This window comes from Pseudomonas sp. GW822-FHT03F04, from assembly GCF_058801405.1.
In genome coordinates, this window is sequence record NZ_JBXANF010000002.1 from 55,405 (window position 1) to 170,747 (window position 115,343).

A 115,343-nucleotide genomic window follows, 5' to 3' on the forward strand; every position below is an offset into this window, starting at 1 on the left:
TGGGACAAGCCTGCCGTGTCCGGCGCCGCCATTGCCGCCCCGGTCTTCCCAGACCTGGGGAATGTCGTTGTCCCGCGCCATGGTTGTTTTTCTGCATGTAACCGAAGAAGCGCGAAACCTAACCGGGCGGCCCCTGACCTGGCGTTAGGACGTTTCCTAAATGCAGCGCTGAAATTTCCTGTTTCGCGGTGTTGCTGCAGCTTCCTCAACCCTCACTGGATTTCTGTAATGAAGCTTTTATGACAAAAGTTCGGTAGCACATCGCCAGTCCGGTCATGCCTATGTAACGCGCTTGAGGGGCCCTTTGGGCGCTTTTCACAAGCCGAGGCGGGACGCCGGGAGTGAGGCAATGGGGACTATGGAACGCTACTCGAAAGTGGGCATGCAGGAACTCGATCAACGCCTGTCGAAGATCGTCGAAGCCGCGCGCAAGAAGCCGGTTTCGGTGTATCGCTACGGCGCGCCGTGGGTCTGGATCGTGTCGCAGGATGACTGGCAGGGCGCCTTGAAAGAGGTCTCCAGCTACATTCCCCCAGGGCATTCGCTGGTGCTGCTGCGCCCGCAGATCGACGACCTGTTCGACGCTCACAGCGATCTTCTGCACGACCTCAACGCCCAGCCCGGCATGCTGATCCCGGCGCAAACGGTCATGCACATCCTGCTCCTGCAACTGCTGTATTCGGTGCCCAGCGAGCAGCAGCTCTACGAACAGCTCAATTACAACCTGCTGTTCCGCTGGTTCGTCGGCCTGGGCCTGAATCAGAAAGTCTGGAGCTTCAACGTCCTCAGTCGCGACATCGCCATGCTGCTCAACGAGCCGCGTGCGGTGCAGCTCATCCAGAAAATCATCGGTGAAGTGTTCTGCGGCGCGCTGCTGCAAATGCCCGAGTTCTCCTTGAACTTTGCGCTGCTGCACACCTGGCTGGGCAAACACACCGGGGCGTGCACTTCAGCAATCAAGAACGCCAGTAACTGACGCACACGCAAGGCGCATGAGCGCCAACAGGTCATCGCGAATTTCAGGGGGTAGTGTGGATCAGATTTTCACGTCACGGCTGGCGCTGTGGGGCTGGCTGCTGGTGACGGCCGGCGCGCAGCCGGCGTTCGCCGAGGAGGCCGAAAACACAGCGGCGCAGCGTCTGGTGGACGTCAACGAATACTTCGTGCGCGGCAACACCGTGCTCGATGCGCGGGCGATCGAAGAAGCGGTGTATCCGTTTCTCGGCCCGCAAAAAGCCTTGAGCGACATCGAAGGCGCGCGGGACGCCCTGCAGAAGGTCTATCAGGAACGCGGCTATCAATCGGTGTTCGTTGAACTGCCGGAGCAAGCGGTGGCCGACGGCATCGTCTACCTGCAAGTCAGCGAAACCAAGGTCGGCCGGGTGCGGGTGGTCGGCGCCAAACACTATTCGCCGCTGGATATTCGCGACAACGTCCCGGCGCTGAAGGAAGGCGAGGTGCCGGACTTTGCCAAGGTCCAGGGCGAACTGGCGCAACTCAACAAGACCCCGGGCCGGCAGGTGATGCCGCTGGTTCGCGAAGGCCAGCGCCCCGGCACCATGGACGTGGACCTGCAAGTCGAAGACCAGAACCCGTGGACCGCCAGCGTGGGGCTGAACAACGACTACAGCGCCGATACCGAAAAACTCCGCGCCGTCACCAGCCTCGGTTACAACAACCTCTGGCAGCTCGGCCACAGCGTCAACCTGACGTTCTTCACCGCGCCGCAGGACACCGACAACGCCAAGGTCTGGTCGGGCTCGTACACCGCGCCGCTGACCGAGCGCTGGAGCGTGCAGTTCTCCGGTTACCAGTCCGACAGCAACGTCGCCACCATCGGCGGCAGCAACGTGCTCGGCAAGGGCCATTCCTACGGCGTGTCGGCGATCTACACGATCCCGTCCAGCGGCAACTGGTCGAACTCGCTGTCGGCCGGCATCGACTTCAAGGACTTCGACGAACGCCTGACCCTGTCCGGCGAGAGCGACAAGGTGCCGCTGAAATACGCGCCGTTCACCTTCGCCTACAACGGCTATCGCTACACCGAAAAGAGCCAGCTCGGCCTCGGCCTGAGCCTGGTCGCGGCCACCCGCAGCATTTTCGGCTACGGCAGCTCCGACGAAGAGTTCGACTACAAACGCTACCGCGCCAACCCGAGTTTCGCCGTGCTCAAGGGCGATACCAACTTCACCTGGACCTTCGACAGCGACTGGCAGAGCGCGAGCAAAGCCGCGTTCCAACTGGCGTCGGGGCCACTGGTTTCCAACGAACAATTCTCTGCCGGCGGCGCGACCTCGGTACGTGGCTATCTGGCCGCCGAACGCACCGGTGATGACGGCGTGCTGCTCAGTCAGGAAGTCCGCACACCGTCGCTGGCCAAGTACGCCGGCACCTGGATGCAGGACTGGCGCTTCTACGCCTTCGCAGAAGGCGCGCAACTCTATCTGCGCGACGAACTGCCGGACCAGGACGCCAGTTATGCCCTGGCCAGTGTCGGCCTCGGCACCCGCGCCAGCCTGAGCAAATGGCTGTCCGGCAGCGTCGACTGGGGCTACCCGCTACTCGAAGGGCCGAACACCTCGAAACAGGAATCGCGCCTGCACTTCAACCTTCAGGCCACTTTCTAACAAGGAGCACTTCCATGCAGCGCCTCTTCCTTTCGTTGTTGATCTGCCTGGGCTTCGTGCTCCCGGCCACGGCTCAGGCCTGGTGGCAGGACGACTGGCATTACCGCAAACAGATCGCCGTCGACACCACGCCGCAGGGCGCCGGGATCAATCAGGCCCTCGGCCGCACCGCGCTGCTGGTGCGTCTGCACACCGGCAACTTCACGTTTGATGGCGTGAAAGAGGACGGCTCGGACCTGCGCTTCGTCGCGGCCGATGACAAGACCGTGCTCAACCACCAGATCGAAAGCTTCGATGCGCTGATGGGCATGTCGCTGATCTGGGTCGATGTGCCGAATGTCGAGGGCGGTCAGCGCCAGGACATCTGGATGTACTACGGCAACCAGAAGGCCCCGGCGACCGGCAACGGTCAGCTCACATTCGATCCGAATTACACCGCGCTCTATCACTTCGAAGGCGCCACCGGCACCCCGGCGAAAGACACCACTGCCTACGGCAACACCGCGCAGAGCGCGACCGGCGCCGCCATCGACGGCGTAGTAGGGCGGGCCTTGCAGTTCAGCGGTCAGCCGTTGCTGCTGCCGGCCAGCCCGTCGCTGCAACATAACGCTGGCAGCGCGTTCACCTTCAGTGCCTGGCTGAGACTGGATCAGGCCAACGGCGAGCAACTGATCCTGGCCCGCCGCGAAGGCGCCAACAGCCTGCTGGTCGGTGTGAATCAGGGCGTGCCGTTCGTGGAAATCGACGGCCAGCGCGCTGTGGCCACACAACCGCTGAATCCGGGCCAATGGCAGCACGTTGCGCTGACCGCCGAAGGCGCGAAAGTGACGCTGTACATCAACGGTCGCGAAGGCGCGGCATTGGCCCAGGCGATGCCGGCGTTCAATTCGGTCATGGCCATTGGCGCCGATTTGCACGAAGGTCCTTTCCAGCCGTTCGTGGGCGCCATCGATGAACTGCGCCTGTCGAAAGTCGCCCGTCCGGCGCCGCTGTTGCTGGCCGACGCCACTTCCCAAGGCGCCGAGTCGAAACTGGTGGCTTACGGTGTCGATGAAGAACAGTCCGGTTTCGGTTTCGGCAGCCTCGGCTTCCTGCTCAACGCCGTGCCGGTGGACGCCTGGGTGATCATCGCGGTGCTGGTGCTGATGATGTTCCAGTCGTGGATCATCATGCTGCGCAAGAACCGCACCCTGAGCCGTGTCACTGCGGCCAACGAAGACTTCCGCGTGCAATTCGCCAAGGTTGGCACGCGCCTGGAGATGTTCGCGGACGACGCGCAACTCGCCCAGCGTTTGCAGCACTCGCCGCTGTGGCACCTGTACCAAGTGGCGGTGAAAGAGATTCGTACCCGCCGCGAACAGGGCGCCGATACTTCGTCGGTTTCGGCGGCGACCATCGAAGCCATCCGCTGCTCCATGGACGGCGTGCGCACCCGGGAAAACCAGCAACTGAGTTCGAAACTCTCGACCCTGTCCAACGCTATCGCCGGCGGCCCGTACATCGGCCTGCTCGGCACCGTGCTGGGGATCATGGTGGTGTTCCTCGGCACGGCCATGGCCGGCGACGTCAACATCAACGCTATCGCCCCAGGTATGGCCGCAGCCTTGCTGGCCACCGCCATGGGCCTGTTCGTCGCGATCCCGGCGCTGTTTGGCTACAACCGCCTGATCACCCGCAACAAGGAAGTCAGCGCCGACATGCGCGTGTTCGTCGACGAGTTCATCACCCGTCTGGCGGAGATGCACGGCGAAGGCCAGTCCAGTGAAGCGGCGCATCAGCGCGGTCATCACGCCAACCATTCCGTACCGGCCTGAGGAGCACTGACATGGCGTCCGTAAATGCCTCCCACGACGATGACGAAGATGCCGCAGTGGACAGCATCAACATCACGCCACTGGTGGACGTGCTGATGGTGGTGCTGGTGATGTTCATCCTCACCGCCACCGCGCAGGTCTCCGGGATCCAGATCAACTTGCCCAAGGCCAGCGCCGCCGTGTCGCTGTCCGAGGCCAAGACCAAGGCGATTTCGGTCAACGACGGCGGCCAGGTGTTCCTCGACGCCTACCCGGTGACCCTGCCGGAGCTGGAAGAGCGCCTGCGCATCGAGAAGGCACAGAACCCGGACTTTCCGGTGATCGTGCGCGGTGACGCTACGGTGCAGTACCAGAAGGTCATCGAAGTGCTGGATCTGCTGCGCCGGCTCGAACTGTCCCAGGTCGGTCTCGTCACCGGCAAACCGAGTCAGGGCTGAGTCATGACCGCACAACTTCCGATCGAACCGCTGCCGGTGAAGCCGTCGCCCTTGCGCTATGCGAAGTGGGGCGCCGGGCTGGTTCTCGCCGCACTCGCCGCGTGGTTCCTGTGGCAGTGGGCCAACGACATGAGCGGCATTCGCCGCGAAGCGCCGAAAGTGCCGACGATCATCCCGTTGCCGGCACCGCCACCTCCGCCGCCGGAAAAACCACCGGAGCCGGAAACCCCGGTGGAAGAAAAAATCGTCGAGCCCGAGCCGACACCCGAGCCACAAGAGGTCAAGCCCGAGGAAGAAGCACCGCCATCGCCGGCGGACGACCTGGCCAACCCGATGCAAATGGACGGCGACGCCCAGAGCGGCAACGACGCCTTCAACATCGGTGCGGGCAAGGGCGGCGGCATGGCGGGTGCCGGTGGTGGGCGCGTGGGCAACGGCACCTACAGCCAGTTCCTCGCGTTCACCTTCCAGAAGCTGCTGCGCGAGAACCCCGACCTGCGCAACCTCGCGTTTTCGCTGCAGGCCGATGTGTGGCTGAGCAGCGTCGGCGAGATCACCCGGGTCGAGCTGATCAAGTCCAGCGGCAACCCCGAGATCGACAGTCAGGTGCTGGCCGCCTTGCGTAACGCGCCGCACCTGAGCGAACGGCCGCCGGCCTCCATCACCTTGCCTGTGCGCATGTCCCTGCAAGGGCGGCGTCCGGGTTAACCGAATTCATAAAGCTGTATGAAAAGGAGTTGTGTGCAGATGATTTCCAACGTGAATCGATTGTCCCTGGCGGTCGGCATGGTCATCGCGACCCTGGTCGGTCAGGCCGCGGCAGCGCCTGCGCCCTCGGAGAACGCCACGATCAATCTGATCCGCTTGCTGGTCGAGCAGGGCATTCTGAAACAGGACAAGGCTGACGCACTGATCGCCCAGGCCCAGAACGAAGCGGCCCAGGCCAAGCAGGCTGCGGCGTCTACCGCCGTGGCGGCCGGGCCGGTCGCCGCACCGGGCGATGTGCGGGTGCAATACGTGCCGGCCGCGGTGCGCGACCAGATCCGTGATCAGGTCAAGGCAGAGGTCATGGCCACCGCCAAGCAAGAAAACTGGGCCGCGCCCAACACCTTCCCGGACTGGGCGTCGCGCATCAGCTTCGACGGCGATATTCGTCTGCGTGACGAGTCGCGCTACTACTCGGGCAGCAACAGCAACGAAATCGTCGACTTCGCCAAACTCAACAACAACGGCCCGTACGACGTGAACCCCAACAGCAGCACCGCATTGCCGCCGTTGCTCAACACCCGTGAAGACCGTACCAACCTGTTCCGCCTGCGCGCCCGACTGGGCATGAAAGCGGTGATTTCGCCGGAATGGACTGCCGGCATCCGCATCGGCACCGGCTCGGACAATAACCCGGTGTCGACCACCCAGAGCCTTGGCGGCGGCTTCGCCAAGAAAGACATCTGGCTCGATCAGGGTTACCTGACCTGGAAACCATCGGATGAGCTGACCCTGACCGGTGGCCGGTTCGCCAACCCGTTCATGTCCACCGACATGCTGTATTCCAACGACCTGAACTTCGACGGCGTGGCGGTGATTTTCGACCACAAACTCAGCAGCGACTGGGGCGTGTTCGGCACCATCGGCGCGTTCCCGGTGGACTACACCAACGACACCACCACCAGCAACGGCTTCGACAAGGAAGAAAGCGACAACAAGTGGCTTTATGGCGGGCAGGTCGGCGCCAAGTGGGCGATCAACAGCAACAACCGCTTGAAAGGTGCTTTGGCTTACTACCGCTTCCAGGACATCCAGGGCCAGCGCTCCAGCCCTTGCGAGCCTTGGGCCGGCGCGCCGGGCTGCGACAGCGACGGTACGCGTGCGGCGTTCATGCAGAAGGGCAACAGCGTGTTCCTGCTGCGTGACATCACGCCGAACCCGCTCAACCCGAGCACCACGCCGCAGCCGCAATTCGTTGGCCTGGCTTCGGAGTTCAACCTGCTGGACCTGAATCTCGTGTGGGACGCCGACCTGCCGGAAGACTTCAAGCTGCGCACCCAGGGCAACTACATCCACAACCTCGGCTACGACGAAGGCGACATGCGCAAGCGTGCGGCCGGGCAACTGGTCAACAACCTCGACAGCAACGGCAACATCGAAAGCGGCGCCAATGCGTGGATGGTCCAGTTCACCCTCGGCAGCGCGCTGGAGCTGAAGAAGCAGGGCGACTGGAATATGTTCGCCGGCTACAAGTACATCCAGCCTGACGCCTTGCCGGACGGTTTCAACGACTCGTCGTTCCACCTCGGCGGCACCAACGCCAAGGGCTATTTCCTGGGTGGCAACTACGGTCTGGCGAAGAACGTCTACGCCACCGGCCGCTGGATGAGCACCGAGGCGGTGTATGGCGCGCCGTTCGACATCGACGTCTTGCAGCTCGAGATCAACACGCGCTTCTAAGGCGCCGGGAGAGGGTTATGAACGCGCGATTTTTAGTGTTGGGTCTGGGCTTGATAGTCGCCAGCGGGGCCAGCGCCGAAGGCATGGAGGAACGTCTGCGCACTCAGTTGCGCAGCACCACCCAGCAGCTGCAAACCCTGCAAAGCCAGCAGGCCCAGGCCAGCGCCGCGCAGCTGGCGGCGCAGAACGAAGCCAAGGCAGCGCAGGCGCAAATCAAGCAGTTGACCGCCGAACTGGCCAAGGCCAAAGGCGTCGCCGAGCAACTGGCCGGGCAGCAGCAAAGTCTGCACAGCCAGGCTCAGGCACAGGTGGCGGCGAGTAACGAGCAGACCGGCAAGTTCAAAAAGGCCTATGACGAGCTACTGGTCATGGCCCGTGCCAAAGAGGCAGAACGGTCTAAGCTTCAAGCGCAATTGACTGAACGTGACACACAAGTGCAGCAATGTTCGGTCAAGAATCAGCAGATGTACGGCGTGGCCAAGCAGATTCTCACCGCCTACGAAAACATCGATGTGGCCGAGGTAATGAAAATCCGCCAGCCCTTCGCCGGCAGCGCCCGGGTCAAGTTCGATGAACTGGCTCAGGGCTTCGGCGATGAACTGTACAAGACTCAATTCGATGCGCCGCAAGCCGCGATCGCGCACTGATTAAAAGACTCATAAACAAGGAAGAAGTAATGACTCAATTGATCTCCCACGTCTCCCCGCAATCCCTGACCGACGTACTGCAAGCCGCCGGTTATCGCGTCAACCAGACCGAACAGAACGGCATCGTCCAGTTGCTCAGCGCCAGTCAAGGCATCGGTTACGCGGTGCGCTTCGGCAACCCGGCGGTGGCGGAGCAGGGCAGCTACGTCGACTTCACCTTCAGCTGCGCCTTGCGCGTGCAGGGTGAGCTACCGGCGGGTGTGGCCGAGCAGTGGAACGCGACCCGTCGCTTTGCCCGGTTGTCGTTGCAGGGCGAGTTTCTGGTGATGGAAATGGACGTGGTGGTGGCCGCTGGCGTCAGCAGCGATTACCTGCGCGGCAACCTGGAATTGTGGGATCGCCTGCTTCAGGAATTCATCGTTTACCTGCGTGACTTCACCCAGAACGCTGCTGCCGCCCAGGCTCCAAAGGTTGAGCAAGAGGAAGTCGCGCTGTGACGAAACCTGCCATGGTAATCAGCGCCGCTGCGGTGGCGCTGTTGGTGGTGGCCGTGGCGCTGGTGGTGCGGCCGGGCAATGACCCGGTCGCCGCCCAGCAACCGGCGCCGGTCATTGCGGCGAATGCCGGGCCGGCGGTGGCGCGGCTGGGCAATCAGCAGGTGTCGCCGGAGGAGTTGCAGGCGCTGCTGGCGGCCGTACCGCCGCAGACTCGCGAGCAACTGCGTGGCAATCGTGAAGCGCTGGAGCGCTGGATTCGCTCACGCCTGGCCGAAAAAGCCGTGCTGGAACAGGCCGATGCCCAAGGCTGGGCGCAGCGTCCGGACGTGGTACGGCAGACCCGTGCAGCCACCGAGCAGATCGTGTTCCGCGACTATTTGCAGTCGGTGAGCAAAGTACCGGCGGATTACCCGAGTGCTGCCGAGTTGCAGCAGGCGTATGACGCGGGCAAGGCCAATTGGCAGACGCCGGCGCTGTATCGGGTCAGCCAGATTTTCCTCGGCGTGAATGAGCCGCAGAATCTTGACGCTGTGCGCAAGCAGGCGGCGGAGTTGAGCAAGAAGGCGCAGTCGACCCCAGCAGAATTCGCGGCGTTGGCCAAGGAGTTTTCCCAGGATCGCCTCACCGCTGAACGCGGCGGCGATACCGGCCTGCAACCGTTGCAGCAGCTGGTGCCGGAAGTGCGTGGTGCGGTGGCGCGGCTCAAGGTCGGCGCGGTCTCCGAACCGGTGCAAAGCAGCGCCGGGTTTCACGTGATCAAACTCACCGAACAACAACCGGCCCGCACCGCGACCCTCGACGAGTTGCGCGACCAACTGACTCAGGCCTTGCGTGCCCAGCGTCAGGAACAGATCGCCCAAGCGTATCTGGACGGCATGCTCAACACCGCGACCCTGAGCATCGACGGGGCCGAGCTCAACAAGGTGCTGGAGACCAAACCTTAAGCGCTGCACACCAAAACAAAGATCGACAGGGAGTCATCGATGTCATTCACCGAACCCGCAGCACGACAGAGCAGCGCCGATTTCCGCTGGCCCCGGGACAAGGAAGAACCCTGGCCGGCGCACGCCGCGACCCTCGACGGCGACGTCGCCCAATACTTTCTGGTCAGCGCCCGTTGCGGCTGCTTCATGCAGGCCGCCCGCAGCCTCAACGTGCGCTCGACCCTGCTGCGCAAACAACTGGCGCAGCTTGAACAGCAACTGCAATGCGCGCTGTTCAGCTTCCAGGGCAGTGCCTTGACCCTGACCCGCGAAGGCCAGCAATTGCAGGCGCAACTGGTTGCCCTGGCCCACGAGCGCAAACTGCCGGTGATCGAGCAGCCGCTGATAAGGCTGGCCGTCGCCGAGTCGATCCTGCACGACATCCTCGGCCGAGACCTCATTGCACTGCTGCGCCGCAACGCCAGCGTGCGCCTCGAGATCATCGCCCTCGACAGCGAATTGGCCCTGCATGCGGTCAGTGCCGACATCGTGCTGTGGCTCGCCCATGGCGACACCCCGCATCCCGGCCCGACCTTCGCCACCAGCGAACCGCAACGCCTCGCGCAACTGGAATATCAGCCGCACATCGCCAAACGCTACTCCCGCGTGACTGCACGCCCGGAAAGTCCCGACGACCTTGCCGATTTCATGCTGGTGCAATGGCAGCATGATCGGCAGATCGACAGCTTCCGGCCGTGGAACGAACTGGTCGAACAGCGGTTGGCCGGGGTGGTGCAGATGCAGTCCTATGAGCTGATGCTGGAGATGATTCGCTGCAGCGCGTGCATTGGTTTGCTGCCGATGTACATGAGCCGGTTTGATCGCGGGCTGGTGGCGTTGCCGGGGTTGTTTGGGGAGGCGATGCGGTTGCAGGCTTGGTTGGCGGTGAACAGGGAGTCAGAATCGGTGGGGGAGGTGCAGACGTTGGTTGAGTTGATTCAGCGAACGTTCAATGAGCGACAGGAGTGGTTCGAGTAGGTCTCGCCAGAATCAGTTGCGCCGGTTTACAGTGACCGGCCACGCACTGATCCAGGAGGGATCTTTCATGCCTGAGCACAACCCCGCCATTCACCTCGAACGTTTCAACGAATCCCACGTCGAGGGCATCACCGCGCTCTATAACGACCCGGCCGTGACCCGGCAGGTGTTGCAGATGCCGTTTCAGACCACCGAGGTCTGGCGCAAACGCCTCGCGCCGGACAACGAGCGGGTGGTGCAACTGGTGGCGCTGCATCAGGGGGTGGTGATTGGCAATCTGGGGCTGGAACAGTTCTCACGGATTCGCCGCAGTCACGCCGGCAGTGTCGGCATGGCCGTTGCGGTGGCGTGGCAGGGCAAGGGTGTCGGTTCGAAGCTGTTGGCGACGGCGCTGGACGTGGCGGACAACTGGATGAACCTGCACCGGGTCGAGCTTTCGGTGTACGCCGACAACGAGGCGGCCATCGGGCTCTATCGCAAGTTCGGTTTCGAAACCGAGGGCCTGTTCCGCGATTACGCCGTGCGTGACGGGCAATGGGTCGACACCCTGAGCATGGCGCGCCTGCGCAAACGCTGACCTTCTGTCCGTCAATGGCTGACGAGGCGACCGTGCAGGCAAATGACTTGCACGGTCGTCTTCGGCATCTGCCATGCTCAAAGTCCGCAGCACCGCTTCCTTGAAGGAACACCGCAATGGACGACGTACAGCAACTGGGCGAAATGCTTCGCCACTATGCCGACAGCGAAGCGCACAAGAAGCAATTGTTCGAGACCCAGTCGGCGACCTGGGCTACACGGATCACTGAGTTGTTCGGGCAGATCCAGCAATGGCTGGCACCGGTGCAGGCGCCGGGTTTGCTGGAGGTGAGTCGGGAGGCGTACGTGGCGTTCGGGCCGAGCATTCCGGTTGAGACGTCAACCTTCAAGACTGAAAAACTGAGCATCGTGATCGCCGGCAAACCGGTGGAGTTCGTGCCGGATGTGATGGGCAGTGGCGGGCAGATTTCGTTGGCGGTGATGGGGCTGACGGCGGCGCGGTACGGGAGTATTTCGCTGGTGGGGCTGCCGGGCGGGGAGTGGCAGTGGCGCAAGACCAATGGGTTGAAGGATCCGGATACGTTTGTGTTTGATGCGAACTTTCTGGCGCAGCAACTGCAGAGCCTGATTCCGCGCGATCGCACCTAGGGCCAAATCGATCCCACACCCAGTGTGGGATCGATCATCGGGTGCAACTACATTTCGAGGTTGACCCACCCCGGCTTCGCCACCTCCGGCGCCACCGCCTTCACAGTCTTGCCCGTAGCCAACTCAACCCGCCGAGCCACCTCCGGATCATCGGCAAACGGCGTCAGACTCGCATCATCCAGGCTTTCAGCCGTTTCGTGGCGCAAGCAATACTCCACCGACAGCCACAAAAACAGCACGCCCAACACATTCAAAAAAACATCGAACATGACCGGCTCCCTTGATCAGGCGATCTGCGCTTCACGGTGGGCAATCGCAACATCCGCCACCCGCACCGTGCGCCATACGTTGTAGGCCATCAGCAACATGCCCGTCAGGAAGAACACCCCACCGGCAAACCGTACGACAAACCCCGGATGGCTGGCCTGCAGCGCTTCGACGAACGAGTAAGTCAGCGTGCCGTCCTCGTTGATCGCCCGCCACATCAGACCCTGAGTGATGCCGTTGACCCACATCGAAGCGATGTACAACACCGTGCCGATGGTCGCCAGCCAGAAGTGCAGGTTGATCAGCGGCGTGCTGTGCATCCGCTCGCGGCCGAAGACCTTGGGCACCATGTGGTAGGTCGCGCCGAAGGTGATCATCGCCACCCAGCCGAGGGCGCCGGCGTGTACGTGGCCGATGGTCCAGTCGGTGTAGTGGGAGAGGGCGTTGACGGTCTTGATCGCCATCATCGGGCCTTCGAAGGTCGACATGCCGTAGAACGCCAGCGACAGGACGAGGAAACGCAGGATCGGGTCGGTGCGCAACTGATGCCAGGCGCCGGACAGGGTCATCATCCCGTTGATCATCCCGCCCCAGCTCGGGGCCAGCAGAATCAGCGACATCGCCATCCCCAGCGACTGCGCCCAGTCTGGCAGCGCGGTGTAGTGCAAGTGATGCGGGCCGGCCCAGATGTACAGGGTGATCAGCGCCCAGAAGTGCACGATCGACAACCGGTACGAGTACACCGGCCGATTCACCTGCTTGGGCACGAAGTAATACATCATCCCGAGGAACCCGGTGGTCAGGAAGAACCCCACTGCGTTGTGCCCGTACCACCACTGCACCATGGCGTCGGTGGCGCCGGAATACACCGGATAGGACTTGAACCAGTCCACCGGAATCGACAGGTGATTGACCACGTGCAGCATGGCGATCACCAGGATGAACGCGCCGAAGAACCAGTTGCCGACGTAGATGTGTTTGGTCTTGCGCTGTACCACGGTGGTGAAGAACACCACGGCATACGCGACCCAGACCACCGCCATCCACACCGCGCCGGAGAATTCGATCTCGGCGTATTCCTTGGTGGTGGTGTAGCCCATCGGCAGGGTGACCAGCATGATCACGATCACCGATTGCCAGCCCCAGAAAGTGAACGCGGCGAGTTTGTCCGAGTACAGTCGCACCTGGCAGGTCCGCTGCACCGCGTAGTAACTGGCGGCGAATTGCGCGCTGCCGGCGAAGCCGAAAATCACCAGGCTGGTGTGCAACGGTCGCAAGCGGCCGAAGGTGGTCCACGGCAGGTCCAGATTCATGTCCGGCCATACCAGTTGCGAGGCGATCCATACCCCCATCGCCATGCCCACGACACCCCAGAAAACAGTCGCGATGACGAATTGGCGGACGACCTTGTAGTTATAAGCCTGTCCGATTGTTGCTGTGCTCATGGTCAATTCTTCCACGGTTGCAAAGTCTTGCCAGGCCACCCGGTCTGGCACGAGCTGCACTGTAGAAACCCCACCGGAAACAAAACAGGCTCAGGAATTGATCATTTGTGCGGATCAGATCGAAGCGCTGCCTGCGGCCATCTGCCGCGCCCTGATACGGTTTTTATGTGTTCAGGTGAATCTGTTGTGCACTGCGCCGTTCGTCCATAGTCAGGGGAAATACTGTGGGAACGGGCGAACCCGAGATAGCGCCAGACGCGAACTGGCGCTATCTCGGGTTCGCCCGTTCCCACAGGAATCTGTGCATTCCTGATGAGGTAGCCGATGTATCAATACGACGATTACGACCGGGCACTGGTGTTCGAGCGCGTTGCGCAGTTTCGCGATCAGGTCGAGCGCTTCATGGCCGGGGAGTTGAGCGAAGAAGAGTTCCTGCCGCTGCGTCTGCAAAACGGCCTGTACATGCAAAAGCACGCTTACATGCTGCGGGTGGCCATTCCTTACGGCACGCTGAGCGCCGAACAGATGCGCACACTGGCGAGCATTGCCAGTGACTACGATCGTGGCTACGGCCACTTCACCACGCGGCAGAACATGCAGTTCAACTGGATCGAACTGCACGAGGTGCCGGACATTCTCGAACGTCTGGCGCAGGTCAACATGCATGCGATCCAGACCTCGGGCAACTGCGTGCGCAACATCACCACCGAAGCCTTCGCCGGGGTCGCGGCAGACGAGTTGATCGACCCGCGCCCGCTGGCGGAGATCCTGCGGCAATGGTCGACGATCAACCCGGAATTCCTGTTCCTGCCGCGCAAGTTCAAGATCGCCATCTGCTCGGCGAAACAGGATCGCGCGGCGATCATGATGCACGACATCGGCCTCTACCTTTACCCCGGCCGCGACGGGCAGATGCTGCTGCGAGTGATCGTTGGCGGTGGTCTGGGGCGCACGCCGATCCTCGGTCTGCAGATCCGCGACGGTTTGCCGTGGCAGCACTTGCTGTCCTACGTCGAGGCGGTGCTGCGGGTCTACAACCGTCACGGCCGACGGGACAACAAGTACAAGGCGCGGATCAAGATTCTGGTCAAGGCGCTGGGTATCGAGGCGTTCGCCAAGGAAGTCGAAGAAGAATGGCAACACCTCAAGGATGGCCCGGCGCAACTGACCGAGGATGAATACCTGCGGGTTGCCAGCGCCTTTGTGCCGCCGAACTACTGCACGCTGGCGGGCACCGATCTGGATTTCGGCACGTACCTGGCCGACAACCCGGCGTTCGCCCGCTGGGTCGCGCGCAACGTGCAACCGCACAAGGTGCCGGGCTACACCAGCGTGGTGTTGTCGACAAAACCGGGCATCGCCGCCGCACCGGGTGACGTCACCGGTCTGCAGATGCTTGCCGTGGCCGACTGGTCCGAACGTTTCGGTTTCGGCGAAATCCGTATCGCCCACGAGCAGAACATCGTTCTGCCGGATGTGCCCAAGTCCGAGCTGTTCGCGTTGTGGCAACTGGCGAAAGAGCAAGGGCTGGGTGCTGCCAATGTCGGCCTGTTGACCGACATCATTGCCTGCCCCGGTGGCGATTTCTGTGCGCTGGCCAACGCCAAGTCGATTCCGATTGCCCAGGCGATTCAGGCGCGTTTCGACAACCTCGATTACCTGCACGACCTCGGTGATATCAGCCTGAACATTTCCGGCTGCATGAACGCCTGCGGCCATCACCACATCGGCAACATCGGGATTCTCGGCGTCGATAAGAACGGCAGCGAGTGGTACCAGATCACCCTCGGCGGGTCGCAGGGCAAAAACAGCGCGCTGGGTAAAGTCATCGGCCCGTCGTTCAGCGCTGCCGAAGTGCCGCAGGTGATCGAACGGATCATCGGCACCTTCGTGCGCTACCGCGAGAGTGAAGAGCTGTTTGTCGATACCGTGGCGCGCATCGGGCTGGAGCCGTTCAAGGAACGGGTCTACCCGAAAACGCTGGAGGTGTCGGCATGAACAATCTGCTGCGGATGGAGGCGAGCGGGGCGCGGATTGTGCTCGACGATCCATGGACGCTGATCCGTTCACCGGATACGGATGGCGCCGCTGACATGTCGATTCTGCCGCTGGCCCACTGGCTCGAATCACCCTCGACCCATGCTGTCTGGCTGGGCCCGGACGACGGTGTCGAAAGCCTGCTGCCGTGGTTGGCATCGCTGCCGCTGATTGCCCTCGATTTCCCGAGTTTTCGCGACGGCCGCGCCTACAGTCAGGCTTATCTGCTGCGCAGCCGTTTTGGCTGGAAAGGCGAATTGCGGGCGATTGGCGATGTGCTGCGCGATCAACTGAGCCACATGCGCCAGTGCGGGTTCGACAGCTTCGCGGTGCGCGAGGACAAATCCGCCGAGGATGCGCTCAAGGGGTTGGCGGGGATGAGCGTGTTGTACGGGCGCTCCGTCATCGAGCCGCGACCGTTGTTCAGGCGGCGTTGACGCGAGGCCCGCACAGGGGAAACCCTTAGAACCCTTACAAATCGGGGATTTTTCCTTGGGTCGATGGTGGCCTTTTGGTAGAGTCCCCGTCGCCAGCGGGTTTTCGGCTGGACGACGGAACGAAGAAGGGAGTCTGTTTGTGAGTGCGGGCAAGAAGATCTTGGGCCTGACGGCGTTGCTGTTGATGCTGACGTTGTGGGCCGGTTACATCTACGTATTCAACGAAAGCCGTGGCGGTCAGCTCGGCGGTGTCGGCGAAAGCACCGCGTGGTGCGGCACGCCGCCGTCCTCGGATGCGGCGCTGCTGGGCAAGGATCAGTTGACCTTGCGCATCACCAACAACCTGCGCGGCGAGTTCATGCTCAGCGGTGCGGTGGTGGTGTCCGAACGCACCTTCAACCGCTATGACCTGGGCCGCAACGAACTGCGTCTGCGTCTGGAGCCTTTGCAGTGGACTTACGGCGCCACGCCGATCTTCCTTGAGCAAGTGAAGGTCCTGCCGCTGAGTCGCAACCTCGCCTCGACTGACAAGAGTGCCTTCGCCCAACTCGAGTCGCGCCCGATCGGCGTTCAGGGGCGGGTCACCGAGTTTCCTTTCGACACTTATCGCTACGGCTACAAGCCAGTCCTGTACTACCTCAAGGGCAACGAGCGTGTCGACCTGCGCTTCAAGAGCATCACCACGCTGATGGAGATGTCCAACACCTTTACGCCGATCCAGAAGTACAACCGCGCCGACTACATCAACGAGAAAAACGTGATGGTCCGCGACGAGGACTACAAAGCCTACGGCCACCACGAATGCGCGTTCAGCGTCGAGCGCAAAGGCGCGTTCAAGGTCGTGGTGCTGCTGATGTTGCTGGTGTTGTGCCTGCCGTTGCTGCTGGTGTTCTACCGTGATGAGCCGGGGATCGACTTCCTGGCCACTCTGGTGGGGATCGGCGTGGTGCGCACGGTGCTGGTGGGGCCGGTGCAGGATTTCCAGCTGTACAACATCGACTTCCTGTTTGGCGCGGCGCTGCTGCTGGTGGGCACGGTTTCGCTGATCAAGGCGATGCGGATTAACAGTCGGCGGGAGATGGCGTTGCGTAGTGGAGAGACTTCGACCTGGTAACGCAATCGGGCGGGAGCAACCAAGCGTTGCTCCCGCCCGTTTTCATTTCAATGCCGGATCCCCCATATTCATCCTCTTCCACCCCTGCAACAGCACCTGCGCCTTCGGCTCCTGCCCGCTGTCCAGATACCACTGAATCAGCGACAACCGCGCATTGCGGTTCGCCGGTTGTACCTTGAGCAGTTTCTCCAGTTGCTCGTTCGCCTGATCCCCCTTGCCGCTGTCATGCAGCGCCACCGCCAGCACGTAACCGTATTGCGCGTTCTGTGGCTCCAGTTGTGCGGCTTTGCCAAGCGCCGACATGGCCTCGGCGGTCTTGCCCGCGCGAATCAGTGACAGGCCTCGGGTGTGCTGCAGCAGGGCCGCGTCAGGGTGTTGCTTGAGGCTGGCATCGAGCAGTTGCTGCGCCTCCGAGCCACGACCGTTGGCCTCCAGCCATTGCACCAGCGTGACCAGTGCCGGGTAGAAGTCCGGGTCGCGTTTCAGCGCTGTTCGCAACAGCCCTTCAACTTCCGAGCCGCGACCGCTGGCCTGATAGAGCATCGCCAGGTTCAGGTTGGCTTCGGCACGTTCGGCCAGGCTCTTCTGCACGGCTTCGTACTCGGCAATCGCCGCGTCCCAATTGGCCTGAGCCGGGCCCAGGCCATTGCGGGCGACACTCAGCAGATCCCGCGCAGCGACGATTCGTACTGCTTTCACCGGATCACCGAGCAACGGCGTCAACAGCGGCAAGCGCTCTGGCGGTGGCAGGAACGCGCTGATCGCCCGTACCGCGCTTTCGCGTACCTGTGGCGCCGGGTGCTTCAGGTCCGTGGTCGCCAGTTTCAGCGCCTGTTCACTTGGATAGAGTGGCAATTCCGCGAGCAATGTCGCTCGCTGGATTGCCGGCAGGTTGCTGCGCTGCAATTGCTCGTACAACGCTTGTGCGGCGCCGGGCTGGCCGTTGCGAATCAGCCACAGGCTCTCGTCGTAACGCGGCGCTTGAGGTTCGGTCGAGGCAGTCCACAATTTGAATTGCGCGGTGACCTTGTCGCCGGCCTTGCCCTGATGACAGGTCAGGCAGGCGTCTGGCGTGCCGAGCTTTTGCGCACGCTCCGGGTTGGGGATGCTGAAGCTGTGGTCATGCCGGAAGTCGTTGCCCATGTAGAACTTGCCAGGCATGTGGCAATCCACGCATTGCGAGCCGGGCTGACCCATCGTATGGCGGGTGTGTTCGATACTGTCGTAGTTCTTCGCTTGCAGGCCCTGGCCGTCGACGCCTTCCACCGAGGTCTTGCCGGCGCTGTTGTGGCATTGCAGGCACACCGCGTTGCCCGGTGCTTTCAACTCGGTGCTGTGAGGGTTGTGGCAGTTGCTGCAGCGCACGCCCTTGTCGAACATTTTGCTCTGGGCGAAGGAGCCGTGTTCGAACACTTCGTCCTTGATCTTGCCGTCCAGCGCATACAGCTCGCGGGTCAGGGTGCTGGGCAGGTAATCGTCCATCAGCCGTTTGCCGACGGTATAGCCATCGCCCAGCGGCGCGCGGCGAGCGTGGCAGCGGGCGCAGGTTTCGATCTCGACGGTGGCGTTCTTGTCCTTGAGATCGACGTCGAAGCCGGCGTGAATCAGGTCGGTTTTCTTCGCCGTCCATTGCAGATGATTCGACGCCGGCCCATGACAGGCCTGGCAACCGACGCCGAGGCTGTTCCAGTGGCTGGTGAAGGTGTTGCTGGCCGCGTCGAAATTGCGTTTGAACCCGGTGGTGTGGCACTCGACGCACATGAAGTTGGCGTTCTGGCTCGGCTTGCTCCAGTGCAGCGGATTCTTGAAGTTCACGCCCTGGCCGGGGTAGAGGTGAAACCAGCGGTTTTTCTCGGTATCCCAGGCGACGCCTAGGGCCTGCAAGCGGCCTTCACCGACTTCGATCAGGTATTGCTGAAGCGGCGCGATGCCGAAGGTGTAGGCGACTTTGAAGTCGGCGTTCCTGCCGTCGACGCCAGGTGTATTGACCCAGAACTCGTCGCCCTTGCGCGCGAAACGGGTGGATTCGTTTTCGGCTTTGAAGGTGACATTGTTGAAGTCACCGAGCATGGTTTCGGCATTCGCCGGTTGCATCGCCAACTGATGATGGGAGCCTTGCCAGTCCTTGACCTGTTCCTGGTGACAGCCCTGACATTGCTGTTCATCAACCATGGACGCGGGCAGTGTGGGTGCAGGTTTGGCCGCTACCGCAACAGGCGTGCTGACCGGCACGACTTTGACCGGTGCCGGAGCGGGGCTGAACAGAAACCAGCCGATCCCCGCCACGGCCGCGAGCAGCAGACCAATGGTGACAGGAAACAGGTAGCGTGAAATCGAGGTCGGTGAAGCATCAGGCTGGCGCGGTGCATCGTTATTTTTATGCTTGGGCATTGCGACTTCCGTAGTCCAGGTGCATTGGCCTTCTGGCGTGCGTTCAAGCTCGATGCAGCTTTGCCGGATGCCCGGCATCTGTCAAATGACCGTTGTGAACCGGTACACGGCACCGCGCCAATATTGTGTGTTCTGATCGCAATTCGCGGGTTTTTAGCTATACCTGTAACTCCCCAATGCAACAAATCAGGCCTTCTGACAGGAGTTACAGCATGAAGCTAGCCGTGATGATGAGCACCCTGTGCATTGCCACTCTTGGCGTGGTGGGTTGCTCCAGCAAAACCGTCGCTCCAGATGAGTACTCCGGGTTTCTCAAGGACTACAGTCAACTCAAGGAGGCCAAGTCACCGTCCGGGGCCGAGGTGATGCGCTGGGTCGACCCCAAGCTCGATATCAACAAGTTCACCAGCGTCTATATCGAACCGACGCAGCTCTACCCAAAACCTCAACCGACCGTGAAGATTCCGCAACAGACCCTCAATGGCATCACCGCTTACTACGATCAGGCGCTCAAGCGTGAGGTGGGCAAATCCTTGCCATTGGCCAGCGGCCCTGGCCCGGGCGTGATCGTGGTGCGTGCGGCGATCACTGCCGTGAGCAGCAAGACCGAAGGCCTGCATGCCTATGAAGTGATCCCGATTGCCCTGGTGGCAGCAGCGGTCAGTACCGCCAGCGGTATCCGCGATCAGGAAACCACCCTGGCCACCGAAGCGGTGTTCCTCGATGGCGGCAATAACAAGGTCGTGGCCCAGGTCGTGCGCAAAGGCACCGGCAAACCGCTGCAGAACGACTCCCAGGTGATGAAGGCCGATGACGTGAAAGCCGTGATCGATGGCTGGGCGTCGGACATGCATCAGTCGTATCTGAAGATGAAAGCCAAATAGTCCCGGAAATCATTCCCACGCACCGCGTGGGAATGATCGGATGACGAGAGTCACTGCCCGACAAACCAGCGGAAATACGGATTCCCTCCATCTCCCTGCATCACCTCGCGAATATCCCGGCCCCAGGCATCCCGATCACCGTCATAGGCGTGCAGGCTTGCGCGATAGAACTGCATCAGGCGTTGTCTGTGCCCCTGCATCCGTTCAGCGAACCCGGCATCGGCATTCACCAGCGGCGGTGCGACATACAGATCCAGCAGCGAAGGCAGCACCCGGGTGATCTCTTTGGACCGGACCCACGGCGCGTATTCGATGCGCGGCTGATCGTCAGTCACCGCCGGTGCGTCGGCGGCAAAACGTTCCAGACCGGCGCGATCGGTGACCCAGGTCGACAGCAACGCCGGCGCCGAACCGATGCCGACGTCCTGCAAGGTGCTGCGTACGCTGTCCTGTTGCAGGCGTCGGGTGATTTTTTCGGCATCCAGTTCGATGGGTGTCTGCGAGCCTACCAGCAGCATCTCGTGGAACTCGCTGGTCCACAGCGTCGCGTACGGGAAGACGTCGAGGAAGCTGCGCACCAGTGAACGCGAGTCGTCGATGTTCTGGGTCGGAAGCGGCAGCCACTGTGCGACCAGACCCTGTTTCTCCAGACGGTTGACCGCCAGTTGATAGAAGTCCCGGGAATACAGATTGACCACGCCGGCCGCGGAGGGCGGTGGCGGCTCGAGGGTGATCAGGTCGTAGGTCTGCGGGCTGCGCAGCAGTTCCTGACGACCGTCGCGCAGCCGCACATCGACGCCGGGATCGCTGGCGGCGTTGAAGTTGCCCTTGAACAACGGCGCAGCCTTGATCACCGACGGCAGCAGCTCGGCCACGACCCGATGTTCAAGCCCCGGATAGCGCAGCAACGCGCCGGCAGTGATGCCGGTACCGAAACCGATGACCAGCGCCGAGCGCGGCTCGCCGTTGTGGATCAGCAGTGGCAGCAGCGCCTGAATCCGCATGTAACGCAGTGACGGCATGGCATCGCCGGTATTCGACACGCCCTGGATGTACAGGCGCTGGAAAGCGTTCTGGCCCCGGCCTTGAGTGACCACCGCGACCGTGCCGCCGCGTCCCTCTTCATAAAAGGCCAGCGTGCCGTTGCGCGCGCCGGGGAGCAGGCTGGCGAGTTTGTCGACCGGCGTCAGCACGGCCAGTGCAACGGACAGCAAGCCCAACGCGGCCACTGCCTGACGCCGGCCTTTCTTCACGCCATGGCCCTTGCGCACGGCGAACCAGCCGATGCCGGCGGCAATGATCGCCAGCAGGCCCAGCGTGCGTACCAACCCCAGCAACGGAATCAGCAGGAAACCGCAGAGCATCACGCCGATGATCCCGCCCAACGTGTTGAACGCCACCACCGCGCCGACATCGCGGCCGACATGCTCGTGGCCGACACTCAAACGCAGGGCCAACGGAAACGCCGCGCCCAGCAGCAAGGTCGGCAGGAACACAATGCACAACGCCGCAACAGCGAAACGTGCGCTCATGCCGGCCAGTTCACTGGCGCCTTGAGTCACGAGCCAGATTTCCGCCTGACTCTGGGCGATCACCAGCCAGCGACCGAGCAGGGCGATTTCCAGCAGGGCGATCAATCCCGCGCCAGCGATCAGCAAGCCGAACACGCCCCACGGATCGCGAATCCGTTCGACGCGACGGGCGAGCAGGGCGCTGCCGATAAACAGCCCGGTCAGGTAGGTTGCCAGCACCACGGCGAACGCGTAAGTGCGGGTACTCATGAATTGCACGATCGACTGCGACCACACCACTTCGTAACCGAGGGCCACGCCGCCGGCGATGGAATACAGCCAGAGGGCGGTGCGATCCGGCGCTTTTTCAGTGTGATGTTTGAGCGGGGCTTCGACCGGCATCGGATGTTGGCGCTGCCAACCCAATGCGCCGGCGGCGGCCAGCAGATTGAGCATCGCTGCGGCCAACGCACTGCCGCGCACGCCGAGGGTGGCGATCAGCACGAACGTCGCGAGCAGGGTGCCGACAATCGCCCCCAGGGTATTCGCCGCGTACAACTGGCCGCCGCCCTTGCCCGGCGCACTGCCCAGCGAGCGCACCAGCACCGGCAGCGTGCCACCCATCAACACGGCGGGAACGCCCACCAGCATGAACGGCAACACCCAGGCCAGCAGACCGACATGATCCTGCAACCAGGCAAACGGGCTGGCCGCCACGCTCATGGCAAACGTCGCACCGACGCCCAGCACGGCCACCAGCACTTCCAGCCCGGCATACAGCAAAACCGGTTGCGCCAGGCGATCCGCCCAACGCCCGAACAGCCAGCCACCGATGGCCAAACCGGCGAAGAAGGCGCTGATGCCGGTGGTGATCGCGTAGACCTCGACCCCGACCACCAGCGACAGCTGCTTGATCCACAGCACCTGATACACCAGCGCCGCCGCGCCGGAAATGCACAGCAGCAGGGCGGGGATCAGCAACGCCGGGGCGGCGGTGTGCGGGAGGGGATGGGCCGACGACTTGCTGGCGACACGTGAGGACATTGCGACTGCCTTGTTCCAGTTCATGAATGATTGTTCCCATGCATAGCGTGGGAACGACCACTAAAAAGGGCCGCTCGCCATTGACGGCGAGCGGCGGTCCAGCGGTCTTACTGTGCAGGCTGGTTCTTCATTTTCTCTTCAATCTTCGCGTCCACCGCCGCACGGATCTGGTCGATGCTGAAGCTCGCCGGTTTCTGGCTTGGCGGATACTCGATGAAGGTCTGGAGGAAGCGCGCTGCCTTGGTGGTGGCGACGGCGACCAGATAAACGTTCTTGGTCGACCAGTCGTAATACTGATCGGACACCACGTCGGCCCGCTCATACGGGTCCATCCTCAGGTTGAAGATTTTCGGTACGCGCAACGGTGTGAACGGGTTGCTCCACACCGCGAAGCCACCGGGCGCACGCTGCTCGGCGAACACGGCTTTCCAGTTGCCGAAACGCATCGATACCAGCATGCCGTCGTCGTTGAAGTAGAAGAATTCGTTGCGTGCACCGTTCGGTTGTTGGCCCGTCAGGTAAGGCAACTGGTTGTAGCCATCCAGATGCACCTTGAAGTTGGTGCCGCCGCTGGTGGGCGCCCAACCCTTGAGCAGCTTGCTGGCGACATCGGTATCACCGGCCGCCGCGAGCAAGGTCGGGAACCAGTCGAGTCCGGAGAACATCTCGTTCGAGACCTCACCCGGTTTGACCTTGCCCGGCCAGCGGATCATCGCTGGTACGCGGTACGCGCCCTCCCAGTTGGAGTTCTTCTCGTTGCGGAACGGCGTGGTCGCCGCGTCCGGCCAGGAGAACTGGTTCGGCCCGTTGTCGGTGGTGTAGACGACGATGGTGTTGTCGGCGATTTTCAGGTCGTCGAGGGTCTTGAGCAGTTTGCCGACGTCGCCGTCGTGCTCGACCATGCCGTCCGCGTACTCGTTGCCGGGCATGCCGCTCTGGCCCTTCATCGAATCACGCACGTGGGTGAACAAGTGCATGCGGGTGGTGTTCATCCAGACGAAGAAAGGCTTGTCGGCCTTGGCTTGTTTCTCGATGAACGCCTGGGCGGCGGCGGTAGTTTCGTCGTCGATGGTTTCCATGCGTTTGGTGGTCAGCGCGCCGGTGTCTTCGATCTTGCCGTCGGCGAAGCTGTGGATCACGCCACGCGGGGAGTTGGCCTTGACGAACTCTGCATCGTCTTTCGGCCAGTAAGGACGTTCCGGTTCTTCTTCGGCGTTGAGGTGATAGAGGTTGCCGAAGAACTCGTCGAAGCCGTGGTTGGTCGGCAGGTATTCGTCCTTGTCACCGAGGTGGTTCTTGCCGAACTGGCCTGTCGCGTAGCCCTGGGACTTGAGTGCCTGGGCAATCGTGATATCGCGCTTTTGCAGCCCGACCGTGGCGCCCGGTGCGCCGACTTTCGACAGGCCGGTACGCAGTGGCGTCTGACCGGTGATGAAGGAGGATCGTCCTGCGGTGCAGCTGTTCTCCGCATAGTAGTCGGTGAACATCATGCCTTCCTTGGCGATCCGGTCGATGTTCGGCGTCTTGTAGCCGACCACGCCCATCGAATAGGCGCTGATGTTGGTCTGGCCGATGTCATCGCCGAAGATCACCAGAATGTTGGGTTTTTCAGCGGCTGTGGCAGTTGCCGACAGCGCCATCACCGACGTTGCCACGAGGGCGAGTTTCGGTAGCCACTTGCGTATGCGAGTCATCAGACTTGCTCCTTTTGCGCGGGGGTGGTGTGGTGCGTCAAACGTTTCTTGCAGTCCTGCGTCACGCTTTTGTTATTTCACTTGCTCGGGGGCGGGTGGATCGAACGGGTAGATCCGGCGCCAGTCGCTCGCCATGTCCACAACGGTCCAGCCACGGGAATTCGCTTCGTCGAGGGCCTTGTCCAGGCGCCCGATCTCGGATTTTCGGTCATAGGCCCATTCGCGTTTGGCATCGGTGTGATGCACCAGGCCCATGAAGCGTTTGCCGGGGCCTGCCGCCGTCCACTGGAGCATTTGCAGGTCGCCGTCGGAGTTGCCAAACGCGAGGATCGGCCGGCGACCGATCACCGCATCGATGCTTTCCGGTTTGCCGGGACCGTCGTCGTTGTGCGCCAGTTTGGCGGTGCGCACGATCGAGGCCTTGCCGTCCTTGTAGCTGAACGCCGTCACGAAGGTGGTGCCGATCACTTGCTCCGGCGGGATGCCGTAGACCTTCTCGGCGAAGGCACGCATGAACGCCGTGTCGCCGCCGGAAACGATGTAGGTCTTGAAGTCCTGGCTGCGCAGGTAGTCGAGCATTTCCAGCATCGGCTGGAAGATCATCTCGGTGTACGGTTTGCCGGTTTTCGGATGCCGGGCCTGGGTCAGCCAGGTTTTGGCGTAGTCATCGAAGGCGTCGGTGGTCATGCCGGTGTGGGTGGCGGCGAAGATCTTCAGGATGCCGTCCATGCCGGCGGCGGCGAGCGCCTTGTGGTCATTCTCGATCACGGCCTTGAACGGTTGTGTGGTCTTCCATTCCGGGTGCTGCGGTGCGGTGCGCTTGACCTCGTCGAAAGCGAACAGCAACTCGAAATACGCCGGTTGCTCGCTCCACAGTGTGCCGTCGTTGTCGAACACGGCAATGCGTTCGGCGGGTTTGACGAAGTCCTTGCCGGATTGATCGGTGATCGCCTGGACGAATTCGATGATGTGCTTTTTCGCCGGCCCGTCGTTCCATGACGGCAGCGGCTCGCTGGCCTGGGCCAGCAATGGCAGTGCGAGGCTGAACAACAGGGCCAGACCAAAACGTTGGCGGTGCAGCATCGGGTTCGTCATGGGAAATCCTTCTCGTGGACGGGATTGAGCGGGCGCAAGGCCGGGGCCGATCGGGCCTGCTGCTGTTCGGCCTGACTGTGAAGCGTAGACAACGATTGGCGCAGTTGGCCCAGTGTTTGTTCGGTGGCCGGTTCGCGGCCGTAAAGGCCACGCAACAGTCCTTGCAGGCGTTGCCCTGAATCGACCAGTTTCAAGCCCAGCCCACGGCGGCGCAGCCACAGATAAACAGCGCTCAATTGCGCAGGCTTGCTGGTGAGTTGCGGGGTGATTTGTTGCCACGCGCTTTCGGCTGATTGCTGCCAGGCCAGCGCTCGTTTGTGCTTGCGGGTTTGCCACTGCTGGCGGGCACGGCTGAGCGCTGGCCAGCCCAGATAGCCGCCAACGACCAGTGCGACGAGCAAGGCCAGCCATGTCAGCCACTGGGTGGAAAGGTGCAGGCGATTGTTTTGGCCGAGTCGCTTGAGGTCCTCGGTGATCGAGAACACCGGCTTGTACGCACTGTTGGCGACGGCCTCTAAAGTGATCGCAGGAACCTGCGCGGTGCGACTTTGCTGCGCGCGCGAATCCCACCATTTCACCTCGATGGCCGGCAGGGTGTGGGCGCCGGCCGTGTCGATGCGATAGCTGACGCTGTCGATGCGCTGACCGCCGAGGATATCGCCGCGACCGTCATCCAGATTGCTGATCTGTGGGGTCTTCACATAGCGACTCAGTCCGTTGACCTCCACCAACGCTGGAACGGGCAGCGCCATGGCGAGTGCGCCGTCGGCCTGCAGCGTCAGTTGGCGGGTGATGCTGTCGCCGACTTTCAGCGGCGTCGCCGAGTTGATGAGGGTTTGATTGAAGCGCAGCCCCGTGGCCACCAGCGGCGTTTCACCGGGTTTGAAACCGGGTGGCTGGGCGGCGCTGAACTGTAGCGGCTGGCTCTGGGCACTGATCTCGCTGGTGGCTTGACCGGGGCTGGCGCGCACGGTCAGGGCCGGAATGTTGAAACCCCGGGCAGCGTTTGGCGTGATCAGATAGCTGTAGCGCAGGCCCGTGAAATTCTGGCCGTCGAAGGTCTGGTTCAGGTGCTGGGCCTGACCGTCCGGCGGCATGACCAGCGCGCCGTCAAGCTTCAGGTCGGGCAGGGTGGGGGCGCTGGTGAACCAGGTGTCGGTGAGAACATCGAGTTGCAGCGCCAGCAGGCCGCCGACGATGGCGCCATCGGCGGGTTGCAGGTGAGCCTGCACGCGCAGCTGCGGTTCAGCGGCTGCTATCTGGGCGCTCAAAAGGCATACAAGCCCTATCAACCGGTTCATGGCTTGGCCCCCGCCTGATCCTGCAAGCTGAATTTCTGCTTGAGGAATTTCGCCGGGGAGGTCGTGAGGTTCTGCAACCACAGCGCATCCGACGCCGCTTGTTCGGTCTCGACCGCTTTGCTCTGGCCCTTGCCCGGTGCCTTGTCGAACTTGACCTCGTCCGGTTTGGTTTGCGGCGCGTTCTGTTCGGCGCTCGCGGTGTCTTTCTGCAAGGCAATCGCCAACGCCAGATTGGCCGTGGCTTCGGGGAATTGCGCTTGCAGCTTCAGGGCCTGGGTGTACGCCGCGATGGCCTCGTCGAACTTGAAGCGGCGCACGTAAATGTTGCCCAGATAGAAATACGCCTGCGGCGTGTCCAGCCGCGCGAAGGTCGCCAGCGCCAGGTCGTAGTCAGCCGCGTGATAGGCCGCCACGCCTTTCCAGTACGGATCGACAAACAGCGCCGCCGCCTGCGGGAAATGTTCATGCTCGAAGGCCCAGCGCCCTTGCTGGTCGCGGGTAAAGAAAGCGTCGGTCAGCGCGTTTGCCTGAGCCGGCGCTGCTGGCCAGCCAAGGCCCACGGCGAGTACCAGCGCCGGCATCCAGTTCACGCTCCAACCCTTGCGCACGTTTAACAGCGCCAGCAACACCAGCGGCCAGCACAGCCAGTAACCGGCGTCTTTCCAGTGCAATTCCCGCTGTTCGGCGCTGGCGCTCTGGAAGTGCTGCTGCGCGTGCAGTTCGATCCAGTCCAGGTCGTCGTCATTCAGCGTCAGGCTGCCGAGCGGCGCATCGAGCGCCGAGGCCAGTTGCTTGATGGCGGCCGGATCGAAACTGCCCAGGGTCGGGCGACCGTTGGCATCGATGCGCGGCTGGCCGTTGGCGTCCTGAATGGTGCCGGCGTCCTGATTGCCCACCGCGAGTATCAGCACTTGCAACTGTTCATCCGTATTTACGATCGGCGCGGTGTCGGCGCCGTCGGTGATCAGCAGCAGGCTGCCGGGGATCTTTTCAGCGTTGAGCAAGCGCCTGGCCTGATCGATCACTGCGCCGACGTTCTTGCCCGGTTTGTCGATCAGCCCGGTGCCCAGCGCTTGAATGAACGTGTCGAGCAGCGCCGGATCATCGGTTGGCGGCAGCACCAGATGCGCGCTGCCGGCGTAGGCAATCAGCGCGGTGCGGGCACCGGCGCGGCGCTGGATCAGGTCATGCAGCTTGTGTTTGACGGCCTCAAGGCGAGTGGGCTGCACGTCGTTGGCATCCATCGACGGCGACAGATCGACAGCCACGATCAGCGGCGCGCGATTCTCCAGAAAGTCCGGGCGATCCTGCTCCCAGGTCGGCCCGGCCGCTGCCACCGCGCCGAGCATCAGCAGCGCACACAGCCAGTGCACCGGGCGCAGGCGCTGGTGATCCTGCGGGGTGACCAGCAAGTGCGGCAGCAGATGCCCGGCGATGTTGCCGCGCAGCCTGCGTTGCAGGTCACGGCCACGGCGCCAGAGCCACGGCAGCAGGGCGCCGAACAGCGCCAGCAGCAGCCACAACGGGCGCAGGAAGTGGAAGTCGCCGAGATTGATCTCCATCTCAGGCCTCCTGCCGCTGACGTGCAACCGCCAGCCGTGGGTGCAGCAGCGCGCCGAGGTGGTACAGCGCCAGGACCAGCAGGGCCGCGCCCAACGGCCAGTGGAACAGTTCGCGTTGCGGCTGATGACTGAGGGTTTTCACTTGATGCGGCGTGAGACGGTCGAGGGTGCTGTAGACCTGATCCAGCGCGTTGCGATCTTCGGCGCGGAAGAACTGGCCGCCGGTGGTTTTGGCGATTTGCTCCAGCCCCGGCAGATTGACCTTGGCCTCGCCGGAGGCGCTCGGGTCGCCGATGCCGATGGTGTGAATCACCACGCCTTTGGCAGCGGCCATTTCGGCGGCATGGTCTGGCGTGATCGCACTGCTGGTGTCGTTGCCGTCGGTGAGCAGGATCAGGACTTTTTCCTGTTCATGGGTCTTGTCCAGCAACTTGAGGCTGAGACCGATGGCATCGCCAATCGCGGTGTTCGGGCCGGCCATGCCGATGCCGGTGTCGGCCAGCAGCAGCGATAGGCTGGCGTGATCAAGGGTCAGCGGCGCCTGCGGATAGGCGCCGCTGCCGAACACGATCAGGCCGAGGCGGTCGTCCTTGCGCTTGTCGATGAAGGTCTTGACGACGTCTTTGACCGCTGCGAGGCGATTGATTTTCTGGCCACTGGCGTTGGTGAAATCTTCAGTTTCCATCGACTGCGAAATGTCGATCGCGAGCATCAGATCGCGCACCGGTTGCTGACGCTCGATGGGCTTTTCGATGAATACCGGACGGGCAACGGCCAGCAGCAACAAGGCCCACACCAGGAAGTTGAGCAGCAGTTGCCAGTGATTGCGGCGGCTGCCGGCGGTGCCCGGTGTTTCACCCACGGCGCGGCTCATGGCGTTGAAGAATGGCACACGCACGGCGCTGCGGGCTTCCTGATACGCGGGCAGGTAACGGTAGGCCAGCCAGGGCAGCGGCAGCAGGAGCAACAGCCACGGGTAATCAAGCTGCCACATGATGGTGCTCCACCCAGTGTTTGCAGGTGTCGAACAGCGCCTGACGCTGCGGTGCAGGCAGGTTGCGCAGAACGTCGTCGGGGGCGTAGGCCAGTCGGGCCAGTTGCTGGCTGAAATCGGCGGGCAGCGTTTTTTTGCTGTGTTGCTGCAAGAAGCATTGCCAGTCTTCCTGTTCCGAGGCAGCAACGGATTGCGATTGCGGCATGGAAATAGCCACACGCTTGAGCAACTCCGGCAATTCGCGCAAGGCATTCAGGTCATCACTGCGATCACGCAATTGCGCCAGTCGCATCAGCGCTTCCCGCCGATACCGGTCGCGCCGCCATTGCCGATACCGCCGCGCCCCGATCGCCAGCGCTGTCAGTAGCAGAACCGCCAGCAATACCCACCAGCCCCAGGTCTGTGGCGCGTAACTGATTGGCGCGGGCAGGCCCAACTCCTTGAGTTGTTCGATGCTCGGAATGTTCGGGTTCACCGCCGGGGTCCGGCGCTTTTGCCAAGCTCGGCGCGCAATTGCTGATGGGCTTCTTCGGCGGTGCTGAACATCATCAGCGGCACCTGACTGCGGCGCAGCAGGGTGGCGACGTCCTTGAGCCGGCCACCGAGAAAATCCCCCAGCGGCTGATGCACGTTGCGTTTCTCGACCGCCAGTTCCACTTGCAACTGGCCCTGGGTGACCAGCAGTCGACCATCGCTCGGCAGCTTCATCGCCAACGGGTCGTAGACCTGCAACGCAATCACATCGTTGTGCGCCGACAGCTGCCGCATCAATTGCAAGGTGCGTTCGCCGGCCCCGGCAAAGTCGCTGACGATGCAGATCAGATGGTCGTGCCCGGCCAGCGCCAGGCAACGCTGCAAGGCCTTGTCCAGTTGATCCTCGTCTTCGGCGTCGGGGTTGCCGGCGTTCAGCGCCTGGTTCTGTTCGGCGATGCGACTGAGCAAGACCTCGACCCGTTTGCGGCTGCGCAGCGGCGCGATGCAGTCGATGCGCCGATCGTTGAAGACCAGCCCGCCGACCCGGTCCCCGGCATGGAATACCATCCACGCCGCCAGTGCGCCGAGTTCGGCGGCGACAGCGGATTTGAAGCTGCGCTGCGATCCGAAAAACATCGACATGCGCTGGTCGACCACGATCAGCGCCGGGCGATCGCGTTCCTCGGTGAAGGTGCGCACCACCGGTTTGCCGGTGCGCAGCGAGGCGCGCCAGTCGAGATGGCGCAAGTCGTCTCCGGGTTGATAGCGGCGCAACTCATCGAAGTTCAAACCCCGGCCACGCAGGCGCGAGGCGTGGTTGCCGGCGAGGATGCTGCCCTGTGGCTGGCGGGCCAGGAAACTCAGATCACGGGCCTTGAACTCCAGCGCCATCAACTGTGCGAGAGAGACATAGACCAGCCCGTCGGTGCTTTCCATATCAGGCCTCAGGCGGGAATCGCCACCTTGTCGAGAATCCGGTCCAGCACCTGATCGGCGCTGACGCCATCGGCCACCGCGTCATAGCTCAGTTGCAGGCGATGGCGCAGCACCGGGTGCACCACGGCGCGGACGTTGTCTGGCGAAACGAAATCCTGGCCCTGCAACCACGCATCGGCGCGGGCGCAACGGTCCAGCCCGATGCCGCCACGCGGACTGGCGCCGATGGCGATCCAGCGGCCGAGGTCTTCGTCGTAATCGGCCGGATGGCGGGTGGCGTTGATCAGGTCGATCAGGTAACGGTCGATGGCAGGGGAGACGTGCACCGCGCTGACTTCCTTGCGTGCGGCGAAGATCACTTCCTGCGCCAGTTCGAAGCCCTTGGCCGGCGCGGTATTGGCGCCCTGGGCGAACTCTTCGGCGCGCAGCAGTCGCAGCACCTGGCTCTCGTTGTCGGCGCTGGGGTAATCGAGCAGCACTTTCATCAGGAACCGGTCCATCTGCGCTTCCGGCAGCGGATAGGTGCCTTCCTGTTCAATCGGGTTTTGCGTCGCGACGACAATGAACAACTCCGGCAGCACGTGGCTGTTACCGGCCACGGTGATCTGCCGTTCTTCCATGGCTTCGAGCAATGCCGCTTGCACCTTGGCCGGCGCACGGTTGATTTCGTCGGCCAGAATCAGATTGCCGAACAGCGGGCCGGGCTGGAAACGGATCTCGTTTTTGCCTTCGACCTGATGCAGCACCTCGGCGCCGGTGATGTCCGAGGGCAGCAGGTCAGGGGTGAACTGGATGCGGCTCATCTTCGCGTCCAGATGCCTGGCCAGCGCCTTGACCGTGCGGGTCTTGGCCAGCCCCGGCAGGCTTTCCAGCAGCAAGTGCCCGTTGGCCAGCAGGCCGAGCAGGATCTGCCGGATCACCTGATCCTGGCCGAGCACCGTTTCAGCGATGCTGGCCTGCAGGGCGTTGAGGTCGGTGAGTGCGGTCATGGCGCGAGTCCTTGCTCAAAACATGAAGGTCGGGATGACCGGAACGAACGACAGCCGGAAATTCCAGCGGCTGCTGATCTGGTCTTCGGGGTGGATCGCCGAGTACTGGATCTCGCCGGAAATCCGCACCGGCAACTTGCCGAAATTGAAAATCCGCCCGGCACCGATGCCGACGGGAAAGGTGACCTTGTTGCCGCCGTCAGCCTTCCAGTTGACCGTGACGTTGGGCGTCATGCCGACCCGCCATTGGGCCGGGCCGGGAATCACGCGCTGGATGAAGTACTGCACGTTGGTCAGGCTGACGTCCTTGCGCTGGCTGTCGCCGCCGACCGACCACCAGTGCTGCGGGAACACCCCCAGCGTCCAGTCTTCGCCCAGATACGCAGCGACAAACGCCGGGCCCAGCGAGTATTTGCCGGTGCCGAGCACGTCCTTTTCAGCGGTAGGGAACATCGCCGTCGGGCCGAAGCCCCAGACCATCTTGCCGCCGCCGGCAAAGCGCACCGGTTGCTTGGGCGAGAACACGCCAACGTAGGTCAGGTCGCCGAAGCCGCTGGTACGGTCAAACGGATCCTCGACCACCGAGGCGAAATCGTCGCGATCACTGAGGATTTCATTCGGCCCCATGCCGATCAGGTTGCCGGCCCTGTGGTTGACCGGAGCGCTGACGTAGCTGATCGGCACGCGGTTGATCAGATTCCAGTCTTCGCCGAGGGAGATCGGAAAGGTCGGCATGAAGCTGTACTTGCCGAGCATCCGTGTGCCGTTGCTGTTCGGGCCCTTGAGCGCGGTGTAGTCGAACTGGTTGACCAGCAGCACCAGATTGCCCACCGGGTTATCCATCAGTTTGGAGATCTGTTCGGTGGACGGGTCGCAACCAGCCTTCACGACGTCCTTCAGGTCGATGTCGAAGTTCTGTTGCAGGCGATGGCAGGTTTCCGGATCGCCCTTGGTGACCGGGTTGGCGGGGGCGCTACCGAGCCCCGGTAAATCACCGCCCGCGCAGGCCAGGCTGCTGAACAATGCGCTGCATAAGGTCAAGCGGCGAGCGATGGCCATCCCTGGCGCCTCCTTAGAAAAACGCCAGGGTCAGGTTGACGGAAACGCCATTGCCTTCAGGACGGTTCTTGGTGTCGAACTCCGGCACCCAACGGGCACTGACGCTGGCCTGGGCGTCGGCGAATTTGCCGCTCCAGCCAACGGTCGGGCCGGCACCGACCGAACGACCGCGAAAGCCGTTCAGGGTGTCGGCGGTGTCACCCTTGTCGTCGCTCACCTGCTGGATGTAGCCGGCGACCAGCCCGGCATTCCAGCCGTTGCCAAAGCCGTGGGTCCACAGGGCTTCGAGGGAAAAGATGTCGCCCGTACGGTAATCGGTGGCCTTGTTCTCGGTGTAGAACTGCAGGTTGCCGGACAGCGTGAACTCGCCACCCTTGCCGTCCAGATGCGAGAACGCCACGGTGGGCATGAACGTGTAGTTGTTCTGGCCGGGGTTGGCCAGGCGATTGTCGTTATAGGCACCGGTCGGTACGTAAATCGGCAGCGAAAACGAGATGTGGTTGAGCTCGTCGAAGTGGTAGCCGGCGGCGATCGGCGTGATCAGCGCGTCGGCAAACTGGGTGCCGGAATCGCTGGTGCCGAGGGTGCGTCCACGGGGGCCGGTGATGGCCGCATCGATGTCGGTATATTGAACCGGTATGCCGATGGCCGAGGCATAGTTCCAACGGCCTTTGCCGGTGTCCCAGACGTGAGTGACGTTGGCCATGGTGTAGGAGACTTTCATCTTGATCCCGGCGCTGACCGCCCCGGAAATCGGTGCGCCACGACTACCCTTGAGCTCGCCGTCGTACCAGATGCTGGTAAACGACGTCACCCAGCCCGGTGCCGGCGGGACGACCCCGGCATTGGAAAACACCTGCTGGCCGGTAATCGGTCGCCCGACACCGCCCTCGGCGGCGTACAGCGCCGGGCTGCCGAGCATGCACAGCGCCAGCAACGGGCGCACAACGGAAGGCTTGACCATCACTGACTCCGCTTATTGTTTTGTGTCGACCGGGTTGAGCAACGGCATTTTCCATTCACCGCTGGCGACTTCCGGTCTTGGCAGATACAGGCGCAAGACCCCGTAGAACGGGCCATCCGGCGCAGGCAGCCAATTGGCTTGCTTGTCTTTCCCCGGATTCTTGTGCTGCACGTACAGGGTCAGACCGCCATCGGCATCGAGCTTCAGGTCCGGCAGCATCCGCGAGTTGATCAGGTAGCGGTTGAGCGGGTTGGCCACCAGCAGTTTGGTCTTGCCGTCGTACATCGTCAGTGACCAGAACGCATCGGCGGGGGGCAGGGCGCCCTTGTCGAAATGCAGGGTGTAGTCGTGTTTCGAGGCATCGGCGTGCTGCCCGTCCTTGTCGACGAAATAGCCGATGTAGTTGGCCTCTTCGGCGGAGTTGCCGAAGATCCCCATGTTGGCGCCAGCGTAGCGGTACAGGTAATTGCCCTTGAGGTGATCGCGAGTGCCGAACAGATCACCGCTGGAGACCTGATGGGTGTCGACCTTGTCTTTCTGGAACGCGGCGAACTCGGCTTTTGCATCGGCAATGCCGTCTTCCAGTGCCTTGCGTTGCTCGGCGCTGAGGGCCTTCAGATCGAAGGGTTGGCCGGCACCGATACCGATTTTGGCGAAGCGGGCCAGCAGGTCTTTCTCGACATCCTGCGGCGGCGTGAAGGCCAGCATGAAATTCAGGTAACGGAACAGGTCCGGGGTTTCGCTCATGGTCGGCGTCGGTTTCGGCCAGCTGACTTTCGGCGCTGGCGCCGGGGCTTTCTGTTTCACGTAATGGCTGAGGGGTTCGACCTTGTAGCCTTTCTGGATCTGCTTGACCTTGGCCAGGTCCTTGTCGTCGAACAGTTGTGTGCGGTACAGCGCGTAGGTGATGTTGCTTTCACTGCGCAGCAGACGGTCGATGTTCAGCGGCTGCTGGCCCTGCCAGTTCGGCCCGGCAATCATGAAGTGACCGCCGTTGTTACCGGTGCTGCGGGTGCCCAGGTAAGCGAAATTCTGCGTGTAGGCGTCGATCAGTTGCACCGAGTAATAACGGTGCTCCTCGATGGGCGGCAGGGTGAGAATCAGCGGCTCGGCACGCAGGTCCATCCAGACGAACGAGTAAGGCGTGTCGGCGTTGGGCGTGACGAATGCGGTGTCTTTTGCGGTGAAGGCTTTGGCGGTGTTGCCGATCCTGTTCAGTGGCGCCTTGTAGTTCGGGCTCTTGGTGTCGATGGCCTGGGTGTAGAGGGTCTTGTACATCTCCACGACCGGGAAACCGTACAGGTAGGCTTCCTTGGCGATGCCCCGGGCTTCATCGGGGCTGGCGGTGAAATCCTGAGCGCCGACGCCACAGCTGACAAACGTGGCCATGACGCTGTATGCCGCCACTTTGAGGGCTGGTTTCGACCGGTTACAGAGGACGGACGTCAGCGAGCGCGCCGACGAAAAGGCGTGAACTTCCGTTTTATTCGACATGATTCCCCGATTCCCTGGTGGCTCAGTGGACGACTCGGCACTTCGCGGCCGTTAAGGCGTAATCCTTTTCTTATCAAGCCTGTAGGACATGTCTGTTGAAGCTAGCAGTTAATCGGGGGTTAGCCAGTCAGAGGGATTAATTCTTTGGTTTTGTGCGCAGGATCACGCCAGTTTGTGTACTGGCGTGGGCCCTGTGCAAAGTCAGTGTTTTTTTGCCTGCTCGCGTACCCGCTCTTCCTGTTCGCGCAGTTCCGGGGTGAACTCGGCGCCGAAATCTTCCGGGCTGAACACCTGGCGAATCTCGATCTCGGCTTCGGTGCCCGGCATGGGATTAGGGCAGCGCTTGACCCACTCGATGGCTTCTTCCTTCGACTTCACGTCCCAGATCCAGTAACCGGCGATCAGCTCCTTGGTTTCGGCGAAGGGGCCGTCGATCACGCTGCGTTTTTCGCCGCTGAAACGTACCCAGGCACCTTTACTGCTGGGGTGCAGGCCATCGGCGGACACCAGAATGCCGGCCTTGGCCAGTTCCTCGTTGTAGTTGCCCATGTCGGTCAGCAGTTGTTCGCTGGGCATCACGCCGGCTTCGGAGTCCTGGCTGGCTTTGACAATGATCATGAAACGCATGGTGTTTCTCCGCTGGAAAGTGAGGGATTCACTGCTTTGTCGAATGGCGGGGGCTTGAATCGACAGGTCGTTAAATAAAAGATGCAGACTCGCGTTTTAACAAGCATCGCCTCCATACGGAATGTGTCCGCCATGCCCACACTGGAACTCACGACCCTGATCCCCGATCGCACCCCGAGCGAGGTACTCGACTTCTGCCTGGAAGGCGTCAATTTCCCGAAGATCTTTCCCGAACGCGTCACGCCACTGGGGGATATCGACCTGAACAACTTGCGTATCGAAGCCGGGCGGCAATTCCGTTTCCGGCACTGGATGTTCAATCTGATCCCGTCGAACTGGACGGTGACGATCCGCGAAGTCGGCGATACGCATTTTGTCGATGAAATGCTCAAGGGACCGCTGCGTGCCTTTCGTCATGAACATCGGGTGGCGGCGGGTGAGGGCGGTACGCTGTACACCGACCGCGTGACGTATTCGGCGATTGGCGGGGCGTTCAGCGAGCGATTGCTGGTGAACGGCTACATGCGGCGGATATTCGAGGCCCGCCATCGCAACATGCTGCAATTGCTTGGGTAGCGCTCAAGGTTGTATCCAATCTTGTGTGGTGGCACATGACAATTTCGGTTCAGGCATAGGTCGTCGGACAATTTCGTGGTTAACTTCCGCCTCTTGCATGCTTTCCCAACAACGTTAAGAAGGACTCCGTTCATGGCTCAAGTCACGCTCAAAGGCAACCCGGTTCAAGTCAACGGCCAATTGCCACAAGCCGGTTCCAAGGCACCAGCCTTTTCCCTGGTAGCCGGCAATCTGTCCGACGTCACCCTGAAAGACTTTGCCGGCAAGCGCAAAGTGCTGAACATCTTCCCAAGCGTCGACACCCCGACCTGCGCTACTTCCGTGCGCAAGTTCAACGCTCAGGCCAACGAACTGGCCAACACCGTGGTGCTGTGCATCTCGGCTGACCTGCCATTCGCCCAGGCCCGTTTCTGCGGCGCTGAAGGCCTGGAAAACGTACAGAACCTGTCGACCCTGCGTGGCGCCGAGTTCATCCAGAACTACGGCGTGGCCATCGCTGACGGCCCGCTGAAAGGCCTGACCGCCCGTGCGGTAGTCGTGCTGGACGAAAACGACAATGTGCTGCACAGCGAGCTGGTCAAGGAAATCGCTGAAGAGCCGAACTACGATGCAGCTCTCTCGGTTTTGAAATAAGTGTTCTGAAACAAGCGCTTTACAATTGTTAACGGCCTGGCCCTGTCCAGGCCGTTTTCATTTGTGTATCAGTGTTTTGGCTCACACCTTGAAACGTAAGTTGAAGGTAAATTGCCGGTAAAGCTGCTTTGCTTTACCCCCACCAGTGCTTATCGTTCAGCCTCCCGTAAAAGAAGCCCACGCGCCCAATGGTTAATCACTCCATGCAATCGTCTTCCCGAAACTCTCGTCGCTGGCTGCTCAGCCTGCTTGTCCTGCTGGTCATCGCCGGTCTGTGCTGGAAATTCTGGCCCGCCGGATCGACCCACAAAGAGGGCGGCGAGAAAGCCGCGGCCGGTCATACCGGTCGTTCGGGGATGATGCGTCCGGGCTTCGGCGGCGCGGCAGGTCCGATCCCGGTGCGCGTGGCGCCGGCCGTCACCGGTGACTTCCCGCTGTATTACAAGGCGCTGGGCACCGTGACCGCGCTGAACACCATCAACGTGCGCAGCCGGGTCGGCGGCGAACTGGTGAAGATCTATTTCGAAGAAGGGCAGATGGTCAAGGCCGGCGACCTGCTGGCGGAGATCGATCCGCGCTCGTACCAGAACGCCTTGCTCCAGGCTGAAGGCACCTTGCTGCAGAACCAGGCTCAGCTGAAGAATGCCCAGGTCGACGTCGAGCGCTATCGCGGCCTGTTCAAGGAAGACAGCATCGCCAAGCAGACCCTGGACACCGCCGAAGCGCTGGTCGGCCAGTACCTCGGCACCGTGAAGACCAATCAGGCGGCGGTCAACGACGCCAAGCTCAACCTCGAATTCACCAAGATCCGCGCACCGATAGCCGGTCGCGTCGGCCTGCGTCAACTCGACGTCGGCAACCTGGTGGCGGCAAATGACACCACGTTCCTCGCCGTCATCACCCAGACCCAACCGATCAGCGTGGTCTTCACGCTGCCGGAAAACACCCTCGAAACCGTACTCGCCCGCTACCACAGCGGCGCCAAGCTGCCCGCCGAAGCCTGGGACCGTGGCGACACCAAACTGCAAGCCAGCGGCGTGCTGCAAAGCCTCGACAACCAGATCGACGTGACCACCGGCACCCTGAAGTTCAAGGCGCGCTACGAAAACCGCGATCAGTCGCTGTTCCCCAACCAGTTCGTCAACGTCCACCTGCTGGCCGACACCCTCAAAGGCGTCGTGCTGGCTCCGTCGGCCGCGATCCAGTTCGGCACCAACGGCACCTTCGTCTACGCGCTGGACGGCGACAAGAAAGTCACCATCCGCCAATTGAAGATCGGTGCCAGCGATGGTCAGAACACCGTGATCACCGAAGGCCTGGCCGCCGGCGACCGCGTGGTGCTGGAAGGTACCGACCGTTTGAAAGAAGGCAGCGAAGTCGAAGTGGTCAACGACAGCCAGGACGTGCCGGCCACGCCGACCGAACACCTGCAAGGCAAGTCAGCCGCCACCGCGCCTGACGCCGCTGCCACCAACAAGGCCAAGAAGGGCGCATGAACATTTCGCGTCTGTTCATCCTCCGCCCGGTCGCCACCACGCTGAGCATGCTGGCCATCGTGCTGGCCGGCCTGATCGCCTATCGCCTGCTGCCGGTTTCGGCTCTGCCGCAGGTGGATTACCCGACCATCCGGGTCATGACGTTGTACCCGGGCGCCAGTCCAGACGTGATGACCAGCGCCGTCACCGCGCCGCTCGAACGCCAGTTCGGGCAGATGCCGGGCCTGACGCAAATGGCCTCGACCAGTTCCGGCGGTGCCTCGGTGCTGACCCTGCGTTTCAGCCTCGACATCAACATGGATGTCGCCGAACAACAGGTGCAGGCCGCGATCAACGCCGCGACCAATCTGCTGCCGACCGATTTGCCGGCGCCACCGGTGTACAACAAGGTCAACCCGGCGGACACCCCGGTGCTGACCCTGGCCATCACTTCGAAAACCATGTTGCTGCCCAAACTCAACGATCTGGTCGATACGCGCATGGCGCAGAAGATCGCTCAGATCAGCGGCGTGGGCATGGTCAGCATCGCTGGCGGTCAGCGTCAGGCGGTGCGGATCAAGGTCAACCCGGAAGCGCTAGCCGCCAACGGCCTGAACCTGTCGGACGTGCGCACGCTGATCAGCGCGTCCAACGTCAATCAGCCAAAAGGTAACTTCGACGGTCCGACCCGGGTGTCGATGCTCGATGCCAATGACCAGCTGACTTCGCCCAAGGATTACGCCAATCTCATCCTGGCCTACAAGAACGGCGCGCCGCTGCGACTCAAGGATGTCGCGCAGATCGTCGACGGCGCCGAGAACGAGCGTCTGGCCGCGTGGGCCAACCAGAATCAGGCAGTGTTGCTGAATATTCAGCGGCAACCGGGCGCCAACGTGATTGAAGTGGTCGACCGGATCAAGGCGCTGCTGCCGAGCATCACCGACAACCTGCCGGCCGGCCTTGAAGTGACCGTGCTGACCGACCGCACCCAGACCATCCGCGCCTCGGTCACCGACGTGCAGCACGAACTGCTGATCGCCATCGCTCTGGTGGTGATGGTGACGTTTCTGTTCCTGCGTCGCGCCAGTGCCACCATCATTCCGTCCGTCGCGGTGCCGCTGTCGCTGATCGGTACGTTTGGCGTGATGTACCTGGCCGGTTTCTCGGTCAACAACCTGACGCTGATGGCACTGACCATCGCCACCGGTTTCGTGGTCGACGATGCGATCGTGATGCTGGAGAACATCGCTCGTTTCATCGAGGAAGGGGACAGTCCGATGCAGGCCGCGCTCAAGGGCGCGAAGCAGATCGGTTTCACCCTGATTTCCCTGACCCTGTCGCTGATTGCGGTACTGATTCCGCTGCTGTTCATGGCCGACGTGGTGGGGCGGCTGTTCCGCGAATTCGCCATCACCCTGGCGGTGGCGATCCTGATTTCCCTGGTGGTCTCGCTAACCCTGACGCCGATGATGTGCGCGCGGTTGCTCAAGCGTGAGCCGGAAGAACATGAACAGGGCCGTTTCTACCGGGCCAGTGGTGCGTTCATCGACTGGATGATCGCGGCTTACGGGCGCAAGTTGCAGTGGGTGCTCAAGCACCAGCCGCTGACGTTGCTGGTGGCCATCGGCACGCTGGCGTTGACCGTGTTCCTTTATATGGTGGTGCCCAAAGGCTTCTTCCCGGTGCAGGACACCGGGGTGATCCAGGGGATTTCCGAAGCGCCGCAGTCGATTTCCTTTGCCGCCATGGGCGAGCGTCAGCAAGCGCTGGCCAAGGTGATTCTGGAAGATCCGGCCGTTGAAAGCCTGTCGTCCTACATTGGCGTCGACGGTGACAACGCCACGCTCAACAGCGGTCGTCTGCTGATCAACCTCAAACCTCACGGTCAGCGCGACCTGACGGCCGCCGAAGTGATTACCCGCCTGCAACCGCAACTGGACAAACTGGTGGGCATCCGCCTGTTCATGCAGCCGGTGCAGGACCTGACCATCGAAGACCGTGTCAGCCGCACCCAGTACCAGTTCAGCATGTCCTCGCCGGACGCCGAACTGCTCAGCCTGTGGAGCGGGCGCCTGGTGGAAGCACTGGCCCAGCGCCCTGAACTGACCGACGTCGCCAGCGATTTGCAGGACAAGGGTTTGCAGGTGTTCCTGGTGATCGACCGTGACGCGGCCTCGCGCCTTGGTGTGTCGGTGGCGAATATCACCGATGCGCTGTATGACGCCTTTGGCCAGCGGCAGATCTCGACCATTTACACTCAGGCCAGCCAGTACCGCGTGGTGTTGCAGGCTCAGGCCGGGGAGAAGATCGGCCCGCAGGCGCTGGATCAGATTCACGTCAAGACCACTGATGGCGGCCAGGTGCGGTTGTCGAGCCTGGCCCATGTCGAGGAGCGTCAGGCGCAACTGGCGATCACCCACATTGGCCAGTTCCCGGCGGTGATGATGTCGTTCAACCTTGCTCATGGCGTGGCGCTGGGCCATGCGGTGGACATCATCGAGCAGGTGCAGAAAGACATCGGCATGCCGATCGGTGTGCAGACTCAGTTCCAGGGCGCGGCCGAAGCGTTCCAAGCGTCGCTGTCGAGCACCTTGCTGCTGATTCTGGCGGCGGTGGTGACCATGTACATCGTGCTGGGCGTGCTCTACGAGAGTTACATCCACCCGATCACGATTCTGTCGACCCTGCCGTCGGCGGCGGTCGGCGCCTTGCTGGCGTTGCTGCTCAGCGGCAATGACCTGGGCATGATCGCGATCATCGGCATCATCCTGCTGATCGGTATCGTGAAGAAGAACGCGATCATGATGATCGACTTCGCTCTCGACGCCGAACGCACCCAGGGCATGGCCCCGGAACAGGCGATCTATCAGGCGGCGCTGTTGCGCTTCCGGCCGATCCTGATGACCACGCTCGCGGCCTTGTTCGGCGCGGTGCCGCTGATGCTGGCCACCGGTTCCGGCGCTGAATTGCGTCAGCCGTTGGGTCTGGTGATGGTCGGCGGTTTGCTGGTGAGCCAGGTGCTGACACTGTTCACCACCCCGGTGATCTACCTGTACTTCGACCGCCTTGGTCGGCGCTGGGGCCGTGCGCCTTCGGCCGTGGAGCCGGTAGAACAGCCATGAACCTGTCCGGTCCTTTCATCAAGCGCCCGGTGGCGACCATGCTCCTGAGCCTGGCGATCATGCTGCTGGGCGGCGTGAGCTTCGGCCTGCTGCCGGTGTCGCCACTGCCGCAAATGGACTTCCCGGTGATCGTGGTGCAGGCGAGCCTGCCCGGCGCGAGCCCGGAAGTCATGGCCTCGACCGTGGCGACGCCGCTGGAACGCTCGTTCGGCGCCATCGCCGGCGTCAACACCATGAGCAGCCGCTCCAGCCAGGGCTCGACCCGGGTCATTCTGCAATTCGACCTCGACCGCGACATCAACGGCGCGGCGCGGGAAGTGCAGGCCGCGATCAACGCCTCACGCAATCTGCTGCCGAGCGGGATGCGCAGCATGCCGACCTACAAGAAGGTCAACCCGTCGCAGGCGCCGATCATGGTGTTGTCGTTGACGTCGGATGTGCTGGAAAAAGGCCAGCTCTACGATTTGGCCTCGACCATCCTGTCCCAGAGCCTGTCCCAGGTGCAGGGCGTAGGCGAGGTGCAGATCGGCGGCAGTTCCTTGCCGGCGGTGCGCATCGAACTCGAACCCCAGGCGCTGAACCAGTACGGCGTGGCGCTGGACGATGTGCGCAAGACCATCGCTGGCGCCAACGTTCGCCGGCCCAAGGGTTCGGTCGAGGATGACCAGCGTCTGTGGCAGATCCAGGCCAATGACCAACTGGAGAAAGCCAAGGACTACGAGTCGCTGATCATCCACTACAACGGCGGTGCGGCCCTGCGCCTGAAAGACGTGGCCAAGGTCACCGACGGCGTGGAAGACCGCTACAACAGTGGTTTCTTCAATGACGACGCGGCGGTGTTGCTGGTGATCAACCGGCAGGCCGGCGCCAACATCATCGAGACGGTCAACGAGATCAAGGCACAGTTGCCGGCGTTGCAGGCCGTGTTGCCGGCCAGCGTCAAGCTGAACCTGGCGATGGATCGTTCGCCGGTGATCAAGGCCACCCTGCACGAAGCAGAGATGACCCTGCTGATCGCCGTGGCGCTGGTGATCCTGGTGGTGTTCCTGTTCCTCGGCAATTTCCGCGCGTCCTTGATTCCGACCCTGGCGGTGCCGGTGTCGCTGGTCGGCACTTTTGCGGTGATGTACCTCTACGGCTTCTCGCTGAACAACCTGTCGCTGATGGCGCTGATTCTCGCCACCGGGCTGGTGGTGGACGACGCCATCGTGGTGCTGGAGAACATTTCCCGGCACATCGACGAAGGCGTCAAACCGATGAAGGCCGCGTACCTCGGGGCCAAGGAAGTCGGGTTCACCTTGCTGTCGATGAACGTGTCGCTGGTGGCGGTGTTCCTGTCGATCCTGTTCATGGGCGGGATCATCGAGAGCCTGTTCCGCGAATTCTCCATCACCCTGGCCGCGGCCATCGTGGTGTCGCTGGTGGTTTCCCTGACCCTGACCCCGATGCTCTGTGCCCGTTGGCTGAAGCCGCACACTCCGGGTCAGGAAAACCGTCTGCAACGCTGGAGCCGGCGCACCAACGACTGGATGGTCGGCAAGTACGCCACCAGCCTCGACTGGGTATTACGTCATCGGCGCCTGACGCTGTTGAGCCTGATCATCACGGTCGGCGTCAACGTCGCGCTGTACGTGGTGGTGCCGAAGACGTTCCTGCCGCAACAGGACACTGGCCAGTTGATCGGTTTCGTGCGCGGTGACGACGGTCTGTCGTTCAGCGTGATGCAGCCGAAAATGGAGACTTTCCGCCGCGCCGTGCTCAAGGACGAAGCGGTCGAGAGTGTCGCCGGGTTCATCGGTGGCAACAACGGCACCAACAACGCCTTCATGCTGGTGCGTCTGAAGCCGATCAAGGAGCGCAATATCTCGGCGCAGAAAGTCATCGAGCGTCTGCGCAAGGAAATGCCCAAGGTGCCCGGCGCACAGTTGATGTTGATGGCCGACCAGGACCTGCAATTTGGCGGTGGTCGTGAGCAGACCACGTCGCAGTACACCTACATTCTGCAGAGCGGTGATCTCGGCGCTTTGCGCGAGTGGTACCCGAAAGTGGTCACCGCGCTGCGAGCCTTGCCGGAGCTGACCGCCATCGACGCCCGTGAAGGGCGCGGTGCGCAGCAGGTGACATTGATCGTCGACCGTGATCAGGCCAAGCGCCTGGGCGTGGACATGAACATGGTCACCGCCGTCCTGAACAACGCCTACAGCCAGCGGCAGATTTCCACGATCTACGACAGCCTCAACCAGTATCAGGTGGTGATGGAGGTCAATCCGAAATACGCCCAGGACCCGGTCACGCTTAATCAGGTACAGGTGATTACCGCTGATGGCGCACGGATTCCGCTGTCGACCATCGCGCACTACGAAAACAGCCTGGAAGACGACCGGGTCAGCCACGAAGGCCAGTTCGCCTCCGAAAGCATTTCGTTCGACATGGCCGAAGGCGTGACGGTGGAGCAGGGCAGTGCCGCCATCGAGCGGGCGATTGCCAAGGTCGGCCTGCCGGAAGACGTGATCGCGAAAATGGCCGGCACCGCCGACGCCTTCGCGGCCACCCAGAAGAGCCAGCCGTTCATGATCCTCGGTGCACTGCTGGCGGTGTATCTGGTGCTGGGCGTGCTGTATGAAAGCTACATTCACCCGTTGACGATTCTGTCGACGCTGCCGTCGGCCGGGGTTGGTGCGTTGCTGTCGATCTATGCGCTGGGCGGCGAGTTCAGCCTGATCTCGCTGCTCGGGTTGTTCCTGCTGATCGGCGTGGTGAAGAAGAACGCGATCCTGATGATTGACCTGGCACTGCAACTGGAACGTCATCAGGGCATGGCGCCGCTGGAGTCGATCCGCAGTGCCTGCCTGCAACGTCTGCGACCGATTCTGATGACCACGCTGGCGGCGATTCTCGGTGCCTTGCCGTTGCTGCTCAGCCGGGCCGAAGGCGCGGAAATGCGCCAGCCGCTGGGCCTGACGATCATCGGCGGGCTGATTTTCAGCCAGGTGCTGACCCTTTACACCACGCCTGTGGTTTACCTCTATCTCGACAAGGCCCGCCACCGCTTCAACAAGTGGCGTGGCGTACGTACCGATGCCGCTCTGGAAACTCCGCTATGAATGACCGTTCGCTTATCCAACTGGCCAGTGTCCGCGGCTCGCGTTTGCTGAGCCTGTCACTGTGCGTGGCGATGCTCAGTGCGTGCGCCGTCGGCCCGGACTACCAGCGCCCGCAGACCGCCGAAATTGCCCAGTACAAAGAGGCCGAAGGCTGGCGTCAGGCCAGTCCTGCCGACTCTCTGGCCCGTGGCGCCTGGTGGGAGTTGTACGGTGATCGCCAGCTCAACGAGTTGATCGAGAAGCTCAACAGCGCCAACCAGACCGTCGCCCAGTCCGAGGCGCAATACCGTCAGGCCCAGGCCCTGGTGCGTGATGCACGCGGGGCGTTTTACCCGAGCATCGACCTGAGCGCGGGCAAGACCCGTTCCAGCCAGGGCACCGGCAGCAGCAGTTCGAGCCTGAGCAGTTCTTCCAGCGGGATTCGTGACACCTACAACGCCCAGTTGGGCGTCAGTTGGGAGGCCGATGTCTGGGGCAAGCTGCGTCGTGGCCTGGAGGCCAACGAAGCCAGCGCCCAGGCCAGTTTCGCCGATCTGGCGGCGATGCGCCTGAGCCAGCAGTCGGAACTGGTGCAGAACTACCTGCAATTGCGCGTGATCGATCAGCAGAAGCGCCTGCTGGAGTCGACAGTGGCGGCCTATGAGCGCTCGCTGAAAATGACCCAGAACCAGTACAACGCCGGGGTCTCCGGGCGTGACGCGGTAGCCCAGGCGCAGACACAACTCAAATCCACCCAGGGTGATCTGGTGGACCTGATCTGGCAGCGGGCGCAATTCGAAAACGCCATTGCGGTACTCACCGGCCAGCCTCCGGCGCAATTCAAGCTAGCCGAAACCCAGGACATCCCGAAGCTGCCGCAGATTCCGCTGAGCCTGCCGTCGCAATTGCTGGAGCGTCGCCCGGACATCGCTTCGGCGGAACGCTCGGTGATCGCGGCCAACGCCAACATCGGCGTGGCCAAGGCCGCGTATTACCCGGACTTCAGCCTGAGCCTCAGTGGCGGCTACAGCAGCAGTACTTCGCGGGACCTGATCAGCCTGCCGAACCGTTTCTGGTCGGTGGGGCCGAAAATGAGTCTGCCGCTGTTCGACGGCGGCCGACGCTCGGCGGAAGTTGATCGCACCGAAGCGAAGTACGACGAGACCGTGGCCAAATACCGGCAGACCGTGCTCGACGGCTTCCGTGAAGTGGAAAACTATCTGGTGCAGTTGAAGGTGTATGAAGACGAGGCGGCGGTACGCCAGGAAGCCCTTGATGCCGCGCGCGATTCCTTGCGTCTGACCCAGAACCAGTACAAGGCCGGGCTGATTGCCTACATCGACGTGGTGGTGGTGCAAGCCACGGCGTTGAGCAACGAGCGGACGGTGCTCAATATCCTGCAGAGTCGACTGATTGCCAGTGTGCAATTGATCGCGGCGCTGGGCGGTGGCTGGGACGGGCAGCTGGAAACCAGCCAGAATCCGTAACCCTGAATTCCCACGCAACGCGTGGGATCGATCAGTACTGCGACTGCCGGGCTAGAGCCTTGTCGAACGATCAAACAAGCGTTTCATCGGCTTGATGGCCATTTGATTACTTTGTCAGTGCGTTCTTCTGTGCAATCAGTACAATCGGCGCATTTGGCCCCGCTGAGAACGGAAGCAGTACGGTGGGGTGGTCACGAGAATTCTCATGCTCATCGGTAGTTATTCCTTCACGCTGGTTTTCATTTCGCTGTGTGTGGCGATCCTCGCGTCCTATACCGCGCTCGACCTTACAGGGCGCATCGCCACCGCCAAGGGTCGCGCCGTGCATTTGTGGACGGCCGGCGGGGCGTTCGCCATGGGCATCGGCGTCTGGTCGATGCACTTCATCGGCATGCTGGCCTTCAAACTGCCGATCAGCCTGGGTTATGACATTCCGATCACAGCGCTTTCATTGCTGATCGCCGTGCTGTCCTGCGGTTTTGCGCTGTGGCTGGTCAGCCAGCCGAAACTGCCGGCCTGGCAACTGGCCTTCGGCGCCTTGATCATGGGCGCCGGCATCAGCGCCATGCACTACACCGGTATGGCCGCGATGCGCATGCAACCGGGCATCGATTACGATCCGACGCTGTTCGGCGCTTCGCTGCTGATCGCCGTCGGCGCTTCGGCCGCCGCGTTGTGGATTGCCTTTCGTCTTCGTCAGCATTCGCCTTACGTGCGCCTGTTTCGTGCCGGCGCAGCCATTGTCATGGGCATCGCGATTGTCGGCATGCACTACACGGGCATGGCGGCGGCGCGGTTTCCCGAAGGCAGTTTCTGCGGCGCAGCGCTTAGCGGTCTGAATGGCAATGGCCTCGATAATCTGGTGCTGATCACCACGCTCGCGGTGCTGAGCATCGCACTGCTGACCTCGATTCTCGATGCCCGCCTCGAAGCGCGAACCGCCGATCTGGCTCATTCGTTGACCGTGGCCAACCGCGAACTCACCCAACTGGCCCTGCACGACACCCTGACCGGCCTGCCGAACCGCATGCTGCTGGACGACCGGATCAATCAGGCGATGAAAAAGGTCAACGAGCAGGGCGGTTGTTTTGCGCTGATGTTCATCGATCTGGACGGCTTCAAACCGGTCAACGACGCTTTCGGTCACCACATGGGCGACCAGTTGCTGCGCGAAGTGGCGGTGCGTCTGCGTGAAGATTTGCGCAGCCTCGACACGCTGGCACGGATCGGCGGCGATGAATTTGTCCTGCTGGTGCGCCTGACCGAGCCCAACGATGCGCTGGGTCTGGCAGCACGTCAGGTCGGCTTGATCGCGCAGTCGTTCCGCGTGGCCGAGCATGACCTGCAGATTTCCGCCAGCGTCGGTATTGCCCTGTATCCGGGCAACGGCCAGAACGCTCAGGAACTGCTGATGAACGCCGACGCCGCGATGTACCACGCCAAGGGCGGCGGTAAAAACGGCTACAGCTTCTTCGACGCCTCGATGAACAGCAACGCCCGCAAGCAACTGCAACTGTTGCAGGACCTGCGTGCGGCGCTGGAACACAGTCAGTTCAGCCTGCATTACCAACCCAAGTTCCACGCGGCCGACGGTCGTCCGGTCGGTGCCGAAGCGTTGCTGCGCTGGGAGCACCCGCTCCACGGCATGCTGATGCCGGACAAGTTCATCGACCTGGCCGAAAAGACCGGGCTCATCATTCCGATCGGCGAATGGGTACTCAACGAAGCCTGCCGGCAGATGCGCGAGTGGTACGTGCTGGGCTACACCGACTGGCGAATCGCAGTGAACCTGTCGGCGTTGCAGTTCTGCCATACCGGGCTGGTGCAAAGCGTCGCCAAGGCCTTGGCCACTCACCACTTGCCGGCCAACAGTCTGACCCTGGAAATCACCGAAACCACGGCCATGAGCGATGCCGACGCGAGCATGACGGTGTTGCAGGAACTGTCCGACATGGGCGTCGATCTTTCCATCGATGACTTCGGCACCGGTTATTCGAGCCTGATGTACCTCAAGCGCCTGCCGGCCAACGAGTTGAAGATCGATCGCGGTTTTGTCCGCGACCTGGAGCATGACAGCGACGACGCCGCCATCGTCTCGGCGATTGTCGCGCTCGGTCAGGCGCTGGGCCTGCGCATCGTGGCCGAAGGCGTGGAGACCGGCGTGCAGCAGGACTTTTTGACGCAACTGGGCTGCGATTCGCTGCAGGGTTATCTGCTCGGCCACCCGATGCCGGCGGATCGCTTCCTGCAGGACATCGTGCGTGGCAAGCCATTGGCGGTGAACTGAACGACTGACACAGGCCATGCAAAACCCCGCAATGACGGTTATTCTTCCTGCGACTGTTACGTGTGCATTGGGGGGAAAGCCTGCATGGATAAAGTCATTGTGATCACTGGCGGCGGTCGCGGAATCGGGGCCGCCACTGCGCTGTTGGCTGCCGAGCAAGGCTATCGGATCTGCATCAATTACCAGACGGACGAACAGGCAGCCCACCACGTACTCGACCAGGTGCGTGAACGCGGCGCCACTGCCATTGCCGTGCGCGCCGATGTCAGTATCGAAGACGAAGTGATCGGCCTGTTTCATCGGGTCGACACGGAGCTGGGCCGGGTCACCGCCCTGGTGAACAACGCCGGCACCGTCGGGCACAAATCGCGGGTCGACGAAATGTCCGAATTCCGCATCCTCAAAATCATGAAAACCAACGTTCTGGCGCCGATTCTCTGCGCCAAGCATGCGATCCTGCGCATGTCGCCCAAACACGGCGGGCAGGGCGGCAGCATCGTCAACGTCTCTTCGGTGGCCGCACGCTTGGGCTCGCCGAACGAGTACGTCGACTACGCGGCGTCCAAAGGCGCTCTCGACACGTTCACCATCGGTCTGTCCAAGGAAGTGGCGGGCGAGGGGATTCGGGTCAACGCGGTGCGCCCGGGCTACATCTACACCGATTTCCACGCCTTGAGCGGCGATCCGGATCGGGTCAGCAAGCTGGAGTCGGCGATTCCGATGGCCCGTGGCGGGCGGCCGGATGAAGTGGCGGAGGCGATTGTGTGGTTGCTGTCGGACAAGGCCTCATATGCGACGGGGACGTTTGTTGATCTGGGCGGGGGGCGTTAAAACTCTCATATATATGAGAAGTCCCGATCTCTTTTTAATCATGTACCGCCCGTATTGGTTTGCGTGTATCACAAAGTGAAAGGGCCCCGTTTAGGGGCCCGATTTTTGTTAGTCGTCCAAGGATATATTAATCATTGGACTCAATGGACTCAATGGACTCAATGGACTCAATGGTGATATTGTCTATAAACATGCGGGTGGTCGGTTTTTGATCACCCCTGTAGAAGGCGACAATATCAAAGTCTGCGTGCGAAGCCTCACGCAGATCCAAAGGAATGGAATATCGTTGCCACCGGCTATTTGGCACAGGGTTTTCCACAAAGGAAATATTATTTTTACCAGCGTCAACTCTAACGTGAATATAATCTTCAGGGGGGAACTCAACTCGCAGGTCGAAATTAACGATAACGTTCCTGCCCGCAAAACCCTGAAGTGTTCTCTGTGGGCATGTAAGATCAGCTCTAGGCTCAATGTTTTCTAGGGTGGCGAGGCACATGCCGTGACCAGTCAAGTCATCATCTACCAATTCACATAATCGTACAGTTTTAATCCATCCCCAGCCTTTTTGTTCGCCATTATCGAAGTCGCATGAGTGTAGAATTGTTTTGCCAGACATTCTCAATACTCCTTTAGTTAAATTGCTCCTATATTTCATCAGGGCGAGTCAACTTTGTAACCTGTCAGATCTGACAGGTATTATCTGGAAAAACAACCGCTCATCGGAAATGTATGTAGTGGTATAGAAATGAAACTTCGTAGATCGGCTGGTGTTCAATCGGGACATCCATCTCGGCAATCTAGCGTTCTTACAAGCGCAAGCGCGATGCACGGGGGAACATCGATCCGTCAGAACGACCGCACAATCCGCCCCAACGTCTCCATCGCCTTCTCCGAACTCTCGGTCCACGGGCTGCCGTAGTTCAACCGGATGCAATTCCTGAATCTTTGCGTCGGCGAAAAAATCGGCCCCGGCGCAATGCTGATGCCTTGCGCCAACGCCATCTGAAACAACTTCAACGAATCCATCTGCGGTGGCAGTTCCAGCCACAGGAAATAGCCGCCGGCCGGTTGGCTCACGCGGGTCTGGGCCGGGAAGTAGCGGGCGATGGCCGCGAGCATGGCGCTTTGCTGTTCTTCCAGGGCATAGCGCAATTTACGCAGGTGACGGTCGTAGCCGCCGTGTTGCAGGTAGTCGGCGATGGCCGCCTGGGCCGGCATCGAGGCGCAGAGTGAGGTCATCAGTTTCAGGCGTTCGATCTTCTGCGCGTAGCGTCCGGCGGCGACCCAACCGATGCGGTAGCCGGGAGCCAGGCTTTTGGCAAACGAGCCGCAATGCATCACCAGACCTTCGGTGTCGAAGGCTTTGGCCGGTTTCGGCGCCTGCTGGCCGTAATAGAGTTCGGCATAGACATCGTCCTCGATCAGCGGCACTTGATGGCGTTTCAGCAGTTCCACCAGTTCCTGTTTCTTGGCCTCGGGCATGGTCGCGCCCATCGGGTTCTGGAAGCTGGTCATGCACCAGCAGGCCTTGATCGGGTGCCGTTCGAGCGTCTGGGCGAGTACGCCGAGGTCGATACCGTCGCGCGGGTGCACGGGGATTTCCACGGCTTTGAGCTTCAGCCGCTCGAGCACTTGCAGGCTGGCGTAGAACGCCGGGGCTTCGATGGCCACTAGGTCGCCGGGTTCGGTCACCGCTTGCAGGCACAGGTTCAGCGCTTCGAGGGCGCCGTTAGTGATCAGCAGTTCTTCCATCGGCAGCATCAGCCCGCCGACCATGTAGCGCAGGGCGATCTGCCGGCGCAGTTGCGGGTTGCCCGGCGACATGTCGGTGACCACCATGCGCGGGTCCATTTCCCGGGCGGCGCTGGCCAGCGAACGTGACAGGCGTTGCAGCGGGAACAGTTCGGGGCTGGGGAAAGCCGAGCCGAACGGTACGGTGCTCGGGTCCTTGATCGATTCGAGCACCGAGAACACCAGTTCGCTGACGTCGACTTTGGTGGACTCATTGACCTGGCTGCTGATCACCGGCTCCGAGAACGGGCTCGGGGCGTGGGTGTTGACGAAATAGCCGGAGCGCGGCCGGGCGCGGATCAGGCCGCGACGCTCCAGCAGGTAATAGGCCTGGAACACCGTGGACGGGCTGACGCCATAGGTCTGGCTCGCGTAGCGCACCGACGGCACCCGCTGACCGGGGCCGAGGACGCCGGAGCGGATCAGTTCAGCGATGTCGTCGGCGAATTTTTCGTAGCGTTTCATCGGTGTCCTGCAATGGATGGGATTTGGAAAACGGTTGTGCCAATGGGCGCAGCGCCATTGGCACAAAGGGTTGCATCTTAAAGGTTCAACGATTCATCGGCGCAACAAACCGGCTCTTCGCCACGCTATAAACCTCAGGCTCATCGCTGTCGGCAATCTTGAAGCTCAAGGTCTGCGAGCTGCTGGCCGGGCGATCCGTGGTCATCGCCACCGACACCGGCACATCGACGATCTCGCCTGCTGCAAGGCTAAGCTCGGTCTTGCCTTGCAGCTGGAAGCCGTCGCCATCCACCAGGCTCAGGTTGTAGTCCTGGCGCTGTTGGGTCTTGTTGATGACTTTGAGGGTGTAGATGTTTTCGATCTGGCCCTGGCCGTTCTCGCGGAACAGGCCACGGTCCTTGGTCACGTCCAGCGACACCATCGGCCGTTCGACCAGGGCCAGGGCGAGGGCACCGATCATCAGCACCAGCACCGCGACGTAACCGATCAGCCTTGGACGCAGCAAGTGCGTCTTGCCACCCTGCAATTCACGCTCAGAGGTATAGCGGATCAGGCCTCGGGCGTAATTCATCTTGTCCATGATCGAATCGCAGGCGTCGATGCACGCCGCGCAGCCGATGCATTCCATTTGCAGGCCGTCGCGGATGTCGATGCCGGTCGGGCAGACCTGCACGCACAACTGGCAGTCGATGCAATCACCGAGGCCGGCTTCGGCCGGTTTCACGTCACGTTTGCGCGGGCCACGGTTTTCGCCCCGGGCCACGTCGTAGGAAATTGCCAGGGTGTCCTTGTCGAACATCACGCTCTGGAACCGCGCATACGGGCACATGTGCATGCACACCGCTTCGCGCAGCCAGCCGGCATTGATGTAGGTGGCACCGGTGAAAAACAGCACCCAGAACAGACTGACACCGCCGATCTGCAGGGTCAGCAGTTCTTCGGCCAGCGGGCGGATCGGGGTGAAGTAGCCGACAAAGGTCAGGCCGGTCAGCACGCTGATCGCCAGCCAAAGCGTGTGCTTGGCCGCACGCCGTGCCAGTTTGTTCAGGCTCCACGGTGCCGCTTGCAGTTTGATCCGCTGGTTACGCTCGCCTTCGGTGATCTTCTCGCACCACATGAAGATCCACGTCCACGAGCTCTGCGGACAGGTGTAACCACACCAGACCCGGCCTGCGAACACGGTGATGGCGAACAGGCCGAACGCGGCGATGATCAGTAGCGCCGACAGCAGAATGAAGTCCTGCGGCCAGAAGGTCGCGCCAAAGATGTGGAACTTGCTTTCGGAAAGGTCCCAGAGCACCGCCTGACGTCCGCCCCAGTTCAGCCACACGGTGCCGAAAAACAACAGGAACAGAAACCCCGCGCCGCTCATGCGCAAGGTGCGGAACAGGCCGGTGAAGCTGCGGGTGAAGATCTGGTTGTCGCTGCTGGCGTTCTTCGCCTTCATTGGGCGCGCCGGTACTTTTTTTATGTGAGGCGTTGCTTCTACGGTTCGGACGGGGATTCGTTCGCTCATGGTCGTTCGCTCATCAGCCTCCATCAGGCCAGTGAACTATGAGCGCCGATCTGTTTGCATAACAGACTCAGGTATTTCAATAAAAAGCGTATCAGATGGGTTTTGCGCCCGGCCCTGCGACAACTTGAAGCAGTTGACGGGGCGGGGTGCAGACGCCTATCCCAGACGTCTGCGCAGGATCTTGACCAAGGTCAGTCAAATCACCGAATCACTGTCGGTGGCCTTGAGGTGTTTACGTCCGTCCCTGGCACCTGCGACGGTCAGCGCATCGGCTTCGGCCTCGGTGATGTAAATGCGCCGGCCTTCGATTTCCACGGCTGACATCGATTTTTCACTGTCGGTGATTATTGTCAGGTCACCGCACAGGCGAATCTGCTCACCGTTTTCGGTGGCGAAAAAACAGGTCTGGTTTTCGATGCGCACGGTCATGGGGCTGTCCTTTTTCCAAGGGTGTTGAAAGGTTAGGGCGCAGCCCCGGGGGATCGTTCTGCGCAACCGATTAATGGTCGCTAGACGATCACTGGCGGCATGGTCGTCGGTGGCTCTTCCTTGGGCGGCGGCGTGGTGCCCGGTGGCTCCTGTTCGGGGATCGGCTGCGGCTCGGTTTCGGGCAGGACGGGTTTGTCGATGTTCGGATCGGGCGTTTCAGCGGGGATCGGAATACTCATCAGATGAACCTCCGTGTGGCACATGGCGTGAGAAGTGCTTAAGTGGGTTGACCACTTCACCGCGAATTCGATCCGATTTTGTGGCGGGGCAAATCCCTGTGAACTTTTGCCGGCGAGGGTCGCTCGGAACCTGAGAGAGTTCATTGTCGGGCGCAGGCCCGGCCGTGATCGCCAAACAGGCAAGCGAGCGTCCTTGGGGCGTTAAGGAGAGATGCTCAATGACTGCTGAAAAACCCTCCGAACAGAGCTACAACCCGCACATCCCGCTGTCGCAGGCGTTGCTGCTGCCACGCATCGTCATCGAAAACACTCAGCCTTCGCTGGAGGGCGGGCAGTTTGCCGTCAAGGCTGTGGTCGGGCGCGAAATCGTGGTCACCAGCAAGATCTTCGCCGATGGTCACGACAAACTGGCGGTGCGCATCCGCTGGCGCGAAGAAGGCGAGGAAGTCTGGCAAAGCGAAGTCATGGCCGATCAGGGCAACAATGGCTGGGAGGGCCGGTTCCGTCCTCAACGCATGGGCCGCTATCTGTACCTGATCGAAGCCTGGATCGACCTGTTCGCCAGTTTTCAGTACGAGCTGGAGAAAAAGCACACCGCCGCCATCCCGGTCAGCCTGGAGTTGCAAGAGGGCCGCACGATGGTGCAACAGGCGGCCGAACGCAGCGAAGGCCCGCTCAGTGAGCGGCTGGCGGCGCTGCACCACGAATTGTCCGGGCTGCTCGAAACCGAGCAGGTCGCGCTGTTTCTGCACCCGCAGAGTGCGCAACTGATGACCGAGGCCGATCACCGCCCGTATCTGAGCATCAGCAATGAATTTCCGCTGGACGTCGAGCGCGAACTGGCCGAGTTCGCCAGTTGGTACGAGCTGTTTCCCCGCTCGATCACCGACGATCCCGCCCGTCACGGCACTTTCAATGATGTGCACGCGCGGTTGCCGATGATTCAGGACATGGGCTTCGACGTGTTGTATTTCACGCCGATCCACCCGATCGGTCGTAGCCACCGCAAGGGCCGCAACAACTCCCTGACTGCTGGGCCGGACGATCCGGGCAGCCCGTATGCGATCGGCAGTGAAGAGGGCGGGCACGAAGCGATTCATTCGCAGCTCGGCACTCGCGAGGACTTTCGTCGTCTGGTGGCGGCTGCCGCTGACCATGGTCTGGAAATCGCCCTCGATTTCGCCATACAGTGTTCCCAGGACCACCCGTGGCTCAAGCAGCACCCGGGCTGGTTCAACTGGCGGCCGGACGGCACGATCAAATACGCGGAGAACCCGCCGAAGAAATACCAGGACATCGTTAACGTCGACTTCTATGCGCCGGAAGCGATTCCGAGCCTGTGGGTCGAGCTGCGCGACATCGTCGTCGGCTGGGTCGAGGAGGGCGTAAAGATCTTTCGCGTCGACAACCCGCACACCAAACCGCTGCCGTTCTGGCAATGGCTGATCGCCGATGTGCGCACGCTGTACCCGGAAGTGATCTTCCTCGCCGAAGCGTTCACCACCCCGGCGATGATGGCGCGGCTGGGCAAGGTCGGTTACACCCAGAGCTACACCTATTTCACCTGGCGCAACACCAAGGCCGAACTGGCGAGCTATTTCAGCGAACTCAACGAATCGCCGTGGCGCGAATGCTATCGGCCGAATTTCTTCGTCAACACACCGGATATCAACCCGGCGTTCCTGCATGAGTCGGGGCGTCCGGGGTTTCTCATTCGTGCGGCGCTGGCGACCATGGGCTCGGGCCTGTGGGGCATGTACTCGGGGTTCGAACTGTGCGAATCGGCGCCGGTGCCGGGCAAGGAGGAATACCTCGATTCCGAGAAGTACGAGATCCGCGTCCGCGACTTCAATGCGCCCGACAACATCATCGCCGAGATCGCCCAGCTCAATCGCATCCGCCGACAAAACCCGGCGCTGCACAGCCATCTGGGCCTGAAGATCTACAACGCCTGGAACGACAACATTCTGTACTTCGGCAAGCGCAGCGCCGATGGCAGCAATTTCATTCTGGTGGCCGTCAGTCTCGATCCGCACCACGTGCAGGAGGCCAATTTCGAATTGCCACTGTGGGAAATGGGCCTGCCGGACGACGCCACCACCCACGGCGAAGACCTGATGAACGGCCATCGCTGGGACTGGCACGGCAAGTACCAGTTCATGCGGATCGACCCGGCTTATCAGCCGTTCGGGATCTGGCGGATCACCGCCCCTTGATCCGGGCCGACGCATTCATGCATCGAACAGGAGTTTCACATGGCGAAGAAACCCAAGTCAGCCACCTTCATCAAGGACCCGCTCTGGTACAAGGACGCGGTTATCTATCAAGTCCACGTCAAATCCTTTTTCGACTCCAACAACGACGGGATCGGCGATTTTCCCGGCCTGATCGCCAAACTCGATTACATCGCCGATCTTGGCGTCAACACCATCTGGCTGTTGCCGTTCTACCCCTCGCCACGGCGCGATGACGGTTACGACATCGCCGAATACCGTGGCGTACACAGCGATTACGGGACGATGGCCGACGCCAAACGCTTCATCGCAGAGGCGCACAAGCGTGGTTTGCGGGTCATCACCGAACTGGTCATCAACCACACCTCGGACCAGCACCCGTGGTTTCAACGAGCACGCAAGGCCAAGCCCGGTTCAGCGGCCCGCGACTTCTATGTGTGGTCCGATGACGACCAGAAGTACGACGGCACCCGGATCATTTTTCTCGACACCGAAAAGTCCAACTGGACCTGGGACCCGGTGGCCGGCCAGTACTTCTGGCACCGTTTCTATTCGCACCAGCCGGATCTGAATTTCGACAACCCGCAAGTCATGAAAGCCGTGCTGTCGGTGATGCGCTATTGGCTGGACATGGGCATCGACGGCTTGCGGCTGGATGCCATTCCGTACCTGATCGAGCGCGACGGCACCAACAATGAAAACCTGCCGGAGACCCACGACGTCCTCAAGCAGATCCGCGCCGAGATCGACGCCAACTACCCGGACCGCATGCTGCTGGCCGAGGCCAACCAATGGCCGGAAGACACCCAGCTGTACTTCGGTGACACCGACGCCGAGGGCGTCAACGGCGACGAATGCCACATGGCGTTTCACTTCCCGCTGATGCCGCGCATGTACATGGCGCTGGCCCAGGAAGATCGCTTCCCGATCACCGACATCTTGCGCCAGACCCCGGAGATCCCGGCCAACTGCCAATGGGCGATTTTCCTGCGCAACCACGATGAACTGACGCTGGAGATGGTCACCGACAAGGAACGCGACTACCTGTGGAACTACTACGCCGCCGACCGTCGTGCGCGGATCAATCTCGGCATTCGCCGGCGTCTGGCGCCGCTGATGGAGCGCGACCGCCGGCGTATCGAATTGCTCAACAGTCTGCTGCTGTCGATGCCCGGCACGCCGACCCTGTATTACGGCGATGAGATCGGCATGGGCGACAACATCTACCTCGGCGACCGCGATGGCGTGCGCACGCCGATGCAATGGTCGATCGACCGCAACGGCGGATTCTCCCGGGCCGACCCGGCCAGTCTGGTGCTGCCGCCGATCATGGATCCGCAGTACGGTTATCAGTCGGTCAACGTCGAAACCCAGGCCGGTGATCCGCATTCGCTGCTGAACTGGACTCGTCGCCTGCTGACCGTGCGCAAGCAGTCCAAGGCCTTCGGTCGAGGCACCTTGAAGATGCTGTCGCCGGCCAACCGTCGCGTTCTGGCCTACACCCGCGAATACACCGGACCGGACGGCAAACACGAAATCATCCTGTGCGTGGCCAACGTCTCGCGCAGCGCTCAGGCCGTGGAGCTGGACCTGTCGGCCTATGTCGGCATGGTGCCGGTGGAGATGCTCGGCGGTAATGCGTTTCCGCCCATCGGTCAGTTGAACTTCCTGCTGACCCTGGCGCCGTACGGCTTCTACTGGTTCGGTCTGGCGGCGGAAAACCAGATGCCGAGCTGGCACGTCGAACCGGCGCAGAGCCTGCCGGACTTCACCACGCTGGTGCTGAAAAAACGCATGGAAGAACTGCTCGAAGCGCCGTCCCGGGACACGCTCGAACATGGCATCCTGCCGAACTGGTTGCAGAATCGCCGCTGGTTCGCCGGCAAGGACGCGGCGATCGAGCAAGTCCGGCTGGCCTATGGCGTGCGTTTCGGCGACGCGCAGCATCCGGTGTTGCTCAGCGAAATCGAAGTCAGCAGCGGCGGGCAGACCAGCCGTTACCAACTGCCGTTCGGCTTCATTTCGGAAGATCAGGTCGGACCGGCCTTGCCGCAGCAACTGGCCCTGGCGCGGGTGCGTCGGGTACGTCAGGTCGGGCTGATCACCGATGCCTTCAGCCTTGAAGCGTTTATTCGCGCGGTGCTGCAAGGTATGCAGAGTGGCACGGTGCTGGAATCGAGTGACGGAGAAATCCGTTTCGAAGCCACGCCGCAACTGGACAAGCTCGGCCTCGGTGCGGAATCCGAAGTGCGCTACCTGTCCGCCGAGCAATCCAACAGTTCGGTGGTGATCGGCAACAGTCTGGTGCTCAAGCTGATCCGCAAAGTCGCGTCCGGCGTACACCCGGAACTGGAGATGAGCGCTTATCTGACCGCCGCCGGGTTTGCCAATATCTCCCCGCTGCTCGGCTCGGTGATTCGTCGGGACGGGAAGGGCGAAGACAACCTGCTGATGATCGCCCAAGGCTACTTGAGCAATCAGGGCGACGCCTGGGAATGGACGCAGAACAACCTCGAACGGGCGTTGCGCGACGAACTGGCGGACGCCGTTTCCGAACAGTCGCAACACTACAATGCGCTCGGCGAGCTGAAGGATTTCGCCGGCATGCTGGGTCAGCGTCTGGGGGAAATGCATCAGGTGCTGGCGGCGCCGAGCGACAACAAGGACTTCGCACCGCAGGTCAGCTCGGCCAAGGATGCGCAGGCGACCGGCAAGGACGTGGGCGCTCAGGTCGAGCATGCGCTGAAGCTGCTCAAGCAGCATCAGGGCGAACTTGATGCGGCGGATCAGAAGCTGGTCGGTCGTCTGCTCGACCACAAGAAAACCATCCTCGCCCATGTGCAGGAGCTGGCGAAAAAATCCGCCGGCGGCTTGCGCATCCGCGTCCATGGCGACCTGCATCTGGGCCAGGTACTGGTGATCAAGGGCGACGCGTACCTGATCGACTTCGAAGGCGAACCGGCGCGGCCACTGGCCGAGCGCCGTGGCAAGCACAGCCCGTACAAGGATGTCAGCGGGGTGCTGCGCTCATTCGATTACGCCGCCGCGATGACCATCAATGTGCACAACGTCGACAACAGTCCCGAAGCAGAGGCGGCGCGTCGCCGGGTCGCCGAACGCTATTTGCGTGAGGCCCGCGAAGCATTTGTCGAGGCATATCGCCGGGCGGCAGCTAGTCTTGATCATGCCTGGCAAGATCCTGAAGGTGCCGACGCCGCACTGGCGTTGTTCGGCCTGGAGAAAGCGGCCTACGAGGTGGCCTATGAAGCCGAAAATCGCCCCACCTGGCTGCCCGTGCCGTTGCACGGTCTGTATGGGTTATTGACGGGGCTTGAACCCTTTTCCGATCTTGGTGGAGAGTAGTCATGAGTTTCTCGAACAAGGAACAGGGTCACGTTAAAGAACGCTTGCTGCCCAGGGCGAAGGACATCGATGCCTTGGTGCGCGCAGAACATCAGGACCCGTTTTCCATTCTCGGACCCCACGGCGATGGTGCCGGCGGGCAGTTCATCCGGGCGTATCTGCCCGGTGCATTGAGTGTCACGGTGCTGGACAAGGACACCGGCGAGGAGCGCGGTCCGCTGGAGGCGACCGAAACGCCGGGGCTGTTCGTCGGGCATTTCGAGCCTTCGCGGCCGTATCAGTTGCGCACCCGCTGGGCCGGTGGCGAACAGGTCGCGGAAGACCCCTACAGCTTCGGGCCGTTGCTCGGTGAAATGGATTTGTACCTGTTCGCCGAGGGCAATCATCGCGACCTCAGCGGTTGCCTCGGAGCGCAGCTGAAAACCGTCGATGGCGTCGACGGCGTACGGTTTGCCGTGTGGGCGCCGAATGCCCGACGGGTGTCGGTGGTCGGTGACTTCAACGTCTGGGACGGGCGTCGGCATCCGATGCGTCTGCGGCATCCGTCCGGGGTCTGGGAGTTGTTCATTCCGCGCCTGCAGGCGGGCGATCTGTACAAATACGAAATCCTCGGCGCTCACGGTATCCTGCCGCTCAAGGCTGACCCGATGGCGCTGGCCACCAGCCTGCCGCCGGATACGGCCTCTAAAGTCGCCACACTGCTGCAAGTCGACTGGCAGGATCAGGACTGGATGAGTGGGCGCAGCGAGCGCCAGCAACATAATGCGCCGCTGTCGATCTATGAGCTGCATGCCGGGTCCTGGCAGTGTGAACTCGACGATCTCGGTGAAGTCGCCCGTCAGTACACGTGGCCGGAGCTGGCCGAGCGACTGATTCCCTACGTCAAGGAACTGGGTTTCACCCACATCGAACTGATGCCGATCATGGAGCATCCGTTCGGCGGCTCCTGGGGTTACCAGTTGCTGTCGCAGTTCGCGCCGAGCGCGCGTTACGGTACGCCGGACGAGTTCGCGGCGTTCATCAATGCCTGCCATCAGGCGGAAATCGGCGTGATTCTCGACTGGGTGCCGGCGCATTTTCCGACCGATACCCATGGCCTGGCGCAGTTCGACGGCACCGCGCTGTACGAATACGGCAACCCGCTGGAAGGCTTTCATCAGGACTGGGACACGCTGATCTACAACCTGGGCCGCACCGAAGTGCATGGCTACATGCTGGCTTCGGCATTGCATTGGCTGAAGCATTTCCACGTCGATGGATTGCGGGTCGATGCGGTGGCATCGATGCTGTACCGCGACTATTCGCGCAAGGCCGGGGAGTGGGTGCCCAATCGCCACGGCGGTCGGGAGAATCTGGAAGCCATCGACTTCCTTCGCCATTTGAATGATGTGGTGGCGCTGGAAGCACCGGGAGCTTTAGTGATTGCCGAGGAATCCACGGCGTGGCCCGGCGTCAGTCAAAGTACCCAGCAGGGCGGCCTCGGTTTTGCCTACAAGTGGAACATGGGCTGGATGCACGATTCGCTGCATTACATCCAGCAGGATCCGGTGTACCGCGCCCATCATCACAACGAGCTGAGTTTCGGTCTGGTCTACGCCTGGTCCGAGCGATTCATCCTGCCGATTTCCCATGACGAAGTGGTGCACGGCAAGCACTCGCTGATCGACAAGATGCCCGGCGACCGCTGGCAGAAATTCGCCAACCTGCGCGCTTACCTGAGCTTCATGTGGACCCATCCGGGCAAGAAACTGCTGTTCATGGGTTGCGAGTTCGGCCAGTGGCGTGAGTGGAATCACGATCAGCAGCTGGATTGGTATCTGCTCCAGTATTCCGAGCACAAAGGCGTGCAGAAACTGGTCGGCGACCTCAACCGTTTGTACCGCGAAGAGCCGGCGCTGCACGAACAGGACGACGCGCCGCAAGGGTTTCAGTGGCTGATCGGTGACGATGCGATCAACAGCGTCTATGCCTGGCTGCGCTGGAGCAAGGATGGCTCCCCGGTGTTGGTGGTGGCCAACTTCACGCCAGTGCCGCGTCAGTCGTATCGGGTGGGTGTGCCGTTTGCCGGGCGCTGGAGCGAGTTGCTCAACAGTGATGCCGACACCTATGCCGGTTCCAATTACGGCAATGGTGGCGGGGCGTTCACCGATGATGTGCCCAGCCATGGCCAGGCGTTGTCGCTGGAGCTGAATCTGCCGCCACTGGCGGTGTTGATCCTCAAGCCCGAACGTTGATGAAGCACCTGCGGGAGCGAGCGGCTCGCTCCCGCAGGGCGACTGGAAGTGTCCTTACCAGCGCATCCGGATTCCCAGACTGCCGATCAACCCGTTCAGATCATTGTCATCCACGTCACTGCTGTAGTCGGCGCTGACGTACAGGCTCACCGACGGCGTGACCTTCGCCACCAGACCCAGACCCAACTCCACCGTCGATGACTTGCGGCTGCTGCTGATCTTGTCCACCTGATCGAGGGTCACCGTGTTGCCGGTGTACACCGTGTGCCACAAGTTGGTGCGAACGTAGGGTTCGACCGGCAGACCGCTCAGGTCGTAACTGCCTTTCAGCCGAGCGCCGACCCGGCCGCTCCAGGACGAAATGTCACTCGATGAAGCGTTGCCCGAACCCGCGTAAGGCGTGTCGAGGGTGATCCGCTGATTGATCAACTGCGCCTGTGGCTCGACAACCCAGTTTTCGCTCAAGCCGATCGGGAACCCGCCCTCCACCGAGAACGTCATCGCACTGCCCTCAGTGGCCAGGCGCGCGCCCTGTTCATTACGGCTGAAGCCACTGACCCGGCCACCGCTGGCCGACAGGTCGACGTGCCAGCCTTCGGATCCGGTCAGGCTGTAGTAGGCGCCGAGGCTCTGGCCTTGCAGGTTGAGGGTGTCGGTGGTCGGATCGACGAGGGCGCGGTTGACGATCAGACCGTTGCCGTTGCCCTGGATCTGGTACGTGCCGCCGATCAATCCGATCCGTTGGGTCTGGCCGCTGCTGCCTTGCAGAGTCAGCACTGGCGGTCCTTTGAGCGCTCCACCGCCAGGTGTCGCGAACCCGGGGTTGAGGAGGTCGGTCTGTGCCTGGCGAGAGGCTTGTCCGTAGAGTTGATCCCAGGCCGAGGGGGTAAGGTCTTCGGTGATCAGGTGGTTGCCGCGCAGGTCGGGGCGCGGGCTCAAGCGTTGCGGGTCGGGGGTGATGACGGTCGCGGGCAGCGTCAGGATCGGCACGTCCTGGCGATACCAGGGCGTGGTCTCATCCGCCACAGGACCCGCCTGCGCCTCCATGGATGAGCACAGCAAGATAGAACTTGAAACGGTGCAAAAGGTGATTTTGATCTCGTGTGGGGTGAGTGAGGTTTTCATGAAGATCTACCTTGCTAGCGCATGTGGTATCTCGCCTTGGCGTCTCTCCTACCCCGAACGAGGGGCGACCGAATGGAGCGAGGCGAACCCGCAGCCACCCGTTTTCACGAGTGTCCGAAGGCCCGCCCCGGGTAGTGTTTCCGGGGGTAGTAAGGTAGAGCTAAGAAGACCGATGTCCCTGCGTCAAGAAATTGGACGATGAGCGGTATGGCTAAATCAGAGGTTGCAAGCGTTTGTTTTTCTGCACATATCTAAGTTGTTGTTTGCAGGGAAAAACACACCTGAAACCGCGAAACAGAGCGTTTGCTTAGCCTGCTATCGGCTTGCCAACTGATGCGAACGCCCAGATTTCCTGCCAGGCCACGCAGGTCATTGCTGTCAATATTGCGACTGTAGTCGGTGCTGGTGTAGACACTCGTGGCGCGGTCGAACTACAGATGCACCTCGACCGCCAGCGGCAAGTGATCCGACAAATGCGTCCAGGGCTTGTTGCCGAGTATCTGCGGATCATGGCTGCTGGCATTGCGCAGGTAGACCCGGTCCAGCCGCAGCAGCGGGAAGCGCGCCGGGTAGGTCTTGGCGGGCCGGCCGTGATGACGCTCGAAGGCTTCGTGCAGGTAGTCGCGGCGGGAGAGGGTGAGGTTGCCCTGCATCTGCCAGTCATTGAAGTCGCCGGCGATGATCACCGGCGCGTCCTCCGGCAGGGACTCGAGCAACTGACAGAGCAGTTGCAGCTGCAATTGACGGTGGCTTTCGAGCAGGCTCAGGTGCACGCAGATCGCATGAACCTCATCGTGCCCCGGTACATCCAGTACGCAGTGCAGCAGACCGCGGCGTTCCGGGCCGGTTATCGAGACATCGAGGTTGCGGTATTCGCGGATCGGGTACTTCGACAGCAGGGCATTGCCGTGGTGGCCGTCGGGGTAGACGGCGTTGCGTCCGTAGGCGAAATCGCTCCACATGCTGTCGGCGAGGAATTCGTACTGCGAGGTTTGTGGCCACTCGTTGTAGCGATTCGAATGCCGTTCGTGTTCGCCCACCACTTCCTGAAGAAACACCAGGTCGGCGCGGGTACTGCGCACCGCTTCACGCAGCTCCGGAAGGATGAAACGCCGGTTGAGTGCGGTAAAACCCTTGTGCGTGTTGACCGTCAACACCCGCAGGCGATGGATGGTCGACGGGTTCAAGGGCTGTGCGTCGATGACGTGACGCTTGGGGTCGCTGGACACGGTCGCTCCTCTGAATCATGACTGCCTTTTCATGCGACTGATCCGGGCGCGGGCAGTTCACATGGAGTGACTGCCCGCGCCTGGCCCTCAATCTACGAAGACAATTTCATAAGGCAGGCGCATGCGCTCCAGAATAGCCCTGGGCAACAACGGTGCAATGCCGATGGCCGGTTCGCCGTTCAACTGGCTGGCGTAGGCGTGGGTGGCGTGGCTTTTGCGCGCGACGGTCCAGGTATCGAGGCGCAGCTTGCGCGCGCGGTGCCACGGAATCTGTGCCTGATCGCGCTCGGGCCAGTGCCAGGCCCAGACCGGCACATCGTGGTAGCTGGCACCGGCCAGTCGTGCGGCTTTGGCGCTGGCCCGACCGACCACTTCATGATCTTCGGTGCCGTCTTCGCACCAGGTGCTGAACACCACGTCACCGGGTCGCAGGTAACGCGAGATGAACTCGGTCAATTGGGCTTCCTGTTCAAACAGGGCATTGTCTGTGAAACCGCCGCGCACCCATTTCAGGCTGTGCATCGGCAGGCCCAGGCGGCGCAAGGCTTCGACGCTTTCCTGGGGGCGGAACACGCTCAGGCGTTTTTCCGACCACTGGCGCGAGCCGGGATGGCTGGCGCTGCCGTCGGTGATCGAGAGCAATTGCAGGGGATGACCAAGGGAAGACAACAGTTGCAGCAAGCCGCCGCAGGTCACCACTTCGTCACCGGGGTGTGGCGCAATGACCACCGCACGCGCGCCGGGCGGCACGAGGCTATGGGTGTTGATGACGGGGATGTTGTCGAGTTGCGCGGCGCTGTTCCAGATTTGCGCCGGCAGGCCGCTTTCGCTGAGAGATAACGGTTTCATGGGGCAGGACGTCCTTGTTGAGTCTGGCCTTCAGTCACCCACGGCAACGCGTGTCTGACCCGTGAAGGCTGGTTGATAACCCTGCAGCGCTCCGAACCCTGGATTGCCGCGATGCTGAGTATTGCTCAAGACGCACGGTTCGTCGCGTTGCAGATCAATCTGCTCCGGTTTTTTTTATTCAAGCTGTGCCGTAACTCTCAAGTCGTGATCGCAGACCCAGCGGTGGAGGCCGATGTGTCGGTGTCTTGCGCTCAGTCTTCTTCGTCGCGTTGCAGTTCAAACAACAGCAGCGAGCGCCCTGTAACCGAATATTGATGCCCGAAATTGAAGCGCTCCTGACCGCGGATCGACGGTTGGTTGGTGTCGACCATGCAGGTCCAGAAACTGCCTTCAGGCACTTCCGGCAGCGTGAAGTTGACGATGTCGTGATGGGCGTTGACCACCAGCAGCAACGTCGCGTCGGCGCCCTTGCGGCGGATGCCGGTTTCCTGGGCGCGGCCATCGAGCAACATGCCCAGGCAGCGGTTGTGCGCATCGTGCCAGTGTTCGGTGGTCATTTCCGTGGCGTCCGGGGCCAGCCAGGTCACGTCCTTGACCCCGATGTCTTCGTTGTATTCACCCACCAGAAAACGCCCGCGCCGCAGGATCGGGTAGGTCAGGCGCAGCTTGATCAGGCGTTTGACAAATTTGAGCAGCGCCTTGCCATCCTCGCTCAAGTCCCAGTTGACCCATCCGATCTCGCTGTCCTGGCAGTAGGCGTTGTTGTTGCCGTCCTGGGTGCGGGCGAACTCGTCGCCGGCCACCAGCATCGGCGTGCCCTGGGCCAGCAACAGGGTGGCAAAGAAGTTGCGCATCTGCCGGTGACGCAGCGCATTGATTTCCGGATCGTCGGTGGGCCCCTCGACGCCGTGGTTCCAGGACAGGTTGTTGTTGCTGCCGTCCTGGTTGTTTTCGTCGTTGGCCTCGTTGTGCTTGTCGTTGTAGGACACCAGATCGTTGAGGGTGAAACCGTCGTGGGCGGTGACGAAGTTCACCGACGAGTAAGGGCGTCGGCCGCGCTGATTGAACATCTCGCCGGAAGCGGTCATGCGGCTGGCGAAGTCGGCGAGCTGACCGTCGTCACCTTTCCAGAATGCACGCACGGTGTCGCGGAACTTGTCGTTCCATTCGACCCAACCCGGCGGGAAGTTGCCGACCTGATAGCCACCGGGGCCACAGTCCCACGGCTCGGCAATCAGTTTCACCTGGCGCAGCACCGGGTCCTGGCGGCAGGCGACTAGGAAGCTGTGACGTTCGTCGAAACCGTCGTGGTAGCGGCCAAGAATGGTTGCCAGGTCAAAGCGGAAACCATCGACGTGCATTTCACTGGCCCAGTAGCGCAACGAATCAGTGACCATTTGCAGCACGCACGGGTGACTCAGGTCGAGGGTGTTGCCAGTGCCGGAATCGTTGATGTAGAAGCGCTTGTCGTCCGGCATCAGCCGATAGTACGAAGCGTTGTCGATCCCGCGCATCGACAGAGTGGGGCCTTGCTCGTTGCCCTCGGCGGTGTGGTTGTAGACCACGTCGAGAATCACTTCGAGATTGGCTTCATGCAGGTGCGCGACCATCTCCTTGAACTCGGCGATCTTGCCACTGGCCAGATAACGCGGGTCCGGGGCGAAGAAGGCGATGCTGTTGTAGCCCCAGTAATTGGTCATGCCTTTGTGCAGCAGGTGCTGATCGTTGACGAAGGCGTGAATCGGCAGCAGCTCGACGGTGGACACGCCGAGTTTGCGGATGTGTTCCAGCACATCGTCGACCATCAGCCCGGCAAACGTGCCGCGCACGTTATCCGGCACGGCGGGGTGGCGCATGCTGATGCCGCGCACATGGGTTTCGTAAATGATGGTCTTGTCCCACGGCACGCTGACGCGATGGTCGTTGCCCCAGGTGTGCGCCGGGTCGATGACCTTGCATTTGGGTACGAAGGGCGCGCTGTCACGCTCGTCGAAACTGAGGTCGGCATCCGGGTGGCCGATGGTGTAGCCGAACAGCGCTTCGGACCATTTCAACTGACCGACCAGTTGTTTGGCGTAGGGATCGATCAGCAATTTGTTGTGGTTGAAGCGGTGGCCGTTGGCCGGGTCGTAGGGGCCGTAGACCCGGTAGCCGTAAATCAGGCCCGGGTGCGCGTCGGGCAGGTAGCCGTGGAAGATTTCGTCGGTATATTCCGGCAGTTCGATGCGTTCGAGTTCGACTTCGCCAGCATCGTCGAAAATGCACAGTTCGACGCGGGTGGCGTTGGCGGAAAACAGCGCAAAGTTCACCCCCAGACCATCCCAGGTCGCGCCGAGCGGGAAGGGCAGGCCTTCACGGATTCGCGAGGGCTCGGCGTGTGCGGCGGGCTCGGCTTTCTTTGGACGGGTCATGATTGCTCCTGCAAATCGGGGTGGGCATTTTTAAAGGGCGAGTGAACCCTCGGTGGCGAGCGAACCCGCCACACGGCCATTCAGTTCAACGGTTCGAAAAGCCTCAGGCTGCCGGGGGTTTGCGGGGCGCGCGGGGCTTTTTCTCGGCGGCTTTTTCGCCCGGTGGAATCACTTTCGCGGCACTCGCCGGTTTGGCTTTCGCCGTCGTGGCCTTGGGCTTGGCCGCAGAGGCTTTGGTGGCTGCCGTTTTGCCAGTCGCCGCCTTCGGCGATTTTTTCGGTGCCAAAGCTTCGGCTTCGGCCAGTTTGCGCGCCATCTCCCAGTGGCGGGCTTCATGGCCTTCGGGCTTACCTTCCGATTCCCAGATCTGATAGGCGAATTCGCGGATGCGTTTATCGTCGGTACTCATCGCAATGCTCCTGAACTGAACTCATGCTTCTAGAAGTGTTGGATAAACAGATTGACCGGGACATCCCCCAGCGCAGCGCTGACCTCCAGCTCCCTGTTTTTTGTGACTGCGGTGCTCGAAAAAAGTCCCTTCAGATTTTCGTCCAAGGCGGCGAACGGTAATTCGACCCGCGTATCGCCCCAGCGCAGCGCATCGACCTGCGGGACGGCACCGTTTTCCAGCAGTGTTGCGCAACGGATCGGCACGATGACGATTGCCCGTTGGCCCCCATGCTCGCGGGCAAACGCGAGCACGTTGTGCGCCTGGCTGCCCAGCACCTCGAGGGCCTGGTACGAGCCTCGGCGAAACAACTCGGTGTGTTCGGCGCGCAGGTTCAGTACCTGAGCGATCAACGCTTGCTTGATGCGCCCGTTGCGCCAGTTCGACAGCAGTTCCGATACGGGAGCAGGTTTCAGTGATTGTTCACGCAAGCTGTAGTCCACCGGCCGGCGGTTGTCCGGATCCACCAGGCTGAAATCCCAGCACTCGTTGCCCTGATACAGATCCGGTACGCCCGGTACGGTCACGTGCAGCAAGGTTTGCGCCAGACTGTTGAGGGCGCCGGCCGCGGCGATGCTGTTGACGGATTTTGCCAATGCCCCTCGCAGCAACTCACCTTCCGGAGCGAGTAACAACTGCTCGGTGAAGGATTGCGCGGCGTTTTCGTAGGCTTCGTTCGGCGCACTCCAGCTGCTTTGCAACTTGGCTTCGTGCAGGGCTTTCTGCTGCCATTGCCAGATGCGTTTGGCGTAGTCGGCGAATCCATCCTGATCGTCGTTGTGCAGTTCCAGCGGCCAACTGCCGAGCAGCGCCTGATAGAGGATCAACTCGTCAGCAGCCGACGGCATCTGATCGTCGCTGCGCAGCGGCCGGGCGAGGGCGCGCCACAGCTCGACCTGTTCGGCGTACCAGTGGCTGCGCTCACTGAGTACGGCCAGGCGCGCGCGGGTGTCTTCGCCGCGTTTGTGGTCGTGGGTGGCGGTGGCCAGCAGGTTGTCGGGGAATGTCGCCAGACGTTGCAGGTTTGTTGCGTGAAAATCACTGACCGGGGCGCTGAACTGTTCGGTGTTGTAGCCCACGTCATTGCGCGACAGCAGCACCGCCGAGCGGTACAGCGCGGTGTCTTCCACGGCTTTGGCGGCGGCGGGTGAGGTCAGTTGCTGAAAGCGTACGCAGGCGTGGCGCAGGATCTTGCGCGAGCGCCCACGGGGTTTGCGCCGCCACGGCTGGCCGCCGAGCCAGGCGGACACGGACTCAAGCACCGGCCAGTCGCTTTCGTTCAATGTCTGGCGCGCACCTTCCATGGCCTGCTGGAAAAACACCTCGTCCTGCGCCGAACGGCCCATCGCACTGATGTAGGTGCGATACACCGGGAAATGCACGATCAACGCCTGTAACACCCGGCGGATCGAGCCGAGCGTGAGGTCGCGGGTCATCAGGTCGTCCCGCGCCACTTGCAACAGCGCCTGGGCAACGCTTTCGCAATCACTGGCCAGCGAGCCGTTGAGAATCTGCTGACGCGCCAGCCGTGCTTCTTCGATAAACGCCGCGGGACGCTCGGTACGGCGTTGCCACAAGTCTCCGAGCACGTGTTCACCGGCCGGGTCGTGTTGCAGCAGCGACAGCTGATTCATGAACTCGTAACCGGTGCTGCCATCCACCGCCCAGTCGGCGCGAAGGGTTTCACCGTCGCCGAGAATCTTCTCGACGTAGATCGGCAAGTGTCGCCCCGGCGCCAGAAAGTCGAGGCGTCGACGTAGCTTGCGGCAATAGCCTCGGGGATCGGCGAGGCCGTCGATGTGGTCGATGCGCAGACCGTCGATCAAGCCTTCTCCGATCAACTGGAAGATCTTGCCGTGGGTAGCTTCGAACACGGCAGGCCGTTCGACACGCAAACCGCCGAGTTCGTTGATGTCGAAGAAGCGTCGCCAGTTGATGTCGTCCGCCGCCGTGCGCCAACTGGCCAGGCGATAGCTTTGCCGCTCCAGTAGTTGATGCAGACGCTGGAAACCGTCGTCGGTCTTTGAGTCGTAGTGCATCAAGTTGCGCTGGATGGTTTGCAGGATGTGCGGGTCGCTGGCCAGTTGCTGGAGTTCTTCCTTGAGCGGGAGGGCCAGCGAGCGGGCGTCGGTCTGGTAGCTGAGGGTGCTGAAGCGATCGGCCAGCGACTTGAGCGCCTCGTTCGCCGGCTCGTCGGCTTTGAGCAGTTCGCCGTAATCGCCGGGGCAGATCGGGAAGTGATGCTCGTAATGCTCGACGTGGAAGGTGCCGCACTCGGCGTTGAACACCAGCGGCAGCGTGCCGTCCTGCAACGCGACGCCGTAATCGCTGCCAAGAAAGGGCAGCAGCAACTGGCCTTCCATCAACGGATCGGGCGAGTGCCACTGGATATCGAAGAACTCGCCATAGGGGCTGAGCCGGCCCCATTCCAGCAAATCGAGCCACCACGGATTGTCACCGCCACCGACCGCCATGTGGTTGGAGACGATGTCGAGGATCAGCCCCATGCCGTGTTCACGCAGGGCCGCGACCAACCGGCGCAAGGCTGGTTCGCCGCCGAGTTCAGGGTTGACCCGGGTCGGGTCGACCACATCGTAACCGTGCATGGAACCGGCGCGGGCGGCGAGCAGCGGCGAGGCGTAAACATGGCTGATGCCGAGCCGGGCAAAGTACGCCACCAGCGGCACCGCCTGATCGAGGGTGAAACCTTTATGGAATTGCAGGCGCACCGTGGCGCGCAACGACTGGCCTGGCGGTGCACTCATTGGTCACGCTCGGCCGCCTGAAGGCGGGCGCAGGCGAGCAGTTCCAGACGTCGCGCGGCATCAACCCCATCGAGCAACGTTTCGCTGGTGCCCGGCAGGCGCCGTGACCAGTTGGGGTGGGTGTCGATGGTGCCGGGCAGATTGGCCTGTTCGTCCAGGCCCAACGCGTCTTCCAGCGGTAGAAGCACCAGCGGCGCGCGGGTGTGGCCGAGGAAACGGACACTGGCGTCGACCACTTGATCGGCCTCGTGGGATTCCTCGCGAAAGTTCTGCGGGTCCTGGCTCAAGGCGCCCCGGAGGCCTTCGCGCTCGCGTTCGCGATAACGGCGCCAGTCGATTTCACCGTTGGCGTCGATCAGCCCGAGTCGCGCATTCCAGTCGATGTCCCGGCCATGCCACCAGCCATTGAGCGTCGGGAGGTCGTGGGTGCTGGTGGTGGCCAGCGCGTTGTCCGGCCAGTCGAGGATCGGTTTGAAATGGGTGTTGTCCTGCTCGAACAACAGCACGCGCATGCCGAGCATGGCGCGGGCGATCAGTTTTTCCCGCAGGCCATCGGGCACGGTGCCGAGGTCTTCGCCCAGCACGATCGCCTGATGGCGGTGGGATTCGAGGGTCAGCAACCGCAGCAAGTCGTCCACCGGGTAATACAGGTAAGCACCGTCCGCCGGTGCCGCGCCGTTCGGGATCACCCACAGCCGTTGCAGGCCCATGACGTGGTCGATGCGCAAGCCGCCGGCGTGGGCAAAATTGGCGCGCAGCATGTCGATGAAGGCACGAAAACCATTGCGTATCAGGCCTTCCGGGGAGAATGCAGAGATGCCCCAGCCCTGGCCGGAGCGATTGAGGATGTCCGGTGGCGCCCCGACGGTCAGCGACGCCAGCAATTCGTCCTGAAAACTCCAGGCCTGACTGCCGGCGCCGTCGGCACCCACCGCCAGGTCAGCGATCAGACCGATGCCCATGCCGGCGCTGCGCGCAGCGTTCTGTGCACGCTCCAGGCAGCGGTGGATCAACCATTGGCAAAACGCGAAGTAGCCGATGCGCTCGGCGTACTCCTCGGCAAACGCACCGAGGGCGGCACCTCGCGGGTCGTGCCAGTGCTCCGGCCATTCACGCCAGTCGAGATTTTCGCCCCGGGCGGCACGCATTTCCTGAATGGCTTCGAAGCGGCAGTGGTTTTCCAGCGCTTCGCCACCCGCGTCGCGGTAGCTGGAAAAATCCGCCTGCAACGGATGTTCGCCACGGGTGAAACCTTCGTACAGCGCTTGCAACAGTTTTTGCTTGGCGTCGGCGGCGCTGGGCCAGTCGATCAGTTTCAGGTTTTCCAGTTGCTGGAACTGATCGTTGAGGCCGGCGGTGTCGATGGCATCACGCAGGGCGCGCTCGCCGAGAATCGTCCCCGGCGCGGCATACAGCGAATTGAGAAACAGACGGCTGGACGGCGAATACGGGCTGTAGCGCCCGGTGTCGGCGCTGAACATCGCATGCAGCGGGCTGATCGCCAAAGCGTCGGCACCGCGTTCGCCGGCGCTGCGGGCCAGTTCTTCCAGCGCCTGGGTGTCGCCGAAACCACCGTCGCCGGGGCGGCGCAGGCTGTAAAGCTGCACGCTCAGGCCCCAGGCGCGAGGGATCGGGCTGTCCACGGCATCGCCCACGCTGTAGCAGCGCTCGGGGGCCACGGCCAGGGTGAATTGTTGACCGGCGATGTGAACTTGCTGATAACCGACCGGGATCTCACCGGGCAACACCGCATCGGCATCCAGCTTGAGCGACAGCCGCGTGCCGTCCTCCAGATGAATCTCACAGGGACTTTCAGGTTCGAAATAGCGCGCCAGGTCCAGATCCGCGCCGACATCGGCAGTCAGCAAGGGCGGCAGTTGGCGGTCCTGTTGCACTTGTTGCAGTTCCAGCAGGCTGGCGTCGATTTCCTGGGCTGAGCCGGCCGGGTGACCGAGCCCGGTAAGGACATTGCGCAGCACGGCCGGCGCGACTCTCTGCGGGCGGCCATTGGCATCGATCCAGTCGACCGCGAGGCCGGCTCGGCTGGCGAGAATTTCCAGTTGCGCATCGCTCATAGGCGCTCTCCATCCAGGGGTGGCAAAGGGGTTGCGGCCGTGAGGCTGACGAGCGCGCAATACGGGGGCAGTCGGCCCGCGTCCGGCAGGTCGGCGGCGGGCGGTTGCTGCAAGAGCCACACCGCGTCGGCCTGTGGTGGGTTGACCACTGGCGTGTCGCTGAGGTTCAGGTCGATTCGCAGCTCGCTGCCATCGCCCAGACGCCAGCGTGCACTCACGGCGCCAAACCCCAGCACCTGTGCACCGAGTGCCTGGGTGCCGGGCAAATGCGGGGTGATGTGTTGGTGGCGCAGCTGCAACAGGTGTCGATACAGCGCAAGCGTTGTCTGCTGTTTCGGCGTGCCGCTGCCGATCAGCCTCGGTTGCGAGGCGTGAAACGTCTGCTCGGCGTTGGGATCGGGAATCTGCTCGCGGCGTTGCGGATCGGCGAAGGCGCTGAACGCGGCGAACTCGTTACGCCGGCCTTCGCGCACAAGCTTCGCGAGCTCGCCGTGGTGGCTGGTGAAGAACAGGAACGGTTGCTCGGCAGCGTATTCGTCGCCCATGAACATCAGCGGAATCATCGGTGACAGCAGCAACAACACCGTAGCGGCCTGGAGCGCGCGCGGATCGGCCAGTTGATGCAGGCGCTCGCCGAAGGCGCGGTTACCGATCTGGTCATGGTTCTGCAGGAACAGCACGAACGCGGTGGACGGCAGATGTTCGCTCGGCTCGCCACGGGGCGTGCCGTGGCGGGTCAGATGGCCCTGAAACACAAAACCCTGACTCAGGCAGCGGGCCAATTGCTCGGTGGGGTGTTCGGCGTAGTCGGCGTAATAGGCATCGGTTTCGCCGGTCAGCAGCACGTGCAGGGCATTGTGGCCGTCGTCGTTCCACTGGGCATCGTAGGCGTCTTCCAGCAGGCTGGCCTGATTGTGCTCGTTCTCCACGGTCAGCCAGACATGCCGCGACGGATCGATCTGCTGCCGTATGCGCTGCGCCAGTTCAGGCAGGAAGTCGGGGCTTTCTATGGCATGCACAGCATCCAGGCGTAGTCCGTCGAAACGGTATTCGAGCAGCCACATCAAGGCGTTTTCGACGAAGAAGTCCCGTACTTCGCGGCAGCGGAAATCAATGGCCGCGCCCCACGGGGTGTGTTTGTCTTCGCGAAAGAAACCCTTGGCGTAGCGATGCAGGTAATTGCCGTCGGGGCCGAAGTGGTTGTAGACCACGTCGAGAATCACCGCCAGGCCATAACCGTGGGCGCTGTCGATCAGGTGTTTGAGTTGTTCCGGCGTGCCATAGGAAGCTTGCGGCGCGTAGTGCAGCACGCCGTCGTATCCCCAGTTGCGCTCGCCGGGAAACTGCGCGATCGGCATCAATTCGATGGCGGTGATGCCCAACCCGGCGAGGCGCGCCAGATGCTGCTCGACTTCGGCAAAACCGCCGAGGGCACCGACATGCAGCTCGTAAATCACTGCTTCGTTCCAGGGCCGACCCTGCCACGTTGTATTCCGCCAGGCATAGGCGTGCGGATCGACGACCACGCTTTGGCGGTCGAGGTCGCCGTCCTGCGCCCTGGAGGCCGGATCGGGCACCTCCAGTTCGCCGTCGATGTTGTAGCGGTAGCGACTGCCGGCGGGGCAGCGGCTCTTGATCACGAACCAGCCATCCGCCTGCGGCAGCATGGGCAGAGACCGACCGTTGCCCAGCTCGACGCTGACGTAAAACGCATCCGGCGCCCACAACGCGAATTGCGTGTGGTCGGCATCCAGCATGATCGCGCCGTGGGGCCAGGTTTCAAGGGACCGTAACGGCATCGTTGAAAACCTCCCTGGTTATTTGTGGTGCGTTTTACCCAAGGCCTTGGCCACCAGTTGTTCGTAGAGTTCGGCGTAGGGTTCGACGGCCTTGCACCAGTTGAACGGGGCAGCCATCGCCCGGCAGCGCATGGCGTGCAGCAGATCCGGGAAGGCAAACACCTTGAACGCGCGGCTCAGGGCTTCGCGGTAGCTGTCAGCCGTGGACTCGTTGAACAGGAACCCGGTGACGCCGTTTTCAATGGTGTCGGCCAGCCCGCCGGTGTTGCGCGCCACCGGCAGTGAGCCGAAACGCTGAGCGTACATCTGGCTCAAGCCGCAAGGTTCGTAACGCGACGGCATCAGCAGGAAATCGCTGCCGGCGAACATCCGCCGGGCGTCGGTTTCATTGAAGCCGATGCGCACGCCGATCTGGCCGGGGAAACGCAGGGCCAGTTCGCGCATGGCCTGTTCCTCTTCCGGCTCGCCGCGTCCGATGATGGCGATCTGGCCGCCGTTCTGCACGATGTACTCCGACACCGCTTCGGTCAGGTCCAGGCCTTTTTGATAAACCAGCCGCGACACCACGGCAAACAGCGGGCCTTCGGAGTCTTTCAGACCGAACAGTTCGCGTACATGGGCGGCGTTGACGGCTTTTCCTTCCCAGTCGCCGATGGCAAACGGCGCGAACAGGTGCGGGTCGGTGGCGGCGTCCCAGCTCTCGTCGATACCGTTGGGGATGCCGCTGAGCAAACCTTGCTGGGTCTTGGCGGCGAGAAAGCCGTCGAGGCCGCAGCCGAAATCAGGGGTGGTGATTTCCTGCGCGTAGGTGGCGCTGACCGTGGTGATGTGGCTCGAATAGGCCATGCCGGCCTTGAGGAACGACATCTTGCCGTAGAACTCCATGCCTTCCTGTTGCAGGGCATGGGCGGGAATCCCGAGTTCCGGGCACGAACCCAGGCTGGTCACGCCTTGATAGGCGAGGTTGTGAATGGTGAACAGGGTCGGCGTGCGTTGCCCGCGCCAGTGCATGTAAGCAGGCGCCAGACCGGCCGGCCAGTCATGGGCGTGCACCAGATCCGGGCACCAGTGGATTTGTGCGAGGTTGGCGGCGATATCGGCGGCGGCCAGACCCAGACGGGCGAAACGGATGTGGTTGTCCGGCCAGTCGCGTCCGTTGTTGGCGCCATAAGGGCCGCCGTCGCGAGCGTAGAGTTCAGGGCAGATCAACACATAAATGACCAGGCCGTCAGGCATGTCCATGCGCCCGATCTTGCACGGTGGCAGCGCGGCGTGGCCGCCCAGTTCGCCGATGATGTGGATCGGATTTTCACTGTTCATCACTTGCGGGTAACCGGGGATCAGCACCCGGACATCATGCAGATGCGCCATCGCGCGGGGCAGGGCGGCAGAAACGTCACCAAGACCGCCGGTCTTCACCAGATCGGCGATTTCCGAGGTCACGAACAACACTTTCTTCTTGTTGGGATTCTGACTGGCTACCGGTGTCAGCGTCTTGGTGCCCGGGACGTTGATCGACCGGCTGCCGGGAACGCTCACGGTGCTCGATTCGCCGACCGGCTGATGAGCACGCTCTCCCTGAATATCCAATGCCGCACTGATCATATGAATCTCCCGTTTTGTTGATCTGATTCTTGTCTTGAACAAGCGATGTCCATGGCCAAATCCTGTGGCCGGGCGCAAACGCGCCACGCATCGGTGAGCAAACGCTACCCAACACGCGCAAGCAGAATGGGTGAAGAGGCCATTGCAAGGAATGAACCAGTCGCCTTGGCCTTGTCTTTCAGATGACCCGTCGCGATCAGCAAAAGTTTCGACAAAATTTCCACATTGTGACCGACCGGTTTCGCCCCGCGAAAACCAGTCTAGGCCAGATCCTAGAGCGGGCCAGGGCAATCGGACGAATTGTTCGACAATCTGTTGCAGGCTCACGGAAACCGTGGCTTTGAGCGGGTGATCGCACCGACGAAGTGCATGTTTGAAGGGGCGGACGGTGCAAAACGGTGACCGGCCGGTCACGTTTTCGGGCGCGAGGAAAGTGCGTGTGCACTGTTGCGGTGCGGACAGTTGTGTTGGCGTGCGGTCAGTGGGTGCTGCTTCGCGGGCAGGGGTTGCCCGCGAATCGGAGGAAGGTCAGTTCAGCAGACGAATCGGTTCTCCCGCTGACCAGGCCTGAATGTCTTCGATCATCTGCGAAAAGAACTGCTGATAGTTCTGTCGGCTGACGTATCCGACATGAGGCGTGGCCAGCACATTGTCCAGCGTGCGAAACGGATGCAGTGCCGGCAACGGTTCTTCATCGAACACATCCAGGGCTGCGCCACCGATGCGCTGTTTCTGCAAGGCCTTGATCAGCGCGGCTTTGTCGACAATCGGCCCGCGCGCCGTGTTGACCAGCAGGGCGGTTGGCTTCATCCAGTCCAGCGCCTGAGCATCGACCAGGCCACGACTGCGGTCGCTGAGCACCAGGTGCACCGACAAAACGTCGGCCTGTTCGAACAATTGCTGCTTGCTGACATAGGTGACACCGGCCTGTTCGGCGCGCTCGGCGGTCAGGTTTTCGCTCCAGGCGATCACCCGCATGCCGAACACCTGACCGAACTGCGCCACCCGTTGGCCGATGCTGCCGAGCCCGAGAATGCCGAGGGTCTTGCCGTGCAGATCGCCGCCCAGACCCTGTTGCCATTGGCCGGCGCGCAGGGCGTTGGCCTCGTTCACCAGGTTGCGGGTGGCGGCCATGATCAGCGCCCAGGTCAGTTCCGGCGCTGCATGCTTATAGCTGTCGGTGCCGCAGACCTTGATCCCGAACCGGGCAGCGGCCGGCATGTCCAACGCTGCGTTGCGCATGCCGCCGGTGACCAGCAGCTTGAGGTTCGGCAAACGCTTGAGCAGGTCTTCATCGAAGCGCGTGCGTTCGCGCATCACACAAATCACCTCGAACCGGCCCAGGCGCTCGGCCAGCGTGGCGTTGTCCGCCGGGTAGTCATGGACGAAAGTCACTTCGCCGAGACTGTCGAGCACCGACCAGTCGACTACACCCCGCGCGACGTCCTGCCAGTCATCGATCACTGCAATCTGCACCGCCATCAGCCTTGACTCCTCAACGAACGGGATTGGTTTTGTTCAGCCAGCCGAGCAGTGCCTGATGGAACTGCGCCGGCTCTTCCATCTGCGGGGCGTGGCCCAGTCCGGGGAATTCCACCAGCGTGGCCTGCGGAATCAGTTTGGCGACCTGTTTGCCCAGCACCTCGTAATGGCCGATTTTCGCTTTCACCTCGGGCGGCGCAATGTCCTTGCCGATGGCCGTGGTGTCGGAGGTGCCGATCAGCAACAGGGTCGGCATCTTCAGGTCCTTGAACTCGTAGTAGACCGGCTGGGTGAAGATCATGTCGTAGATCAGCGCGGAGTTCCATGCGACCTGAGTCTTGCCCGGCCCATTGCTCAGGCCCGCGAGCATGTCTACCCAACGGTCGAATTCGGGTTTCCAGCGACCGTCGTAATAGGTGCTGCGCTCATAGTCACGAATGCCTTGGGCGGTGACTTTCAGTTCGCGCTGATACCACTGGTCAACGCTGCGATACGGTACGCCAAGGGCTTTCCAGTCTTCGAGACCGATCGGGTTGACCAGCGCCAATTGCTCGACCTGATCCGGGTATTGCAGGGCGTAGCGGGTGGCCAGCATGCCGCCGGTGGAGTGGCCGAGCAGGGTGGCTTTCTGAATGCCCAGCGCCTTGAGCAATTGCTGGGTGTTGGCCGCCAGTTGCTGGAAGGTGTACTGGTAGTGATCGGGTTTGCTGGAGGTGCAGAAGCCGATCTGATCTGGCGCAACCACCCGGTAACCGGCCTCGCTCAGGGCCTTGATCGAACTGTCCCAGGTGGCGCCGCAAAAATTCTTGCCGTGCATCAGCACTACGGTGCGCCCGTTGGCCTTGCCGTGGGCGGCGACGTCCATGTAACCCATCTGCAATGATTTGCCCTGGGACTGAAAGGCAAAATGCTTGAGGGTGTAGGGATAGTCGAAACCTTGCAGTTCCGGGCCGTATTGCGGGCCTTCGGCGTGAGCAAACAGGGGCAGGGCAGCGGTCAGCAACAGGCCGGGCAGCCAGCGGGTCAGCGACACAGACATGGGACAACTCCACAGGAAATCGGCCGATGCTGGAACGGCCGGATTAGGGCGACGTTAAACACAGGCAATGCCCGCGCCTGATCGTTCAACCGAGCCAACCCAGGGTGAGCATCGCCAACACCGCATAACGGGCGCCTTTGGCCAGGGTGACGATCAACAGAAATCGCCCGAGCGGTTCACGCATGACCCCGGCGATCAATGTCAGGGGATCACCGATGACCGGTAACCAGCTGAGTAGCAGTGACCAGTGCCCATAACGTTGATAGTGAACGCGGGCGCGGTCCATGTGCTTCGGGCTGACCGGAAACCAGCGCCGACCCTGAAACCGCTCCAGTCCTCGCCCCAGCCACCAGTTGACCAGCGAACCGAGGACATTGCCCAGCGTCGCCACCGCCAGCAGCCCCCACAGCCAATAGCGATCGCTGACCAGCAGCCCGACCAGCACCGCTTCCGATTGCAGCGGCAGCAGTGTGGCCGCGCCAAACGCGGCGAAGAACAGCCCGATGTAACCCGCTGTCATCAATGGGCCGGGTAATCCGCCACCACCACATCAGCCCCATCCTTTTTCAGGCCGATGACTTGATAGGCATCGCTCATGCCGTCCATTTCCATGCCCGGCGAGCCCATCGGCATCCCCGGTGCCGCCACGCCAAGCAGATCGTCACGCTTGCTCAGCGCCAGCACTTGTTCGGCGGGGACGTGACCTTCGACGAATTTGCCGTTGATGATTGCGGTGTGGCAGGACGCCAGACGCGGTGGTACGCCGTGTTGTTGCTTGAAGCTGCTCATGTCGGCTTCAACGTGATCCTCGACCTTGAAACCGTTGGCTTCCAGATGGCTGATCCACTTTTTGCAGCAGCCGCAGTTGGCGTCGCGGTGGACTTCGATCGGGATGAGGTCGGCGGCTTGCGCCAGGGAGGAGATGAATAGCGCGCTCAGGGCGGCCAGACGCAGGTGGTTTCGCATGGAGGGCTCTCGGCTCGGGGTAAAAAAAACGCATTTTGACCGGATTTTCCCGCCCGGCATCAACGGAGTGTTTCCAAGTAATACAAGGCGGGTTGCCAGCATGATCGTAGATCAAGGCTGACAGCCCGCTGAGCGAGAGATGACAGATCTGTCAGGAAGCCAAAGGATCAGCGCACCTTGAACCGGCCCATGATCGCGCCGACCCGGCTGTTGGCTTCCAGCAACTGTCGGGTGTTGAGCTCGCTGGCCTGACCACTTTGCACCAGTTCATCGACCATGTGACGGATCTGCACCATGCTGCGGTTGATCTCTTCGGTGACGGCGCTTTGCTGTTCGGCGGCGGTGGCGATCTGCGTGCTGAGGCTGTTGATGTGGCTGACCGAGCCGGCCATCTCGTCGAGGCCGCTGTTGACTCGCGCCGTGGCGTCGGCGGCCGACTGGCAACTGGCCTGGGTGTTTTCCATGGCGCTGACCGACGAACTCACGCCCTGGGTCAGGCGGGTCAACATTTCGTTGATTTCCGAAGTGCTGGCCTGGGTGCGAGCGGCGAGGGCGCGTACTTCGTCGGCCACCACCGCAAAGCCGCGGCCCTGCTCACCGGCGCGGGCGGCTTCGATGGCGGCGTTCAGCGCCAGCAGGTTGGTCTGGCCGGCAATGGCGCCAATCACCCCGAGAATCTCGGTGATGCGCTGCGCGTCCTGTTGCATGCTTTCGACCTTGTGCGTGGCGCTGGCCACTTCGTCGATCAGCGCGACCACGCTGCTCGACGCTTCGCCGACCACCACCCGCGAACGGTCGGCGTTTTCGTTGGCGCGCTGGGTGAAGGCGGCGGTTTCGGCGGCATTCTGCGCGACGCTTTCAGCGGTCGAACTCATCTCGTTGATCGCGGTGACGGTCTGGTCGGTTTCCGAGGCGTGGCGCAGCAGAATCTGACTGGTGTGCGCCGACGTACGTTGCAGGTTGTCGAGGCTCGAAGCCATGGCGCCGGTGGCCTGGGTGACTTCGCCGATCATGTTTTGCAGGTAGGCGATGAAGGTGTTGACCGAGTGACCGATCGCGCCGAGTTCATCTTCGGCGCGGATGGTGATGCGGCGGGTCAGGTCGGCATCGCCGCTGGACAGCAAATCGATGTTGGCTTTCAGGGCCTTCATGCGCTGGATCAGTTGGCGGATCGCATAGACCTGCCACAGCACCAGCAGGATCACCAGCGGGATCTGCAACAGGCTCAGCGTGCTGAGCACGTCATCGCGCTGGGCGGTGATCAATTTGGTCGGCAGGGCGGTGGCGAGGAACCAAGGCGTGCCTTCGATCGGGCGCATGAAGAAGGTGCTGGCTTCGCCGTTATTGTCGAACTCGACGCGCTGGGCCTGATCACGCTGTTGCAGGCCTGCTTTTACCTGGCTGGCAAACGGTGAACTGCCGGCCAGCTCGCTGATGTTTTTCAGCACGATCGGGCCATTGATGCGCGAACTGTTGCTGATGATCTTGCCGTCGGCCTCGACGATCAGCATTTCGGCGCTGAGGTCTTTTTCCTTGCGCGCCACCAGGTCGTTGAAGAAGCCCAGCGTCACGTCGATGGTCGATACACCCCAGGTCGTGCCGTTCTTCTGGATGGCCATGGCGCAGTTGGTGCGTGGTTCGGCGCTGGCATCGTCTTTATAGGCGGCGGCCCAGGCGCATTGGCCGCGCGGGGTCTGCAGGCCGCCCTTGTACCAGCTCTGGTCGTAATAGTTGGGCGCTGCGTCGCTGTTCCAGAAGGTGTTCACGGCGAGTTTGCCGGAGCTGTCGCGATGCCAGAAGGTGCTGAACTTGTTGCGTCCCGCCTCACGCTGACCGGGTAGTGGCCAGATACCACCGCCAAATACTTTCAATTCACCGTACTGGTCCACCAGCCCCGGCAGCACCGTATCGATGGCGGCACTGTCGAGCAGCGGGATGGTCTGGGTGATGCTGCGTTGCTGCGATTGAACCTTGTTCAGTTCGCCCTGGATCTGCTCGGCGACCTCGGCAATGCGGTTGAGCACGACCTGTTCTTCGGTATGACGCAGTTTCGGCGCGACCAACTGGCTGATGCCCACCACGGTCAGGACCGACAGCAACAGGATAAATAGAACCAGAAACAGCGTGTAGCGAGCCTGAATGGTACGGAATGCGGGCATGGAGACCGGTCCTTGAGCAGCGTTTCTTATTAGGGGCGAGGAGTAAAACAGTAGGGGTATCCCTTACGTATCGTCGCGGCGCGAGGAAGCTTTAGGTACTCACGTGCTAAAAAGTTTTGAAACGCTGACCGGCAAGTAACAGATCCGACACATGCAAACTAACCAGCCCGTTCGTTAGAGTAAAAAGCCGATTTTCGCCGGACTGGCCAAGCGGCTCTGGCTCAATATCTGCGGGGCTTGCAGTGCTTTGTATCGAGAATGTACAAAATTTGTAAAAAAGTGAAAAACAGATTGGTGACATCAGTTTGCCGGCCGATACTCCGGGCAACTCAAGACGTTCCACAAGGATATTTTCATGTTCTTTTCGCAAGGAGCACGCTCATGACCGTTGGTTATACCGGCGCGTGGCAGCCCAAGGCAGGTTTGCTGGTTCGAGATGCAGGGAGCTCGGGCAAACCGGTTTCTCAAAGCGTGAAGGTCAAGCAGATGCTGGCCCTGGTCGGCAACGACCCCACCGTTCTCAACACGGCGGAAATGGACAAGCAGCGTTTGCACAAGAACATCAAGGGGTTCGATCCGGAAAACGTCACTCCCAAGCAATTGGGCAAACTGACTGACTTCCTGCGCAGCCGGGGCCTTATTTCCGAAGTGACCTCGATGACGCTGCTCAATGCCGGTGACAAGTTCGATCGGTTCGGCATTCAGAAAGACCCGGATGCCAAGTTCAATGCGCTGGAATATTTCGCCACGCAACTGGACACCATCAACAACAACAGCCTCAAGGGCAACAAGTACGCCAATACGTTGATCCCGGAGTACAAGAAAGCCATTTATGTGCTGCAGAGCCTGAAAACCTACGGACAGGGCGGTGAACGTCCGCCTCCGACCGACAAAGGCGTCAGCGCCAAGGCTTGATCGCGTAAAACCAGGCCCTCCGATGCGCAGGGCCTGGGCATTCTTGCGTTACACGGACGATGATGGCTTGGCAATGAGCGATTGCAGGTCGTCATGCAGCCGCTGCATCTGCGGGCAAATCAGCGTCAACGCCGGTGGCCTGGCGCCACGATGAAACAACGCCAGCCAGCCAGCTCCTCTCTCATCCGGCACCAGCCCGGTGAACACGAATCCCGCCGTCGTCAGCAAGTGAAAAGCGCTTGCGAATTCCTTTGCCAGCCTGAGCCTGACTGAAATGAGCCAATGCGCCGGCAGTTCCTGCAACTGCTTGAGCAAGCCGCCATCGATCTCTTTGAAAATGCCTTCATACCGGTTCAATTGTTGTTCCAGCTGTACCGGTTCGCCCACCCAGGGCGCGGCCCTGTCCTGTGTTCCGAACACGCTGCACATCTGCCTCATGAAATCCCGGCAGCTTTCGGGCCACGCCTGGGTCGGGAGCGGACGTCGGTTATCGTCGACAGGCGTGTAACCGATGACCAGCGATTCCCGCGCTGAGGCATTGAACGGAGACGGGACATGGTCGGGCAGCCATCCGACACTCTGAAAGCCGAGACTGGCTGCCATGCGCTGTGTGTAGGGATGGCCGGTGACCTGTTTGATCGTCACGCCCCGGTATCCCAGGGCTTGCGCATGAATCAACAGCTGCCGTCCCAGGCGAGTGGCAATGTTCTGACCTCGGGTTTCGGGGGCAACCACGCTCAATGCCAGCTCGGCGATGTGCGATCCCTTGGCACGAATCAAGGTCGCGTGTCCCAGCATTTGATCTTCGGCGACGGCGACCAGAGAGTGCCAGCGACCCAGCGCATGGTTGCGATCGATCATGCAGGGCAGATAGACGTGAGGCTGGGCGTAAAGATCGCCGTAGGTTTTTCGGAACAGGTTGCTCACGGCCACAGCGTCGCTGTTGCGGTAACTGCGCAGGGTGACTGTTTCCATCAGCGCTGTTCCATGGGCAGGCTGTCGTAGACGCGCAGATCCAGTACGCGCTGGCGTTTGCCGGAGCGCGGATGGCGTGACAGGTCTTGAACCGTGCAGCAGTGAATCTCCACGTCCAGCAAGTGATCGGCATTGAGTTGTTCGATCAACGGGTAGTGTTCAATCAACGCGTGGTGCAGCCTCCGGTCGGTGTCTGCCGAAGCGGATTGCACAGCGTCCGGAGCCCATTTCAGGCGCAGGATATCTTTCGTTCCGGCCTGTTCGATCACCAGTTGCCAATCGTCACTGCCGGTGAGGCGTTGCACCGTATCGCCGATTTCATCGGGCAGCAGCGTCAGGATTCCCACCCTGACTCGCTGGCTGTCGGCGCTGCGGCCCATCAGCGCGAATTTGCGCGTGGGCGTTCGCTCGAGTTCTCGCCAACAGGCGCGGTCGCCGACCGGGTAACGAATCAGCGGCATCAACCGCCGGGTGAGATTGGTCATCACCAGGCGGCCTGTGCGATCGCATTCTTCGATTACCTCACCGGTCTGTTCGTCGAGGATTTCCAGCACGCTGTGGCCCTGCGCCATCCGGTGTTCACCCAGGGCGCAGTCGCGATGATTGGCGCCGATAAAGCCGGCATCGACGCTGGCGTACCCCATGGAGGCGACGCGTACATTGGGGAACACCCGGCCGAGCAGTTGCAACTGCGCCGGGAACAGGCTTTCACCGCCGTAGAGCAGGCATTCGACGCACTCCAGCCGGCGCCCCTGGCGTTCCAGCCACGCGGCGAAGGTCAACAAATGCGCCGGTACACCGGCCAGCACATTGATCCGATGCCGGGAAATCGAATCGGCCAGCACGGTCGAGTCGACATGGCCGGTGAAAGGGAATTCCACAACGCCCGGCTGAACGTGGGCCAGCGCATCGTGAGTGAAGATGAAACTGGCATAAAGGTCGCCGACAAAAAACAGGTTGGCGACCCGGTCGCCCTTGTTCAGTTGCCCGGTGAGGCTGCGACCGAAATCCTCCACCAGCGTTTGCCATTCCCGCCGCTCGAAGACCGACAGTTTGCCATCGCTGGTGGTCCCTCCGGTTTTGAACACCAGTGCGTTGCCCAGGCTTGCGGTCAATACCGGCCAGCGGTCAAGGTCCTGGCTGCCTTTCCAGTAGTGCGTGGGGTCAATCACGGGTAAATCGGTCAGTGCCGTTACCTGCTCGGGGACGCCGGCAAAGTGGCTGGCGTAAAAGCTTGAATGCTTGCGCGCAAAAGCGACCAGCTCCTGCAATTCAATCCTTGGGATCATGGTGTGCTCCTTGCAGAACGGAGGAGGCGCGGGCTCCTCGGTTATCGATCAGCAGCGGCGTCTTGCCGCTGTGCTTGTTTCGGGTGAACCGGTCGATGGCGCAGACCTGCGCGTCCACTGTCAGCAGCCCGGTCTGCACAAGGGTTGCCAGCGTCGGGTAACCCAGCAGTCGGCGATGCACGTCCTGGGGTTCGAGCGCACTTAGAAATTTCATGCATTCCAGTCCGTCGGGGGCATGTTCGAGGATCACCTGAAACTCGGTCTGCAGGTGCTGCGCCAGTTCCGAGAGGCAGATGAAATCGGTGCCGATGCGCACCAGCCTGCCGTGGCGCTGAAGCAGTTCGAAGCGCGGCGTCTGCAGACCACACCCACACCGTCCGGGCACCCAGCGGCCGCTGTCGCCGACGTCATAACGCTGAACGTCCTGACCTTCTCGAGCGAGGGAGGTGAACACCAGGCGACCGGTCTCGTTGTCACGCACTGGCTGGTCGGTTTCGAACGCGACAATTTCCAGGTACTGGATATCGCTCAAAAGATGAAACACACCGTCGCCGGTGGCTGAACACGCGTGACCGAGCGGTCCGGCGTCGACGCTGCCGTAGATCGCCGAGCGGATCAGGCTGACGCCGCAGTCTTGCAGCAACTGGCGACTCTGCTCGCCGAGGTGTTCGCCGCCGAGAAATACTTTTTCAACCCCGCCATAGGCGCGCAGACGCGTTTGTTCGTTGAGGAACAAACGGTGCAGGGTGCTCGGCATGCCGATCAGCGTGTTCACCCGCTGATCGACGATCAACTGCGCAATCTCCCGGTAGTCATCATCGGCCGGGGCACCCATCGGCAGGTGAGTGACGTCCAGTTGCTCCAGTACTTTGGAGAAACTGAAAAAACCGCCATACAGACCACCACTGAAAAACAGGTTCATCACCCGGTCCCGACGTGGATCGAGACCCGCTGCAAACAGACCATCGGCTGTAGCGAGCATCTGTTGGCGAAAGTCCCGATAACTGAAACCAGACAAGGCCGGCACGCCGCTGCTGCCGCCGGAACGGAAATACAGTTGGGCCGAAGCGTTGATCGGGCGGGCGATGAACGCTTCCTTGCTCATGATCGGCAGGTTCATAACACAGGGCGCAATGCCTGAGCCATTGAGCGTGGCGTGGGAGGGCAGTTTTGTCGGCGACAGACTGACCGAGACTCGCCGGCTCAGGCGTTGCAGGGCATAGACGCCGTCGTGAGGTTCGCCGTTGTAGCCATCGTGAATCGCTTCCGTCGGAGCAACGCGGGTGACGCCGGCGGTGATCAGCAGCTGTGAAAGCTCTGCAATCTGCTGCTCCGGGCAGATCAGGGCGCAGCTTTGCAGCACGTTTCGCCATGGCAACAGGGTCTCGATCACCCGTGTGCGCGGCAGTGGCTTGAGCAGCAGGCTGCGAAACAGTGGCGAAGGCTTCAATGGTCGGTCATGGGTCCAGATCACCCGCCAGCCCGGTGCTGTCCAGACCTCGCCAGCCACTTCGGCGAAACTGTGTGCGAGCCTGGCCATGGCGGTGTCGGTGGTGATTTGCGAGGCTTCCTGAATCGTTGGCAGCAATGCCGGCCATTGTCCGGCGCGGCGTTCGAATGCATTGGCCAGACCCTCACCGACACCTCGCAGTACGGTCTCATCGTCGCTGTCCACCAACAACCATTGCGGGCTCGAGCACGCTTGCTGATCGAGTCGGCAGACTTCGTCCACCACGGCGTCCAGCGCCTGAGGCGAGGCGGCGTCCGGTGTCAGATAAACGAAGCTGATGCGATGTCCCCAATCGATCCAGCGGCATCCGGCGGGGATTTGCTGGCGAATCGCTTGGAGTGCCGATTCGCCGCCCCAGGCCGAGACGCCGTTGGCCCATTGGCACAGCTGGCCGATTTGCGCGGTGGTCGCCGGAACGACAGCGACATGCCCTGCGAGTTGGCCGCTGGGGTCGCATTGCGTCAGCGCGTGGAGCAATTGCGCGGTCAGCCCCTGATCGCTGCTGCTGGGGCGCAGCCAGTTGACGTTGCCGGCCAGCAGACTTTCGATCACTGCGCAGAACGCCAGAAGTGCCGCGTTGCCGGGGGTGATGTGGACCACCAGGCCCAGCGGGCTCCAGCGTTCGAAACGTGGTTGGCGATAGTCGAAGCGCCGCAGTGTAGCGGGTTGAACGCCAAGCTCCCGTTCGAGTTTGCGCCGCAGACCTTGAGGCTGGCAGAACTCGATCAGTGACTCGCGTTGTTCGGCGTCGAGCGGCAGGGTCAGGCTGATGTCGCCCAACCGAAGGGCGAGCGTGGCCGCCGCATGGATGACCGTCTCGCTGTGCAGAGGCGAGTTCAGGCGTTGGGGCAGGGCCTGACGCAACTGATCCAGGGCGGTATCGAATCCGATGTCCGCGTGAAGTTGTCCATTGATCAGGTACATATCAGTGCCTCCCCAAGAGTTCGGACGCCGCCATCGCGCAGCTTCTGCCAGCGGTGGTGGCGGCGCGGCCATGCAGTTCGAACCAGTCGCTGTCCAGACCGCAGCCGCAGCTTGCGCCGGGGTGCAGGGTGGCGAGGTCGCTCATGACCACCGCATGGGCGGGGCTCGAAGAAATGTAGGGCGAGACCGTACTCAGTAACCCCGGCCGACCATAGGGCAGGACGGTGAAATCGGATGGGCTACGCACAAATACCTTCGAATAGACCGGCACATGGAAGTGATGGTGAGCGCATTCTAGGTAAGGCACCGGATGCTCGACCGCACCGTAACCGTCGCGGCAGCGGGCGATGTCGATTCCCAATTGCTGGTGGATACGCTCGTAAAGCTTCCGGCGGGGGATTTCCTGCGCGGCGTTGGTTTTCCAGCCGCCGCCAAACAGCGTCAGTGAATCCGCTGCCAGTTGCAGATCGGCCACGCCAGTGGTCTGCATGCGTTGCAGGGTCTGCCAGAGAAATGCAGGAAACCCGAAGATCCGCACCGGCAGGCCTTCTTCGGCAAAGGACTGCAACGCCGAGATGACGCCAAAGCCATCGAACTCGTGACCGCCACCGGTCCGACGCAAGGCATACGCCACGCGGTTGACCGGAGCGAACCGGCACAGGAACTGGTCGGTGAACGACGTTCCCAGGGTAATGCTGGCTTCAGGCTCGTAGCTCAGGAGCAAGTAGTTGCACGGCGTTTGCGGACTGTCCAGGCCATAGTGGTGGAAGATCCGTTCGACCATGTATTGGGCGGCGGCCAGACTGCGTTCGTCATAACGCATGCGGCTTTTCTCGCCGCTGGTGCCTGACGATGTCAGTTCCAGTGCGTCTGCACCGGTCGGGCTGAGCAGTTGTTGCTGTTTGAAGAAACTGGCGAAGATCGGTGGCAGTCGCGACCAGTCGTCGAGGCTGTCCAGGTCCGTCACGGTCAGTCCGTTGGCGTTCAACCAGTGTTCATACCCGGGCGTATGCTCACTGTGAAAGCGGCTGATTTCGGCCATGGCCTGATCGAAAAGCCCCGCCGGTACGGATTCCGGGCAATAGGGTTGCGACAACGCACAGAGCGCGTCGCTGTGGGGGAAATGGAACATCAGGCGTCCTTATTGATGTGTCGAGGAAGCGGTTTCTGCCGGAGGTTCACGCAGAAACCGGTACAAGAGAGGCAGGCTCAGCAGCCCGCCCAGTGCAGCCCAAAGGGCGAAGGACTCGAGGCGGGCACCGCCGACGATTACCGCGATGAGCGAACCGCCGGTGCCCATCACTGCAATCGAGATCATGCCCACTGCGGCAGAGACCAGGCCTTTGCTGTCATCGCTGGAAAACAGCGCCAGTCGATACAGTGCGGCATTGCTCATGCCCAGCCCCACGGCGTACAGCGCGAGGCCTGAAATCAACAAACCAAGGGGCAGGTCTGTCAGAGCACCCGCCAGCAGGGTCAAGAGCCCGAGGCAAAACGGCCAGAGCGCCAGGCGAATCAACTGCACCAATTCGCGCGAGGCCAGCAAACGGTCGAGAATCAGATTGCCGACGATGACCGCCGAAAAGATCGGTATCTGCCACAAGGCGTATTCACGCGTGGACAAGCCAAGCCGCTGGATCAACAGCAGGGGCGAGAGCCCGATCCACGCTATCAACGGCAGGCTCATCAACCCGAGCGCGAGGCTCGCGCCGAGGAATCTCGGGTTGCGCAGCAGGGCCAGGTATCGACGAAATGTCTGTCGCCAGGACAACGGAATCGGCGCCTGCTGGCCGCCGTCTCGGCGAACGACCCCGATGGTTTCCGGCATGCAGACGTAGAGCCCGGCCCACGCGATGGCAGCGACCAGGCCCAGGGCCAGGAACAGTTCGCGCCAGCTCAGCCATTCCAGCAACAGGCTGCCCAACAACGGGCCAAGCAGCGGCGACAGCAGCGCAACGTTGCCCAGCAGCGCCATGAGCCGCACGGCATCCGCCTCACAGAACACTTCCTGGAGCGCGGGATAGCTGACAGCCACCACGAATCCCAGTCCCATGCCTTGCAGAAGTCGTAATGCATTGAAGGCTTCAATGCCGGGCGTGACGATTGCAGCCAGACAGGTCATCGCAAAGAGCGCACAACCGATGAGCAACAAGGGGCGTCGGCCAAACCGGTCGGACAATGGCCCGATCAGCCATTGCAGGCAGACGCCTCCGATCAGGTACAGATTGAACGCAGTGGGGATATGGCGTGGATCGGCGCCGAGGTCTTCGGTGACGGTGAGCATGGCCGGCATGATCATGTCGCTGGCCATGTAGGTCAGCCACTCGAACAGCGTGATGGCCAGACAGAAACCAAGGGTTTTTAGCGGCGGGATATCGATGAGTGTTCTTTGCATGCGCTTCCATGGCCTTCAAAGGGGAGAGCGCAAAGGGTAGGGGCGGGAGGTGGCGTATTCCTACGTTGTTGCTGCGACGTGGTATGTCGCAGGTTTGCAGGGTATTGCCGAAGGCGGATTACTGACTGCTGTGGGCGAAACGTCCGACATTTTGAGGAGGGATATATACGGAAAATGCCCACATCCTCGTGGGCATTTTTTACGGGCGTTCAATCAATTGTTGCATTTGAAGAAGCGGATATCAGTGTCGTTCAAATGTCAGCCTTAACGATGTTGGTAGTAGCCTGGTCCGGGCGCGCCATAATAGCGATGGTCGCCATGCCAGCCGCCGTGGGGGAAAATGATACAGCCGCTCAGCGTGAGCAGCGCCAATACAGGAATCAGCCAGGTGATTCGACGCAGCATTTCAAAAGTCCTCATGGTTAACGCCGCATGGAGCCAAAGCTCTTCATCGGCTGTAACATGAGACCCCGTTTGCAGCGGCGCATCCCCGTGACACGGTATGCCCATGGCATGAAAGCCGATACAAACCCGATACATTTCAAAGTTTCAGGAATTCGCAATGACTCAGTCGCAACGTTTGAAATACTCGATTCTGATCGCCCTCACCGTACTGGCGATCATGTTCGGCCTGTCCTGGATGCAGAACGCCGGGATGATCAGCGAAAAAGTGTTCCAGTACATCGCCATTGGCGTGGCGGTGGTCGTGGTGGTGATCAACGGGGTGATGCGCCGCAAGGTCAAACCCTGACGGCGCTCCAGAAGGGGCTCAATCGCTATTGAGGACGGCGGCAGCCTGTGGATGCAGGCTGTAGCTCTTGTCGGCGTTGAAGGTGATCACACCTTCGGCGCACAGGCGCTTCAACACTTCGCGCACGCTGAGAAAAGACAGCGGAATGCCCAGTTCCAGCAATTGGCTGTGGACACCGCGCACACCCAGACTGCGCTCGCTCTGAGCGGCGACCAGCAAGGCATCGATGACTTTCAGGCGAATCAGGCTGGTGCGCAGGCCGAAGCTCTTGAGCAGCAGTCGAATACGTTCATTGCCGTGGCGCTCGGCTCGTTGTCCGAATACGCTGGCGTGCGAACCCATGGAAGCTCCTTGTGGTGCCTGGCTACCGTCCGATGGTAGTTGCGGGTTGTACATGCGATTACTCCTTTTCAGAGCCTGATCAGGAAAGGTGTCTGGTGCTCTCTCTAAACAAGACGTTTCAGCCCGACAAATCATGAAGCGAAAAATGTAGAAAATTTGTCGTTGATTCGTCCTTTCTCCGTGATCCGGGCTCGAAACGGGCTTGTGACTGACTAAATTTTTTCCCCCGGCTTCGTTTTCTGGAAAGGCTCATTGCGCGTGGACGCGTGGGTGATTTCAGGGCGTAGCCGCTGCGCACGTATTCGAACAGGGTGCGCGGCTGCGCTCTTGGGTATTTCGATCAGGAGCGAGCGTGATTATTTCCAGGCAGTTAACCGGACTGACCCTAGCCGGCATGTTTCTCGGGCTGAGTCTGTCGGCGCATGCGTTCAGTCCTTCCACCCAGGCCGGGGCCGACATCCGTCGTACGAGTTTTGGTGTGCCGCATATCCGCGCGGAAAACGAACGTGGCCTCGGATTCGGCATCGGTTATGCCTATGCGCAGGACAATCTGTGCCTGCTGGCCAACGAAATCGTGACCGTCAACGGTGAACGCTCGCGCTACTTCGGGCCGGATCAGTTCACCGTCGAAGAGCGCGAAAACCGTGTCAGCGATGTGTTCTTCCAGTGGCTCAATACTCCGCAAGCGGTGAATGCCTTCTGGCAGGCGCAGCCGGTCGAAGTCCGAGATCTGGTGCAAGGTTATGCCGCCGGCTACAACCGGTATCTGGCCGAGCGCCGCCAGCAAGGGCTGCCGCAACAGTGCCAAGGCGAATGGGTGCGCGATATCGCAGCCGAAGACCTGGTGAAGCTGACGCGTCGGTTGCTCGTCGAGGGCGGCGTCGGTCAGTTCGCCGAAGCACTGGCCGGTGCCACACCGCCGCAAGCCACTGCGCAAAACGTAAACCACGCCCGCGCTTATGACCTCGCCGCCGCACGCCTGCAACGCTTCGCCCTGGACCGTGGCAGCAACGCGGTGGCGGTGGGCAGCGAGCGTTCCTTCAACGGCCGTGGAATGCTGCTGGCGAACCCGCATTTTCCGTGGGTCGGCGGCATGCGTTTCTATCAGATGCACCTGACCATTCCCGGAAAACTGGATGTGATGGGCGCGGCGCTGCCGGGGCTGCCGATGATCAACATCGGTTTCAACCAGCACCTGGCCTGGACCCACACGGTCGACTCGTCCAAGCACTTCACTTTGTATCGCCTGCAACTCGATCCGAACGATCCAACCCGCTATGTGCTCGATGGCCAATCGTTGCCGTTGACCAAGCAAACGGTGACGGTGCAGGTCAAGCAGGCGGACGGGCAGGTGACGCCGGTATCGCGTGATATCTACAGCTCGCAATTCGGCCCGATCGTGCAGTGGCCGGGCAAGCTCGACTGGGACCATCAGTACGCCTACAGCCTGCGCGATGCCAACCTCGACAACGACCGGGTGTTGACGCAGTGGTACGCGATGAACCGCGCCGGCAACCTCAAGGATCTGCAGGATTCGGTGCACAAGATTCAGGGTATCCCGTGGGTCAACACCCTGGCCGTGGATGACAAGGGTCAGACGCTGTACATGAACCTGTCGGTGGTGCCGAACGTCAGTGCCGACAAACTGGCCCAGTGCAGCGATCCGCGTATCGGCCTGAAAATGATCGTGCTTGACGGCGCCAACAGCGCCTGCGCCTGGGACATCGATCCGCAAGCCGTGCAAAAAGGCATCTACGCGTCCAGTCAATTGCCGCAATTGTTGCGCAAGGATTTCGTCCAGCACTCCAACGATTCGGCGTGGCTGGCCAACCCGGCGCAACCGCTGACCGGTTTCTCGCCGCTGATCAGCCAGGAGGGCCAGCCACTGGGGCTGCGCTCGCGTTTTGCACTGGATCGTCTGGCGACCCTGAGCAAAAAAGGTTCGGTGTCGGTGCAGGACCTGCAACACATGGTGATGGATGATCAGGTGTTTCTGGCCGACCAGGTGCTGCCTGATCTGCTGAAGTTCTGCGCATCACAAACGGGTGCCGATGCCGCGTTGAAATCGGTGTGCAGCGATCTCAAAGCATGGGACGGTCGCGCGAACCTGGATTCGGGAATGGGCCTGGTGCATTTCCAGACCATCATGCAAGCCTTGCAGGAATCGCCGGATGTCTGGCGCGTGGCGTTCGATCCGAAGGACGCGCAGCACACGCCGCGCGGACTGGCGACTGAAAAGCCCGAAGTGGCCAAGGCGTTGCGCGAAGCGATGCTGGCGTCCGCCGAATCGGCCAGCAAAATGGGCCTGACCGCACAAACCCGCTGGGGCGATGTCCAGGTGGTCAGCAGTGGTGGTCAGCAGACGCCGATCCATGGCGGGCCGGGTACGCTGGGTATCTACAACGCGATCCAGAGCGTGCCGCGCGAAGACGGCAAACTTGAGGTCGTCAGCGGCACCAGTTACCTGCAAGTGGTGACGTTCGACGACAAGGGGCCGCACGCTCAGGGCCTGCTCGCGTTCTCACTGTCCAGCGATCCTGCGTCGAAATACTCGCGGGATCAGACAGAAGCGTTCTCGAAGAAACAGTGGAGTGTACTGCCTTTCACCGAACAGCAGATCAAGGCTGACCCGCAGTATCAGGTGCAAAGCGTGCGTGAAGAACTGGATAAAACCGGGAAAGTGGCGGCGCAGTAATCAGTCGTCAGGATGTTGCAATAACCATTGAAGGCCGCCCCCGAAAAGGGGCGGCCTTCAGCTTTTTGGGGGTTGTTGCGGCATCGGGTTGATCACTGGATTGCCGTCCCTGTTGCGGGTGATGAACACCGGCAGGACTTTGGGCATCGAGCCGGCGAAGCTGTTGAGCTCCTTGATGTTGTAGATACCACCGACCCGGATCGACCCCGTGGCGCTGTCGGCCAGCATCAGCGGTTTGTCCAGGTAACGGTTGATCAGCGGCAGGGCTTCGTTCAGCGCCAGGTTGTCGAGAATCAACTTGCCGCTGCGCCAGGCCAGCGAAGTATCGTTGGCGTAGGTCTGGCTGATTTGTGGCATGTAATCGCCGTGTTTGTAGCGAGCCTGCATCGAAGGGCCGAGGCGCAGGCCATCGCCGGATAACTGAGTGTTGCTGGTGACCAGCACCGAACCTTCAACCAGGTTCACTTTCACCTGGTCTTCATACATCCAGACATTGAAGCGGGTGCCGGTGACGCGAATCTTGCCTTCGCCGGCCCTGACGATAAACGGATGGCTCAGGTCATGGCTGACTTCGAAAAAGGCTTCACCCTTTTTCAGGGTGACACGGCGCTCGTCCTTGTAGTTGCTGAAGGTCAGATCGGTATTGAGGTTCAGCTCGACCTGACTGCCATCGCCCAAGGTGACGTGGCGGACATTGTCGGTGGCCGCGAAATGCTGATAACTGTTGGGCAGCAGGCCAAGGTTCCATCCCGTCCAGGCTGCCAGTGGCAACGCCAGCGCGCAAACGGACGCGGCTACCGCATACTGCCGCCAGGTCCGGGCCGGTGGGCGGATCGGTACGACCACCGCAGGCTCCGGGCGCGGCAGGTGTTCGGCAACATCCCAGATTTCCAGCATGGCCTCGTATTCGAACGCGTGCAGCGGATGCGCATCGCGCCATTGCTCGAACGCCAGCCGTTCCTCGGCGGTGCAGTCGACGGCGTGCAGGCGCATGCACCAGTGCGCAGCGGCATCGGTGATCGCATCGTATTCGGCTTCGGAGAGGGTGTTCTGGGTCATTGACTCGTCCTGATTTCCAGCATTCTAACCTTGCGGGCAAGGTGCCGAGAACATCCGTCATGGCAATTGCCCATCAAAGTGGAGCTTATTTTTCACTCACACGCCCTTAAACCAGGACGCTCGATGAGCACTATCCATAAATCGAGTGAAAAAATGATCAAATGCACCTTGGCCGCTTTCGTCGCTACAGCCAGTCTTCCAAGTACCGGCGTGATGTATTGCGTGTCCGGCAGGACTGAGCTCGCCACGGTAGTCGGGACGCGGAATGCGCAGGTGTGGAGCCTGCGCATTTTTTAAAGATCACGGTGCCGGAGCAGGATCCAGCTGCCTGCCGACTTCGCAGATCAGCAGGGCGATCGAGTCGGCATTGTGCAAGATGACATCGACTCGCGCATCCGATGATTGTTGATCGAGGAAGGCATTGCGCGCTTCGTTCATGGTGGCGCTGTTGGTCAGCCTGAGGATTTCCGCACTGGTCGTGCCTTTTTCCGAGATTCTGTCGAAGTCGATCCAGGTCGCCCGTGCCGGGTCCCACTCCGCAAACAATTGCGCCCGTGGGGTGGCCAGCGACAGCCCCATTCTTCGTTCGTCCTGCAGGTCTTGCAGGAGCCTCGAGCCTGTGGGGGAGACGGGTGATATGACGTCGCTGAAGGGTTCTCGTCCCCGTAACGTTGCAATGTCCCAGGCGTTGCAGATTTGATGGGCCAGTTCGTGAAGCAAGGTCTCGGCCTGTGCGTGGCCATCAATATCAAAACCCTGCGCAACGACGGGGGCATATTCCTCCAGGCCCTGGTCGAAAAAGTGCTGGGTGAAATGCACTTTTCTCTGTTGATCGCCGTCGAGCACAAAAGCGATCACATCGTGGAACCATTTGGTCGAGCCGACGATGAAACGGTTGGTGTTGAGCAAATCATCATTCGGGTCCACCAGTGCGTTGCACAGCGGTACGATCGCCGTTGAGATCTTCTTCAGAATATGGGGTGTCACTCGCGGAACATCAAAGAACTCCATGAGAAACCGGTTGACCCGTCCACCGGGAACAGTGTTGATGTCCAGAATCGCCAGGTTATGCAGGCAGTTGAATGCATAGTCCCGGGCAAGCGCCACCGCACGCCCCAGCGTCCGTGCCTTTTCAGGGTTGCGTCGACTGATTTCTTCCATACCCTGCGCTTCGATGTTGAGCATCGTGCGGCGCATGTGCGTGTATTTGCTGCGCTCAACCATTTTGGAGAAGGCTTTACCGTAATGAACGGTCTGGCCGTGCGTGACCTGCACCATCCGTGAGCCGCTTTTGAACAGCATCGGGCCGCGCTCTTCATCTTTTGCCAGTTGCCAGGCCGAACCGTTTTTGACGACCCGGTACACCTTGCCATCAACCGCCGCATAGCTACGGTTGTTCGATGCCTTTTGATAGACGCCTTGAGTCGCACTGTAGGTGAGGTCCTTGAGCGCGATGTCCGTTGCTTCGAACGGCTGCAGGATCGTGCGCTGTGGTGACGTCGTTTCGATCTCGGCCAGGCTGGGGGCAACAATCTTTTCAACACCTGTTTGGGCCGCCTGTTCGCCGGCGTCGCTGGCAAGCGCGCTTTCGGCCGACATTTCCGGCAGAAGACCAACAAGCACCATTTGCTCCGCACCCTCGATAAACGACTTCAGCGCCTTTTTCCAATGATGATTCTGCAGGGCCTCGGCCGAGTCCTTGAGGTTGTCGTAGGCTTGCCAGAGAAAACGCCCACAGGCGAGTTTGCCTTGCAGCATGTCCGTGACCTGTTTGATCTCATCACTGAACAGGACTTTGGCATTTTCCCAGTCGGATTGCCCATCGCTGTCTTTCTGCGAGCCGAGCATCTGTTTCAACAAATCGAGGTTGTCGCGAAACAGGCACTCCAGCAGGTTGCCGCCAATCGGGCTGTAGTCGAGGGAGATTTCGCTGATCTGCCCGAGTGTGGTGGCGAACAGGTTGCGGAACGTCGCTTGCTGCGTAGGTGGCAAACGACGGAGCAGCAGGTTTTGCAGGAATCCCGGAATATTGAAGGCAGCGATCAGGCACTTTTCGTCGGTGAACTCGTGGAACGCCTGCTCGGCATAAGGCGCATAGAGCACCAGCGGTCCCTTGTGCCCGGTGCCCGGTGCCAAGACGTACAGTCCGCACGCTTCGACTGCGCTGGCCTTGGCCGTCTTGACCAGTGACAGCGGACTCACTATGGCATGTGTACCGGCGACGGCGGCGCGTGCGATGGCATCGGGCATGTCGAGGGCCTGGCGGATGTAACTGAAAGCGGCCTCGGACAAATGTTGTTGCAGCTTCAGTGCGTGGGCATGTTGCAGCAATTGCCAGGGCACCTGACGGAAGAACATCTGTTGACGGGCAAGGCCGGCAACCGTTGTGGTCGACAGTGCATCGCTGATCTTGTCGCTGTAGGTGGTCGGTATTGCCAGCGACAGCAGCAATTGTCTGACAGCGCTTTGGTCCAGACCGTCCGGCAAGGCCTTGGTGGTTTTCGAGGTGACCTTGAAACCGGTGCCTTGGGCGATATTGATGTGATTGAGGGCAAACTCGATCAGGTTTCGGGGAGGGCCGGCCAGTGTCAGATTGGGCGTTATCTGGATGTGATACGGATTGAGCTGGCTCGTGGGGAAACGACTGTCGAGCAGTGATTTCAAGGTCTGCTCGACATGGCTGACCAGTGTCGGAATACCTGTCAGGTAATCCTTGTCGTCGACGACACTCTGGCGCCACTGCTCCATCAGTTCGACGTGCAGTTTCTGTTCCGCGACCGGCGCCATACCCAGCCAGGCAGGATAGGTCTGTTGCCTGGCGATCGCTTGGGCATGGGCGGTTGCCAGTTTGAGGTTGGTGTGAACCGTCGACTCCCGCAGCTTCGTCAGGGCGTTGTTGCGCCTTGCAGGATCCTTGACGCGCGTGCGCACCTGTTCGCAGCGCCCGAGGAAATGCTCGATGGTCGATTGCATGCGGTTGTGCAGCACGTTGTGTTCGATGAATTGAAACGCTCCCAGGGTGTAGCGCCGATGAGGCTGGTATTGCGCAGGCAGGATGTTTTCCAGCAACGACAAGCGCCGCACGTTATGCAACAAGCGCTGGTCGAGCATGCGCCGGGCAACGGCGACGCTGTCGAATACCTCCAGCCCGAGCGCGGGAGTCCACAAGACCGCGCGCCCGGAGTGCTGGACGTCGAGCCCGCCGCGCTCGGTCATCAGCAGACAATGGGCGAGCGGCAGCAGATTCTGCGAACCGACGGATTCAAGGGTGAGCGCATAGGCGTCCGGGCGGAAGCCCTCGAGTGCCTGCCTTAACGCGCGCGTGGGCAGGTCAGGATTGATCACGGCGTTGACGATCGCCTGCACCGAGGCCGGCAGGCTGCCGTCCAGCGCCCGCAGCCGGGCTTCGCCGGTCACCCCGACAAACCAGGCATGGGCAAGGCTTGATTTCAGGCTTTCGAGAAACGGCCGCTGAGCGTCCTGAGTGGCCATGGGTTGGGTCTTGAGTTTTTCTGCGAGCGGCCCCTCAATGCTGCTGAACGTCTTGATGGCCGCAAGCGCCTTGTCCGCCAATACCAAAGATGGCTGTTGATCACCCGACAGCACCGGGTGCGTGCTCCAGCGTCCGGCACTGTCCAGCTCGCGCAACCGCTCGGAAATCATCGAGCGAATGTCCAGGCTCTTGTCGAACAGCGCGTGCAGATTCACCGCGCCATCGCTGTGGCGAAACACCTGCAAGGCATACTCGATGTTTTGCCGCTGTTTGGTGATGATCAATTCAAAGAGGACCCTGAACAGCTCGCCGCTGATCCGGTCACCCGACACCTGCGGATGATCGAAGCTCAGAAAACGATTGCGTTCGTCCAGGCTGAGCAGACCGTAGAGCTCGTCTTCGTGCCCCTTGGCCATGAACTTGCTCTGCAACGTCTGTTTCAGATCGTTGTAATCGGTCAGCACTTGCAGGCCCTGTGCGGGCGTGTAGAGGAACGCTTGGGTGCCGCTGATCATCAGCGAACCCGCCAGCTCGACGTAGTTGGCTTCGCGCTCCCAGAGGCGCACGGTTTCCGTCAGCGGGCGAATGGAGCCGTCCGTTCCAGGCCGTATCAACTGATGCAATGTGTTGAACTGCTGCGCATCAAGAACGCCGCTTTCGCGCTTGACCATCCATTCCGTACGCGCCTGATCCTCCAGCACGTCGGCGAAGAACGTACGGCGCGAAGAACCGTCGGCGGAGGGCGCATTCCAATATTGTTCAAGCTGCCGAAACAGCAGCGCCGGCAGCTTGCCAGACACCATTTTGACGGCGTCTTCCCATTGCGCCTGATCGCCTTCGGAAGCTGTTCTATCGGGATTGGCGAAGTCACGCAGCGCGGCGGTCGGCCATTGCTGATGCCGGTAATGCAGCAAGACCGCGTCGCTCAGGCTCATGGAGTCAAGCCAATGCTTTGCCGGTGCCGCGACAGCGGCGGTGACGTGGTCATCCACCGTATAGAAACTGACGCGTGTACGGCTTTGCTGCAGGGTGCCGAAATGGGGCTTGAGCAACTCGTCGAGAATGCTGTCCAGAAAGTGTGTGAGTGCCGGCAGTTTCTCCAGCTCTGCACGCATGGCCTGCGCATTCAACAGGTGGCTCTGTTTGAGGGTCGCGATGTGTTCTTCGAAAACATCCCCTTCGATGTGGCTGGTTGTCAGTGAGATTTTTTCAGCATCGAGCAACCGTTTGCGCAGTGGCAACGACAGAAACGCCAGCAGATTGTCCTGGTCGTCAGGGTTGTTCAGCCGCCGCTCAAGCTGCTGCTTCAGGGTGGCTCGGTCATGGTACTTCTTGATGCCGTCATACACGGTGTAAAGGATCTGGCTTTTATCGTCAGGCGTCTCGCTGAGGATAAAGGCGCCCGGCAGCGGCAGGGGCGTCTCACTGCCGACGTTGAGCAGGATGCGCTCGGCGCGCATGGGAGGGGTTTGCTGGCTGCGCAGGCTGTCGGAAGACAGTTTCGCATGGGCAAGCCATCGGAAATCATGCTCGGACAGGCCATGGGTTTTGCCCAGCTCGGACCAGAGTCCGGGGGAGTCGAAAACTTCGGGGAACAACAACGGTTTGATGGGGGTGAGCATTGTCGAGTCTCTCGGAGGCGCGTTGATACGCACGGGTAGGTCGAGGCTCGAGGTTAGGGCGGGTGCCGGCGGCACAGGTGGTAGATAACTATTGCGGGGTTGACAGGCAACCGGCCAGCCATGATTAATCCCTTCGCGGGTTGTTCGTTCGCTGTTGTTCCCTCCAATAATTACTCTGGAGCTTCAGATGTCTGCGCCACACGATCATGCGGTCTCGTCCACGGTGTCCCTGGACGAGCTGACTCACTTGCTGGAAACGATTTTCACCCGTCACGGCACCTCGACCGAAGTCGCCAGAACACTGGCCGCCAATTGCGCCAATGCCGAGCGGGACGGTGCTCACAGCCATGGCGTATTCCGGATTCCCGGTTATGTCTCGACTCTCAACAGCGGCTGGGTCAACGGCAAGGCCGTGCCGAAAGTCGAGGACGTGGCCTCAGGGTTTGTCAGTGTCGATGCCGGCAACGGTTTTGCCCAACCTGCGCTGGCGGCGGCGCGTTCACTGTTGGTGGAGAAGGCCCGCCGCGCCGGGATCGCGATATTGGCGATCCGCAATTCCCATCACTTCGCCGCACTATGGCCGGACGTCGAGCCTTTCGCCGACGAAGGCCTGGTGGCGTTGAGCGTGGTCAACAGCATGACCTGCGTGGTGCCGCACGGCGCCGATCGGCCGTTGTTCGGCACCAACCCGATCGCATTTGCCGCTCCGAGGGCCGACGGTGCGCCGATCGTATTTGACCTGGCCACCAGCGCCATCGCCCATGGCGACGTGCAGATTGCCGCACGCAAAGGCGAGAAGTTGCCGGCAGGCATGGGCGTCGACAGCCTCGGTCAGCCGACCTGTGATCCGAAGGCGATTCTTGAAGGCGGCGCGTTGCTGCCGTTTGGCGGACACAAGGGTTCGGCGCTGTCGATGATGGTCGAGCTGCTCGCCGCCGCGCTGACCGGTGGCAATTTCTCGTTTGAATTCGACTGGAAGAACCATCCCGGGGCCAAGACCCCATGGACCGGCCAGCTGCTGATCGTGATCGACCCGAGCAAGACCGCCGGGCAGAGCTTCGCCGAACGCAGCCAGGAACTGGTCAGGCAGATGCATGGGGTAGGGCTCAAGCGTTTGCCGGGTGATCGGCGGCATTTGCAGCGGGCCAGATCACTGGCCGAGGGCATCGTGCTGGATGGGCAGACCCTGGCGCAGTTGCGTGAGCTGGCAGGCGAGTGACGTTTTACCGGACATGAAAAAGGCGAGCCGCAGGGCTCGCCTTTTTTTTCGCTGCGCTCAGCGGCGGCCGAGCAACAGACCGACCACCAGACCGAAACCGGCGGAAATCGCCACGGTCTGCCACGGGTGGCCACCAATGTAGTTTTCGGTGGCGTCCACCGCCGGTTTGGTGCGATCACGTACGCTGGATACTGAATCCAGCGCCTGCTGCAATTTCAGGGCGATTTGTCCGCGCAGGGTCTCCGCTTCTTCGCCGACCAGTGAGGCACTGCTTTTGAGCAGTTTGTCCGACTCTTCGATCAGAGCCTGGAGTTCGCTGAACGCTTGATCCTTGATTTGGTCTTCAGCGGCTTGAACGGCGCTTTTGCGGGCCATTGGGTGACTCCTTGCAGGTGAATGGACAGTGAACAATGGAGTATTTGGCGATTGAAAAAGTTGCAGTGATTTTGCACCTGAAGGAAAAACCAGCGCCGGAGATTTCCGTCCAGCGTGTAAGATGTCGCCATTTCATGCAGCAGGTAATTCCCCATGAGTTTCAATCTGGCCGACAAATCCCTCGCAGAGCGCGCTGCGCTGGAAGACGAGAAATCCCGACTGTTCGAACTCTGGCAGAACAATCTGGGCAAAGCCAAGGGCGAAGCCGCGCGATTGTTCGGCGAGCGCTCCAAGCGCAAGGGCAAATGGGCCGAGTTCGTGCGCGCCGAGCTGGACGGCATGTCGCCGCCGGAGTTCGCCAACATGGTGCGCAGTGAAGTCAACCGGCTGATGGCGGCCAACAAGTAATCATTCGGTCTTGAAACTGGCGACAATCGCTTCGCGAACCTTCAGCACCACCGGATCGATCTGGGTACTGGTGCGCCAGCCCAGTTCGATCGGATAGCGTGGCAGCGCCAGCGGGCAGGGCAGCAGTGCCAGCCCGCTCAGTGACGCAATCGCCTGTGCCGCATGGGTCGGGATGGTCGCCACACTGGCGCTGCCCTTGAGCAGATGCGGCAACGCCGCAAAATGCGTGGTCGAGGCGCAGACCCGGCGAGTCAGCCCCAGCGCCGCCAGCCCTTCATCGGTGATCCCGATAAAACCACCCGACGACACCAGAATGTGCTCTCGGGCGACAAATTCCTCCAGAGTGATCTGCTGCTGACCGGGCACAAGGCTCGTCGGGTCCACCAGACACGCGTACCCCCCTTCACCCAACACCTGACGGCTGAGCAACCGTTCGGCAAACCCGCCGGCGGTGATCGCCAGGTCGATGCTGCGCTCCATCAAGGCCCGGGCGACGATCTGGCTGTGGGTCTGGCGGAAGATCAGACGCAGCTTCGGCGCTCGGCGGGCGATCTCTTCGATCAGGCGTCGGCCGTAAGCAATCTCGAAATCGTCCGACAGCCCCACCGTGACCGAACGGCCCTCGTAATGATGGGCAGCCGGATCGACCATTGCCAGGCTTTGCCGGCATTTGTTCAAGGCATCGCTGACTACCGGCTTTAGCTGATTGGCCTTGAGGGTCGGCGCCAACCCTCGACCAGTGCGCACGAACAGTTGATCGCCATACACATCGCGCAACCGGCGCAAAGCCGCGCTGACGGCCGATTGCGTCACGCCCAGACGCAACGCTGCGCGGCTGGCGCTGGACTCTTCATGCAGCGCTTCGAAGACTTTCAGCAGGTTGAGATCGACAGTGGCGATATTCATTGTGTTCATATCATTCAGCAGTGAGTCGGGCTTTATTCATGATCCCGTGGCGCCGGAGAATGAGCAACACCTGAACTTCACGGAGTGACCACCATGCCCAAATCAATCGTTGCCGCCCTCCAGATCGGCGCCTTGCCCGGCGGCAAGGCTGACACCCTGGAACAGATCCTGAGCTGGGAAGCCGCGATCATCGAGTCCGGCGCAGCGCTGGTGGTGATGCCCGAAGCGTTGCTCGGCGGTTATCCGAAAGGCGAGGGCTTCGGCACGCAGTTGGGTTATCGCTTGCCGGAAGGCCGCGAGGCGTACGCCCGTTACTTCGCCAACGCCATCGACGTGCCGGGGGCGGAAACCGAAGCGCTGGCCGGGTTGTCGGCGCGCACTGGCGCCAACCTGGTGATCGGCGTGATCGAGCGGGCCGGCAGCACTTTGCACTGCACCGCGCTGTACTTCGACCCACAGGCCGGTCTGGTGGCCAAGCACCGCAAACTGATGCCCACCGGCACCGAGCGGTTGATCTGGGGCAAGGGCGACGGTTCGACGCTGCCGGTGCTCGACACCCAGGTCGGTAAACTCGGCGCAGTGATCTGCTGGGAAAACATGATGCCGCTGCTGCGCACGGCGATGTACGCCAAGGGCATTGAGGTCTGGTGTGCGCCGACCGTGGATGAACGCGAGATGTGGCAGGTCAGCATGCGCCATATCGCCCATGAAGGGCGCTGCTTTGTGGTCAGCGCCTGTCAGGTCCAGGCTTCACCAAACGAACTGGGCGTTCAGATCGCCAACTGGCCGGCGGACCGGCCGCTGATTGCCGGCGGCAGCGTGATCGTCGGGCCGATGGGTGATGTGCTCGCCGGGCCTCTGCGCGGCGAAGCCGGATTGCTCACCGCCGAGATCGACACCGAAGAGCTGGTGCGGGCCCGTTATGACTACGACGTGGTCGGCCACTATGCACGGCCCGATGTGTTCGAGTTGAGCGTCGACGAGCGGGCGAAACCGGGCGTGCGCTTCATGGTTTGACGGACTGTCGGCGCCGCCATTCTTCACGGGTGATTTCCCAGATTTCCCGTGGGAAACGTCCGCCGACGAAGTTGTCCTCATCGGAGCGGACCAAGCGCATGCCGGTGCGCTCCGAGAGCTTTCGCGAGCCAAGGTTCGGTGCGGCTTTCGGCGCGCGCAGCACCGGTTGATCGAGGGTTTCGAACCAGTAGCGGGTCACGGCTTCGCTGGCTTCGGTCATCAAGCCCTGGCCCTGCCAGGCCGGGGCGAGCCAGAACCCACGGTTGTCGTCCGGCCCGACCATCAGGCTGATGTTGCCGATCAATTGCTCCGGTGCCGATTTGAGGCGGATCGTCCAGTGCCACTCTTTGCCCGCCGCAATCGCCGGCAGCGCAATGTCACGCAGGTAGGTGAGGGCGCCGTCGTCCGGATACGGCCAGGGCACGAAGGCGTTCAGATAACGCACCACTTCCCAGTGGGGAAATTGCTGCTGGATGGCCTCGGCGTCCGCCAGTTCAAGCGGACGCAAGATCAGCCGTTCGGTGTGCAGCGTGGGGGTGTCTTCCATAAACCTGCGGCTTCCCTGTTTCTGTCAGTGAGCCGTGCAGGCTACCGCATCTTTACCAGGTTGCGGCACTGGCCTTGGGCAGACTGAGCTTGCCGGAATCGACGAAGCGCATGGTGCCAAACACACCGCCCGCCAGTTTGCCGCGCAATACGTAAGGCAGATTGTCGAGGGTTTGGGTCTGGCTCAGACCCAAAGTCTGGCGCAGCACCGAGAACGCCGAAATGCTCACCGGGACGCTGACGATGGCTTCGGAGAACCGTGGAATGGAACCGCTTTGATCGCTGACACCGGAAGCGAACGAATGACCGTTCACGTCAAGGTCCAGCGCAATGCCGTTGTAGTCGATGGCGGTTTCGTTGGGGTTCTGCACCCGCAGCTTGATGGCGAAGCGCACTTCCAGATCCTGGCTCGGCAGCGGTTCGACGCCGACCACGTTGATGTTCACTGGGTCGCGGTTGGGAAACAGCGCACAGGCGCTGAGGGAGAGCAGAAGCAGGGACAGGATGACGGCTTGGATGCGGCGCATTGATGCTCTCTCATTGAAAAAGGGCTGAACCGTTGCCGGTATCAGCCCTTTTTTCATCGAGCGGACAGGATCAACGGTTCAACTGTGCGACAGCGGCCTTTGATGTGGGTTCAGCTTTGGCCGGTACGTCCGGGTTTTCCATGACCTGAAGGATAGAGGCTTCCGGGTCGAAGTCATCTTCTTCCAGTTCGATGAACTCTTCCGGCAGGAAGATATTCAGCACGATCGCACACAGCGCGCCAACGGTGATCGGCGACTCGAAAATATTGCGCAGCGCCTGCGGCAACTCACGCAGCACTTCCGGCACGGCGGCAATGCCCAGGCCCATACCGAGGGAAATGGCCACGATCAGCATGTTGCGACGATGCAGGCCGGCTTCGGCGAGGATCTTGATCCCGGCCACCGCCACGGTGCCGAACATCACCAGCTCTGCGCCGCCGAGCACCGGTTTCGGCATCAGTTGCAGCACCGCGCCAATCATCGGGAACAGGCCCAGCAACACCAGCAAACCGGCAATGAAGAACGCGACGTAACGGCTGGCCACTCCGGTGAGCTGAATCACCCCGTTGTTCTGGGCGAAGGTCACCATCGGCATGCTGTTGAACACCGCCGCCATGGCCGAGTTGAGGCCATCGGCCAGCAGGCCGGACTTGATTCGGCGGATGTACAGCGGGCCTTTGACTGGCTGCCGGGAAATCATCGAGTTGGCGGTCAGGTCACCGGCAGCTTCGAGCGGCGACACCAGGAAAATCACCGCCACCGGCACAAACGCCACCCAGTCGAAGTTGAAGCCGTACTTGAACGGCACCGGCACGCTCACCACTGGCACTTCCGGCAGATTGGCGAAATCCACGGTGCCCATCAGCCACGCCACCACGTAGCCGAGGGTCAGGCCGATGACGATCGCGCCCAGACGCAGGAACGGCACGTCGACCCGGTTCAGCACCACGATGGTGCCGAGCACCAGCGCCGCCAGGAACACATGGCTGGCCGCGCCCAGATCCGCCGCGCCGAAGCCGCCGGCAATGTCGGTCATCGCCACCTTGATCAGCGACAGGCCCATCAGCGTGATGATGGTGCCGGTCACCACCGGGGTGATCAGCATGCGCAGTTTGCCGATGAACTGGCTCAGTACCACTTCGATGAAGGCGGCAAAGAAGCACACACCGAAGATCGTCGACAGGATCTCGTCGGTGCCGCCGCCCCGGGCCTTGACCATGAAGCCGGCGCTGAGAATCACGCTGATAAAGGAAAAACTGGTGCCTTGCAGGCACAGCAGCCCTGAGCCGACCGGGCCGAAACGCTTGGCCTGAACGAACGTGCCAAGGCCGGAAACGAACAGCGCCATGCTGATGAGGTACGGGATTTCGCTTTGCAGACCGAGGGCGCCGCCCATGATCAGGGTCGGGGTGATGATGCCGACGAAGCTGGCCAGCACGTGTTGCAGCGCGGCAAACACCGTGGCGGTGAAGTGCGGACGGTCGTTGAGGCCGTAGATTAAATCGTTGTTGCGCGGGGCTTTTTCAGAGACGGTCATGGTGGTTTGCGTGCCGCAATGCGGGGCCGGGTCGAAAAATGGGTGCGCAGGATGCCGCAAGCGGGGAGCGAGGGCAACGCATTAAAACTGCCCAAAAGGTCAGGTTCGACCAAAGGCTGACAGCAGATCCTGCTCAAACGCCTTCTGCGCATCGCCGGGCACCTGCGCTCGATGGCGGGCCAGATGGAACGCCACTTCAAAGCTCAACTCACCTTCGCGCACCGCTCGCAACAGACCTTTGTCCTGCCATTGGCGTGCGTAATGGTTGGGCAGATAACCGACGTGTTTGCCGGACAGAATGAAGGCGAGGGTGCCTTCGACCTGCTCAGAGCGCGCCGAACACAGCTTGCCCTGAAACGGCTCGTCACTGCGCAGGAACCGATAGGGGTGATCGACCCGGTCGCAGGCCAGCAGCGCTGCGTCATCGGGTGCATCGTCGGTGAACAGCGGATGGCCGGGCGCGCAGTACAAATGCTGGGTTTCGCTGAACAGCTCGCGGTAATCAAAGGCGCTCTGCACCTGGGAGAAATAACCGATGGCCAGGTCCAGCCGCTGTTGCAGCAGCAGGCGCTCCATTTCACCGGGCATGGCGCTGATCAGCTCGATGCGCACGGACTCGTCCCGTTCGCGAAAACGCCGGATCGCCTCAGCCACCCGTTGCAGCACCGATTGATCGACCGCTTCCGACAGGCCCAGGCGCACTTCGCCGATCAAACGCCCGGCGACGCCGTTGGATTGATGACGGAAGGTTTCGATCGAATCAAACAGGCTGCGCGCGGCAATCAGCAGTTGTTCGCCCTTGGGCGTCAGGCTGAAACCACCCTTGCCACGGTTGCACACCCGATAGCCGAGACGGGTCTCAAGCTTGGCCATTTGCTGGCTGATGCTTGACTGGCTCAGCCCCAGTTCGCCTTGGGCAGCGCTGAAACCATTGGACTCGACCACCCCGAGAAACAGGCGCAGCAGCTGCAAATCGACATCGTGGAGTTGACCGAGCATCACATTAGCCTTGGATAAAGTCAGGTTAACAAACTTGATATTTCTGGAATGTATCTGACGGCGCATCCTGAGACCACTTCCTCCGGTCAGGTGTTTCGTCATGGCTCCCTTGTTCAAGCTGTGTTTACCCGCGCTGTTGCTCTCTGTCTCCATCGCCGCCCAGGCCGAGGACAAGACGCTCAACCTCTACAGCTGGGCCGATTACGTGGCGCCTGAAACCCTGCAGCGCTTCGAAAAGGAAACCGGCATTCACGTGCGCTACGACACCTTCGATACCTCCGAAGTACTGGAGACCAAGTTGCTTACCGGCGGCAGCGGCTACGACGTGGTGGTGCCGTCGTCCAGCGTGCTGGCACGGGGGCTCGCTGCGGGCGCGCTGAAGGAAATCCCTCACGACGGGCTCAAGGGTTACGCCAATCTTGATCCGGACCTGCTGGAAAAACTCGCGGCCGTCGACCCGGGCAATCGCTACGGCGTGCCTTACACCTGGGGCACGCTCGGTCTGGGCATGAACGTCGAAGTGCTTAAGCAACGGCTGCCGGATGTGCCGCTCAACAGTCTCGATCTGCTGTTCAAGCCCGAATACGCCAGCAAGCTCAAGGATTGCGGGATCGCCATTCTCGATTCGCCGCAGGAAGTGATCGGCCTCGCGCTGCACTACCTCGGCAAGGATCCCTACAGCACCGACAAGAACGATCTGGCCGCCGCCGAAGCCTTGTTGCAGAAGTTGCAGCCCTCGGTGCTCTACGTCGCCACCGGCCGGCAGATCAGTGATCTGGCCAACGGCAGCGTGTGCCTGGCGCTGACCTACAACGGTGACGCAAGCATGGCCGCCGATCAGGCGCGCAAGGCCAACAAGCCGTTTGAAGTCGCTTACCGGATTCCGAAAGAAGGCACGCTGGTGTGGCAGGACAACCTGGCCATCCCCAAAGACGCGCCGCACCCGGAGGCCGCTCGGGCCTTCATCGAGTTCATGTTGCGCCCCGAATCCGTGGCGGCGCTGACCAATACGCTGTTTTTCGCCACCGCTAACCAGGCCGCCACGCCGCTGGTGGACGAAGCGGTGCGCAATGATCCGGACATCTACCCCAAACCTGAAGTGCGCGAGCGGCTGTACGCCGACCGCAGCATGAGCCTCAAGGACATGCGTCAGCGCACGCGCTTGTGGACCACTTTCCGTAGCCATCAATAACGCTGGATAAAAACCAAAGGAGCACACCGATGGACGTGCCAATGCAGAACGATCAGGCCCTGACCCGTGACAGCCTCTACGGCACCGCTGCCGAAAGCACCTACGCCGGGATCACCAGTTTCATGCGCCGGCGCTACAGCCGAGATTTGCGCGGCGTGGACGTGGCCGTCAGCGGCGTGCCGTTCGATACCGCCACCAGCAACCGTCCGGGCGCACGTTTCGGGCCTCGCGGAATTCGTGCGGTGTCCACCGGGATTGCCTGGGAACGGCACTGGCCCTGGGCGTTCGACCCGTTCGATCATCTGGCGGTCATCGATTACGGCGATTGCGACTTCGATTACGGCTCGCCGCACACCATTCCCGAAAGCATCGAGGCCCACGCCGAGCACATCCTCAGTTCCGGCAGCGCCATGCTGACTTTCGGCGGCGATCACTTCATCAGCTACCCGCTGCTCAAGGCTCATGCGCGCAAGCACGGCACGTTGTCGCTGATCCACTTCGACGCCCACAGCGATACCTGGCCGGACGAGGGTGGCAAACGCGTCGATCACGGCACCATGTTCTGGCACGCGGCGCGAGAAGGGCTGGTGGATCCGGCGCGCTCGGTGCAGATCGGTTTGCGCACCACCAATGATGATCATCAGGGCTTCCAGGTGCTGGACGCGCGGCAGGTGCATCGCCGTGGCTGCGAGGCGATTGTCGAGGCGATTCGTGCGCGGGTCGGGGACAACCCGGTGTACCTGACATTCGACATCGACTGCCTGGATCCGGCCTTCGCACCGGGCACCGGGACGCCGGTCTGCGGCGGGTTGAGCACGGTGCAGGCGCTGGAAATCCTCGGCGGTCTGCGCGGGATCAATCTGGTGGGCATGGACGTGGTGGAAGTGGCCCCGGCCTACGACCACGCAGACGTGACGTCGCTGGCGGCGGCGACGCTGGCCATGGAGATGCTGTGTCTGTACGCGGCAAGGCACAAAGTCGACGCGTGATCGGCTCTGAGCTTGGTGAAAGCTCCTGACAATTTCTGACACCAGGCTCTGCTAAGCTCCGGCAAATTTCTGCCCGGAGCCTCACACTGTGTCGCGCACCACTCGTCTACTGACTTTGCTGCAAGTGCTTCGCGGCAAGAAACGCCCGGTCACTGCGGCGACGCTGGCGTCCGAGCTGGAAATCTCCGAGCGCACCCTCTATCGCGACATCGCCGAATTGACGGCGCTCGGCGCGCCGATCCACGGCGAGGCGGGCATTGGTTATGTCTTGCGCAGCGGCCTGTTTCTGCCGCCGCTGATGCTCAACGCCGACGAGACCGAAGCCATCGTCCTGGGCCTGCGCTATGTCGATCAGCGTGGCGACGAGGTCCTGAGCAAAGCCGCAGCCGACGCTTTGGCGAAAATCGCTGCGGTGCTGGATCCCCAGGCCCAGGAGGCGATGCGCAATCCGACGGTCATGCCCGGGCCGCCCGGTTACGGGTTCCCTCAGAACGCGGTGCCGTTGAATGTGTTTCGTCAGGCGATCCGCGATCAGGCCAAGCTGCACATCGATTACGCCGACGCACAACAGGTGCCGAGCCAGCGCTTGATCTGGCCGTTGGCGCTGGGGTTTCTCAACGAGGTGCGGATCATTGTCGCGTGGTGCGAGTTGCGCAGCGCGTATCGCACGTTCCGAACCGACCGGATCTCAGCGGCCAGCCTGCAGGGCGAGCGTTATCCAGGACGTCGCAGCGACCTGCTGCGCACTTGGCAGCGGCAGATGCAACTGGACGAAAACGGACGTTTCACTCCTGACAAAAACTGACGCAGGGCTGTTCTAGGATGGCGACAGAACCCGAAAACAGGAGCTGCAACCATGTTCCATCCCACCTCGATACTCGCCCCGGCCATCGTTGAGTACATCAACGCCGCCAACGCTCGCGATACGACCCGGGTCGGCAGTTTTTTTGCCGAGGATGCCCACGTGTTCGATGAAGGCAATCATCAGGTCGGCCCGCAGGCCATCGCCCACTGGATGCAAGACACCGCCCGACGCTATCAGCCACGAGTTGAAGTGCTGGGCGTCCAGCAGCGCACCGGCAAAGTGCTGGTGCAAGGGCTGATATCCGGGACGTTCCCCGGCAGCCCGCTGGAATTGCGTTACACCTTTCGCCTCAACGAGCAGGGCAAAATCGCACGGCTGGATATTTCCGTGTAGCCATCGTGGCATACTGCCGCGCATGACTTTCGACTCCCCCCTAAGCGCCTGGCAACATGCCGTCGAGCACAAGGGCTTCATCCAGGATGAAGCCCAGGAGCACGCGGTCTGGGCGTTGCAAAAATGCCATGAAGCCCTGCACGCCGGTGCCCGTTCGGTCACCGGCGTTTACTTGTGGGGGCCAGTCGGGCGCGGCAAGACCTGGCTGATGGACCAGTTCCATCAAAGCCTGCGGGTGCCGGCCCGGCGTCAGCACTTTCATCACTTCATGGGCTGGGTCCATCAGCGCTCGTTTCAACTGACCGGCATCGCCGATCCGCTGCGGGCATTGGCCCGGGAACTGGCGGCCGAAGTGCGGGTGCTGTGCTTCGATGAGTTGTTCGTCAATGACATTGGCGATGCGATCATCCTCGGCCGGTTGTTCCAGGTGATGTTCGACGAAGGCGTGGTGGTGGTCTGCACCTCCAACCTGCCGCCGGATCAGTTGTATGCCGACGGATTCAACCGTGATCGCTTCCTGCCGGCGATCACGGCGATCAAGCAGCATATGCAGGTGGTCGCGGTGAACGGCGCCGAGGACCATCGTTTGCATCCGGGCGCCCTCGAGCAGCGCTACTGGGTGGCGGCGCCGGAGCAGGATTGCGCGCTGGCCGGGGTGTTCGATGCGTTGGCGGGCGGGCAGGACGCCAGCTCCGAACCGGTGCCGGTCGGCTACCGCGCCTTGAATGTCGTGAAGGCCAGCGAGTCGGTGTTGTGGTGCCGTTACGCCGATCTGTGCGAACAACCGTTCGCGGCCATGGACTTCATCGCGCTGTGCGACAGCTATCGGGCTATTCTGTTGAGCGAGGTGCCGAACCTGAGCGCACAAAAGCGTGAAGGGCGGATCGCCCGTGGCACCGAAGACGGTGCGGAGCGGGTGGTGGCCGGCGATCGCGAGTTGCCGCAACTGTCGGTGCACGATGACGGTGTACGGCGCTTCATCGCGCTGGTCGACGAGTGCTACGACCGCAAGGTGCCGCTGTACATCGAGGCCGATGTGCCGATGGACGCGCTGTACACCGAGGGTTATCTGGAATTCCCGTTCCGCCGGACCCTCAGCCGCTTGCAGGAGATGCAGCTGCAACGCTTTGCCGACACTTGATGCACGGAGGGTGCGACATGACTCAGCCACTGTCCCATCACTTGTTGACCCAGGCTTATCAGAACGCCTGGGCCAACCATCGACTGGCCAAGGCCTGGCGGCAACTCGACGATGCACAACTGGCGGCGCCCAGGGTGAGTTTCTTCCCGAGCCTTCGCCTGACCCTCAATCACATCCTCACCTGCGACTGGTTCTACGTCGATGCGCTGGAGCGCGAGTTGCGCGGTGATGAGCCGCATCCCGACTGTTACGTGTTTTTCAACGTGGATGAACCCTTCACCGAGGCGCAGGCCTTGCGCCGTGAGCAGGCCCATGTCGATCGCCGCTTGATCGCTTATTGCGAGCAGCTGCGCGATGCCGATCTGGGGCGCATCGTCACCATCGCCCGCGACACGCCGCAGCACGACAGCCGTCTGCGGATGATTTCGCACCTGTTCGAACACCAGATCCACCATCGTGGTCAGGTCCACGCCATGCTCAGCGGCACACCGGTGAAACCGCCGCAACTGGATGAGTTCTTCTGTGTTGGCGAGTCCGGTTTGCGGGCCGAGGATTTCGCCGAACTGGGCTGGACGGAAGAACTGATCTGGGGCCACTGAAACGGCTGGGTTGTGGCCGGGGGCCGCCTCGCGCTAAGGTCGGACAGCCTATCAGTGCGTATCAAACGTGCCGGGGCCCCGTGCGATCGAGGAAGGAAATGGATTCCGCAGAGATTCTTGTGCTTCAAGCCAGCTATACCAATCCGGTGCATGCCGAGGCCATCGGTGTGGTGCTCAATCATTACGCCGAAGACCCGATGGGCGGCGGCCATCCGATTGCCCCTGAACTGCTGCAGCAACTGCCCGCAGAACTGGCCAAGCGGCCTCACGCGTTCAGTGTCCTGGCCTTTGTCGGCGGCGAACCGGCAGGGCTGGTGAACTGCTTTGAAGGGTTTTCGACCTTTGCCTGCAAGCCGCTGGTCAACGTCCATGACGTGTCGGTGGTAACGAAGTTTCGAGGCCTGGGGCTGAGCCAGAAAATGCTGCGCAAGGTCGAGGACATCGCCCGTCAGCGCGGGTGCTGCAAGATCACCCTGGAAGTGCTCGAAGGTAACGCCGTGGCCCAGGGTTCCTACGCCAAATTCGGTTTTGCTCCGGGCATGTTCGACCCGAGTCACGGGCGCATGCTGTTCTGGATCAAGGAATTGCAGGCATAAAAAAAGGCGCCCGAAAAGGGCGCCCAACTGTCATCTGCGAAGCCAGAGCGGAGCCATCGCAGGTCCATCGGTAAACCTGTCTACATCAAGGACGGTAGTGCTCGGTGACCTGTGCGGTCTGGTCGTCCGGGACGCGAAGCTCGTTGGCTTTCGTGTCTGTCTGCTGGCTTTGTTCGGTGTGGACCGGGAAGTTTTCCCAGTGATATCGCATCCGCTCGGCACCGCCCTCGGCGAAAGCGCCGGCGGATGCAATAGCGAGTAGACCGGCAAGGATTGCAGTCGTGGTTTTCATGGTGCCTCCTACGAAAAAAGTCGGAGCCGTTCATCCATGAATCAGAACCTCGGGGCGCAGTGTCCGTCGAGGGCATTAACCAAGGGTTAACGCGCGTTCCGTGCAGGTTTTACCGAATGTTTCCAAGGGTGGCGGACGAAGGCTGCACGCGCCGCTGACGCGTGCAGCTCGCGGGGAAGGGCGTCAGAGTTTCCAGTCGAGGCTCAGCGTCACCGTGCGCGGATCGCCCCAGAACACGCCGTTGTAGAAGCCGACGTTGTCGTAATACTTCTTGTCAAACAGGTTGTCGACGTTCAGCGATGCCGACAGGTGTTTGTCGAACTCGTAACGCGACATCAGCTTGACCACCGAATAGGCGCCCTGACTGATTCGTGTCCGTTCGGTGATGACCCGGCCATTGGCACCGCGTCCGACCGGGCGGTTGGAATTGCCGTAGACGTCACTCTGCCAGTTCACCGCGCCACCCACGGTCAGGGCGCTCCAGTCGCCGGGCAAGCGATACGCGGTGGAGAGGCGGAGCATGTTCAGCGGCTGGTTGGTGTTGGTGCGGTTTTTCTCGCCGTTGAGCGCGTGGGTGTAGGTGTACCCGGCGGTCATGTTCCAGCCGTCATGGATTTCGCCCGAGAGCTCGGCCTCAAAACCGTTGACCTTGTTGCCTTTGCCGCCGCTCTTGTAGAACTCCTCACCGGTGACCGGATCCGGTGGTACCGAGTCGTCGAGCTCGGCGACGTTGTCCTGCTTGCTCCAGAACACGGCCGTGGCCAGGTTCAGGCGCTCGTCCAGCAGGCTGCCCTTGAGGCCTATTTCATAGTTGCTGCCGACCACCGGCTCAAGGAATTTGCGATTGGCGTCGCGGTATTCCTGAGGGTTGAAGATGTCGGTGTAGCTGGCATACACGGTGTATTCGGGCGTCAAGTCGTAGAGCAGCCCCGCGTATGGCGTCCACATATCGTTGTGTTGCTGGCGGCTGGCGTCGACCGCGCTCACTTGCCGATTGTCGTCATACGTATTGTCGGCTTTTGACGCCTTCCAGCTGCCATAACGACTGCCGAGTACCGCATGCAAGTCATCGGTGAAACTCAGGCGAGTGGCCAGATATCCGGCTTTCTGGCGGGTGCTGGAGGTGGAGCCGATCAAACCTGTGACGGTGTCGGGGAATTTGGCGATATCGCCCATGTATTTCCAGTCGCGAATCCGCCCGTAACCCGGTGGAAACGTGCCGTCGATCGTATAAGGGGAGCGCTCGCTGCGCTCGGCCTCGCCATAACCGAACATCATTTCGTGTTCGCGGCCGAACAGCGCATAGGGGCCCGACACGTTGAAGTCATAGGTCTTCATTTTTTGCGTGCCGATCATGTGTGATATGTAGGCCGCCATCCCGCTGCGGTCGTCTGCGGGAAAACCGGTGCCGCCGTAGTAGACCTTGCCGTCGGTATCGCTCTGGCGATGGGTGTACGCCGCTTTCAAGTGCCAGCCGCCCGCCAGTGCCTGATCGAGGGTAGCGAAAGCGGTCTTGTCCTTGATCGGCCAGGAACTCCATGACGTTGCCATGTTGGTCGAGCGGCCCAGACCGGCCTTGCCGCCGTCGGCATTCCAGTAGGGCACCGTGCCCCATGAGCTGCCTTGTACGTGCTTGTTCTGATAGTCATAGCCGACCGCGAGCACGGTCGATTCCGTCAGGTCGCCTTCGAGAATGCCGTAGCCGACTTCCCGTTGCAGCGCGTAATGGTCGCGAATTGACTGGCTGTCGCGATACGCCAGCACGCTGCGTCCGCGCAAACGGCCGTCGAAAGCAAGCGGGCCGCCCACGTCCACGTAGCTGTAGTAATCGTCATAACTGCCGCCACTGACCCCGGCCAGCGCCTGCAATTGCGCGGTAGGGCGCTTGCGTACCATGTTGATGGTGGCCGAAGGATCACCTGCGCCGGTGGTCAGGCCGGTGGCGCCACGTACCACTTCGATACGGTCGTAAATGATCGTGTCGGAATCGGACTTCATCCGGCTGAAGGTGTTGAGCATCCCGTCGATCTGGAAGTTGTTGATCGAGTAGCCGCGAGACGAATAGTTGACCCGGTCTGAATCGTAATGCTGAACCACAACGCCCGTGGTCTGGCTCATGGCTTCGGACAATGTACCGAGCTTGAAATCATCCATCTGCTGGCGGGTCACCACGGACACCGATT

Annotated in this window: 93 protein-coding genes (2 of these 93 only partly in view); 40 read left to right on the forward strand and 53 right to left on the reverse strand. The window is 61.6% G+C overall.

All coding sequences use genetic code 11. The features are described 5' to 3' along the window. Positions 1–81 carry the 5' end (the start) of an S-type pyocin domain-containing protein gene (locus AC1RMX_RS04060; RefSeq protein WP_493070560.1) on the reverse strand. 1,233 nt of this gene lie to the left of the window's left edge, so only the first 81 of its 1,314 coding nucleotides appear in the window; its start codon is at positions 79–81; its stop codon lies beyond the left edge, outside the window. 277 nt (positions 82–358) lie between these two features. Between AC1RMX_RS04060 and AC1RMX_RS04065 the strand changes: the two genes are divergently transcribed. From AC1RMX_RS04065 to AC1RMX_RS04120, 12 genes are all read left to right on the forward strand, one after another. Further along, positions 359–976 (forward strand): transposase, encoded by a 618-nt coding sequence (locus AC1RMX_RS04065; RefSeq protein ID WP_371858329.1) that lies wholly within the window; start codon positions 359–361, stop codon positions 974–976. Positions 977–1,031: 55 nt separating this feature from the next. Then, entirely contained in the window at positions 1,032–2,627 is a 1,596-nt protein-coding gene (locus AC1RMX_RS04070; protein WP_493070562.1) for a ShlB/FhaC/HecB family hemolysin secretion/activation protein, read from the forward strand. 14 nt (positions 2,628–2,641) lie between these two features. Next, positions 2,642–4,441 (forward strand): DUF2341 domain-containing protein, encoded by a 1,800-nt coding sequence (locus AC1RMX_RS04075; protein ID WP_493070564.1) that lies wholly within the window; start codon positions 2,642–2,644, stop codon positions 4,439–4,441. Between the two features lie 11 nt (positions 4,442–4,452). Further along, entirely contained in the window at positions 4,453–4,878 is a 426-nt protein-coding gene (locus tag AC1RMX_RS04080; protein WP_096821810.1) for an ExbD/TolR family protein, read from the forward strand. 3 nt (positions 4,879–4,881) lie between these two features. After that, positions 4,882–5,586, forward strand: coding sequence for an energy transducer TonB family protein (locus AC1RMX_RS04085; RefSeq protein WP_493070566.1), 705 nt, complete (start codon positions 4,882–4,884; stop codon positions 5,584–5,586). Between the two features lie 39 nt (positions 5,587–5,625). Then, positions 5,626–7,323: a putative porin gene (locus tag AC1RMX_RS04090; protein WP_493070568.1), complete on the forward strand. Its 1,698-nt coding sequence runs from the start codon at positions 5,626–5,628 to the stop codon at positions 7,321–7,323. A gap of 17 nt (positions 7,324–7,340) precedes the next feature. Beyond that, positions 7,341–7,970 (forward strand): DNA repair protein, encoded by a 630-nt coding sequence (locus AC1RMX_RS04095; RefSeq protein ID WP_096821813.1) that lies wholly within the window; start codon positions 7,341–7,343, stop codon positions 7,968–7,970. A 29-nt stretch (positions 7,971–7,999) separates the two neighbouring features. Continuing rightward, complete coding sequence (locus AC1RMX_RS04100; protein WP_007955105.1) at positions 8,000–8,467, forward strand: YbjN domain-containing protein; 468 nt, start codon at positions 8,000–8,002, stop codon at positions 8,465–8,467. Continuing rightward, positions 8,464–9,411, forward strand: coding sequence for a peptidylprolyl isomerase (locus AC1RMX_RS04105; protein WP_493070570.1), 948 nt, complete (start codon positions 8,464–8,466; stop codon positions 9,409–9,411). Before AC1RMX_RS04100 ends, AC1RMX_RS04105 begins: the two co-directional genes overlap by 4 nt. A gap of 39 nt (positions 9,412–9,450) precedes the next feature. Continuing rightward, the gene (locus AC1RMX_RS04110; RefSeq protein WP_493070572.1) at positions 9,451–10,428 is read left to right on the forward strand and encodes a LysR family transcriptional regulator; all 978 of its coding nucleotides are present in this window, start codon (positions 9,451–9,453) and stop codon (positions 10,426–10,428) included. Between the two features lie 67 nt (positions 10,429–10,495). After that, positions 10,496–11,005 (forward strand): GNAT family N-acetyltransferase, encoded by a 510-nt coding sequence (locus AC1RMX_RS04115; protein WP_493070574.1) that lies wholly within the window; start codon positions 10,496–10,498, stop codon positions 11,003–11,005. 116 nt (positions 11,006–11,121) lie between these two features. Continuing rightward, positions 11,122–11,613: a hypothetical protein gene (locus AC1RMX_RS04120; protein WP_096821817.1), complete on the forward strand. Its 492-nt coding sequence runs from the start codon at positions 11,122–11,124 to the stop codon at positions 11,611–11,613. 47 nt (positions 11,614–11,660) lie between these two features. Here AC1RMX_RS04120 and AC1RMX_RS04125 read toward each other — a convergent pair whose 3' ends face one another. Together AC1RMX_RS04125 and ccoN are read right to left on the reverse strand one after the other, a co-directional pair. Further along, positions 11,661–11,882 (reverse strand): cbb3-type cytochrome c oxidase subunit 3, encoded by a 222-nt coding sequence (locus AC1RMX_RS04125; protein ID WP_493064741.1) that lies wholly within the window; start codon positions 11,880–11,882, stop codon positions 11,661–11,663. Between the two features lie 15 nt (positions 11,883–11,897). Next, complete coding sequence (gene ccoN / locus AC1RMX_RS04130; protein ID WP_096821819.1) at positions 11,898–13,325, reverse strand: cytochrome-c oxidase, cbb3-type subunit I; 1,428 nt, start codon at positions 13,323–13,325, stop codon at positions 11,898–11,900. A gap of 324 nt (positions 13,326–13,649) precedes the next feature. Between ccoN and AC1RMX_RS04135 the strand changes: the two genes are divergently transcribed. The 3 genes from AC1RMX_RS04135 (at position 13,650) to AC1RMX_RS04145 (ending at position 16,913) form a co-directional block, all read left to right on the forward strand. Further along, entirely contained in the window at positions 13,650–15,323 is a 1,674-nt protein-coding gene (locus AC1RMX_RS04135) for a nitrite/sulfite reductase (protein ID WP_493070577.1), read from the forward strand. Further along, complete coding sequence (locus AC1RMX_RS04140; RefSeq protein WP_096820238.1) at positions 15,320–15,799, forward strand: DUF934 domain-containing protein; 480 nt, start codon at positions 15,320–15,322, stop codon at positions 15,797–15,799. Before AC1RMX_RS04135 ends, AC1RMX_RS04140 begins: the two co-directional genes overlap by 4 nt. 139 nt (positions 15,800–15,938) lie before the next feature. Then, positions 15,939–16,913, forward strand: coding sequence for a hypothetical protein (locus AC1RMX_RS04145; protein WP_493070579.1), 975 nt, complete (start codon positions 15,939–15,941; stop codon positions 16,911–16,913). A 42-nt stretch (positions 16,914–16,955) separates the two neighbouring features. Here the strand turns inward: AC1RMX_RS04145 and AC1RMX_RS04150 are convergent, their stop codons facing one another. Beyond that, positions 16,956–19,304: a tetratricopeptide repeat protein gene (locus tag AC1RMX_RS04150; RefSeq protein WP_493070581.1), complete on the reverse strand. Its 2,349-nt coding sequence runs from the start codon at positions 19,302–19,304 to the stop codon at positions 16,956–16,958. A gap of 212 nt (positions 19,305–19,516) precedes the next feature. Between AC1RMX_RS04150 and AC1RMX_RS04155 the strand changes: the two genes are divergently transcribed. Further along, the gene (locus AC1RMX_RS04155) at positions 19,517–20,188 is read left to right on the forward strand and encodes a DUF3313 domain-containing protein (RefSeq protein WP_096820241.1); all 672 of its coding nucleotides are present in this window, start codon (positions 19,517–19,519) and stop codon (positions 20,186–20,188) included. Between the two features lie 50 nt (positions 20,189–20,238). On the opposite strand, the gene AC1RMX_RS04160 is transcribed toward AC1RMX_RS04155, so the two are convergent. The 13 genes from AC1RMX_RS04160 to AC1RMX_RS04220 all read right to left on the reverse strand — a co-directional run bounded on the left by AC1RMX_RS04160 (position 20,239) and on the right by AC1RMX_RS04220 (position 35,932). Next, positions 20,239–22,743, reverse strand: coding sequence for a spermidine synthase (locus AC1RMX_RS04160; RefSeq protein ID WP_493070583.1), 2,505 nt, complete (start codon positions 22,741–22,743; stop codon positions 20,239–20,241). A gap of 107 nt (positions 22,744–22,850) precedes the next feature. Further along, entirely contained in the window at positions 22,851–24,437 is a 1,587-nt protein-coding gene (locus AC1RMX_RS04165; RefSeq protein ID WP_096820242.1) for an arylsulfatase, read from the reverse strand. Between the two features lie 72 nt (positions 24,438–24,509). Next, entirely contained in the window at positions 24,510–25,532 is a 1,023-nt protein-coding gene (locus AC1RMX_RS04170) for an HAD family hydrolase (protein WP_096820243.1), read from the reverse strand. Next, entirely contained in the window at positions 25,529–26,833 is a 1,305-nt protein-coding gene (locus AC1RMX_RS04175) for a BatD family protein (RefSeq protein WP_493070586.1), read from the reverse strand. Before AC1RMX_RS04175 ends, AC1RMX_RS04170 begins: the two co-directional genes overlap by 4 nt. Beyond that, positions 26,830–28,395, reverse strand: a complete 1,566-nt coding sequence (locus tag AC1RMX_RS04180; protein WP_493070588.1) for a VWA domain-containing protein — start codon at positions 28,393–28,395, stop codon at positions 26,830–26,832. The genes AC1RMX_RS04175 and AC1RMX_RS04180 overlap by 4 nt, the downstream gene beginning before the upstream one ends. Position 28,396: 1 nt before the next feature. Further along, positions 28,397–29,389 (reverse strand): vWA domain-containing protein, encoded by a 993-nt coding sequence (locus AC1RMX_RS04185; RefSeq protein ID WP_493070590.1) that lies wholly within the window; start codon positions 29,387–29,389, stop codon positions 28,397–28,399. After that, positions 29,376–29,864, reverse strand: coding sequence for a DUF4381 domain-containing protein (locus AC1RMX_RS04190; RefSeq protein ID WP_493070592.1), 489 nt, complete (start codon positions 29,862–29,864; stop codon positions 29,376–29,378). Before AC1RMX_RS04190 ends, AC1RMX_RS04185 begins: the two co-directional genes overlap by 14 nt. After that, positions 29,861–30,799, reverse strand: a complete 939-nt coding sequence (locus AC1RMX_RS04195; protein WP_493064753.1) for a DUF58 domain-containing protein — start codon at positions 30,797–30,799, stop codon at positions 29,861–29,863. The genes AC1RMX_RS04190 and AC1RMX_RS04195 overlap by 4 nt, the downstream gene beginning before the upstream one ends. 8 nt (positions 30,800–30,807) lie before the next feature. Next, positions 30,808–31,788 carry an AAA family ATPase gene (locus AC1RMX_RS04200; RefSeq protein ID WP_096820249.1) on the reverse strand — a complete coding sequence of 327 codons (981 nt, stop codon included), beginning with the start codon at positions 31,786–31,788 and terminating at the stop codon, positions 30,808–30,810. A 15-nt stretch (positions 31,789–31,803) separates the two neighbouring features. After that, positions 31,804–32,847 (reverse strand): hypothetical protein, encoded by a 1,044-nt coding sequence (locus AC1RMX_RS04205; RefSeq protein WP_493070594.1) that lies wholly within the window; start codon positions 32,845–32,847, stop codon positions 31,804–31,806. Positions 32,848–32,860: 13 nt separating this feature from the next. Beyond that, positions 32,861–33,811, reverse strand: a complete 951-nt coding sequence (locus tag AC1RMX_RS04210; RefSeq protein ID WP_096820251.1) for a SphA family protein — start codon at positions 33,809–33,811, stop codon at positions 32,861–32,863. 12 nt (positions 33,812–33,823) lie between these two features. Next, positions 33,824–35,200, reverse strand: coding sequence for a DUF1254 domain-containing protein (locus AC1RMX_RS04215; protein ID WP_493070596.1), 1,377 nt, complete (start codon positions 35,198–35,200; stop codon positions 33,824–33,826). Positions 35,201–35,506: 306 nt separating this feature from the next. Continuing rightward, positions 35,507–35,932, reverse strand: coding sequence for a YciI family protein (locus AC1RMX_RS04220; protein ID WP_493070598.1), 426 nt, complete (start codon positions 35,930–35,932; stop codon positions 35,507–35,509). Between the two features lie 132 nt (positions 35,933–36,064). Here AC1RMX_RS04220 and AC1RMX_RS04225 point away from each other — a divergent pair, with 132 nt between their 5' ends. The 8 genes from AC1RMX_RS04225 to AC1RMX_RS04260 all read left to right on the forward strand — a co-directional run bounded on the left by AC1RMX_RS04225 (position 36,065) and on the right by AC1RMX_RS04260 (position 49,426). Next, complete coding sequence (locus AC1RMX_RS04225) at positions 36,065–36,508, forward strand: SRPBCC family protein (RefSeq protein ID WP_493070600.1); 444 nt, start codon at positions 36,065–36,067, stop codon at positions 36,506–36,508. A 132-nt stretch (positions 36,509–36,640) separates the two neighbouring features. Beyond that, complete coding sequence (gene tpx, locus AC1RMX_RS04230) at positions 36,641–37,141, forward strand: thiol peroxidase (RefSeq protein WP_096820254.1); 501 nt, start codon at positions 36,641–36,643, stop codon at positions 37,139–37,141. A gap of 188 nt (positions 37,142–37,329) precedes the next feature. Further along, positions 37,330–38,637: an MdtA/MuxA family multidrug efflux RND transporter periplasmic adaptor subunit gene (locus AC1RMX_RS04235; RefSeq protein ID WP_096820255.1), complete on the forward strand. Its 1,308-nt coding sequence runs from the start codon at positions 37,330–37,332 to the stop codon at positions 38,635–38,637. After that, positions 38,634–41,738: an MdtB/MuxB family multidrug efflux RND transporter permease subunit gene (locus AC1RMX_RS04240; protein ID WP_102621371.1), complete on the forward strand. Its 3,105-nt coding sequence runs from the start codon at positions 38,634–38,636 to the stop codon at positions 41,736–41,738. The genes AC1RMX_RS04235 and AC1RMX_RS04240 overlap by 4 nt, the downstream gene beginning before the upstream one ends. Then, on the forward strand, positions 41,735–44,842 hold the full coding sequence (locus AC1RMX_RS04245; protein WP_096820257.1) for an efflux RND transporter permease subunit: 3,108 nt from the start codon (positions 41,735–41,737) through the stop codon (positions 44,840–44,842). Before AC1RMX_RS04240 ends, AC1RMX_RS04245 begins: the two co-directional genes overlap by 4 nt. Continuing rightward, complete coding sequence (locus tag AC1RMX_RS04250; protein ID WP_096820258.1) at positions 44,839–46,308, forward strand: efflux transporter outer membrane subunit; 1,470 nt, start codon at positions 44,839–44,841, stop codon at positions 46,306–46,308. The genes AC1RMX_RS04245 and AC1RMX_RS04250 overlap by 4 nt, the downstream gene beginning before the upstream one ends. Before the next feature lie 205 nt (positions 46,309–46,513). After that, entirely contained in the window at positions 46,514–48,595 is a 2,082-nt protein-coding gene (locus AC1RMX_RS04255) for an EAL domain-containing protein (RefSeq protein ID WP_273537165.1), read from the forward strand. 84 nt (positions 48,596–48,679) lie between these two features. Beyond that, the gene (locus AC1RMX_RS04260) at positions 48,680–49,426 is read left to right on the forward strand and encodes an SDR family oxidoreductase (protein ID WP_096820260.1); all 747 of its coding nucleotides are present in this window, start codon (positions 48,680–48,682) and stop codon (positions 49,424–49,426) included. 127 nt (positions 49,427–49,553) lie between these two features. Here AC1RMX_RS04260 and AC1RMX_RS04265 read toward each other — a convergent pair whose 3' ends face one another. The 5 genes from AC1RMX_RS04265 to AC1RMX_RS04285 form a co-directional block, all read right to left on the reverse strand. After that, entirely contained in the window at positions 49,554–50,042 is a 489-nt protein-coding gene (locus AC1RMX_RS04265; protein ID WP_493070604.1) for a hypothetical protein, read from the reverse strand. Between the two features lie 230 nt (positions 50,043–50,272). After that, the gene (mapR, locus tag AC1RMX_RS04270; RefSeq protein WP_096820262.1) at positions 50,273–51,682 is read right to left on the reverse strand and encodes a GntR family transcriptional regulator MpaR; all 1,410 of its coding nucleotides are present in this window, start codon (positions 51,680–51,682) and stop codon (positions 50,273–50,275) included. Positions 51,683–51,767: 85 nt separating this feature from the next. Further along, positions 51,768–53,198, reverse strand: coding sequence for a cytochrome c oxidase accessory protein CcoG (gene ccoG, locus AC1RMX_RS04275; RefSeq protein WP_493070606.1), 1,431 nt, complete (start codon positions 53,196–53,198; stop codon positions 51,768–51,770). 195 nt (positions 53,199–53,393) lie between these two features. Then, positions 53,394–53,627: a DUF3203 family protein gene (locus AC1RMX_RS04280; RefSeq protein WP_096820264.1), complete on the reverse strand. Its 234-nt coding sequence runs from the start codon at positions 53,625–53,627 to the stop codon at positions 53,394–53,396. An 80-nt stretch (positions 53,628–53,707) separates the two neighbouring features. After that, positions 53,708–53,866: a hypothetical protein gene (locus AC1RMX_RS04285; protein ID WP_173861372.1), complete on the reverse strand. Its 159-nt coding sequence runs from the start codon at positions 53,864–53,866 to the stop codon at positions 53,708–53,710. A gap of 218 nt (positions 53,867–54,084) precedes the next feature. Between AC1RMX_RS04285 and AC1RMX_RS04290 the strand changes: the two genes are divergently transcribed. From AC1RMX_RS04290 to glgB, 3 genes are read left to right on the forward strand one after another with little or no spacing between them, the layout of a single operon-like run. Next, entirely contained in the window at positions 54,085–56,082 is a 1,998-nt protein-coding gene (locus AC1RMX_RS04290; RefSeq protein WP_493070608.1) for an alpha-1,4-glucan--maltose-1-phosphate maltosyltransferase, read from the forward strand. A gap of 39 nt (positions 56,083–56,121) precedes the next feature. Continuing rightward, positions 56,122–59,463, forward strand: coding sequence for a maltose alpha-D-glucosyltransferase (treS, locus tag AC1RMX_RS04295; RefSeq protein WP_493070610.1), 3,342 nt, complete (start codon positions 56,122–56,124; stop codon positions 59,461–59,463). 2 nt (positions 59,464–59,465) lie between these two features. Beyond that, a complete protein-coding gene (gene glgB, locus AC1RMX_RS04300) occupies positions 59,466–61,697 on the forward strand; it encodes a 1,4-alpha-glucan branching protein GlgB (RefSeq protein WP_493070613.1) in 2,232 nt (743 codons plus the stop codon). A gap of 54 nt (positions 61,698–61,751) precedes the next feature. Here glgB and AC1RMX_RS04305 read toward each other — a convergent pair whose 3' ends face one another. From AC1RMX_RS04305 to AC1RMX_RS04370, 14 genes are all read right to left on the reverse strand, one after another. Further along, positions 61,752–62,822, reverse strand: a complete 1,071-nt coding sequence (locus AC1RMX_RS04305; RefSeq protein WP_493070615.1) for an autotransporter domain-containing protein — start codon at positions 62,820–62,822, stop codon at positions 61,752–61,754. A gap of 431 nt (positions 62,823–63,253) precedes the next feature. After that, on the reverse strand, positions 63,254–64,051 hold the full coding sequence (locus tag AC1RMX_RS04310) for an endonuclease/exonuclease/phosphatase family protein (protein WP_096820269.1): 798 nt from the start codon (positions 64,049–64,051) through the stop codon (positions 63,254–63,256). A gap of 87 nt (positions 64,052–64,138) precedes the next feature. Further along, complete coding sequence (locus AC1RMX_RS04315) at positions 64,139–64,900, reverse strand: PIG-L deacetylase family protein (protein ID WP_096820270.1); 762 nt, start codon at positions 64,898–64,900, stop codon at positions 64,139–64,141. 251 nt (positions 64,901–65,151) lie between these two features. Then, complete coding sequence (glgX, locus tag AC1RMX_RS04320; protein ID WP_493070617.1) at positions 65,152–67,311, reverse strand: glycogen debranching protein GlgX; 2,160 nt, start codon at positions 67,309–67,311, stop codon at positions 65,152–65,154. Between the two features lie 103 nt (positions 67,312–67,414). Then, positions 67,415–67,720 carry a DUF2934 domain-containing protein gene (locus AC1RMX_RS04325; RefSeq protein WP_493070619.1) on the reverse strand — a complete coding sequence of 102 codons (306 nt, stop codon included), beginning with the start codon at positions 67,718–67,720 and terminating at the stop codon, positions 67,415–67,417. Positions 67,721–67,749: 29 nt separating this feature from the next. Next, complete coding sequence (locus tag AC1RMX_RS04330; RefSeq protein ID WP_493070621.1) at positions 67,750–70,524, reverse strand: malto-oligosyltrehalose synthase; 2,775 nt, start codon at positions 70,522–70,524, stop codon at positions 67,750–67,752. Continuing rightward, a complete protein-coding gene (gene malQ / locus AC1RMX_RS04335; RefSeq protein WP_096820274.1) occupies positions 70,521–72,599 on the reverse strand; it encodes a 4-alpha-glucanotransferase in 2,079 nt (692 codons plus the stop codon). The genes AC1RMX_RS04330 and malQ overlap by 4 nt, the downstream gene beginning before the upstream one ends. Next, a complete protein-coding gene (gene treZ, locus AC1RMX_RS04340; RefSeq protein WP_493070623.1) occupies positions 72,596–74,398 on the reverse strand; it encodes a malto-oligosyltrehalose trehalohydrolase in 1,803 nt (600 codons plus the stop codon). The genes malQ and treZ overlap by 4 nt, the downstream gene beginning before the upstream one ends. Before the next feature lie 18 nt (positions 74,399–74,416). Continuing rightward, positions 74,417–76,003: a glycogen synthase GlgA gene (gene glgA, locus AC1RMX_RS04345; protein WP_096820276.1), complete on the reverse strand. Its 1,587-nt coding sequence runs from the start codon at positions 76,001–76,003 to the stop codon at positions 74,417–74,419. 528 nt (positions 76,004–76,531) lie between these two features. Then, positions 76,532–77,485, reverse strand: coding sequence for a D-2-hydroxyacid dehydrogenase family protein (locus AC1RMX_RS04350; protein ID WP_493070625.1), 954 nt, complete (start codon positions 77,483–77,485; stop codon positions 76,532–76,534). 13 nt (positions 77,486–77,498) lie between these two features. Further along, the gene (locus AC1RMX_RS04355) at positions 77,499–78,524 is read right to left on the reverse strand and encodes an alpha/beta fold hydrolase (RefSeq protein ID WP_493070627.1); all 1,026 of its coding nucleotides are present in this window, start codon (positions 78,522–78,524) and stop codon (positions 77,499–77,501) included. Between the two features lie 85 nt (positions 78,525–78,609). Beyond that, complete coding sequence (locus AC1RMX_RS04360; RefSeq protein WP_096820279.1) at positions 78,610–79,044, reverse strand: YqaA family protein; 435 nt, start codon at positions 79,042–79,044, stop codon at positions 78,610–78,612. After that, positions 79,044–79,490 (reverse strand): DUF411 domain-containing protein, encoded by a 447-nt coding sequence (locus AC1RMX_RS04365; protein WP_096820280.1) that lies wholly within the window; start codon positions 79,488–79,490, stop codon positions 79,044–79,046. Before AC1RMX_RS04365 ends, AC1RMX_RS04360 begins: the two co-directional genes overlap by 1 nt. 167 nt (positions 79,491–79,657) lie before the next feature. Then, the gene (locus tag AC1RMX_RS04370; protein WP_096820281.1) at positions 79,658–81,649 is read right to left on the reverse strand and encodes a methyl-accepting chemotaxis protein; all 1,992 of its coding nucleotides are present in this window, start codon (positions 81,647–81,649) and stop codon (positions 79,658–79,660) included. A gap of 381 nt (positions 81,650–82,030) precedes the next feature. On the opposite strand from AC1RMX_RS04370, the gene AC1RMX_RS04375 reads away from it, so the two are divergent. Continuing rightward, positions 82,031–82,564 carry a hypothetical protein gene (locus tag AC1RMX_RS04375; RefSeq protein ID WP_096820282.1) on the forward strand — a complete coding sequence of 178 codons (534 nt, stop codon included), beginning with the start codon at positions 82,031–82,033 and terminating at the stop codon, positions 82,562–82,564. Between the two features lie 48 nt (positions 82,565–82,612). Here the strand turns inward: AC1RMX_RS04375 and AC1RMX_RS04380 are convergent, their stop codons facing one another. The 6 genes from AC1RMX_RS04380 to AC1RMX_RS04405 all read right to left on the reverse strand — a co-directional run bounded on the left by AC1RMX_RS04380 (position 82,613) and on the right by AC1RMX_RS04405 (position 90,062). Continuing rightward, a complete protein-coding gene (locus AC1RMX_RS04380; RefSeq protein ID WP_493070630.1) occupies positions 82,613–83,539 on the reverse strand; it encodes a GNAT family N-acetyltransferase in 927 nt (308 codons plus the stop codon). Beyond that, positions 83,539–84,828 carry a phenylacetate--CoA ligase family protein gene (locus AC1RMX_RS04385; protein WP_493070632.1) on the reverse strand — a complete coding sequence of 430 codons (1,290 nt, stop codon included), beginning with the start codon at positions 84,826–84,828 and terminating at the stop codon, positions 83,539–83,541. The genes AC1RMX_RS04380 and AC1RMX_RS04385 overlap by 1 nt, the downstream gene beginning before the upstream one ends. Next, positions 84,812–87,262, reverse strand: a complete 2,451-nt coding sequence (locus tag AC1RMX_RS04390) for an aldehyde dehydrogenase family protein (RefSeq protein ID WP_493070634.1) — start codon at positions 87,260–87,262, stop codon at positions 84,812–84,814. The genes AC1RMX_RS04385 and AC1RMX_RS04390 overlap by 17 nt, the downstream gene beginning before the upstream one ends. 1 nt (position 87,263) lies before the next feature. Continuing rightward, complete coding sequence (locus AC1RMX_RS04395; protein ID WP_493070636.1) at positions 87,264–88,394, reverse strand: LuxE/PaaK family acyltransferase; 1,131 nt, start codon at positions 88,392–88,394, stop codon at positions 87,264–87,266. Positions 88,395–88,403: 9 nt separating this feature from the next. Next, positions 88,404–89,657: an MFS transporter gene (locus AC1RMX_RS04400; RefSeq protein WP_493070638.1), complete on the reverse strand. Its 1,254-nt coding sequence runs from the start codon at positions 89,655–89,657 to the stop codon at positions 88,404–88,406. A gap of 264 nt (positions 89,658–89,921) precedes the next feature. Continuing rightward, positions 89,922–90,062 (reverse strand): hypothetical protein, encoded by a 141-nt coding sequence (locus tag AC1RMX_RS04405; RefSeq protein WP_170929569.1) that lies wholly within the window; start codon positions 90,060–90,062, stop codon positions 89,922–89,924. Positions 90,063–90,219: 157 nt separating this feature from the next. On the opposite strand from AC1RMX_RS04405, the gene AC1RMX_RS04410 reads away from it, so the two are divergent. Continuing rightward, positions 90,220–90,408, forward strand: coding sequence for a hypothetical protein (locus AC1RMX_RS04410; RefSeq protein ID WP_096820288.1), 189 nt, complete (start codon positions 90,220–90,222; stop codon positions 90,406–90,408). An 18-nt stretch (positions 90,409–90,426) separates the two neighbouring features. Here the strand turns inward: AC1RMX_RS04410 and AC1RMX_RS04415 are convergent, their stop codons facing one another. Continuing rightward, the gene (locus tag AC1RMX_RS04415) at positions 90,427–90,804 is read right to left on the reverse strand and encodes a fe2+ zn2+ uptake regulation protein (protein ID WP_085731113.1); all 378 of its coding nucleotides are present in this window, start codon (positions 90,802–90,804) and stop codon (positions 90,427–90,429) included. Positions 90,805–91,102: 298 nt separating this feature from the next. Here AC1RMX_RS04415 and pvdQ point away from each other — a divergent pair, with 298 nt between their 5' ends. Then, the gene (pvdQ, locus tag AC1RMX_RS04420) at positions 91,103–93,445 is read left to right on the forward strand and encodes a bifunctional acylase PvdQ (protein ID WP_493070640.1); all 2,343 of its coding nucleotides are present in this window, start codon (positions 91,103–91,105) and stop codon (positions 93,443–93,445) included. A gap of 57 nt (positions 93,446–93,502) precedes the next feature. Here pvdQ and AC1RMX_RS04425 read toward each other — a convergent pair whose 3' ends face one another. Together AC1RMX_RS04425 and AC1RMX_RS04430 are read right to left on the reverse strand one after the other, a co-directional pair. Then, positions 93,503–94,504, reverse strand: a complete 1,002-nt coding sequence (locus AC1RMX_RS04425) for a FecR family protein (RefSeq protein ID WP_096820290.1) — start codon at positions 94,502–94,504, stop codon at positions 93,503–93,505. 300 nt (positions 94,505–94,804) lie between these two features. Continuing rightward, positions 94,805–99,619, reverse strand: coding sequence for a dermonecrotic toxin domain-containing protein (locus AC1RMX_RS04430; RefSeq protein ID WP_493070642.1), 4,815 nt, complete (start codon positions 99,617–99,619; stop codon positions 94,805–94,807). Between the two features lie 187 nt (positions 99,620–99,806). On the opposite strand from AC1RMX_RS04430, the gene AC1RMX_RS04435 reads away from it, so the two are divergent. Beyond that, the gene (locus AC1RMX_RS04435; RefSeq protein ID WP_493070644.1) at positions 99,807–100,838 is read left to right on the forward strand and encodes an Ldh family oxidoreductase; all 1,032 of its coding nucleotides are present in this window, start codon (positions 99,807–99,809) and stop codon (positions 100,836–100,838) included. 57 nt (positions 100,839–100,895) lie between these two features. On the opposite strand, the gene AC1RMX_RS04440 is transcribed toward AC1RMX_RS04435, so the two are convergent. Continuing rightward, positions 100,896–101,213 (reverse strand): ElaB/YgaM/YqjD family protein, encoded by a 318-nt coding sequence (locus tag AC1RMX_RS04440; RefSeq protein ID WP_096820293.1) that lies wholly within the window; start codon positions 101,211–101,213, stop codon positions 100,896–100,898. 153 nt (positions 101,214–101,366) lie between these two features. On the opposite strand from AC1RMX_RS04440, the gene AC1RMX_RS04445 reads away from it, so the two are divergent. Then, entirely contained in the window at positions 101,367–101,621 is a 255-nt protein-coding gene (locus tag AC1RMX_RS04445) for a hypothetical protein (RefSeq protein WP_007957535.1), read from the forward strand. On the opposite strand, the gene AC1RMX_RS04450 is transcribed toward AC1RMX_RS04445, so the two are convergent. Further along, entirely contained in the window at positions 101,622–102,536 is a 915-nt protein-coding gene (locus AC1RMX_RS04450) for a LysR family transcriptional regulator (RefSeq protein ID WP_493070646.1), read from the reverse strand. Positions 102,537–102,620: 84 nt separating this feature from the next. On the opposite strand from AC1RMX_RS04450, the gene AC1RMX_RS04455 reads away from it, so the two are divergent. Continuing rightward, entirely contained in the window at positions 102,621–103,544 is a 924-nt protein-coding gene (locus tag AC1RMX_RS04455; RefSeq protein WP_493070648.1) for a carbon-nitrogen hydrolase family protein, read from the forward strand. Here AC1RMX_RS04455 and AC1RMX_RS04460 read toward each other — a convergent pair. The 4 genes from AC1RMX_RS04460 to AC1RMX_RS04475 form a co-directional block, all read right to left on the reverse strand. Then, on the reverse strand, positions 103,534–104,091 hold the full coding sequence (locus tag AC1RMX_RS04460; protein WP_493070650.1) for a GNAT family N-acetyltransferase: 558 nt from the start codon (positions 104,089–104,091) through the stop codon (positions 103,534–103,536). The two genes, AC1RMX_RS04455 and AC1RMX_RS04460, sit on opposite strands and share 11 nt — an antisense overlap. Positions 104,092–104,143: 52 nt before the next feature. Continuing rightward, positions 104,144–104,617, reverse strand: coding sequence for an LEA/WHy family protein (locus AC1RMX_RS04465; protein WP_096820297.1), 474 nt, complete (start codon positions 104,615–104,617; stop codon positions 104,144–104,146). A 70-nt stretch (positions 104,618–104,687) separates the two neighbouring features. Next, positions 104,688–106,154: a nucleobase:cation symporter-2 family protein gene (locus AC1RMX_RS04470; RefSeq protein ID WP_493070653.1), complete on the reverse strand. Its 1,467-nt coding sequence runs from the start codon at positions 106,152–106,154 to the stop codon at positions 104,688–104,690. Positions 106,155–106,253: 99 nt separating this feature from the next. Continuing rightward, entirely contained in the window at positions 106,254–107,153 is a 900-nt protein-coding gene (locus AC1RMX_RS04475) for a LysR family transcriptional regulator (RefSeq protein ID WP_493070655.1), read from the reverse strand. 100 nt (positions 107,154–107,253) lie between these two features. Here AC1RMX_RS04475 and AC1RMX_RS04480 point away from each other — a divergent pair, with 100 nt between their 5' ends. From AC1RMX_RS04480 to AC1RMX_RS04510, 7 genes are all read left to right on the forward strand, one after another. Beyond that, positions 107,254–108,345, forward strand: coding sequence for a polyamine ABC transporter substrate-binding protein (locus AC1RMX_RS04480; RefSeq protein WP_493070657.1), 1,092 nt, complete (start codon positions 107,254–107,256; stop codon positions 108,343–108,345). Positions 108,346–108,374: 29 nt separating this feature from the next. Beyond that, a complete protein-coding gene (speB, locus tag AC1RMX_RS04485; protein ID WP_493070659.1) occupies positions 108,375–109,334 on the forward strand; it encodes an agmatinase in 960 nt (319 codons plus the stop codon). Positions 109,335–109,422: 88 nt separating this feature from the next. Beyond that, positions 109,423–110,139 carry a helix-turn-helix transcriptional regulator gene (locus tag AC1RMX_RS04490; RefSeq protein ID WP_096820301.1) on the forward strand — a complete coding sequence of 239 codons (717 nt, stop codon included), beginning with the start codon at positions 109,423–109,425 and terminating at the stop codon, positions 110,137–110,139. A 51-nt stretch (positions 110,140–110,190) separates the two neighbouring features. Continuing rightward, positions 110,191–110,532: a nuclear transport factor 2 family protein gene (locus AC1RMX_RS04495; RefSeq protein WP_096820302.1), complete on the forward strand. Its 342-nt coding sequence runs from the start codon at positions 110,191–110,193 to the stop codon at positions 110,530–110,532. A gap of 22 nt (positions 110,533–110,554) precedes the next feature. Next, a complete protein-coding gene (gene zapE / locus AC1RMX_RS04500) occupies positions 110,555–111,673 on the forward strand; it encodes a cell division protein ZapE (protein WP_493070662.1) in 1,119 nt (372 codons plus the stop codon). Between the two features lie 17 nt (positions 111,674–111,690). Further along, positions 111,691–112,272 (forward strand): DinB family protein, encoded by a 582-nt coding sequence (locus tag AC1RMX_RS04505; RefSeq protein WP_493070664.1) that lies wholly within the window; start codon positions 111,691–111,693, stop codon positions 112,270–112,272. A 98-nt stretch (positions 112,273–112,370) separates the two neighbouring features. After that, positions 112,371–112,868, forward strand: coding sequence for a GNAT family N-acetyltransferase (locus tag AC1RMX_RS04510; protein WP_096820305.1), 498 nt, complete (start codon positions 112,371–112,373; stop codon positions 112,866–112,868). A gap of 85 nt (positions 112,869–112,953) precedes the next feature. On the opposite strand, the gene AC1RMX_RS04515 is transcribed toward AC1RMX_RS04510, so the two are convergent. Together AC1RMX_RS04515 and AC1RMX_RS04520 are read right to left on the reverse strand one after the other, a co-directional pair. Next, positions 112,954–113,160, reverse strand: a complete 207-nt coding sequence (locus AC1RMX_RS04515; protein WP_096820306.1) for a DUF2790 domain-containing protein — start codon at positions 113,158–113,160, stop codon at positions 112,954–112,956. A 183-nt stretch (positions 113,161–113,343) separates the two neighbouring features. Then, positions 113,344–115,343, reverse strand: the 3' portion of a protein-coding gene (locus AC1RMX_RS04520) for a TonB-dependent siderophore receptor (RefSeq protein ID WP_493070666.1). 247 nt of this gene lie beyond the right edge of the window; only the last 2,000 of its 2,247 coding nucleotides appear in the window; its start codon lies beyond the right edge, outside the window; it ends in the stop codon at positions 113,344–113,346.

What these genes read in the sequence shown, in the direction of transcription:
- AC1RMX_RS04065 (WP_371858329.1), top strand. Translation starts at nt 359, where the DNA reads ATGGAACGCTACTCGAAAGTGGGCATGCAGGAACTCGATCAACGCCTG.
- AC1RMX_RS04075 (WP_493070564.1), top strand. Translation starts at nt 2,642, where the DNA reads ATGCAGCGCCTCTTCCTTTCGTTGTTGATCTGCCTGGGCTTCGTGCTC.
- AC1RMX_RS04080 (WP_096821810.1), top strand. Translation starts at nt 4,453, where the DNA reads ATGGCGTCCGTAAATGCCTCCCACGACGATGACGAAGATGCCGCAGTG.
- AC1RMX_RS04085 (WP_493070566.1), top strand. Translation starts at nt 4,882, where the DNA reads ATGACCGCACAACTTCCGATCGAACCGCTGCCGGTGAAGCCGTCGCCC.
- AC1RMX_RS04090 (WP_493070568.1), top strand. Translation starts at nt 5,626, where the DNA reads ATGATTTCCAACGTGAATCGATTGTCCCTGGCGGTCGGCATGGTCATC.
- AC1RMX_RS04095 (WP_096821813.1), top strand. Translation starts at nt 7,341, where the DNA reads ATGAACGCGCGATTTTTAGTGTTGGGTCTGGGCTTGATAGTCGCCAGC.
- AC1RMX_RS04100 (WP_007955105.1), top strand. Translation starts at nt 8,000, where the DNA reads ATGACTCAATTGATCTCCCACGTCTCCCCGCAATCCCTGACCGACGTA.
- AC1RMX_RS04110 (WP_493070572.1), top strand. Translation starts at nt 9,451, where the DNA reads ATGTCATTCACCGAACCCGCAGCACGACAGAGCAGCGCCGATTTCCGC.
- AC1RMX_RS04115 (WP_493070574.1), top strand. Translation starts at nt 10,496, where the DNA reads ATGCCTGAGCACAACCCCGCCATTCACCTCGAACGTTTCAACGAATCC.
- AC1RMX_RS04120 (WP_096821817.1), top strand. Translation starts at nt 11,122, where the DNA reads ATGGACGACGTACAGCAACTGGGCGAAATGCTTCGCCACTATGCCGAC.
- AC1RMX_RS04125 (WP_493064741.1), bottom strand. Translation starts at nt 11,882, where the DNA reads ATGTTCGATGTTTTTTTGAATGTGTTGGGCGTGCTGTTTTTGTGGCTG.
- ccoN (WP_096821819.1), bottom strand. Translation starts at nt 13,325, where the DNA reads ATGAGCACAGCAACAATCGGACAGGCTTATAACTACAAGGTCGTCCGC.
- AC1RMX_RS04135 (WP_493070577.1), top strand. Translation starts at nt 13,650, where the DNA reads ATGTATCAATACGACGATTACGACCGGGCACTGGTGTTCGAGCGCGTT.
- AC1RMX_RS04140 (WP_096820238.1), top strand. Translation starts at nt 15,320, where the DNA reads ATGAACAATCTGCTGCGGATGGAGGCGAGCGGGGCGCGGATTGTGCTC.
- AC1RMX_RS04150 (WP_493070581.1), bottom strand. Translation starts at nt 19,304, where the DNA reads ATGCCCAAGCATAAAAATAACGATGCACCGCGCCAGCCTGATGCTTCA.
- AC1RMX_RS04155 (WP_096820241.1), top strand. Translation starts at nt 19,517, where the DNA reads ATGAAGCTAGCCGTGATGATGAGCACCCTGTGCATTGCCACTCTTGGC.
- AC1RMX_RS04160 (WP_493070583.1), bottom strand. Translation starts at nt 22,743, where the DNA reads ATGTCCTCACGTGTCGCCAGCAAGTCGTCGGCCCATCCCCTCCCGCAC.
- AC1RMX_RS04165 (WP_096820242.1), bottom strand. Translation starts at nt 24,437, where the DNA reads ATGACTCGCATACGCAAGTGGCTACCGAAACTCGCCCTCGTGGCAACG.
- AC1RMX_RS04170 (WP_096820243.1), bottom strand. Translation starts at nt 25,532, where the DNA reads ATGACGAACCCGATGCTGCACCGCCAACGTTTTGGTCTGGCCCTGTTG.
- AC1RMX_RS04175 (WP_493070586.1), bottom strand. Translation starts at nt 26,833, where the DNA reads ATGAACCGGTTGATAGGGCTTGTATGCCTTTTGAGCGCCCAGATAGCA.
- AC1RMX_RS04180 (WP_493070588.1), bottom strand. Translation starts at nt 28,395, where the DNA reads ATGGAGATCAATCTCGGCGACTTCCACTTCCTGCGCCCGTTGTGGCTG.
- AC1RMX_RS04185 (WP_493070590.1), bottom strand. Translation starts at nt 29,389, where the DNA reads ATGTGGCAGCTTGATTACCCGTGGCTGTTGCTCCTGCTGCCGCTGCCC.
- AC1RMX_RS04195 (WP_493064753.1), bottom strand. Translation starts at nt 30,799, where the DNA reads ATGGAAAGCACCGACGGGCTGGTCTATGTCTCTCTCGCACAGTTGATG.
- AC1RMX_RS04200 (WP_096820249.1), bottom strand. Translation starts at nt 31,788, where the DNA reads ATGACCGCACTCACCGACCTCAACGCCCTGCAGGCCAGCATCGCTGAA.
- AC1RMX_RS04205 (WP_493070594.1), bottom strand. Translation starts at nt 32,847, where the DNA reads ATGGCCATCGCTCGCCGCTTGACCTTATGCAGCGCATTGTTCAGCAGC.
- AC1RMX_RS04210 (WP_096820251.1), bottom strand. Translation starts at nt 33,811, where the DNA reads ATGGTCAAGCCTTCCGTTGTGCGCCCGTTGCTGGCGCTGTGCATGCTC.
- AC1RMX_RS04215 (WP_493070596.1), bottom strand. Translation starts at nt 35,200, where the DNA reads ATGGCCACGTTTGTCAGCTGTGGCGTCGGCGCTCAGGATTTCACCGCC.
- AC1RMX_RS04220 (WP_493070598.1), bottom strand. Translation starts at nt 35,932, where the DNA reads ATGCGTTTCATGATCATTGTCAAAGCCAGCCAGGACTCCGAAGCCGGC.
- AC1RMX_RS04225 (WP_493070600.1), top strand. Translation starts at nt 36,065, where the DNA reads ATGCCCACACTGGAACTCACGACCCTGATCCCCGATCGCACCCCGAGC.
- tpx (WP_096820254.1), top strand. Translation starts at nt 36,641, where the DNA reads ATGGCTCAAGTCACGCTCAAAGGCAACCCGGTTCAAGTCAACGGCCAA.
- AC1RMX_RS04235 (WP_096820255.1), top strand. Translation starts at nt 37,330, where the DNA reads ATGGTTAATCACTCCATGCAATCGTCTTCCCGAAACTCTCGTCGCTGG.
- AC1RMX_RS04240 (WP_102621371.1), top strand. Translation starts at nt 38,634, where the DNA reads ATGAACATTTCGCGTCTGTTCATCCTCCGCCCGGTCGCCACCACGCTG.
- AC1RMX_RS04245 (WP_096820257.1), top strand. Translation starts at nt 41,735, where the DNA reads ATGAACCTGTCCGGTCCTTTCATCAAGCGCCCGGTGGCGACCATGCTC.
- AC1RMX_RS04250 (WP_096820258.1), top strand. Translation starts at nt 44,839, where the DNA reads ATGAATGACCGTTCGCTTATCCAACTGGCCAGTGTCCGCGGCTCGCGT.
- AC1RMX_RS04255 (WP_273537165.1), top strand. Translation starts at nt 46,514, where the DNA reads ATGCTCATCGGTAGTTATTCCTTCACGCTGGTTTTCATTTCGCTGTGT.
- AC1RMX_RS04260 (WP_096820260.1), top strand. Translation starts at nt 48,680, where the DNA reads ATGGATAAAGTCATTGTGATCACTGGCGGCGGTCGCGGAATCGGGGCC.
- AC1RMX_RS04265 (WP_493070604.1), bottom strand. Translation starts at nt 50,042, where the DNA reads ATGTCTGGCAAAACAATTCTACACTCATGCGACTTCGATAATGGCGAA.
- mapR (WP_096820262.1), bottom strand. Translation starts at nt 51,682, where the DNA reads ATGAAACGCTACGAAAAATTCGCCGACGACATCGCTGAACTGATCCGC.
- ccoG (WP_493070606.1), bottom strand. Translation starts at nt 53,198, where the DNA reads ATGAGCGAACGAATCCCCGTCCGAACCGTAGAAGCAACGCCTCACATA.
- AC1RMX_RS04280 (WP_096820264.1), bottom strand. Translation starts at nt 53,627, where the DNA reads ATGACCGTGCGCATCGAAAACCAGACCTGTTTTTTCGCCACCGAAAAC.
- AC1RMX_RS04285 (WP_173861372.1), bottom strand. Translation starts at nt 53,866, where the DNA reads ATGAGTATTCCGATCCCCGCTGAAACGCCCGATCCGAACATCGACAAA.
- AC1RMX_RS04290 (WP_493070608.1), top strand. Translation starts at nt 54,085, where the DNA reads ATGACTGCTGAAAAACCCTCCGAACAGAGCTACAACCCGCACATCCCG.
- treS (WP_493070610.1), top strand. Translation starts at nt 56,122, where the DNA reads ATGGCGAAGAAACCCAAGTCAGCCACCTTCATCAAGGACCCGCTCTGG.
- glgB (WP_493070613.1), top strand. Translation starts at nt 59,466, where the DNA reads ATGAGTTTCTCGAACAAGGAACAGGGTCACGTTAAAGAACGCTTGCTG.
- AC1RMX_RS04305 (WP_493070615.1), bottom strand. Translation starts at nt 62,822, where the DNA reads ATGAAAACCTCACTCACCCCACACGAGATCAAAATCACCTTTTGCACC.
- AC1RMX_RS04315 (WP_096820270.1), bottom strand. Translation starts at nt 64,900, where the DNA reads ATGAAACCGTTATCTCTCAGCGAAAGCGGCCTGCCGGCGCAAATCTGG.
- glgX (WP_493070617.1), bottom strand. Translation starts at nt 67,311, where the DNA reads ATGACCCGTCCAAAGAAAGCCGAGCCCGCCGCACACGCCGAGCCCTCG.
- AC1RMX_RS04325 (WP_493070619.1), bottom strand. Translation starts at nt 67,720, where the DNA reads ATGAGTACCGACGATAAACGCATCCGCGAATTCGCCTATCAGATCTGG.
- AC1RMX_RS04330 (WP_493070621.1), bottom strand. Translation starts at nt 70,524, where the DNA reads ATGAGTGCACCGCCAGGCCAGTCGTTGCGCGCCACGGTGCGCCTGCAA.
- malQ (WP_096820274.1), bottom strand. Translation starts at nt 72,599, where the DNA reads ATGAGCGATGCGCAACTGGAAATTCTCGCCAGCCGAGCCGGCCTCGCG.
- treZ (WP_493070623.1), bottom strand. Translation starts at nt 74,398, where the DNA reads ATGCCGTTACGGTCCCTTGAAACCTGGCCCCACGGCGCGATCATGCTG.
- glgA (WP_096820276.1), bottom strand. Translation starts at nt 76,003, where the DNA reads ATGATCAGTGCGGCATTGGATATTCAGGGAGAGCGTGCTCATCAGCCG.
- AC1RMX_RS04350 (WP_493070625.1), bottom strand. Translation starts at nt 77,485, where the DNA reads ATGGCGGTGCAGATTGCAGTGATCGATGACTGGCAGGACGTCGCGCGG.
- AC1RMX_RS04355 (WP_493070627.1), bottom strand. Translation starts at nt 78,524, where the DNA reads ATGTCTGTGTCGCTGACCCGCTGGCTGCCCGGCCTGTTGCTGACCGCT.
- AC1RMX_RS04360 (WP_096820279.1), bottom strand. Translation starts at nt 79,044, where the DNA reads ATGACAGCGGGTTACATCGGGCTGTTCTTCGCCGCGTTTGGCGCGGCC.
- AC1RMX_RS04365 (WP_096820280.1), bottom strand. Translation starts at nt 79,490, where the DNA reads ATGCGAAACCACCTGCGTCTGGCCGCCCTGAGCGCGCTATTCATCTCC.
- AC1RMX_RS04370 (WP_096820281.1), bottom strand. Translation starts at nt 81,649, where the DNA reads ATGCCCGCATTCCGTACCATTCAGGCTCGCTACACGCTGTTTCTGGTT.
- AC1RMX_RS04375 (WP_096820282.1), top strand. Translation starts at nt 82,031, where the DNA reads ATGACCGTTGGTTATACCGGCGCGTGGCAGCCCAAGGCAGGTTTGCTG.
- AC1RMX_RS04380 (WP_493070630.1), bottom strand. Translation starts at nt 83,539, where the DNA reads ATGGAAACAGTCACCCTGCGCAGTTACCGCAACAGCGACGCTGTGGCC.
- AC1RMX_RS04385 (WP_493070632.1), bottom strand. Translation starts at nt 84,828, where the DNA reads ATGATCCCAAGGATTGAATTGCAGGAGCTGGTCGCTTTTGCGCGCAAG.
- AC1RMX_RS04390 (WP_493070634.1), bottom strand. Translation starts at nt 87,262, where the DNA reads ATGTACCTGATCAATGGACAACTTCACGCGGACATCGGATTCGATACC.
- AC1RMX_RS04395 (WP_493070636.1), bottom strand. Translation starts at nt 88,394, where the DNA reads ATGTTCCATTTCCCCCACAGCGACGCGCTCTGTGCGTTGTCGCAACCC.
- AC1RMX_RS04400 (WP_493070638.1), bottom strand. Translation starts at nt 89,657, where the DNA reads ATGCAAAGAACACTCATCGATATCCCGCCGCTAAAAACCCTTGGTTTC.
- AC1RMX_RS04405 (WP_170929569.1), bottom strand. Translation starts at nt 90,062, where the DNA reads ATGCTGCGTCGAATCACCTGGCTGATTCCTGTATTGGCGCTGCTCACG.
- AC1RMX_RS04410 (WP_096820288.1), top strand. Translation starts at nt 90,220, where the DNA reads ATGACTCAGTCGCAACGTTTGAAATACTCGATTCTGATCGCCCTCACC.
- AC1RMX_RS04415 (WP_085731113.1), bottom strand. Translation starts at nt 90,804, where the DNA reads ATGTACAACCCGCAACTACCATCGGACGGTAGCCAGGCACCACAAGGA.
- AC1RMX_RS04425 (WP_096820290.1), bottom strand. Translation starts at nt 94,504, where the DNA reads ATGACCCAGAACACCCTCTCCGAAGCCGAATACGATGCGATCACCGAT.
- AC1RMX_RS04430 (WP_493070642.1), bottom strand. Translation starts at nt 99,619, where the DNA reads ATGCTCACCCCCATCAAACCGTTGTTGTTCCCCGAAGTTTTCGACTCC.
- AC1RMX_RS04435 (WP_493070644.1), top strand. Translation starts at nt 99,807, where the DNA reads ATGTCTGCGCCACACGATCATGCGGTCTCGTCCACGGTGTCCCTGGAC.
- AC1RMX_RS04440 (WP_096820293.1), bottom strand. Translation starts at nt 101,213, where the DNA reads ATGGCCCGCAAAAGCGCCGTTCAAGCCGCTGAAGACCAAATCAAGGAT.
- AC1RMX_RS04445 (WP_007957535.1), top strand. Translation starts at nt 101,367, where the DNA reads ATGAGTTTCAATCTGGCCGACAAATCCCTCGCAGAGCGCGCTGCGCTG.
- AC1RMX_RS04450 (WP_493070646.1), bottom strand. Translation starts at nt 102,536, where the DNA reads ATGAACACAATGAATATCGCCACTGTCGATCTCAACCTGCTGAAAGTC.
- AC1RMX_RS04455 (WP_493070648.1), top strand. Translation starts at nt 102,621, where the DNA reads ATGCCCAAATCAATCGTTGCCGCCCTCCAGATCGGCGCCTTGCCCGGC.
- AC1RMX_RS04460 (WP_493070650.1), bottom strand. Translation starts at nt 104,091, where the DNA reads ATGGAAGACACCCCCACGCTGCACACCGAACGGCTGATCTTGCGTCCG.
- AC1RMX_RS04465 (WP_096820297.1), bottom strand. Translation starts at nt 104,617, where the DNA reads ATGCGCCGCATCCAAGCCGTCATCCTGTCCCTGCTTCTGCTCTCCCTC.
- AC1RMX_RS04470 (WP_493070653.1), bottom strand. Translation starts at nt 106,154, where the DNA reads ATGACCGTCTCTGAAAAAGCCCCGCGCAACAACGATTTAATCTACGGC.
- AC1RMX_RS04475 (WP_493070655.1), bottom strand. Translation starts at nt 107,153, where the DNA reads ATGCTCGGTCAACTCCACGATGTCGATTTGCAGCTGCTGCGCCTGTTT.
- AC1RMX_RS04480 (WP_493070657.1), top strand. Translation starts at nt 107,254, where the DNA reads ATGGCTCCCTTGTTCAAGCTGTGTTTACCCGCGCTGTTGCTCTCTGTC.
- speB (WP_493070659.1), top strand. Translation starts at nt 108,375, where the DNA reads ATGGACGTGCCAATGCAGAACGATCAGGCCCTGACCCGTGACAGCCTC.
- AC1RMX_RS04495 (WP_096820302.1), top strand. Translation starts at nt 110,191, where the DNA reads ATGTTCCATCCCACCTCGATACTCGCCCCGGCCATCGTTGAGTACATC.
- zapE (WP_493070662.1), top strand. Translation starts at nt 110,555, where the DNA reads ATGACTTTCGACTCCCCCCTAAGCGCCTGGCAACATGCCGTCGAGCAC.
- AC1RMX_RS04505 (WP_493070664.1), top strand. Translation starts at nt 111,691, where the DNA reads ATGACTCAGCCACTGTCCCATCACTTGTTGACCCAGGCTTATCAGAAC.
- AC1RMX_RS04510 (WP_096820305.1), top strand. Translation starts at nt 112,371, where the DNA reads ATGGATTCCGCAGAGATTCTTGTGCTTCAAGCCAGCTATACCAATCCG.
- AC1RMX_RS04515 (WP_096820306.1), bottom strand. Translation starts at nt 113,160, where the DNA reads ATGAAAACCACGACTGCAATCCTTGCCGGTCTACTCGCTATTGCATCC.